Origin of the sequence: Pantoea sp. GM01 (genome assembly GCF_000282675.1) — a bacterium.
Taxonomy (GTDB): domain Bacteria; phylum Pseudomonadota; class Gammaproteobacteria; order Enterobacterales; family Enterobacteriaceae; genus Pantoea; species Pantoea nemavictus.
The window spans coordinates 1-115,058 of record NZ_AKIU01000025.1; the positions used below are offsets into that span (position 1 = coordinate 1).

112 protein-coding genes, 1 tRNA gene and 1 pseudogene (1 of these 114 running past the window's edge) are annotated in these 115,058 nt (G+C 51.9%); 55 read left to right on the plus strand and 59 right to left on the minus strand.

What is annotated here, in order from left to right:
• Nucleotides 1-158 precede the first annotated feature (158 nt).
• Genes PMI17_RS04190 through PMI17_RS04205 form a run of 4 tightly spaced genes read right to left on the minus strand, consistent with a single transcriptional unit; the run spans nt 159 to nt 3,485 of the window.
• Entirely contained in the window at nt 159-929 is a 771-nt protein-coding gene (locus tag PMI17_RS04190; protein ID WP_007886497.1) for a 5-oxoprolinase subunit PxpA, read from the minus strand.
• Between the two features lie 20 nt (nt 930-949).
• Nucleotides 950-1,936: a biotin-dependent carboxyltransferase family protein gene (locus PMI17_RS04195; protein ID WP_007886499.1), complete on the minus strand. Its 987-nt coding sequence runs from the start codon at nt 1,934-1,936 to the stop codon at nt 950-952.
• Nucleotides 1,933-2,643: a 5-oxoprolinase subunit PxpB gene (gene pxpB, locus PMI17_RS04200; protein ID WP_007886502.1), complete on the minus strand. Its 711-nt coding sequence runs from the start codon at nt 2,641-2,643 to the stop codon at nt 1,933-1,935. The genes PMI17_RS04195 and pxpB overlap by 4 nt, the downstream gene beginning before the upstream one ends.
• A gap of 2 nt (nt 2,644-2,645) precedes the next feature.
• Entirely contained in the window at nt 2,646-3,485 is an 840-nt protein-coding gene (locus PMI17_RS04205) for a transporter substrate-binding domain-containing protein (protein ID WP_007886503.1), read from the minus strand.
• 269 nt (nt 3,486-3,754) lie between these two features.
• Here PMI17_RS04205 and PMI17_RS04210 point away from each other — a divergent pair, with 269 nt between their 5' ends.
• Nucleotides 3,755-4,675 (plus strand): DMT family transporter, encoded by a 921-nt coding sequence (locus PMI17_RS04210; RefSeq protein ID WP_007886504.1) that lies wholly within the window; start codon nt 3,755-3,757, stop codon nt 4,673-4,675.
• A 50-nt stretch (nt 4,676-4,725) separates the two neighbouring features.
• On the opposite strand, the gene PMI17_RS04215 is transcribed toward PMI17_RS04210, so the two are convergent.
• Nucleotides 4,726-5,421, minus strand: a complete 696-nt coding sequence (locus PMI17_RS04215; protein WP_007886505.1) for an RraA family protein — start codon at nt 5,419-5,421, stop codon at nt 4,726-4,728.
• Between the two features lie 839 nt (nt 5,422-6,260).
• Here PMI17_RS04215 and PMI17_RS04220 point away from each other — a divergent pair.
• Entirely contained in the window at nt 6,261-6,956 is a 696-nt protein-coding gene (locus PMI17_RS04220; protein WP_007886506.1) for a family 16 glycoside hydrolase, read from the plus strand.
• A gap of 42 nt (nt 6,957-6,998) precedes the next feature.
• Here the strand turns inward: PMI17_RS04220 and PMI17_RS04225 are convergent, their stop codons facing one another.
• Nucleotides 6,999-8,558: a carboxylesterase/lipase family protein gene (locus PMI17_RS04225; protein WP_007886508.1), complete on the minus strand. Its 1,560-nt coding sequence runs from the start codon at nt 8,556-8,558 to the stop codon at nt 6,999-7,001.
• A 154-nt stretch (nt 8,559-8,712) separates the two neighbouring features.
• On the opposite strand from PMI17_RS04225, the gene PMI17_RS04230 reads away from it, so the two are divergent.
• The 6 genes from PMI17_RS04230 (at nt 8,713) to grxB (ending at nt 12,673) form a co-directional block, all read left to right on the plus strand.
• A complete protein-coding gene (locus PMI17_RS04230) occupies nt 8,713-9,615 on the plus strand; it encodes a LysR family transcriptional regulator (protein ID WP_007886513.1) in 903 nt (300 codons plus the stop codon).
• A 98-nt stretch (nt 9,616-9,713) separates the two neighbouring features.
• Nucleotides 9,714-10,121: a DoxX family protein gene (locus PMI17_RS04235; protein ID WP_007886514.1), complete on the plus strand. Its 408-nt coding sequence runs from the start codon at nt 9,714-9,716 to the stop codon at nt 10,119-10,121.
• 152 nt (nt 10,122-10,273) lie between these two features.
• Nucleotides 10,274-11,194, plus strand: coding sequence for a LysR family transcriptional regulator (locus tag PMI17_RS04240; RefSeq protein WP_007886516.1), 921 nt, complete (start codon nt 10,274-10,276; stop codon nt 11,192-11,194).
• A 122-nt stretch (nt 11,195-11,316) separates the two neighbouring features.
• Nucleotides 11,317-11,514 (plus strand): 4-oxalocrotonate tautomerase family protein, encoded by a 198-nt coding sequence (locus PMI17_RS04245; RefSeq protein ID WP_007886517.1) that lies wholly within the window; start codon nt 11,317-11,319, stop codon nt 11,512-11,514.
• A gap of 124 nt (nt 11,515-11,638) precedes the next feature.
• The gene (locus tag PMI17_RS04250; RefSeq protein WP_007886518.1) at nt 11,639-11,992 is read left to right on the plus strand and encodes a putative quinol monooxygenase; all 354 of its coding nucleotides are present in this window, start codon (nt 11,639-11,641) and stop codon (nt 11,990-11,992) included.
• A gap of 33 nt (nt 11,993-12,025) precedes the next feature.
• Nucleotides 12,026-12,673, plus strand: coding sequence for a glutaredoxin 2 (gene grxB / locus PMI17_RS04255; protein ID WP_007886519.1), 648 nt, complete (start codon nt 12,026-12,028; stop codon nt 12,671-12,673).
• 25 nt (nt 12,674-12,698) lie between these two features.
• Here the strand turns inward: grxB and PMI17_RS04260 are convergent, their stop codons facing one another.
• The gene (locus PMI17_RS04260; RefSeq protein WP_007886520.1) at nt 12,699-13,592 is read right to left on the minus strand and encodes a LysR family transcriptional regulator; all 894 of its coding nucleotides are present in this window, start codon (nt 13,590-13,592) and stop codon (nt 12,699-12,701) included.
• Between the two features lie 117 nt (nt 13,593-13,709).
• On the opposite strand from PMI17_RS04260, the gene PMI17_RS04265 reads away from it, so the two are divergent.
• Nucleotides 13,710-14,147 (plus strand): hypothetical protein, encoded by a 438-nt coding sequence (locus tag PMI17_RS04265; RefSeq protein ID WP_007886521.1) that lies wholly within the window; start codon nt 13,710-13,712, stop codon nt 14,145-14,147.
• Between the two features lie 109 nt (nt 14,148-14,256).
• Here PMI17_RS04265 and gfa read toward each other — a convergent pair whose 3' ends face one another.
• From gfa to PMI17_RS04290, 5 genes are all read right to left on the minus strand, one after another.
• On the minus strand, nt 14,257-14,832 hold the full coding sequence (gfa, locus tag PMI17_RS04270; protein WP_007886522.1) for an S-(hydroxymethyl)glutathione synthase: 576 nt from the start codon (nt 14,830-14,832) through the stop codon (nt 14,257-14,259).
• 58 nt (nt 14,833-14,890) lie between these two features.
• Complete coding sequence (locus PMI17_RS04275) at nt 14,891-16,000, minus strand: S-(hydroxymethyl)glutathione dehydrogenase/class III alcohol dehydrogenase (RefSeq protein WP_007886524.1); 1,110 nt, start codon at nt 15,998-16,000, stop codon at nt 14,891-14,893.
• Between the two features lie 309 nt (nt 16,001-16,309).
• Nucleotides 16,310-16,798, minus strand: a complete 489-nt coding sequence (locus tag PMI17_RS24425; protein ID WP_007886525.1) for a helix-turn-helix domain-containing protein — start codon at nt 16,796-16,798, stop codon at nt 16,310-16,312.
• Nucleotides 16,799-16,971: 173 nt separating this feature from the next.
• Nucleotides 16,972-17,247: a metal/formaldehyde-sensitive transcriptional repressor gene (locus PMI17_RS04285; protein ID WP_007886526.1), complete on the minus strand. Its 276-nt coding sequence runs from the start codon at nt 17,245-17,247 to the stop codon at nt 16,972-16,974.
• A 289-nt stretch (nt 17,248-17,536) separates the two neighbouring features.
• On the minus strand, nt 17,537-18,907 hold the full coding sequence (locus tag PMI17_RS04290; protein ID WP_007886527.1) for an MFS transporter: 1,371 nt from the start codon (nt 18,905-18,907) through the stop codon (nt 17,537-17,539).
• Between the two features lie 105 nt (nt 18,908-19,012).
• On the opposite strand from PMI17_RS04290, the gene PMI17_RS04295 reads away from it, so the two are divergent.
• On the plus strand, nt 19,013-19,879 hold the full coding sequence (locus tag PMI17_RS04295) for a LysR family transcriptional regulator (protein ID WP_007886528.1): 867 nt from the start codon (nt 19,013-19,015) through the stop codon (nt 19,877-19,879).
• Nucleotides 19,880-19,983: 104 nt separating this feature from the next.
• Here the strand turns inward: PMI17_RS04295 and PMI17_RS04300 are convergent, their stop codons facing one another.
• Nucleotides 19,984-20,373 carry a cupin domain-containing protein gene (locus PMI17_RS04300; protein WP_007886529.1) on the minus strand — a complete coding sequence of 130 codons (390 nt, stop codon included), beginning with the start codon at nt 20,371-20,373 and terminating at the stop codon, nt 19,984-19,986.
• Between the two features lie 811 nt (nt 20,374-21,184).
• Here PMI17_RS04300 and PMI17_RS04305 point away from each other — a divergent pair.
• Entirely contained in the window at nt 21,185-21,955 is a 771-nt protein-coding gene (locus PMI17_RS04305) for a ParA family protein (RefSeq protein WP_036620251.1), read from the plus strand.
• A 22-nt stretch (nt 21,956-21,977) separates the two neighbouring features.
• Nucleotides 21,978-22,370, plus strand: a pseudogene (locus tag PMI17_RS04310) (TIGR03747 family integrating conjugative element membrane protein).
• Between the two features lie 32 nt (nt 22,371-22,402).
• Here the strand turns inward: PMI17_RS04310 and PMI17_RS04315 are convergent.
• From PMI17_RS04315 to PMI17_RS04345, 8 genes are all read right to left on the minus strand, one after another.
• Nucleotides 22,403-22,762, minus strand: coding sequence for a hypothetical protein (locus PMI17_RS04315; protein WP_007886533.1), 360 nt, complete (start codon nt 22,760-22,762; stop codon nt 22,403-22,405).
• A 430-nt stretch (nt 22,763-23,192) separates the two neighbouring features.
• Nucleotides 23,193-23,981, minus strand: a complete 789-nt coding sequence (locus PMI17_RS04320) for an AraC family transcriptional regulator (RefSeq protein ID WP_007886535.1) — start codon at nt 23,979-23,981, stop codon at nt 23,193-23,195.
• Nucleotides 23,944-24,906, minus strand: a complete 963-nt coding sequence (locus tag PMI17_RS24675) for a DMT family transporter (protein ID WP_007886538.1) — start codon at nt 24,904-24,906, stop codon at nt 23,944-23,946. The genes PMI17_RS04320 and PMI17_RS24675 overlap by 38 nt, the downstream gene beginning before the upstream one ends.
• Before the next feature lie 7 nt (nt 24,907-24,913).
• Nucleotides 24,914-26,173 carry an ATP-grasp domain-containing protein gene (locus tag PMI17_RS04325; protein WP_007886540.1) on the minus strand — a complete coding sequence of 420 codons (1,260 nt, stop codon included), beginning with the start codon at nt 26,171-26,173 and terminating at the stop codon, nt 24,914-24,916.
• A 2-nt stretch (nt 26,174-26,175) separates the two neighbouring features.
• Entirely contained in the window at nt 26,176-26,895 is a 720-nt protein-coding gene (locus PMI17_RS04330) for a class I SAM-dependent methyltransferase (RefSeq protein ID WP_007886543.1), read from the minus strand.
• Nucleotides 26,896-26,912: 17 nt separating this feature from the next.
• On the minus strand, nt 26,913-27,665 hold the full coding sequence (locus tag PMI17_RS04335; protein WP_157178866.1) for a hypothetical protein: 753 nt from the start codon (nt 27,663-27,665) through the stop codon (nt 26,913-26,915).
• Nucleotides 27,666-28,618: 953 nt separating this feature from the next.
• Nucleotides 28,619-29,419: a 3-methyl-2-oxobutanoate hydroxymethyltransferase gene (gene panB / locus PMI17_RS04340; RefSeq protein ID WP_007886547.1), complete on the minus strand. Its 801-nt coding sequence runs from the start codon at nt 29,417-29,419 to the stop codon at nt 28,619-28,621.
• Nucleotides 29,420-29,428: 9 nt separating this feature from the next.
• Nucleotides 29,429-30,043, minus strand: a complete 615-nt coding sequence (locus PMI17_RS04345; RefSeq protein ID WP_007886549.1) for a LysE family translocator — start codon at nt 30,041-30,043, stop codon at nt 29,429-29,431.
• A 231-nt stretch (nt 30,044-30,274) separates the two neighbouring features.
• On the opposite strand from PMI17_RS04345, the gene PMI17_RS04350 reads away from it, so the two are divergent.
• Entirely contained in the window at nt 30,275-30,727 is a 453-nt protein-coding gene (locus PMI17_RS04350) for an Lrp/AsnC family transcriptional regulator (RefSeq protein WP_007886550.1), read from the plus strand.
• 36 nt (nt 30,728-30,763) lie between these two features.
• Here PMI17_RS04350 and PMI17_RS04355 read toward each other — a convergent pair whose 3' ends face one another.
• The 4 genes from PMI17_RS04355 to otnK form a co-directional block, all read right to left on the minus strand.
• On the minus strand, nt 30,764-31,507 hold the full coding sequence (locus PMI17_RS04355) for a DeoR/GlpR family DNA-binding transcription regulator (protein ID WP_007886551.1): 744 nt from the start codon (nt 31,505-31,507) through the stop codon (nt 30,764-30,766).
• Between the two features lie 11 nt (nt 31,508-31,518).
• On the minus strand, nt 31,519-32,820 hold the full coding sequence (locus PMI17_RS04360; RefSeq protein WP_007886552.1) for an SLC13 family permease: 1,302 nt from the start codon (nt 32,818-32,820) through the stop codon (nt 31,519-31,521).
• An 82-nt stretch (nt 32,821-32,902) separates the two neighbouring features.
• Nucleotides 32,903-33,541 carry an aldolase gene (locus PMI17_RS04365; RefSeq protein ID WP_007886553.1) on the minus strand — a complete coding sequence of 213 codons (639 nt, stop codon included), beginning with the start codon at nt 33,539-33,541 and terminating at the stop codon, nt 32,903-32,905.
• Nucleotides 33,538-34,794 carry a 3-oxo-tetronate kinase gene (gene otnK / locus PMI17_RS04370; protein WP_007886554.1) on the minus strand — a complete coding sequence of 419 codons (1,257 nt, stop codon included), beginning with the start codon at nt 34,792-34,794 and terminating at the stop codon, nt 33,538-33,540. The genes PMI17_RS04365 and otnK overlap by 4 nt, the downstream gene beginning before the upstream one ends.
• Before the next feature lie 327 nt (nt 34,795-35,121).
• On the opposite strand from otnK, the gene PMI17_RS04375 reads away from it, so the two are divergent.
• The 7 genes from PMI17_RS04375 to PMI17_RS04405 all read left to right on the plus strand — a co-directional run bounded on the left by PMI17_RS04375 (nt 35,122) and on the right by PMI17_RS04405 (nt 43,634).
• Nucleotides 35,122-36,192, plus strand: coding sequence for an isocitrate/isopropylmalate dehydrogenase family protein (locus tag PMI17_RS04375; protein WP_007886555.1), 1,071 nt, complete (start codon nt 35,122-35,124; stop codon nt 36,190-36,192).
• A 56-nt stretch (nt 36,193-36,248) separates the two neighbouring features.
• Nucleotides 36,249-36,905: an aspartate/glutamate racemase family protein gene (locus PMI17_RS04380; RefSeq protein WP_007886556.1), complete on the plus strand. Its 657-nt coding sequence runs from the start codon at nt 36,249-36,251 to the stop codon at nt 36,903-36,905.
• A gap of 37 nt (nt 36,906-36,942) precedes the next feature.
• On the plus strand, nt 36,943-37,818 hold the full coding sequence (locus tag PMI17_RS04385; protein WP_007886557.1) for an amidohydrolase family protein: 876 nt from the start codon (nt 36,943-36,945) through the stop codon (nt 37,816-37,818).
• A gap of 26 nt (nt 37,819-37,844) precedes the next feature.
• On the plus strand, nt 37,845-39,230 hold the full coding sequence (locus tag PMI17_RS04390) for an MFS transporter (RefSeq protein ID WP_007886558.1): 1,386 nt from the start codon (nt 37,845-37,847) through the stop codon (nt 39,228-39,230).
• A complete protein-coding gene (locus PMI17_RS04395) occupies nt 39,190-39,900 on the plus strand; it encodes a transporter substrate-binding domain-containing protein (protein ID WP_007886559.1) in 711 nt (236 codons plus the stop codon). The genes PMI17_RS04390 and PMI17_RS04395 overlap by 41 nt, the downstream gene beginning before the upstream one ends.
• Before the next feature lie 123 nt (nt 39,901-40,023).
• Entirely contained in the window at nt 40,024-42,672 is a 2,649-nt protein-coding gene (locus PMI17_RS04400; RefSeq protein WP_007886560.1) for an aconitate hydratase, read from the plus strand.
• Between the two features lie 8 nt (nt 42,673-42,680).
• Nucleotides 42,681-43,634, plus strand: coding sequence for a LysR family transcriptional regulator (locus PMI17_RS04405; RefSeq protein WP_007886561.1), 954 nt, complete (start codon nt 42,681-42,683; stop codon nt 43,632-43,634).
• 1 nt (nt 43,635) lies between these two features.
• Here PMI17_RS04405 and PMI17_RS04410 read toward each other — a convergent pair whose 3' ends face one another.
• Nucleotides 43,636-44,742 (minus strand): lactonase family protein, encoded by a 1,107-nt coding sequence (locus PMI17_RS04410; protein ID WP_007886562.1) that lies wholly within the window; start codon nt 44,740-44,742, stop codon nt 43,636-43,638.
• Nucleotides 44,743-45,057: 315 nt separating this feature from the next.
• On the opposite strand from PMI17_RS04410, the gene phbB reads away from it, so the two are divergent.
• The gene (phbB, locus tag PMI17_RS04415) at nt 45,058-45,801 is read left to right on the plus strand and encodes an acetoacetyl-CoA reductase (RefSeq protein ID WP_007886565.1); all 744 of its coding nucleotides are present in this window, start codon (nt 45,058-45,060) and stop codon (nt 45,799-45,801) included.
• A gap of 82 nt (nt 45,802-45,883) precedes the next feature.
• Complete coding sequence (locus tag PMI17_RS04420; protein ID WP_007886567.1) at nt 45,884-47,221, plus strand: CitMHS family transporter; 1,338 nt, start codon at nt 45,884-45,886, stop codon at nt 47,219-47,221.
• Between the two features lie 38 nt (nt 47,222-47,259).
• Here PMI17_RS04420 and PMI17_RS04425 read toward each other — a convergent pair whose 3' ends face one another.
• Nucleotides 47,260-48,147, minus strand: coding sequence for a GntR family transcriptional regulator (locus PMI17_RS04425; protein ID WP_007886569.1), 888 nt, complete (start codon nt 48,145-48,147; stop codon nt 47,260-47,262).
• 390 nt (nt 48,148-48,537) lie between these two features.
• Between PMI17_RS04425 and PMI17_RS04430 the strand changes: the two genes are divergently transcribed.
• The 4 genes from PMI17_RS04430 to PMI17_RS04445 are packed head-to-tail and all read left to right on the plus strand — an operon-like array spanning nt 48,538 to nt 53,724.
• Nucleotides 48,538-49,281, plus strand: coding sequence for a gluconate 2-dehydrogenase subunit 3 family protein (locus tag PMI17_RS04430; protein WP_007886571.1), 744 nt, complete (start codon nt 48,538-48,540; stop codon nt 49,279-49,281).
• A complete protein-coding gene (locus PMI17_RS04435) occupies nt 49,282-51,057 on the plus strand; it encodes a GMC family oxidoreductase (RefSeq protein WP_007886572.1) in 1,776 nt (591 codons plus the stop codon). It begins immediately after the preceding gene.
• The gene (locus PMI17_RS04440; protein ID WP_007886575.1) at nt 51,057-52,289 is read left to right on the plus strand and encodes a cytochrome c; all 1,233 of its coding nucleotides are present in this window, start codon (nt 51,057-51,059) and stop codon (nt 52,287-52,289) included. Before PMI17_RS04435 ends, PMI17_RS04440 begins: the two co-directional genes overlap by 1 nt.
• A 31-nt stretch (nt 52,290-52,320) precedes the next feature.
• On the plus strand, nt 52,321-53,724 hold the full coding sequence (locus PMI17_RS04445; RefSeq protein ID WP_007886580.1) for an MFS transporter: 1,404 nt from the start codon (nt 52,321-52,323) through the stop codon (nt 53,722-53,724).
• Between the two features lie 308 nt (nt 53,725-54,032).
• Here the strand turns inward: PMI17_RS04445 and PMI17_RS04450 are convergent.
• From PMI17_RS04450 to aspA, 5 genes are all read right to left on the minus strand, one after another.
• Nucleotides 54,033-54,108, minus strand: a tRNA-Phe gene (locus PMI17_RS04450).
• 108 nt (nt 54,109-54,216) lie between these two features.
• Entirely contained in the window at nt 54,217-54,795 is a 579-nt protein-coding gene (locus PMI17_RS04455) for a transcriptional regulator (RefSeq protein WP_007886581.1), read from the minus strand.
• A 66-nt stretch (nt 54,796-54,861) separates the two neighbouring features.
• Complete coding sequence (locus tag PMI17_RS04460) at nt 54,862-56,562, minus strand: protein-disulfide reductase DsbD (protein WP_007886582.1); 1,701 nt, start codon at nt 56,560-56,562, stop codon at nt 54,862-54,864.
• Nucleotides 56,563-56,645: 83 nt separating this feature from the next.
• Entirely contained in the window at nt 56,646-57,947 is a 1,302-nt protein-coding gene (locus PMI17_RS04465) for an anaerobic C4-dicarboxylate transporter (protein WP_007886583.1), read from the minus strand.
• Nucleotides 57,948-58,064: 117 nt separating this feature from the next.
• Complete coding sequence (gene aspA, locus PMI17_RS04470) at nt 58,065-59,501, minus strand: aspartate ammonia-lyase (protein WP_007886584.1); 1,437 nt, start codon at nt 59,499-59,501, stop codon at nt 58,065-58,067.
• Nucleotides 59,502-59,876: 375 nt separating this feature from the next.
• Between aspA and PMI17_RS04475 the strand changes: the two genes are divergently transcribed.
• From PMI17_RS04475 to PMI17_RS04490, 4 genes are all read left to right on the plus strand, one after another.
• Nucleotides 59,877-60,329, plus strand: a complete 453-nt coding sequence (locus tag PMI17_RS04475) for an FxsA family protein (RefSeq protein ID WP_036620254.1) — start codon at nt 59,877-59,879, stop codon at nt 60,327-60,329.
• 193 nt (nt 60,330-60,522) lie between these two features.
• Nucleotides 60,523-60,816 carry a co-chaperone GroES gene (locus PMI17_RS04480; RefSeq protein WP_007886586.1) on the plus strand — a complete coding sequence of 98 codons (294 nt, stop codon included), beginning with the start codon at nt 60,523-60,525 and terminating at the stop codon, nt 60,814-60,816.
• Between the two features lie 46 nt (nt 60,817-60,862).
• Nucleotides 60,863-62,515 (plus strand): chaperonin GroEL, encoded by a 1,653-nt coding sequence (groL, locus tag PMI17_RS04485; RefSeq protein WP_007886587.1) that lies wholly within the window; start codon nt 60,863-60,865, stop codon nt 62,513-62,515.
• A 197-nt stretch (nt 62,516-62,712) separates the two neighbouring features.
• The gene (locus PMI17_RS04490) at nt 62,713-63,060 is read left to right on the plus strand and encodes a DUF4156 domain-containing protein (protein WP_007886588.1); all 348 of its coding nucleotides are present in this window, start codon (nt 62,713-62,715) and stop codon (nt 63,058-63,060) included.
• A gap of 37 nt (nt 63,061-63,097) precedes the next feature.
• Here the strand turns inward: PMI17_RS04490 and epmB are convergent, their stop codons facing one another.
• The gene (gene epmB / locus PMI17_RS04495) at nt 63,098-64,126 is read right to left on the minus strand and encodes an EF-P beta-lysylation protein EpmB (RefSeq protein WP_007886589.1); all 1,029 of its coding nucleotides are present in this window, start codon (nt 64,124-64,126) and stop codon (nt 63,098-63,100) included.
• A gap of 42 nt (nt 64,127-64,168) precedes the next feature.
• On the opposite strand from epmB, the gene efp reads away from it, so the two are divergent.
• The 3 genes from efp to PMI17_RS04510 all read left to right on the plus strand — a co-directional run bounded on the left by efp (nt 64,169) and on the right by PMI17_RS04510 (nt 65,161).
• Complete coding sequence (efp, locus tag PMI17_RS04500) at nt 64,169-64,735, plus strand: elongation factor P (protein WP_007886590.1); 567 nt, start codon at nt 64,169-64,171, stop codon at nt 64,733-64,735.
• A gap of 54 nt (nt 64,736-64,789) precedes the next feature.
• Nucleotides 64,790-64,924 (plus strand): entericidin A/B family lipoprotein, encoded by a 135-nt coding sequence (locus PMI17_RS04505; RefSeq protein WP_007886591.1) that lies wholly within the window; start codon nt 64,790-64,792, stop codon nt 64,922-64,924.
• Between the two features lie 102 nt (nt 64,925-65,026).
• A complete protein-coding gene (locus tag PMI17_RS04510; protein WP_007886592.1) occupies nt 65,027-65,161 on the plus strand; it encodes an entericidin A/B family lipoprotein in 135 nt (44 codons plus the stop codon).
• Nucleotides 65,162-65,202: 41 nt separating this feature from the next.
• Here PMI17_RS04510 and PMI17_RS04515 read toward each other — a convergent pair whose 3' ends face one another.
• Nucleotides 65,203-65,727 carry a lipocalin family protein gene (locus tag PMI17_RS04515; protein WP_007886593.1) on the minus strand — a complete coding sequence of 175 codons (525 nt, stop codon included), beginning with the start codon at nt 65,725-65,727 and terminating at the stop codon, nt 65,203-65,205.
• Between the two features lie 147 nt (nt 65,728-65,874).
• Between PMI17_RS04515 and epmA the strand changes: the two genes are divergently transcribed.
• Nucleotides 65,875-66,852: an elongation factor P--(R)-beta-lysine ligase gene (epmA, locus tag PMI17_RS04520; protein WP_007886594.1), complete on the plus strand. Its 978-nt coding sequence runs from the start codon at nt 65,875-65,877 to the stop codon at nt 66,850-66,852.
• A 22-nt stretch (nt 66,853-66,874) separates the two neighbouring features.
• Here epmA and degS read toward each other — a convergent pair whose 3' ends face one another.
• The 3 genes from degS to zapG all read right to left on the minus strand — a co-directional run bounded on the left by degS (nt 66,875) and on the right by zapG (nt 69,927).
• Nucleotides 66,875-67,954, minus strand: a complete 1,080-nt coding sequence (gene degS, locus PMI17_RS04525) for an outer membrane-stress sensor serine endopeptidase DegS (RefSeq protein ID WP_007886595.1) — start codon at nt 67,952-67,954, stop codon at nt 66,875-66,877.
• An 86-nt stretch (nt 67,955-68,040) separates the two neighbouring features.
• Entirely contained in the window at nt 68,041-69,411 is a 1,371-nt protein-coding gene (gene degQ, locus PMI17_RS04530; RefSeq protein ID WP_007886596.1) for a serine endoprotease DegQ, read from the minus strand.
• A gap of 111 nt (nt 69,412-69,522) precedes the next feature.
• Nucleotides 69,523-69,927: a Z-ring associated protein ZapG gene (gene zapG, locus PMI17_RS04535; protein WP_007886597.1), complete on the minus strand. Its 405-nt coding sequence runs from the start codon at nt 69,925-69,927 to the stop codon at nt 69,523-69,525.
• A gap of 190 nt (nt 69,928-70,117) precedes the next feature.
• On the opposite strand from zapG, the gene zapE reads away from it, so the two are divergent.
• The 5 genes from zapE (at nt 70,118) to sspB (ending at nt 73,783) form a co-directional block, all read left to right on the plus strand.
• Nucleotides 70,118-71,245, plus strand: a complete 1,128-nt coding sequence (gene zapE / locus PMI17_RS04540) for a cell division protein ZapE (RefSeq protein WP_007886598.1) — start codon at nt 70,118-70,120, stop codon at nt 71,243-71,245.
• A 238-nt stretch (nt 71,246-71,483) separates the two neighbouring features.
• Nucleotides 71,484-71,912, plus strand: coding sequence for a 50S ribosomal protein L13 (rplM, locus tag PMI17_RS04545; RefSeq protein WP_007886599.1), 429 nt, complete (start codon nt 71,484-71,486; stop codon nt 71,910-71,912).
• A 15-nt stretch (nt 71,913-71,927) separates the two neighbouring features.
• Nucleotides 71,928-72,320 carry a 30S ribosomal protein S9 gene (gene rpsI, locus PMI17_RS04550; RefSeq protein WP_007886600.1) on the plus strand — a complete coding sequence of 131 codons (393 nt, stop codon included), beginning with the start codon at nt 71,928-71,930 and terminating at the stop codon, nt 72,318-72,320.
• Between the two features lie 329 nt (nt 72,321-72,649).
• The gene (sspA, locus tag PMI17_RS04555) at nt 72,650-73,291 is read left to right on the plus strand and encodes a stringent starvation protein SspA (protein WP_007886602.1); all 642 of its coding nucleotides are present in this window, start codon (nt 72,650-72,652) and stop codon (nt 73,289-73,291) included.
• A 3-nt stretch (nt 73,292-73,294) separates the two neighbouring features.
• The gene (gene sspB, locus PMI17_RS04560; RefSeq protein WP_007886603.1) at nt 73,295-73,783 is read left to right on the plus strand and encodes a ClpXP protease specificity-enhancing factor; all 489 of its coding nucleotides are present in this window, start codon (nt 73,295-73,297) and stop codon (nt 73,781-73,783) included.
• A gap of 62 nt (nt 73,784-73,845) precedes the next feature.
• Here the strand turns inward: sspB and PMI17_RS04565 are convergent, their stop codons facing one another.
• Complete coding sequence (locus tag PMI17_RS04565; RefSeq protein WP_007886604.1) at nt 73,846-75,594, minus strand: sulfite reductase subunit alpha; 1,749 nt, start codon at nt 75,592-75,594, stop codon at nt 73,846-73,848.
• Between the two features lie 69 nt (nt 75,595-75,663).
• On the minus strand, nt 75,664-81,195 hold the full coding sequence (locus PMI17_RS04570; RefSeq protein ID WP_007886610.1) for a glutamate synthase-related protein: 5,532 nt from the start codon (nt 81,193-81,195) through the stop codon (nt 75,664-75,666).
• Between the two features lie 899 nt (nt 81,196-82,094).
• Here PMI17_RS04570 and arcB point away from each other — a divergent pair.
• Both arcB and mtgA read left to right on the plus strand, forming a co-directional pair.
• The gene (arcB, locus tag PMI17_RS04575) at nt 82,095-84,449 is read left to right on the plus strand and encodes an aerobic respiration two-component sensor histidine kinase ArcB (RefSeq protein ID WP_007886612.1); all 2,355 of its coding nucleotides are present in this window, start codon (nt 82,095-82,097) and stop codon (nt 84,447-84,449) included.
• Between the two features lie 877 nt (nt 84,450-85,326).
• Entirely contained in the window at nt 85,327-86,049 is a 723-nt protein-coding gene (gene mtgA, locus PMI17_RS04580) for a monofunctional biosynthetic peptidoglycan transglycosylase (protein WP_007886613.1), read from the plus strand.
• Nucleotides 86,050-86,054: 5 nt separating this feature from the next.
• Here the strand turns inward: mtgA and npr are convergent, their stop codons facing one another.
• The 11 genes from npr to PMI17_RS04635 form a co-directional block, all read right to left on the minus strand.
• Nucleotides 86,055-86,327, minus strand: a complete 273-nt coding sequence (gene npr, locus PMI17_RS04585) for a PTS phosphocarrier protein NPr (RefSeq protein ID WP_007886615.1) — start codon at nt 86,325-86,327, stop codon at nt 86,055-86,057.
• Nucleotides 86,324-87,178 (minus strand): RNase adapter RapZ, encoded by an 855-nt coding sequence (gene rapZ, locus PMI17_RS04590; RefSeq protein WP_007886617.1) that lies wholly within the window; start codon nt 87,176-87,178, stop codon nt 86,324-86,326. The genes npr and rapZ overlap by 4 nt, the downstream gene beginning before the upstream one ends.
• A gap of 52 nt (nt 87,179-87,230) precedes the next feature.
• A complete protein-coding gene (gene ptsN / locus PMI17_RS04595; RefSeq protein ID WP_175501705.1) occupies nt 87,231-87,713 on the minus strand; it encodes a PTS IIA-like nitrogen regulatory protein PtsN in 483 nt (160 codons plus the stop codon).
• 160 nt (nt 87,714-87,873) lie between these two features.
• A complete protein-coding gene (gene hpf / locus PMI17_RS04600; protein WP_007886619.1) occupies nt 87,874-88,161 on the minus strand; it encodes a ribosome hibernation promoting factor in 288 nt (95 codons plus the stop codon).
• A gap of 21 nt (nt 88,162-88,182) precedes the next feature.
• Entirely contained in the window at nt 88,183-89,622 is a 1,440-nt protein-coding gene (gene rpoN, locus PMI17_RS04605; RefSeq protein WP_007886620.1) for an RNA polymerase factor sigma-54, read from the minus strand.
• A gap of 48 nt (nt 89,623-89,670) precedes the next feature.
• Complete coding sequence (lptB, locus tag PMI17_RS04610; protein WP_007886624.1) at nt 89,671-90,396, minus strand: LPS export ABC transporter ATP-binding protein; 726 nt, start codon at nt 90,394-90,396, stop codon at nt 89,671-89,673.
• A 5-nt stretch (nt 90,397-90,401) separates the two neighbouring features.
• A complete protein-coding gene (lptA, locus tag PMI17_RS04615) occupies nt 90,402-90,956 on the minus strand; it encodes a lipopolysaccharide ABC transporter substrate-binding protein LptA (protein ID WP_007886625.1) in 555 nt (184 codons plus the stop codon).
• Nucleotides 90,925-91,503: an LPS export ABC transporter periplasmic protein LptC gene (gene lptC, locus PMI17_RS04620; protein WP_007886626.1), complete on the minus strand. Its 579-nt coding sequence runs from the start codon at nt 91,501-91,503 to the stop codon at nt 90,925-90,927. The genes lptA and lptC overlap by 32 nt, the downstream gene beginning before the upstream one ends.
• A complete protein-coding gene (gene kdsC, locus PMI17_RS04625; RefSeq protein WP_007886627.1) occupies nt 91,500-92,066 on the minus strand; it encodes a 3-deoxy-manno-octulosonate-8-phosphatase KdsC in 567 nt (188 codons plus the stop codon). The genes lptC and kdsC overlap by 4 nt, the downstream gene beginning before the upstream one ends.
• A gap of 13 nt (nt 92,067-92,079) precedes the next feature.
• Complete coding sequence (gene kdsD / locus PMI17_RS04630; RefSeq protein ID WP_007886630.1) at nt 92,080-93,060, minus strand: arabinose-5-phosphate isomerase KdsD; 981 nt, start codon at nt 93,058-93,060, stop codon at nt 92,080-92,082.
• 12 nt (nt 93,061-93,072) lie between these two features.
• On the minus strand, nt 93,073-94,056 hold the full coding sequence (locus PMI17_RS04635) for a calcium/sodium antiporter (RefSeq protein ID WP_007886631.1): 984 nt from the start codon (nt 94,054-94,056) through the stop codon (nt 93,073-93,075).
• Nucleotides 94,057-94,284: 228 nt separating this feature from the next.
• Here PMI17_RS04635 and mlaF point away from each other — a divergent pair, with 228 nt between their 5' ends.
• The 7 genes from mlaF (at nt 94,285) to murA (ending at nt 99,062) form a co-directional block, all read left to right on the plus strand.
• Nucleotides 94,285-95,100, plus strand: coding sequence for a phospholipid ABC transporter ATP-binding protein MlaF (gene mlaF, locus PMI17_RS04640; protein ID WP_007886632.1), 816 nt, complete (start codon nt 94,285-94,287; stop codon nt 95,098-95,100).
• Between the two features lie 4 nt (nt 95,101-95,104).
• A complete protein-coding gene (gene mlaE, locus PMI17_RS04645; protein ID WP_007886633.1) occupies nt 95,105-95,887 on the plus strand; it encodes a lipid asymmetry maintenance ABC transporter permease subunit MlaE in 783 nt (260 codons plus the stop codon).
• A gap of 4 nt (nt 95,888-95,891) precedes the next feature.
• Entirely contained in the window at nt 95,892-96,428 is a 537-nt protein-coding gene (mlaD, locus tag PMI17_RS04650; RefSeq protein ID WP_007886634.1) for an outer membrane lipid asymmetry maintenance protein MlaD, read from the plus strand.
• A gap of 18 nt (nt 96,429-96,446) precedes the next feature.
• Entirely contained in the window at nt 96,447-97,079 is a 633-nt protein-coding gene (gene mlaC / locus PMI17_RS04655) for a phospholipid-binding protein MlaC (RefSeq protein ID WP_036620259.1), read from the plus strand.
• Entirely contained in the window at nt 97,079-97,384 is a 306-nt protein-coding gene (gene mlaB, locus PMI17_RS04660; protein ID WP_007886636.1) for a lipid asymmetry maintenance protein MlaB, read from the plus strand. Before mlaC ends, mlaB begins: the two co-directional genes overlap by 1 nt.
• Nucleotides 97,385-97,498: 114 nt before the next feature.
• Complete coding sequence (gene ibaG, locus PMI17_RS04665; protein ID WP_007886637.1) at nt 97,499-97,756, plus strand: BolA family iron metabolism protein IbaG; 258 nt, start codon at nt 97,499-97,501, stop codon at nt 97,754-97,756.
• A gap of 46 nt (nt 97,757-97,802) precedes the next feature.
• Nucleotides 97,803-99,062 carry a UDP-N-acetylglucosamine 1-carboxyvinyltransferase gene (murA, locus tag PMI17_RS04670; protein ID WP_007886638.1) on the plus strand — a complete coding sequence of 420 codons (1,260 nt, stop codon included), beginning with the start codon at nt 97,803-97,805 and terminating at the stop codon, nt 99,060-99,062.
• A gap of 69 nt (nt 99,063-99,131) precedes the next feature.
• Here the strand turns inward: murA and PMI17_RS04675 are convergent, their stop codons facing one another.
• The gene (locus PMI17_RS04675; RefSeq protein ID WP_007886641.1) at nt 99,132-99,413 is read right to left on the minus strand and encodes a helix-turn-helix transcriptional regulator; all 282 of its coding nucleotides are present in this window, start codon (nt 99,411-99,413) and stop codon (nt 99,132-99,134) included.
• Nucleotides 99,414-99,650: 237 nt separating this feature from the next.
• Complete coding sequence (gene ispB / locus PMI17_RS04680; protein WP_007886642.1) at nt 99,651-100,622, minus strand: octaprenyl diphosphate synthase; 972 nt, start codon at nt 100,620-100,622, stop codon at nt 99,651-99,653.
• A 252-nt stretch (nt 100,623-100,874) separates the two neighbouring features.
• Here ispB and rplU point away from each other — a divergent pair, with 252 nt between their 5' ends.
• From rplU to cgtA, 3 genes are all read left to right on the plus strand, one after another.
• Nucleotides 100,875-101,186: a 50S ribosomal protein L21 gene (rplU, locus tag PMI17_RS04685; protein WP_007886644.1), complete on the plus strand. Its 312-nt coding sequence runs from the start codon at nt 100,875-100,877 to the stop codon at nt 101,184-101,186.
• 15 nt (nt 101,187-101,201) lie between these two features.
• Nucleotides 101,202-101,459, plus strand: coding sequence for a 50S ribosomal protein L27 (rpmA, locus tag PMI17_RS04690; protein ID WP_007886647.1), 258 nt, complete (start codon nt 101,202-101,204; stop codon nt 101,457-101,459).
• A gap of 247 nt (nt 101,460-101,706) precedes the next feature.
• Nucleotides 101,707-102,882, plus strand: coding sequence for an Obg family GTPase CgtA (gene cgtA, locus PMI17_RS04695; protein WP_007886648.1), 1,176 nt, complete (start codon nt 101,707-101,709; stop codon nt 102,880-102,882).
• 42 nt (nt 102,883-102,924) lie between these two features.
• Here the strand turns inward: cgtA and PMI17_RS04700 are convergent, their stop codons facing one another.
• The 5 genes from PMI17_RS04700 to PMI17_RS04720 are packed head-to-tail and all read right to left on the minus strand — an operon-like array spanning nt 102,925 to nt 107,778.
• Nucleotides 102,925-103,341 (minus strand): hotdog fold thioesterase, encoded by a 417-nt coding sequence (locus PMI17_RS04700; protein ID WP_007886649.1) that lies wholly within the window; start codon nt 103,339-103,341, stop codon nt 102,925-102,927.
• 3 nt (nt 103,342-103,344) lie between these two features.
• Nucleotides 103,345-104,100, minus strand: coding sequence for a 2,3-dihydro-2,3-dihydroxybenzoate dehydrogenase (gene dhbA / locus PMI17_RS04705; protein WP_007886650.1), 756 nt, complete (start codon nt 104,098-104,100; stop codon nt 103,345-103,347).
• Nucleotides 104,097-104,951: an isochorismatase family protein gene (locus PMI17_RS04710; protein ID WP_007886652.1), complete on the minus strand. Its 855-nt coding sequence runs from the start codon at nt 104,949-104,951 to the stop codon at nt 104,097-104,099. Before PMI17_RS04710 ends, dhbA begins: the two co-directional genes overlap by 4 nt.
• Before the next feature lie 18 nt (nt 104,952-104,969).
• Nucleotides 104,970-106,586: a (2,3-dihydroxybenzoyl)adenylate synthase gene (locus PMI17_RS04715; protein WP_007886653.1), complete on the minus strand. Its 1,617-nt coding sequence runs from the start codon at nt 106,584-106,586 to the stop codon at nt 104,970-104,972.
• Nucleotides 106,587-106,596: 10 nt separating this feature from the next.
• Nucleotides 106,597-107,778, minus strand: coding sequence for an isochorismate synthase (locus PMI17_RS04720; RefSeq protein ID WP_007886657.1), 1,182 nt, complete (start codon nt 107,776-107,778; stop codon nt 106,597-106,599).
• A 176-nt stretch (nt 107,779-107,954) separates the two neighbouring features.
• Here PMI17_RS04720 and fepB point away from each other — a divergent pair, with 176 nt between their 5' ends.
• Nucleotides 107,955-108,920: a Fe2+-enterobactin ABC transporter substrate-binding protein gene (fepB, locus tag PMI17_RS04725; RefSeq protein WP_007886658.1), complete on the plus strand. Its 966-nt coding sequence runs from the start codon at nt 107,955-107,957 to the stop codon at nt 108,918-108,920.
• Here the strand turns inward: fepB and entS are convergent.
• On the minus strand, nt 108,915-110,165 hold the full coding sequence (gene entS, locus PMI17_RS04730) for an enterobactin transporter EntS (protein WP_036620261.1): 1,251 nt from the start codon (nt 110,163-110,165) through the stop codon (nt 108,915-108,917). The two genes, fepB and entS, sit on opposite strands and share 6 nt — an antisense overlap.
• A 141-nt stretch (nt 110,166-110,306) precedes the next feature.
• On the opposite strand from entS, the gene fepD reads away from it, so the two are divergent.
• The 3 genes from fepD to PMI17_RS04745 are packed head-to-tail and all read left to right on the plus strand — an operon-like array spanning nt 110,307 to nt 113,070.
• The gene (gene fepD, locus PMI17_RS04735) at nt 110,307-111,296 is read left to right on the plus strand and encodes a Fe(3+)-siderophore ABC transporter permease (protein ID WP_007886661.1); all 990 of its coding nucleotides are present in this window, start codon (nt 110,307-110,309) and stop codon (nt 111,294-111,296) included.
• On the plus strand, nt 111,293-112,276 hold the full coding sequence (gene fepG, locus PMI17_RS04740; RefSeq protein ID WP_007886663.1) for an iron-enterobactin ABC transporter permease: 984 nt from the start codon (nt 111,293-111,295) through the stop codon (nt 112,274-112,276). Before fepD ends, fepG begins: the two co-directional genes overlap by 4 nt.
• Nucleotides 112,273-113,070, plus strand: coding sequence for an ATP-binding cassette domain-containing protein (locus PMI17_RS04745; RefSeq protein ID WP_007886666.1), 798 nt, complete (start codon nt 112,273-112,275; stop codon nt 113,068-113,070). The genes fepG and PMI17_RS04745 overlap by 4 nt, the downstream gene beginning before the upstream one ends.
• A gap of 284 nt (nt 113,071-113,354) precedes the next feature.
• On the opposite strand, the gene PMI17_RS04750 is transcribed toward PMI17_RS04745, so the two are convergent.
• Nucleotides 113,355-115,058, minus strand: the 3' portion of a protein-coding gene (locus PMI17_RS04750; protein ID WP_007886667.1) for an enterobactin synthase subunit F. Its footprint extends 2,208 nt past the window's final position; only the last 1,704 of its 3,912 coding nucleotides appear in the window; its start codon lies beyond the right edge, outside the window; it ends in the stop codon at nt 113,355-113,357.

Below are 115,058 nucleotides of genomic sequence, written 5' to 3' on the forward strand. Positions count from 1 at the left end.
GCGCCGCCTCTCGCCGCATCCCTGCGGCTCGCCCTGGAATCCCTCACTCGCTCAGCGGGTTGGGATGTCGCCTCAACACCCGCGCTGTGACAGCAATGCGTTCTCTTGCTTCATATTCGCGGTCTGTTTTGTAGGGGCGCCATTTATGGCGACCAGGGTTATTGCGCTAACACTTCCGCGGCCGGGGCGACCTGATGGCCGTTGGCTTCGATTTCGCGGCGCACAAGGGTGGCGAGCGCCAGTGAACCGGGCGTGTCGCTGTGAACCAGAATCGAACGCGCGCGCACCCTGATCTCCTCGCCTTCAATCGTCGTGACCGTGCCGTGCTGCAAAAACTGACGCACGCGGGCGCGCAGTGCGTTCTCTTCTTTGATCACCGAACCGGCGATGCCGCGCGGCACCAGGCGACCTTGCGCGTCATAGGCGCGGTCGGCCAGGAACAGCGTGAGCGTTTTCAGGCCTGCAGCCTGCGCGGCGGCTTCGATGAGCGTATCGGGCTGGGCGAAGATGATCAGATTGCTATTGATGCGCGCCACTAATTCCATCACCTGTTTTGCCAGCGCGGCATCGCGATTGACGATGTTGCCCATCGCGGCGTGGAAGCTGAAGTGCGACACCTGCGTACCTTCTGCAACGGCAATCGCCATCAGCGCACCGAGTTGATACGCCACCTGCTGGCAAATCTCTTCGGCGCTAAACGGCAGCTCGCGACGGCCAAAACCCTGGCGATCGGGCAAGCCGGGATGCGCACCAATGCCCACGCCATGCTCTTTCGCCAGCCGCACCATGTTGGTCATGATCGCCGGATCGCCCGCGTGGAAACCGCAGGCGATATTGGCCGACGACACCACTTTCATTAGGGCGGCGTCATCGCACAGCTGATAAACGCCGAAGCCTTCGCCCATATCGGAATTCACATCAATCTTCATGGCTGGGTTCCTGTTACGGATTAAACGGTAAGGACTTTACGCAGTGGCTGGCAGCTGAGGCGCAGCCGATTCAGCCAGCGCGCAACTTCCTGTTCGATAGCGATGGCTTCGCGCGCATCGCTCTGGATCAGCTGGATCGACTGACCCGGCAGCACCTGCCCAAGTCGCCACAGATCCTGCTCGATCACCCCGGCGATCTTCGGATATCCGCCGGCGGTATTGGCATCGCTGAGCTGGATAATCGGTTCGCCACCCGGCGGCACCTGCACAATGCCGGGGATCAAACCGTAGGATCGCATCTCAACGCTTTCGGATGGGAAAATGGGATCGCCCGCCAGTCGATAGCCGGTGCGATTGCTTTGATTGGAGACTTGCCACGACTGCTGCCAGAAACGTGCGGCATCGGCGGCAAACAGCGGATATTCGCCCGACGGTATGGCGCGCAGCTGTATTTCACCGGCGCTGTTACGCGGAAACCAGCTCTGCAAGGCGCTGTCCGGCGGTTCAATACCGATGCCGCTTACCGGCAGCGGCGGTACGCGGCTTTCGCCCAGCGGCAGCCGATCGCCACGCTGAAGCGGGCGTCCATCAACACCACCGAAACCACCGCGCAGCGCGGTACTGCGCGAGCCGAGCACCAGCGGCACATCAATCCCGCCGGCGACACATACGTAGCCACGCGCGCCGCTGCGCGGGTAACGCAGCTCCAGCAGTTGCCCGGCGCGCACGCCGCAGCCCCACCATGGCGGCAGCGGCGTGCCATCCAGCGTGGCGCGACAATCGGCGCCGGTCACCGCGATGCTGCTGTCCTGCAGAAAACGCATGCGAAACGGGAACAGCTGCACTTCAAGTGCCGCCGCGTTTTCATCGTTGCCCAGCAGCAAATTACCAGCACGCAGCGCCAGCGCATCCATCGCGCCGCTCACCGATACGCCCATATGGCGGAAGTTGAAACGTCCTAAATCCTGTACCGTATTCAGCGCACCGCTCTGTTCGATCTCAATCACAGCTCAATCCTCTGCGGCAGAAAACGGATGCGATCGCCTGGCGCCATCAGCGCAGGGGATTCCGCCAGCGGGTCAAACACCGCCAGTTCGGCAAAGCCAATAGCATTCCAGCCGTTTGGACCGGTCAGCGCCGAGACGCCCGCCTGCGCGCCGCCGATGGTGACGGTGCCTTTCAGCATGCTGAGCGATGGCACTTTCTTACGCGGCGTCGCTAGCTGCGGATCTAAACCATGCAGATAGCCGAAGCCCGGCGCGCTGCCTAAGGCAAACACCGTGTATTCGCTTTGATGATGCAGACGTACCACCTCACGCGGGCTCAGACCGGTATGACGACACACGGCTTCGAGATCGGTGGCGTGTTCGCCGCCGTAATGCACGGGAATTTCAATCAGTTTGCCCTGCGGGCTGATCGCCTGCGCCTGATCCCAGGCGGCGTGCAACTGCATGCGCACGGCGGTTTCATCGGCTGGAATATGGCGGAACAGCACCAGCAGGTTGGTGACGCCGGGAATCAGCGCTTCAATCGCTTCGTCGGCATGCAGCAGGCGCGCCAGCGACCAGATGCGGCGCTGTGCCGGGAGATCGAAACCGCCCGGCGCTTCCACCAGCCACGCACGTGCACCAATGGTGGAGAGTTTGATATCAGAGGAGCAAGCCAGCGCGGGGGCGCTGGCGGGCAGGAGAGCAGAGTGCGACGTCACGGGCATGGTTATTCCAGCGGTTCAAATTTCAGACTGGAGAGCGGCTGCACGCGCTCTTCGCGCACCATTTTGTATTCGGTATTTGGTCCAATCCAGGTGTCCCAGATTTTGTCGATGGTGCCATCATCATCCATCGCCTTCAGGCTGCTGTTGACGCTGGCCAGCAGTGCCGGCTCGTCACGCTTCATGCCGACACCAATCGGCTCCAGCGCCATGGGCTCTTTAATCATCGCCAGATTGATGCCGTCTTTTTTCGCCTGCGAGATGGTTTTGATGCCGGTCATGGTGTTGGTGACGAAGCCCACTGACTTGTTCTGCTGCAGCGCGAGAAACGCGGAGGCTGAATCCTGGAAAGTCACCGCTTTGCCGCCTTTGATGTGGATCGACTGCTCAGAGGTGGTGCCTTTAGTGGCGCTGATGCGTTTCCCCTGGAAGTAGCTCAGCGGCTTATCGGCCAGCGGTGCTTTCACCAGCAGCATCTCTTTGGCGACGTAATAGGGATCGCTGAACTGAATCTGGTTGCCGCGGGTTTTGGTGTAGGCAAGGTTGGCGATCAGCACGTCGGCGCGCCCGGTGGCGATTACCGCAATGCGCGCTTCAACCGAAGTCGGCACCAGCGTCAGCTTGACGTTCATCTGCTTCGCCAGCGCGTTACACAGATCGATATCCATCCCCGCCAGCTGGCGTGTTTTTGGGTCCGGAGAGGAGAAGGGCGGGACGTCCGAATAGACCGCACACTTTAGCTCGCCGCTGGATTTGATGTTCGCCATCATGTCTGCATGCGCAGCCGAAATAGTCAGTAGCGGCAGCAGTGCCAGCCCGATGGTGGTAGATCTTTTCATGGTCATGTGAACGTCCTCAATGATGAATACCACGGCGTCACCGGGTCGGAGCGCCAGCGTTCTCGCTTTTCTGGACTATATCGGCTTTGTTTTCAGACTAAAAAGAGGGAAACCCTGTTGTGCAATAGCGAAAAAATATGACCAGCGGGGCATAAGTTCTTTCTATTCGGGCAGAGCGAAAAAGTGTTATCCAGCGCACACTTTTCTCGCCAGGCTGCACGCATGTCCTCTCGGCAGTCCCGCCGATTGCAAGTGGTAGAGAGAATAGAAACCGCATGAATGCCCGATTAGGCGTGTTACTGAAGATTTTGGCCGCGCTATGCGCCACGTTGATGCTGGCGTGCGTGAAGGGGCTGAACGGTGCGATTCCCACCGGCGAAGTGATTTTTTTCCGCAGTTTTATCGCCCTGTTTCCGCTGTTGATATGGCTAAAAGTGCAGGGCAACGTGCTGGAAAACCTTAAAACGCGCAACCTGTTTGGCCACTTCATTCGTGGTTTTTCCGGCACCGGCGGCATGTATTTTAACTATCTGGCGCTGGTGTACATCTCGCTGGCCGATGCGACGGCGCTGAGCTACGCGGCACCGCTGTTTACCGTCATTTTGGCGGCGATGCTGCTTAAAGAGCGGGTGCGGATGTCGCGCTGGGTAGCGGTGGTGGTGGGGTTATCCGGCATTTTGATTATGCTTTCCTCCAGTCTGAACGCCAGCGGCGCGCTATTTTCCAGCCAGGCCAGCAACGCGACGACCAGCCTCGGCGTGGCGTTTGCGTTGATTGCGGCGCTCTGTTCGGCGACCTCGAACGTGCAAATCCGCTTTCTTAACGGCATCGAGAAGCCGGGCGCGATTGTGTTCTATTTCTCGCTGATGACCACCCTTATCGGCCTGGCAACTGCGCTGTTTGGCTGGACCCAACCCAACGCGTTGCAGCTGTTACTGCTGGTGGGCTGCGGCTTGTTTGGCGGCCTGGCGCAGATTTTAGTGACGCTAAGCCTGCGTTACGCCGATGCCTCGCTGCTGGCGCCGTTCGATTACACCACGCTGGTGTGGTCGATGCTGATTGGGTATCTGTTTCTGCATAGTTTGCCGGGCAGCACCACCTTACTGGGGGCATCAGTTGTGGCGCTGGCCGGCATTTTCGCGGTGTGGCGTGAGAATCGACAGCGTAAACTGGCGATGGTGAGCAGTACGCCTTAGCAAGGTGCGCAGGAATGCGCACCCTACAACGGTGAAACATGGACATTGCGTTAACGAAACACATCATCAATGATTTCAACCTGCTTGCTGCGCAGCGTCTCATCCAGCCAGCTGCGCTCCAGCGAGCCGGTTTTTGCCAGCTCGAAGTTGCGTTCATCAACAATCAAATAGGCCTGTGCCGCTTCGAGAATACGCGCCGCATCCTGGCGTGGAATGACAATCACGCCATCCGCATCGCCCAACACGATATCGCCCGGTGAGACGTGGATTTTGCCGCAGGCAATCGGCACATTGATTTCACCCGGGCCATCCTTAAATGGGCCGCCCGGCGTGTGACCGGCGGCGTACAGGGGGAAGTCCATGCGCGACAAACCGTCGATATCACGTACCGGCCCATCCAGCACAATGCCTTCCATGCCGCGCTGTTTGGCGTAAGTCGCCATCACTTCGCCCATCAAAGACTGACTGCGATCGCCTTCGTTCGACAGGATGATCACATCGTTACGGCCCGCCATGTCTAACGCTTTATGTAGCATCAGGTTGTCGCCAGAGCGGGCTTTGACCGTAACGGCCAGGCCGCACATTATCGGCTGGCGCGGCGCGGTTTTCAGGCTGATCTCCGACGACAACGCGGGCAAGCGGCTCATGCAATCGGCTACCACCGCAGCCGGTAAACAGCGAAAGGCTTCCAGCAGCGGTTCGGCATCGGCCGGACGACGTAAATAGATTCGGTTTCCTGCGCTCATCGTTATTTTCCTGTAAGGGATGTTTTGATAATCGGATAGTGATATTTAATCGTTAATTAAATGGGTGAAAATAATTGTTTTATTTTATGGCGTTGTAAGCCGTTAGGTTGATCATCGTGCGATCAAGGTCATGTCCTTAATAATCAGGTGGATGCTGGCGTATATTTTTAAAGCTTACGCGATTGCGCGGGAGTTACGTATCGGATGTTACGGTTAACGGAAACAGGATCACGAAATAATATTGTGCTGTTATTTAACTCGCTGATAATTAATTTTATTGGATTTTATTATGGGGGGATAAATTTAAATTATTAGCTGGCGGGAGCTCTATTGGCATGTATCAGTGCAGGATCATTTTGAGAGATGAAAGCACATGGGTTGGGATTCACAAAAGAGGAACAGCAAAACCCAGCCATAAGCTGGATTTCTAAATGTTGGTGCCGGACGCGGAATTGAACCACGGATACGGTGATTTTCAATTCTCATGTATAGATTTAAGGATTGATTTTGTCATGGAAAATTATGTAGTTAACGGGCGTTGACGGAGTTATGCAGATGTACACCCGAACTAATTTCGGATGTGCTTGATGAAAAAAGTTCCCGTAATTTCCACCAAAGGTGGAGAACGCAAATGAACGCAAGCCATTAAGCTGGCGGGTACCAGTCTCAGAACGTATCTGAACGCTGGCGACCAATGCTACCACCTACTGAAAGATCTGAGTAATGTCATTCTAAACAAACTGTATATTCTGTTAATGCCCTATAGATATTTATTATTTTTACTATCGCCTTTATCGTAAATTTGCATAAACGCGATTTAATTTTTAAGGCGCTCATACATGTTTAAAAAAAGTGGATTATTAACGGTTGGCTGCATGATGGCTTTCAGCGCAGACGCCAGTACAGCATTAACTTTACCCGCTAAGGATTTCAACCTAATCGGTGTCACTTTGGAAGAAGGCAATTTTAAAGGAAGTGAAGCCTTACGCATGTCGATGCCTTCTCGTCAGTGGCAGGACCCTGATAAAGAGACGCTAACCGATCGCAATTTTATGGCGTGGCTACCGATTAACTTCCATAGCGGCATCATTGAAGTCGATCTTGCCAGTACGCTGGCGGCAGGAGCGCCGGGCTACGCAAGGGGTTTTGCGGGCGTATCATTTCGCATTCAGCCAGATGGCAGCTTCGAAAACATCTACCTACGTCCAACTAATAGTCAGTCGCAGGATCAAGTACGTCGTAATCACAGCGTTCAATATTTTGCTTATCCAAATTTTCGATTCGACAGGCTGCGTAAAGAAGCGCCTGAGCGTTATGAGACCTACGCGGACATTAAGCTCAATGAATGGACTCATGTGAAAATCGTAGTTTCAAGTCAGCATGCCACGCTGTATTTGAATAATAATCCAACACCGGCCTTCATGGTCAGCGATCTTAAATTGGGTAGCAAAGCTTTGGGCGGTGTCGGTATTTGGATTGAGTCAGGTACCAATGTCTGGTTCAAAAATTTAAAAATCACGGCAGAGAGCAAATAATAAAAAAGCGGCTCGTAATGGGCCGCCGAACATGGAATTTAATTATCGCTGACGCTGTAATCGTTGGTTAATGAACACCACATCATCACGGTCTACAACCGGCTGCATTTTTCTTTCTACAGCAATATGCATCTCTTGCGGCGAGGCGGGATCATATTTTTGCCATGGCTGGTTTTCAGACGGTACATTCGGATTACCATGCTTAATAAAATTAATCCACGCCGCCTGCATTTCATTGGCAATATTCTTCGCCTCTTCATTCCAGGTATCAGCATCGATAAGATTATTAAAAATAAACTTTAGCTCCGAGCCATGAATAACGCCCAATCCAGTCGTAGCGAGATCCGGATCGACATAATCGAAGTGATAGACATAGACTTCGCGATGACGTGCCAGCGCATCGGCATACAGATAAACACCACTGCGCAGTAATCCCAGCGTAATGAGCTGGTTCATGCGCGCGGCAGCGCTGTATTCCATGTTGACCGGAAAACGTTGCAAAACCTCAGCGGCATTGTCACCAAAGGCACTCTCGATGAGTGATACATAGTGCTGTTCAGTTGCCTCTGCGGGTACGAAAAGACTCCCTTCATCGGTATTAAACCCTGCAAGCAACCTGACCGGGTTTATCTCACCTTTTGCGACAGTTTCCATGGGGTCTGCATGATAAACGTGTCCGTCAGGCACGGGCCAGAAGCCGGCGACTTGCGGTGGCTGCAGAGTAGATTGTGCTGATACGGCCAGCAGTTTATAGACAGGCAGTTCCCTTAAAGCGGCCAGACCTTTTGCATCATCCTTCAATCCCAACTTATCAAAAAAATGCGCTGCCTTATCGTGGGCCTGTGCAAGAGAGAGAGCATTTTCTGGTGCAACCGCCGTGGCGTTAGGCAGGCTTCCGCTTTGCATAATCGCCTGATCAAATAAGCCCCTGGCAAGCGGAGAAACAATCAGCGTACTGACCGCGTAAGAGCCAGCGGATTCTCCACCCACCGTGACGCGCGAGGGATCACCACCAAATGCCCGGATATTTTCCTGTACCCATTTGAGAGCAGCAACCATATCGAGCAGTCCCCAGTTGCCCGTGGTGCCATGTTCTTCATACGCAGCAGCCGAGGGCAGAAAGCCTAACGTGCCCAGACGGTAGTTCAGAGTGACAACCACGATACCCTGCAGCGCCAGATGTTTTCCTTCGTAAAGCGGTTGAGAGCCGCTTCCCAGAACGTAGCCGCCACCGTGAATGAAAACGTAAACCGGAAGCGCCGCTGTGCTGCTGGCCTCCGGGCTCCAGATATTCAGATACAGACAGTCTTCGGAGAAATTACCCTTACCATCCTGATAGCTCATCGGCCCAAACTGCGTCGCATCCTTGACGCCTTTCCAGGGTTGAGCCGGAACGGGAGGTGCAAAACGGCGCTTTCCTACAGGCGGCTGCGCATAAGGAATGCCACGATAAATATTTACGCCGTCGTACGAGCTGCCGCGCAGCTTACCCAGTGGTAAGTCAACTTCATGTGGAATTTCGTCTGGCCATTGCGGGGCACTGACTGGCGCCAGAAAATCTGACAACCAGCGGTTTAGGCCCGTTAGCTTATTACCTTCCATCGTATTAACCTCAGTATGAAGAAAGCTCAATGCTGGATTGGAGCGTGAATGCTTCACACCTTAGATTTGGAACAAAATGAAATAAATGACAAATTCATACATGCTTTATATATGATTTGTTTTTAATGAAGGGTAACGATAAACCCGAGGGGTTATGGAAAGAATTGAATGTGACCGCATGTTCATCGCGGTAATGGAAACCGGTAGTTTTACGGCGGCAGCGCAACGGCTTGATGTCAGCCATGGACAGGCATCAAAATTGATCTCACGTCTTGAGCGTGAACTGGGTGTGACGTTGCTGCGGCGCAGCACCCGTTCGTTGACGCCTACCGAAGTGGGTCGCGCTTATTACGAACAGATCCGTCAGCTCATCGCCAACTATGATGCCCTCAATGACTCGGTCCGAAACTCCTCGAATACCCCTTCAGGCATATTGCGTATTTCAGCGCCGGTGACCTTCGGCACACTGCAAATGCCGGATTTGTTGATCGAGTTCGCGCATCGCTATCCTGATATCGAACTCGACGTGCGTTTTGCTGACCGCCTGGTAAACGTTATCGATGAAGGATTTGATCTGGCCTTACGTATTGGCAAGTTGGATGACAGCAGCTTAATTGCCAGAAGACTCTGTGATATCAGGATTGTCCTTGTCGCTTCGCCTGACTACCTCTCTGCACGGGGAACGCCCAGCCATTGGGAGCAACTCACTGAACATGACTGCGTAGTGGACACGAATTTTCGAGAACCTTACCTGTGGCCATTTATTGATGAAAATCAGCAGCTCATCACGCAGGCAGTGAATGGCAGAATGAAATTTTCCAATGCAGAAGTGTGTTTAAATGCCGCCATTGCAGGGTTAGGCATATCCCGTCTGCCTGGGTTTGTGGTCAGCGAGGCATTGAAAACGGGTAAGCTTCAGACCGTACTTCCCTCGTCGGAAGCCCCGCCAATGGGGCTATATGCCGTCTATCCGCCGGCAAAATATATTGCGCATAAATCCCGTGCACTCATCGATTTCCTGGTTGAAGCCTTTGCCGGAACACCGCGGTGGGAATAATTTCCGTTTTGGAAATAAAGTCACCTTTTTTAACCGGATAATCTCCATAAAGGAATAAGTGTAGAGTTCTCTCATCAATTTAATGAGAGGAAAACACCATGTTCGATACCCGTACAACACCTTATGCAGCTCTGGTTATGCGCCTGTCTTTAGGCATCCTTTTTCTTGCGCACTTCGGGCTGAAGTTTTTTGTCTTCACACCGGCAGGTACCGCTAAATTCTTTGCATCGCTGGGTTTGCCGGGTGGTCTGGCTTACCTCACCATGGCAGTAGAGTTAATTGGCGCGATTGCACTGATTCTGGGTATCTACACCCGTATTGTTGCTGTGGTGCTGATCCCGGTTTTACTGGGCGCCATTGTCACTGTGCATGGACCTGCAGGCTTCTTCTTTACTAACCCGAATGGTGGCTGGGAATTTCCTGCATTCTGGATTGTGGGTCTGATTGTTCTGGCATTGACCGGCGACGGCAAGTTTGCCCTCAAACCTACCACAGTAAAAAAATAAGATTGCTAAAGATGGCGAACAGATTGTTCGCCATCTTCATATTTTCCGCATCGAACTCGTTTCCCTTCCATCTGATTGATCCCTCACGTGCGCTGTTTTGCGTTTAGAGTTTACGCTAAAGTAACCCTCTGATTTTCATCCAGGCGCTCACGATGCCAACAGTGATTTCTACCGAATCTTTCAGCAGTATCGTCCACTTTGTGACGGCGGCTAACGCCAGTAGCTTTACCGAAGCTGCTGAACAGTTGGGCGTGTCGAAATCGGCCATTGGTAAAAGTATTCAGCGACTTGAGCATAATCTCGGCATTCCACTGTTTCATCGCACTACACGTAAAATCAGCCTGACCACGGAAGGCGAAGCGTATCTGGCAAGCTGCCAGAGTGCGCTGGAAACCCTGCAAATGGCCGAGATGGCGCTGCGTTCAAAGCTAACGGAACCCACTGGCACAGTGAGGATTGATTTACCAGCCGCCTTTGGCCGCTCGGTGATGATGCCGGTACTGATGGACATGACTAAGCGCTATCCGCATCTGAAGCTAACCATCACGTTTAACGATCGCATCATTGATCCGCTGGATATTGGTTTTGACCTCGCCATCCGCTTTGGTCCAGTTAAAGACACCACCGACCTCATCGCGCGTAAGCTGAACGACCAGCATTTGATTATCTGCGCGTCACCTGCCTATATTTCGACGTACGGAAAACCTGAGACACTGACCGAATTGGCCGATCACCGCTGTATTCTGGCCTGGCGCGGTGGCGCGCCGCTTAGCTGGCTCATCCGTGACGAGAGCGGCAGGGACATCAGACTTAAACCCACACCTTTTCATCAAATCAGTGATGGCGATGCCATGATCGATGCCTGTATTGCCGGGGCCGGTTTGATTCAGTTTCCTGAAGCGCTTTTGCGACCCCATATCCAGGCTGGAAAACTGGTACCACTGCTTGCCGCCTGCAATCCAGCGCCCACCGAGCTAAATGTTATATGGCCCCGCGCCCGTCATTTACTCCCCGGCGTACGTTTTATCATTGATGAGTTGATCGAATTAGCGGCACAAAAAGCATTCGAGTGATTGTAGATATCAGTTCTACACTCTGTCCCCTTTGAGCCTGTTTATCCACTTCAGCTATCAGCGTAGGATTTCTTCATCGTCAGGTTGTCTGACAGTTCGTCCACTCATGAAGGGGTTCTACCATGCCAGTAGTTAATATCCAGATGTTCGATGGTCGTGATGATGCTAAACCTGCTATCGCTAAAGCAGTGACTGAAGCTATTGCCACCCACGCTAAAGTTGACCCGCAGTATGTCTATGTCATTTTCAACGATGTAACCACCAGCAACTGGGCCATCTCAGGGGAGATTTTTGCTGAGACGCTGAAAAAGTCGAGCTGACCCGCAGCGCACCTCCGTCAGATTCGCCGTTATGCCCCAGCGCATAACGGCATATTCCTCTTGCGGGGAGTCTCTCCCTCTCTTCTTTGCACGTTCGCCTGCTCCCACAGTTCTGGAGATTACGATGAAAAATGAAATTACCTGCGTGTTTAACCTGGCCGTCAATGACGGACAATTTCCTGCGTTTAAAGCATTGGTATCGCGCGTAGTCGAAGCCACCAGTAAAGAACCCGGCACGCTGAGTTACGTCTACAGCGTCAGCGACGATCAGAAAACAGCGCACATCGTTGAGCGTTATCGTCAGCAAGACCTGGTGAGCCATGTTGATCACACATTCGCACCTTTCGCTGAAACCTTTCTCTCCTTAGTCACTATCACTGGCCTGACGGTTTACGGCGAACCCGATGATGAAATTCGTAAGCGCTTAGATCCCTTTGGTGCCGTGTATATGACGCCTTTTGATGGATTTACCCGTTAATTTTGTAGATTAAAGACGATAAAAGACTCCGCTATGAAACTTTATGTGTACGATCACTGCCCATTCTGCGTGCGATCACGCATGATTTTTGGCCTGAAAGATGTTGCGTGCGAGATCATTACGCTGCCGAATGATGACGAAGCAACACCAACACGTCTTATCGGCAAAAAAATGCTGCCGGTTTTGGTCACTGAAAGCAATAAAGCGATTGGTGAAAGCCTGGACATCGTCAAGTACATTGATGAGACCTACGGTTCGGCGGTGGTGACGGTGCCTGACAATTCAGCTATCGAAGCCTGGATGGAAGAGGCGACAGGACTGATTTATCCGCTGGCGATTCCGCGCTGGGCAAGCGCTGATTTTGAAGAATTTCGTCAGGATAGTGCGAGACACTATTTTGTCAGTAAGAAAGAAGCCGTTTTCGGTCCCTTCGCTCGTTTGATGGAACAAACCGACAGCCTGGTGACGGAGATAAATGCCAAACTCGAGGTTCTTGAGCGGTTGATCTCGCAGCAAGAGCGGGATAGCGAGCATTTCTCGTTGACGGATATCCGTCTTTTCCCACTGCTGCGCTCGTTATCCATTGTTAAAGGGATAAAGTGGCCAGCCGGGGTAGATGAATGGCGCAGAGAGATGGCCGTAAAATCCCATGTTAATCTCAATGACGACATCGCTATCTGAGCCGATGTTGACGGGCGGCAGAGAGTTAAAGCCGCCCGGAACCAAACTGGTCTGAGGCAAAATCAAGGAAGCTGCGTACCTTCGGCGTCAGGCGGCGATCGGGGGCATGGAGAATATGCAAAGGACGCGTGGGAATGTTAAACGCGCCTAATACCTGCACCAGGCTGCCTCCGTCAATCAGAGGTTTAACCAGTTCAGCCGGCTGTAGCGCTACGCCCTGTCCAGCGCGGGCAGCATTAATGAGCGCTTCTCCGCTGTCCAGCATCAACCTTCCTTCGACGGCAACACGTAGCATCCCTTCAGCGCTTTCAAACTCCCAATGTGATCTCAATGAGGTATGGCTGAAAATCAGGCACTCATGTTGGCTCAGATCGCTGGGATGAACCAATGGCGGCGCATCATCCAGGTAAGCTTGTGAAGCACAGGCAATCAGCTGGTAAGGGTGTAATGCGCGAGCGACCAAACCACTGTCCGGCAGATGCCCAACCCGAAAAACGATGTCAAAACCTTCATCAATCAGGTCTACCATTCTATTTGCCAGCATCAGTTCAACCGTAACGTCTGGGTTCTGCCTGAGGTATATCGGAAGTAAGGGGGCAAGCGCATGAACGCCGAAGGTGACCGGAGCGTTGATGCGGATGCGGCCTCGCGGTGTCGCTCGCGTCTCTGCTGCAAAGGATTCTGCCGCTTCAAGTTCAGCGAGAATAATTTTTGCCCGCTCATAGAAGTCGCGACCCGCTTCAGTCACGCTGTGCTGTCGGGTGGTGCGGTTTATCAGGCGAACACCCAGATGTTGTTCAAGGAAGGAAACGTTTTTTCCAACCAGCTGTGGCGACATATCCAGCGCCTCAGCGGCGGCGGTAAATGAGCCCAGTTCTACGGAGCGCGTAAAAACCGTCATACTGGTAAGACGATCCATTAGAAACACCTTGTTGTAGATGAGCCAATAAGTGGCATTTATGATGTCATCTATTTTTAACGCGTTCAACGTCAGACGGACGCTTCAAGACCTCCTTTAACAGCTTGAGGGTGTGAAATGATTAACGCTGAATTTTCCCTATTACGTGAAAGCACACATTTTTTCTGGCCCGAATCAGGCAAAAGAATTGATATAGCGAGAGGACTGGATTACATCCTATCCGGAATAACTGCGCAGACATCGCTTACCGCCTGGCACCTTGAAATGATGATTTATCGCACCGAGGAGATTATTGAATCCGATTCGACAATCACCCCGATCCATGGTGAGGCAATCAGTCAAGATCCGTTGTTAAAGGCCGTATGTGCGAGCTATTTAGACGGTGCATCTTTAGCCACACCCGAGCATATTGAGGACGCTTTCAATAGACTGGCGGATGATATTTCCTACCATCCACTCTCTTTATCGGAAGAGGCGCTGCAAGTGCTCGCAGGATTTGTGTTTGTTCGCGAGATAACCCATCACCTCGGCATCATGGCGATTCATTCTGCATGATTTCAGGCACAAAAAAGCCGGTTACTGCAAGGCGAGTAACCGGCAAAGCGTCATTGCCTATCATTGTTTTAGTGAATAAAGTTACTGACAGACACACACTACGAGACGATTATTCCTGCCAGGTTCCAGCCTGTTTGGCGCTGTGAGCGGCCAGCATGTCCATCAGTTCTGGTGACAGACAATCGTATGGCGTCAACGCCAGGTCAGATAAGCGCTCACGGACGTCGGCCATTTTAGAAACAGGCGCGCCGCTTTCAATAATCGACGAAACGAACGCTGCAAACCCTGGCGCAGACCAGCCTTCGGCATCAGACAGTTCAGTGTGAACAAAATCCAGACCATAAAAAGCATGTTGCGCGTTCTCAATGCGGCCATACATGTGGACACCACAGTGAGTACAGGCATGACGTCTGATCAGGGCATTTTCATCAACGACTTTCAATTTATCTGCGTTTGCAATGACAGAAACGTTGTCTTTGGGAACAACTGCAACCAGTGAGAATAGTGCACCTGAAGGTTTCCAGCATTTCGTACAACCACAGGCGTGGTTAAACATTGTCTGGCTATCGAGCTTTACTTCAACCCGATTCTCCGTGCAGTGGCAACGCAACACGCCACCAGAAAAATGCTCATGTGCAGCTTTGATGCCGGCGTCTACCGCTGGATGTATTTTCTGAACGTTCATGAATTAATCCTTGATTAAACAGGTGCGACAAGCGCGCCGCACCCGATGCGTTGAGAGATCAGTAGTGGATAACGGTGCGAATAGATTTGCCTTCATGCATCAGGTCAAATGCATCATTAATGTCATCAAGTGCCATGGTGTGAGTCACAAATGGTTTCAGCTCAATTTCACCCTTCATGGCATCTTCAACCATTCCCGGCAGCTGACTACGGCCTTTAACGCCACCAAATGCAGAGCCTTTCCACTGACGGCCCGTAACCAGCTGGAACGGACGTGTGGAAATCTCTTTGCCCGCACCGGCTACGCCAATAATGACCGACTGACCCCAGCCACGGTGAGCAGACTCTAATGCTGCACGCATCACGTTCACATTGCCGATACATTCGAAGGAGTGATCGACACCCCAGCCAGTCATTTCAACAATGACGTCCTGAATCGGTTTGTCGAAATCGTTTGGATTAATGCAGTCAGTCGCGCCGAACTGCTTAGCCAGCTCGAACTTGGAAGGGTTGGTATCAATAGCAATGATGCGGCCCGCTTTTGCCTGACGCGCGCCCTGAATGGCTGCAAGGCCGATGCCGCCTAAGCCGAAAATGGCCACTGAATCACCAGGCTGCACTTTTGCTGTATTGTGAACAGCGCCGATACCGGTGGTTACACCACAGCCGAGCAGGCAAACATGCTCGTGATTGGCTTCTGGATTTATTTTCGCCAGAGAGACTTCAGCCACCACGGTGTACTCACTAAATGTTGAGCAACCCATGTAGTGGTAGATCGGCTGACCGTTGTATGAGAAGCGCGTTGTGCCATCCGGCATCAGGCCTTTACCCTGGGTGGCACGAACTGCGGTGCACAGGTTGGTCTTGCCGGATTTGCAGAACAGGCATTCGCCACATTCAGCGGTGTAAAGAGGAATGACGTGATCGCCAGGTTTTACGCTGGTAACGCCTTCGCCAACCTCAACGACTACGCCAGCACCTTCATGACCAAGAACTGCAGGGAAAACGCCTTCAGGATCATCACCTGACAAGGTAAAGGCGTCAGTGTGGCAGACGCCCGTGTGACTGATTTTTACTAACACTTCACCCGCGCGTGGCGGCTCAACGTCAATTTCAACAATTTTTAAAGGTTGGCCTGGGCCAAATGCAACAGCAGCGCGTGATTTCATAATGGCACTCCACTTAATTGAGGGTTCGGATTGAGCGGAGTGGTTGTTGGCAAAATGCTAATCACGCCGCTCTGGAGAGGTGGTAAAGGTTTATCGAGTAGGGGGAGTATAGATCGCATACCCTATGGGGGTATACATGATTTTTGGTATTCATAACAAAAACAATCTATCTATTTGTTTTTTAATGAAATTAAAAATAAGGATAATGATTGGTAGTACCCAGAACCACTCTAAACGCTCGCTTTATGATAAAGCAATGAGAGCTGTGATCGCTGTTAGGCTATCGCTACCACAGAAGATGAGAAAAGGTTAATGAGCCGTATCCCTACCCTGGAAGAAAGGATAGCTCTGAAACATTTCTGACCTCATGTTTTCAACATATGCGGGTTCGCCACAATAGGCCTTGCGGATGCTCCCTGGCGGTTCATTAACATAATGACGATAGACGCGTGTGAAGGTTTGCTGACTGCTAAAACCATTATCCATTGCGATCGACATAATATTTTTGTCGGTAGTGATGAGCGCACTGGTGGCGTTTATTACACGACAAATGCGAATGTAATCAGCTATTGATATCCCGGTAATGTCCTTGAATCTCCGCTGAAAGTACCAGTGGGTATAACCGCTTCTTCTGGTAATAACGTCAACTCTAAGATTTACATCAAGATTGTCATCAATCCACTTGATAATGTCTCTGACAACAGCGTGCAAGACCAGCTCTCTGCTATTGCATTCATCTGTTTTAACTGAATAATTTATCATGCCGGGGCTGATTTTTTGGTTGCTTGAAATAGTCATGTTGATCATCCGTAAAATTCTGCACAAACTTTAGCACATAGAGTTACGGCCACTCGTTCAAATAATTTAACGATGATAATTTAATAGACTGAGCTTGTTAATTTAGACATAAAAAAAGCAGCACCCAAAGACGCTGCTTTTCAATGGAACGGAAAGAGTAACCGTCGATTCGATTACTTAAAATAAGAGCGAACTAATTTAACCAGCTCACCGATTTCCTGTTCACTGCCGCTATCAGAGTTTAACTTCCCCGCGAACTCTTCTTTTATGTAGCTTTCCAGGACCTCGGTCATCAGACCATTTATTGCGCCTCTGACAGCAGCCATTTGCATCAATACAGGCGCACAATCTACACCAGCTTCCAGCGATCGCTGAATGCCTTCGCATTGCCCCTGTATCCTTTTAATTCTGTTAAGCGCTCGCTTTTTATCTTCAGGAGAGTGTGGCATACATCCTCACATACTGTACCGGGGTATATCATAACATGAAGGCGCTATCTTCATTAGCGATGACTGCTATAACGGGTGATCGCTTAAAAATAGGCTTGTTAGCCTGCAGCTATGAGCGTTGCCGGACAGTTTGCCAGATGGGAACTGAGACTCCAATACCCCCTGATAGTGCTATTGACAGTGTAAATTTGATCAAGCCCCATGATAAATGGGCAGTTCATTTCGAGTTAACAAACACCACATTTGCAATGGTTCTGTTCAGTGCTGACATCCATCTTGATAGTAAGAGCTATATTTCGACGGCTTCGCGCGTGCGTCTCGTCATCACGAGATTTATCACTATGCACAACAGTAAAGCCAGGGCAGAGAGCAGCATCGCTTTAGCCATACCGTGCGAAAATGTTGCAGTATCGGTATGGGTTATTAGCGCCCCAAAGATGGCGACGCCCACGACCCCACCTAACTGTCTTGCTGACGCCATCAAACCCGAGGATATGCCGGCATCGTGCTGTGAGACGGAAGCAAGCAGGGTATTGGTGACTGAGGGGACTGACATCGCGCTGCCCATTCCGACCAACATGAGTGCGCCATTCAACAGCCATAAAGATGCGTTAACAGATAATTGGGATAACACTAAAAACCCAATAATTTGCACGCTAAATCCGGTGGTGATGATACGTATCGCACTTACGCGACGTGCAACTCGTGAAGATATCATCGTTGATACGGTCAGAACGGCGGTCAAAGGAATGAAAGCGATGCCGGTCTGGAATGCACCATAGCCTTTAACGGTCTGGAAAAAGAGGCTAAGGACAAAAACAGTGCCGTAAAAAACCAGATTGATGACGGCGCCACTGAGGCACATTGCAATCAGCATCTTATTTTTGACTAAATGAGGAGGCAGCATAGGAGACGTAACATGTCTTTCCGTGACGGTAAATATTAAGGCTGAGAGGATTGCCAGACATAACGCGATGAGAGGCAGCATTGTCCAGCCCCGATCGCTCGATTCTGTCAGGGCATACGTCAGGGAGGCGATGGCGACAGCGCTGGCTATCTGACCCGGCACATCGACTTTCTTGTCTACACGTGGAGAGGCTGGAGCAAAACGCAGGATGAGGATAATCGCGATAAGGCCAATCGGAACATTAATTAAAAACACGCTTCGCCAGCCCAAATATTGGATGAGAATCCCGCCCAGTACCGGCCCGGCAGCTAGAGCGATACCGCCACAGGCACCCCACATAGCCACTGCGGTACGACGGGTGTTTGCATCCTGGAAAGTCAGTCTGATTAACGTTAAGGAGGTGGGTACCAATAGCGCAGCGCCCATTCCCTGAAGACCACGCAGCGTAATCAACATTGCCATACCGTCAGCTAACCCGCAGCCGATCGATCCCAACGTAAAGACGCCAAACCCCCAGGCAAAGACACTTTTAGCGCCGAACTTATCCCCTAATGCGCCGCCAAGAATCAGCAGTGCTGAAAACACCAAGGCATAGCTATTGATGACCCATTGCAGGCCAGTAAGGTCGGTTTTAAACGCCTCTCTCAATGCGCTCAATCCAACATTCACCACGCTTACATCGAGTTGAACGACCAGAAAGCCCAGGCAGGATGAGATGAGTATTGCCGCTAAGGTGGGCGTTATTTTCGACATTACTAACTAAGCCAAAGTGAGTTAACCATGACTAAAGGATAAGAATTGACACGGTATGCGTAAATATTAGAATTTGCACACCATCCATGCAAAAACGCATACATCATGAATTGGGAAGATCTTCGCTTTTTTCTGGCCATTGCCAGGGCCGGTACGATTTCAGGTGCTGCAAAAGGTTTGAAAGTTGATCAAGCCACAGTGAGTCGCCGACTGGCGTCGCTTGAAGCAGAATTGGGCATTCAGCTGTTCATCCGCCTACCTCGTGAGTCGCGCCTGACAGCGATAGGTGAAAAAATTTTAGACGAGGCAAAGGAGATTGAGGCCAAAGTTTATTCCGTTGCGCGGCTCTCCTCCTCAGTTAAAACATCTACCCGTTCACGGGTGGCGATCTCGGCTCCACCCATACTCGCCCGACATTTTTTTGCTCCCGCTATTTTTGAAATGACGCAGCAAAATCCTGACATCCAGCTCTCTATCCAGAGTGAACCACAATTTGTGTCTCTTTCAAAAATGGAAGCTGATTTATCCCTGCGCCTCTCTCCACCAATAGAAGATACCGATATTATAAAAAAAGCAGGGCGAATGAAGTTTGGTTTATATGCCGCACCTCATTACAGGAATATAAAAAATTCATCTGTGTGGGATTTCATTGCTTATTCCCAAAAGGAACCCAGTTTTGAGCATAAAAGATGGCTTTATGACGTTATAGGGGAGAGGCGGGTTTGTTGTGAAGTCAGCGATTTAAGTAATCAATATGAGGCAGCTTGTTCGGGAATTGGCGTTGCGGGTTTACCCTGTTTTTTAGCGGATAAAGAATCCCGGCTGATAAAATTATCCACTGAACAACCGATGCTAACGCTGGATATCTGGTTAGCAAAACACCCGGACCTGCGAGACGATGCACAGATACGAAAAGTCGCGCAGACAATTACTGAATGTTTAGATAAGAAAGGATTAGGTTTGAATCAGTAAGACGTTAACTATGTCGGTCTCATACAGGCTATGCACATAAATGGATGTGGATTTCTCCACATCCATTCATCATAAAAATCAATCAGTAATAGGCGCTGAATGTCTTAGTACTCAGACTCTTCTCCAGGTAGTGGTACGGAGAGTTCCTCACCCTTAGCGCCTGCGTAGAAAATGATGACGTCAGTGCTTTCCTCTGTAGTGAATCCTCGGTGTGCAATACCGATGGACTCATTGAAAGCTTCACCAGCGTGAAAAGTTTTCGTTTCTCCGCTCTCTTTATCTTCAATGGTCAGAGAACCGGACAGGATGTATGCCGTATTAGGAATGGGATGAGTATGCCATGGGAGTTCTGAATGAGCGGGGATGGTCATTTTCATAACGGTGATCTCGAGTTCACCAGAAGGATAGCTCTCTAAACGTTGTCCATTCCAGGCAAGCCCACTTTTAAGCAAGGTCTCTGATTCATTTTTATGTTCATCGGTATTCTTTTTCATCCTTTCCCCTGTGATTATTAAATTCAACATCATGATAAATGAATGATTTGGCAGCTAACGTTGCTCATCTCTTTACTACTAAGCTTGAGCAGACCCTATTAATTAATCGTATCTGCAGGAAAAACTGTCAAGAAATGCAGTAAAAATTTAAAGCTATAAAGCATGTATTGATAAAATGATCACCGAATCATGGAGCAAAAATATCGGCAGATATATATCACAGCATAGAATAATAAAAATATGAAGCTAATGACGATTACAATTCATTCAACCCTGGTGTGAAAGGGAAGAATGAAAATATTTACTCCACATTTTCGAGCCCAAATGATTTGGGCTTTTTTTATTTAAAATAACGTATTAATTAATGCCATTTTTAGCTGGATAGCCATGAGTGTGCTTTGAAAAATCGACAGGAAATGTGAGATTTTGAGTGTACTTCACTGCGAAGAATCAAGCTTAGGTAGTGACGGGCTGAAGGGTGTTGTGATCATTTGAGGTAACGCAAAAGGGGCACTAGCGCTAACTAGTACCCTTTCTTGAAGATTTCTATGTTCAATCTTGGATGATGCACTTGCAAATGCAGTCACCGTTGCTGTGAACACCATCTTCATTTAGACACCCGTTAGACCTCTCAGATCTAACCAGTGTGCTTCGATGTAAGGTGCCCGGACGCGGAATCGAACCACGGACACGGAGATTTTCAATCCCCTTGCTGAGACTTTAGGTTTGATTTTTCTATGGGGAATTGAGCAAAAACGGCGTAGTACAACGTAGTGTAGGCGTACCTCCGAATAACTTTCGGATGTGCATGATGAAAATACTTCCCGTGATTTCCACCAAAGGTGGAGCAGGCAAATCTACGCAAGCCGCAAATCTCTGTGGCTTCCTCGCTGACACAGGATTGAAGACACTTTTAATTGATGGCGACTTCGGCCAACCTACCGCCAGCAGCATCTATCAACTCACCTATCAAGCGCCGAGCGGCATATACGAACTGCTGATGCAGTCGGTAGATCTCGGTGATGCTACCAACATAATCTCCAACAGCTTCATCCCTCATCTCGATGTCATCATCATTGATTCCCAGGGCGCGCGTTCGGTGATGTTGGAGCTCATTGCACTCGCCGCCACTGACACCACTATCGGCATAGTGAAGCCGGTACAGCCAGACATCCGCGAGTTTCTGCGCGGTGCTATCGCTATGTTCGAACAGCTGCGCTCACTCTCCCCCTACGGCATCGCGCTTCCGGCGATTCGCATTCTGGTGAATTGCATGGATTACACCTCACTGGCCAAAACCACACTTGGGCAACTGGAGACGATTGTTAGTGAAGGGAAATATAGTCCCTACGCCGACGAGATTCTCGTGTCGTTGCTGAACACCCAAATCTACGATCTCGACATCTATAAGGCGGGCCACTTTGCTGGCGAACCTGCACACCGGCTGGAAACGCAGATACGCCGCAAGAGTGATTCGGCGTTGCAAACGATGCACAACCTGGCGTGTGAATTATTCCCGGAATGGCGCGGTCAGTTTGATGCGCTTCTTTCACGTTCTGTGAAGGAGTTGAATAATGTCTAAGTCCAGTAACTACCCAATCGAAATGTCGCATTCCATTGATGCTGAACAGGCAGTGCTGGGCGCACTGATGCTGGATAACGATCGCTGGGATGATGTGGTGACGCTGATTCGTGTGACTTTTCTGGTGCTATCAATACCGCTGTTCCTAATGGCGGTGCTGGTCGCGGTAGTTGATGGTCTGGGACGGCGAGATCTACGGCGTTATGGCGCGGCAAATGAATCCAGCTTTGTTTATCACCATGCTAAACGCTTCGTTAGACCCGCGTTCTATGTGCCCTGCATGGTTTATCTGTCATGGCCATCGGCTGTGTAACCAAATCTGTTGATGCTGCCTGCGGCGCTGATGTTAGGAATAGCGCTGGCGGTGCTGACGGCTTCATTCATTCTGATAGAACAATCTCAACATGGCGACTGAGTAGCTCTACCACATCAAACATAACAACCCTGCTAAAAATCAGCAAAAGCCAGCTCCGCCAGCCTCTTGAGCGCAGAACGGGGATCTGACGAGCAATATTCCATGACGCCTAACCAGACAATTTTTTGTTTGTCGAAACCCTGATGGTAAAACTGATAACGAAGTCCCGGGGCGCAGACGAGAAGTACAGGATAGCGCGTTATCAAAACCTCAATATCGGACTCTGTATCGTCAGCAATAACCCTGCAGTTTATGTCGAGCCTATCCAGCTCTTGTTGAAGCGACTCGATATACTTTTTTGTAAGCGCGTAAGGAAAATATCCCTTTTGCAGCGGTGATCGTCCCAACGTGGGGCTGGGACTGTGCACGACGTAGATAATTTTTCCTGTCATAACTCTCCCTGTTTTTGTCAGTTAACCAGACTACAGGCCTCAGTTGTACGGCTCCGCTTTCCAGCAAGGATACATGTCATATAAGCTTTCTACTGCTACTACATACTACGCCTTAGCACCATTTTAAGGTGGGATAGCCTTTTCTGGCATCTTTAATGCCCATCATGTTTAAAAACATACCCGATTATTTTTGTGCACATGCATGAATATGCAAATAGCTCTGCTCTCCTTAGATTAGTACATGCAGATATTAGAAACGTCCGTTGATGGCACGGAGCGGACTTGCTCGCTGCATGGTCCGTAAAGAGCGAGCTGCGGACATTACTGACATAGCGGTATGTTAATCATTGGGGAGCAGGTAAATTCTAATATTTAAGGTGTATTAGAAAAACAAATAGTTAATTTACTAAATTAATATTTTTAGGTGCAGCTATAGCGAAAGCTTATATAATTGTCCAGGAGTAACTCCAAACATACTTTTAAAATTGCGCGTGAAATGAGCTTGATCGGTAAAACCTAATTGGGCAGAAATCTCTGATATAGGTTTACCTTGTATAATCATGTTTTTACCTTGACGTAGTCGCTCTCCTTTTATCCATGCAAAAGGAGGAAGCCCCTTAATACTAGTGAACATTCTTACAAGTTTAACGGGAGATAGTCCTGTTTCATGGGCAAGTGTCTGCAGGGAAGGAGGAAAATGAAAATCATCCATAAGTCTCGTGATCACATAGTCAACTATAGCTTTGTCTGTAGTTTTAATATCGATTAGTGGATGTATGCCTGAGCGGGAAAGGACTGATTGCAAAACACCAGCGACTCGTTCGTTGATTTCAGCATCTAAACTGTGACGTTCGAGTGCGAAAGCAGCAACCTGACGTATCTCCTTTGCCACGTCAGGAGCTGCAAAAATATTCTTTTTGAAATGGTCCTCTGCGTCTAATCCAGTGAACTCAATCATAGACTCTGGTGAGACATAAAAGCTGTAATAGCACCAATCATAGGGTGTGGGTTCGGCTGCTTGAATCTGTCCTGGATTATAAATGGTTATCTCGTCAACACTTGCCTCAGAATTTTTACCATCTAACCAGATTTTCTCCCTTCCTGAGACATTGGCCCCTATATAGAACTCATCGTGCGAGTGTTTTGGGAAAATATGATTAGTGCTGTCTGATAATGTGATCTCAATTCCGGCGATCTTCCGGTATGCCGTGATACCCATCTGCTTCAACCCGTCCTTTCGGTTTTATGCCCCATAGCTCTGATGCAAGGGAAAAAAAACAGATTAACAGAATTGCAACAAGTGAGGAAAGTGAGGGTGATAATCTCGGGTCAAATAACTGAAAAACGAAAGTAAAAATCGGATTTACTGAAATAAAAACCATTACTCTGGCTGGAGACAAAGATTTTATGCCATGTTGTAGGCACCATAACGGAATAACCACGCCGAATATTGCGAGAATAGCTATTCCTGGAGATAGGATCTCAATGACACCTTTATACCCAGATGAGTCTAAACTATAACTCATAGTTATAAGAACTGTTATGTAAAAACGATGCGCCATAATTGAAGAAGGCAGGCAGCCTCTGTCACTCAATCTTCTACTGAAAATATTGGAGAAGATACTAAAGACAGAGCAAATAACTGCCATCAAAACCCCAATTAAAATTTCTGAAGAAGAGTAGTTATAAGTTAGCCTACCTTCACGCAAGCTAATTGCGGCTAACCATAACGAACAGAATGTGATACAAAAAATAAATATAGTTTTATATTGATGAGACTCATTTTTAAAAAAAACGGGTGCGATATAAATAATGAGCAATGGAGCCACGCCAGTTATAATCGCAGACGCTACTGCAGGCTCCAGATATTGCATGCAATAGAAAAAACTTATCCATGATCCTGCAGTAGTTAAATTTAAAATCAAGATCTGAGTGAAGAACCTCATGGTCGAGAGGTAATTTTGACGCGAAAAAGACACTCCGTACAATTGGAAGAAAACCATCGCAATAGAAAAAACAATAAATGTAATACTCAATGGATGATTTTCCTGAACAAGAAAGCCGGAATAAACCTCCTTTCCGGCATCAAGAAAATTATAAAGAAGGACCATTAACAGCCCAAATAAATAACTTTTATTATTCATATTTTTCTCAAGCTAACTCAAAAAGTTTGCCTTGCTTTTCATAACGCCTAATTGTTGTGTGATCAACATCAATTTGTTTTTGATCTTGATGACACAAATAAATAATTCCTGGATTAGTAAACAGATCCGTTGTTCTGTAGATATTGTCTCCCGCTTTAGGCGTGTGCATCATACCGAAGTATGATGGGAGTGATTTTAAAAGTTCATCACAATTATTTACTTTAACAACACCTTCAAATTCTGATGCTAATGTAATGCACTGCAGTTGAGTTTTAAGCATGTACTTCTTGCCAAGTCTTGAAACAAACTGTTCTGGTTTCGTATAGCGTTCAGCCGTAAGCGTAACATGACTATATCCTAATGCAGATACAACGGCGTGGTGCATAATAGTCCCTTGCATTCTGGCGGCTGTTTCAATAAGTACAGGCCCAGAATCAGTCATCATTAATTCACTATGGGATGGACCATTTTCAATACCGAGAATAGTAAGAGATTTTTCCATATACTCAACAAGCTGGTCTTGAACATCCCCCAAGTAAGGTAAAAGAATTTCTCTTTCACAGATTAGCGATGCATTCTCAACTTCTTTTTTGTCGTCCGACCATATTTCTGTAATTAGATGTTGCCCATTGATACTAACCGCATTGACAATATATTGCTGCCCATTAAGACGTTCTTGCAAAAGAACATTCTTATTTGTTAAACCCAACTTGTTTTTCTTGCCATATATTTTATTAAAAGCATCTTCGACTTCATCAATAGTATTGCAAAAACGAACGCTATCAGCTCCAGCACTGTCTACAGGCTTAACTACTACAGGCCACTTTCCTAACTCACTAGCCCATTTTTTTGCTTGCTCTACAGATTCGGCCAAAAACTGAGGGATAGAATTTATCCCAGCTTTTTTTAGAGCCTCTTGCATTGAATATTTGTTACGGCGAAGAGCACTAGTATTTATTGAGTTTCCTGTTGTGCCTACTAATGAAGAGAGAAGGTCCGCAACATAAACACCCGTTTCAGTGCCCGGAATAATATATTCTGGAGATAGTGCTTTCAACTCTTCAGCTATTTTTAAAAACTCATCCTTAGATTCATTTTTTGGAGAGATTAAAAAATCAAATGTTTCATGCTTAAACGTTGACTGGTATTCCTGCGGAATTTCTGAAGAAGACTGTATGTGAATACAAGACCAACCATTTTTTTTAAAGATAGGTGCTAATTCTGCTCCAGTTGAATACGCATCAACAATACATATGTATTTTTTCATTTTTATCCTTTCCGAGCAATAATGACTAGGTTGTCGTCTTTTTCTTTCTTCTTTAGAGAGAAATCGCCATAAAGTGAAACAGTTGAGAATCCTGCCTTTAATAATTCATTTTTGAGCGTCTCTTTTTCATAAAGCCTTGTAAGACAACTCCAGTGTTGCGATTCTCGATGATAATCGACTTTTAACAGCCTCTTATCCCAGTCCATATAAAGATATTCTGTGATGCCATTCTCTTCTCGTATCAGAGAACCTTGTTCATTAATTCTATTTCTTGCTCTTTCCATATCAGCGAGCTCCATGAGTAGAACTCCCCCCGGACGTAACAAGCCATACCAATAATCAAAAAGTGCTAGATCCTCTTCCTCGGTAGAGTAATATCCGAAGCTAGTATATACATTAATTAACAAATCAAAATTATCTCCGGGAATTTTTTTCATATCAGCTTGATGATAAATTGGACCAGGAGCATTCTTTCTTGCTATTTCTAGCTGTTCAGAAGATAAATCTACAGCTGTAACCTTATATCCCTGAGAAAACAAAGCCAGACTCATTTTCCCTATACCACAGCATATATCTAATACTGATGGGTATTCAGATGGAGGGAACAAATCAACAAATTTTTCTGATGCGAGATTATAGTCTTCATAGCGACCAAGATTATTTGAAACTTCTGTAAAAAACACAGGAAATCCCGTCTTATCATTCATACCACCTGCTGACATTGTACCCTCCAATTTTTTTATTGCGCTGTATCTTGTGGATAAATATCTTCCATCGAATCATGCGTCAACGATGTGTCCTTGAAATCCAGGTCATTTGCATAGGTGAAAACGATCACTGTGCGACGGGATTCCTGAGTTAACGGCGCTATACGATGAAGAGCATCCCTTGCCCGAAGCAAGTAACATTGGCCACGAGCAACATGGCGGCTAATTACCGGATATTCAGCCAAGGTCTTCTTAATCCATTCTCGAGTATTCTCTTTCTTCCAGGGAACGTGTGGAATAAATTCGACTCGAGCACCAGAAAGCACATCAGGTTCATCAATTACCCATACCAATGCGTAAGAATAGTCGTCCCAATGCCAACCATGAGTGTCGCCGCTTTTATTTTGGGAATTGATAATAAATTCTTCAGGTTCATAAGGTACGCGATAAAGCGTTTCACCTGTAATGCGTGAAAGAAACTTCAGGACACTTGGACTATCGAAAAAAGCAGGGATATATTTGCCTTCTTCACGAATAGCATTGCGGCCAACGCTATCGTATGCTCTTGGTGTGCTACCACTCTGCTTTATAATTACTTCGCGCCTAAGAGCATTTTTCTCAAGTAACGCGCGCGCTTCATCTTCCATTTTCTGTTGTAAATCTAAGGGAAGAAGATCCTCAATAACCACCATTAAATCGTCTTCATAGTCATTTCTGAGATAATTGACCAGCGACTCTGGAAACCCACTAATGTGCTGAGAAATTTGTGTTTCAACGTTTTCCACAATTAACTCCCTTATATTTAAATACCCTGTCATACCTTGTCTCAGGCGTTTTAATAATGCCTTAGCATCATGTCGAGATCTTGTATCTGATTTCACAAATCGAACAAAAAACACGCAGTAAAACATATGCCTGGCACCTATGTATTTAAGCCTCTATAGTTGTCTACTGCATTGGTGCCTGGATTAGCACTGCCTATTCTGACTGTTTTAATCAATGGATAATTTTAAGTTGGACGGTAGCGTGCAAAACTCATCCTTGTGCGCCGTCATAAGCAGCCAGCCGCCTAGCGGTGGTAAGCGCGTCAGACTTTATGTGCACTATAATTATTTGTTGTCTTTCTTAGACTTAGCAATACTACTTTTTTAAAGCGTTATCACATAGTGTTGATTGATACCATTAGCCGAATTTCATTCGACTAATTTTTCATATCAAAATGTTTGATGAATGTTTCCAGCCCAATCCCATATGCGCTGAGATTAACCATCAATTATCTTTTTCCCGATGAGACCTATGAACAAACTCATCGTTTCATTTGCTCCTTTAAGTTTAAAAAAATTGAAATTGCATTTGTCGCCTGCGGGTAAATTCAAACAGAATTTATATTCATAGACTAAAACTATTTTTCAAAACAGGCACTTTCCCATTTTATTAAACTGCAAGGAAAGTTATTAATTTCAAGTGATTATTCGGGTGGTAGTTCCAGGCCATAAGATTGAAATAATAATAAGATGATATTGCAATTGCGAAGTGGCGGGTAGGATTACGAATCGAAGAAGTCAATTATCTAAACAATTTCCTGGTCATGATGTGTCGAGAAAATTTAGACCTCGAACTAAATAACTTCACCCGCCTGATAGGATGGCGAAGTTAGAGAATTTTAAGTCTAAGCAATTTTCAAAATTGATTTATAATTCTGGTACTCATCGGTTATTTTTATTCAGCACCATCGTGCTCATTCAGCGTAACAATGTTCAGCAGCAGGAAACGTTTTGGTTTTAACCGCAGCAACATAGCTCTGAATGGCATGCTGAATGCTGTCATGGCCCGTCATAAAGTTACGGACAAACTTAGGCGCGCGCCCTGTGATACTCAATCCCAGCATGTCGTGTAAAACCAGCACCTGACCATCAGTATCTACCCCAGCTCCAATACCGATTACCGGGACGGTAACCGCTTCACTGAGTGCTTTGCCTACGGAAGAAGGAACCGCTTCAACCAAAATCATTGCTGCACCGGCGGCTTCAAGCTTAATGGCTGCATCGATAAGTCCTTTGGCCTGTTCTGGTCCACGACCCTGAACTTTAAACCCGCCAAACACATTGACCGATTGCGGCGTTAAACCAATATGTGCGCAGACAGGAATGCCATTGCGGGTTAACTGACGTACCGATTCACACAACCATTCGCCACCTTCCAGTTTCACCATTTGCGCTCCCGCCTGCATCAGACGGCCTGAACTTTGCAAAGCCTGATCTGGGGTGGCGTAGGTCATAAAGGAAAGGTCGGCGATGATAAAGCTGCCGGTGTTACCGCGTTTTACGCTGGCAGTGTGATAAACCATGTGCTCAATGGTGACAGGAAGGGTACTGTCGTGGCCCTGCAGAATCATACCGAGCGTATCGCCGATAAGCAGCATATCGACGCCAGCCTGGCTGGACTCGTGGGCAAACGTCGCATCGTAGCAGGTCAACATGGCAATTTTTTCGCCGTTTTTCTTCATCTTCTGCAGATGGGTCAGGGTGATCTCTGGCATCTCAATGTCTCATCTAAATGATTCTGTCAGTAATAGCGCTGCGATGATGATCATCAGAGCGCCGGAAATTTGGCTGACGAGGCGTGCAGCCCTTGGCCGGGTTTGTAACACGGCTTTCGATCCGAAGCCCACTATCAGGTAAACCACAGCACAGCTTACGACATGCACCATACCCAATGCGGCCATTTGTAAGGAGAGCGGCCATGTGCCATGCGAATCGGTGAATTGTGGCAACAACGCCAAAAACAGCAGAAATACCTTCGGATTAAGTCCACTTATGCAAAGCCCTTTTACAGCCCAACTCAGCGCATTACCATCGAGCTGTCTTTCATCTGCAGTGGGAACGGCAGGATGACGCAACATGCCTATTCCCAGCCAGATCAAATAGCAGGCGCCAGCTACGGTTAATCCTTTCATGAGCGTGGGCAGGTCCGCGACAACGGCTCCTACACCTGCGGCAACAATTAACGTTGCAATCAAGTGACCAGAGAGCAATCCGCAGACAGCGGGAATAACCCGGCCCCCGCGAATGCCTGCGGAGATGGCATAGGCCCAGTCTGCTCCAGGAGTAATGACAAATAGCACTGAAACGGCCCAAAACGCAGCAAAAAAACTCAGCGCCATCGTTACACCCCACTCGATGTATTAGGCATGCTGAGCACAGCGTCTTCGGGATGACTTAAAAAAATGATATTGCACACGATCTTCTACCTGATTAACGAAATAAACAGAATCTATCTTCAGATGCTGGGCGGCGTCGCACAGCATTAGCAGGTAGAAAGAATATCCTCAGCTGGTTAAAATGTGCTTTCAATATTAATGCGTAATGTCGCTGATACGGGAATAATCTTGCCCATGGACCGAATAGACCGCAATATTCTTGCTGAGCTACAAACTGATGGCCGTTTATCCGTAACTGAGCTTGCGGAGCGGGTAGGATTAAGCCTGTCACCTTGCCATCGCAGGGTAAAAGCGCTGGAGCAGAGTGGCGTCATTCAGGGCTATCGTGCTCAGCTTGACCCTGCCTTCCTGGGATATAACTTCTCGGCGATTGTATTCGTGACGTTGCGTGATGGCGACCGTAAGGCCGTCAATGCGTTTGAAGAGGCGGTGAAAGAACTTCCGCAAATTACGCTGGCGCAACGCTTATTTGGCGATCCAGATTATCTTCTGCATATCACAACGCGTGATTTGCCCGCTTTTCAGCTGTTATATGATGAGAAACTTTCCGCTATGCCCGGCGTACAAAGGCTAACGTCGACCCTGGTGATGAAAACCGTCATTCAGGATCGGCCATTGCCGCTGTAGGCCGGCTGCTAACTCGTTGTTTTGAGCATGACAATGCTATTTATTTGTAACCGGATGCAGCTTTAGCGGATCCATTCGTCTGCTCAAAATCACCTCCGATGAAGGCAGGTCAGTAATGACCATGTCCATGTCGGTCAGTGAGAACATCTTGTACAGCGCGTTGCTGCCGTAAGTGTTGTTATCTGCCAGCATGATACATTTTCGCGCTGCGTTGATGATTGCACCATAGTAAGCCGCTCTGTACTCATCATGATGAAAAATGCCTTTATCACTCCATGATTCCGGTGCGATAAACGCCTTTTCAAAATTGAGACTCTGTAAGGTTTCAAGCGCAACGCGTTGATGAAAAGTATTGTCATGACGGCTGAGTTTGCCACCAATAAAAAACAGGGCGGCGCTAGAGTGAGTCATAACATGCTGCGCAATGGCAAAGTCATTAGTGACAATGGTCATCTCATCGCTGTAAGGAAAAAACGTGGCCAACTCAAACGTCAATTTCCCGCCATCAAGATAAACCACTTTGCTATCACCTAAATAACGTAGCGCAGCACGGACCAGAGAATGAGCCCCGGGGCGCTCAACGGGCATACGTAGCGGGGTTTCACGTGATTTCACACCACCGCGCGTAGACATGATGACGCCACGCGCGCTGAGCTGTTCAATATCCCGCCGTATAGTCATCACCGTGACATCCAGCATATCTGCCAGCTCCCGCAGGCTGACAAAATGTTTGATGGATACCACCTCGAGTATCCGTTGATGACGCTCAGCGGGGATCATATCGCTCCTCATCAGACAGGAATAATGCCAAGAACGACAGCGGCCAACAGAGCACAGACACTCATGATCCAGATTTTCACCATGGAGTGACGGATATGCTCACCGACCTGAAGATTAAGCAGTCCTAACCCCAGATGCGTTGCAGGAATAACCGGACTAAGCAGCAAACCTATTTGTTCGGTAATGAGCATGGCGATGGTGACGTGCAGCGGGGAAACGTCAAAACTTTGCCCAAGGCCTACCGCGAGAGGAAGGAGTGCAAAATAGAACGCATCGGATCCAATCAAAATAACGATCGGTACGCTGAAAGCAGCCAGAATGATATAAAGATAAGGTCCTAAACTGGAAGGAAGTACCGCAGCGAGTTCATTTACTAATACTTTAATAATGCCAGTATTTTGCAATATGCCTACAAATACGCCAATCGTTAAGAAGATCACAATTACCGGGAAGATGGTCAACGCGTAATCTTTAATTTTCTGTTGTGCTTTTTTTGCATCCGGATAATTGATCATGACTGCCAGCGAGAATGCGATCATAAACAGGAAGTTACCCGCGACTAATCCAGAAACCAGAATCACAATGGTTGCAATCACCAGCACAAAGTTGGCGCGCAGCAGCCATGGATTATGGTCACCTTTGCTGGTTAGCATCTCCTCACGCATCACCAGGAAGGCCTCTTTACTAATGCCAGAACCACTTTTATTTTCTACTCTGGCCATGTACCAGCAGAGAATAACGCCGAGAACAAACAGCACGACCTGCAAAGGAATGAGTTTGTAATAGACGTCAAGAATATCAAGATGGGTCACCGCAATGGCTCGGTTGAGTGAGCCTCCCCATGGGGTAATACCCGTTACGCCGACTCCAACGGTAACCAGCATCAGCAACGTTTTACGGCTGATGTTCATCTTTTCATACAGAGGTAACAATGCCGGAACGGTTACCAGCAGGGTTGCGTACGCATTACCATCAAGGCTACAGACTGAGGCTATGACCAATGTCGCAAGTAGAACAGAAAAGGTCGATTGTGTGACGAAACGCAGGATGAAACGCACAATCACGTCAAACACACCGGCTTCTTTCATCAGGGTAAAAAACATGGCGCTAAATGCGACTAGCGTAGCAGTGCCAACTACCGATTTAAGTCCTGAAGCGACATATTCGCCCAGTTCTTTAAAGCCAAACCCACAGACTAAAGCGGCTACCGTAGGTAAGATAATAAACAGCACACTGGGAGGAAACTTATTTTTCAATAAGCACCATGTCAGAATAACAAACATGACAATCCCGGTGATAAGCATCAAAGACATGACTTATCCTTTTAATTTTCAGAGTAGAAGATGTAAAAAAACGCTGCGCAGATAAATCTGCACAGCTTTACCATGGCAATATTTATTTCATATTGAAAAGCGTATTGAGCTCATCAATATTTTCATTAGTTAATGTTTTCATGCCATAGGGTTTGAGTACGAAATAGAGTTTTGCCGTTTCCTCTAACTCTTCTGCATTAAAAACCGCTTCACGGATATTTTTACCCGAAATAATGGGGCCATGGTTGGCGAGAAGAATTGAATTATGATCCTTAGCCAGTTTTTCAACATGCACAGCAATTTCTGGCGAGCCCGGCCGAATATAAGGCACCACCGGCAGTTTACCCACACGCATCACGTAGTAAGGAGTTATCGACGGCAGTGCATTTTCATAGTCGAGATCGGGCAAGCAAGATAATGCGGTCAGCCAGGGGGAGTGCAAATGTACGATGCCGCCACAAGCAGGACGCTGACGGTACATTGCCAGGTGCATCAGCACTTCTTTAGACGCCTTGTGACCCGAAACCAGCTCACCGGTCATCGTGACTTTACTCAATTCATCAGCATCCAGGTCGCCAAAACTGGAGTTCGTCGGCGTGGCGAGGATATGGCCATCAGGCAGTTTCAGGCTGATATTTCCAGCGCCACCGCTGCTGTAACCACGTTCAAACAGGGAGCGTGCGTAGCGCACTAAATCCTGACGATATTGGATTTCGCTCATTTCACACTCTCCTGCGCTTTTAAGAAGAAATCACTGTTACCAAAGTTGCCTGACTTGAGGATTACCCACTTTTCTTCATCTAATACCTGTGTCCAGGGTACACCAGGCGCGACAGCATCGCCGATCACCATGCCTTTAATATTGAGACCCTGTGATACCGCACCCGACGTTTCACCGCCAGCGACGATAAATTTGTTGAAACCTTCCTTGCTTAAATTGTGGGCAAGTGTGGCGAAGAAGCTTTCAATCTTCTCACTGACAAATTCTGCACCGTAGTTCTTCTGAATAATCTCGATAATCTGAGGCGGTTGCGTGGCATAGACCATCGGAGCCAACGCATCATTCTTTTGGGTCACCACCCAGCCCGTCACCGTCTGCAAGTACGTGGGTTCGTGAAGGATTTTTTCCACATCCAGTGCCAGTGAGGAGGCGCGCTGCTGATAAAAGTTCACCTGCTGGTTGGTCATGGAAGAGCAGCTGCCTGACAGGACAATGCTTGCCCCCTCTTTGCTGATAGCAAACGCAGGCTTATCAGCGGATTTATGCATCGTATCCAGTGCCGCAATGGCATAACCAATACCTGCTGCACCGGTGATAAGGACATAATCTGCGGTTTCACGCGCGACGGTTAACAGATCATTGTTATCCAGTACGTCACAGATAACATATTTGATCTTTTCCTCTGACAGTTTGGCTAGGGTATCAGGAATGTCTTCTACATGATTTTTGATGGTGTCGAGATCGATGACTTCGCAGCGGCCGGTAGATTGCGCCTCCATCAATTTTTTTAGTGAAGACTCTCTCATCGGTGTGACTGGATGATGTTCCATCCCGCTTTGATTCAATAACTGCCCTTTCACAAACAGATGGCCTTGCAAAATGGTCCGTCCATTATCAGGTACTGCCGGGCAAATCAAAGTGATTGGCGCATCCAGATTCTTCATCAGGGCATCGGTAACCGGACCAATATTCCCCTCTTTTGTCGAGTCAAAGGTTGAGCAATATTTGAATAGCTGACGCTTACAGCCCTGTGACTTAAGCCAGTTTGATGCAGACAATGATTGTTCCACCGCCGTCTTGGTCAGAATCGAACGGCTTTTAAGGGCGATAACCACCGCATCGATGCCTTCCTGATCAAATGCCTCAGCAGGAACGCCATTGAACAGCACCACTTTCCAGCCCGCATTCACCATGAAACTTGCAATGTCGGTGGCACCCGTAAAGTCATCCGCGATGACGCCCAACTTAATCATATGTGTTCCTCTAAAGCGGTAACAAATTGAGCTCATATTGCTTTTATGTAAATACAAGTGCAATCGGGCTTGATGTTAATTTGTGCTTTAGATCACAAAATAAGGGGTTATGGTTAACAAATGGGTGTGAGTGGAATCTTTGAAGCGGCTGTTACAACGGGTAATAATCCTAAAGCTCGCAGGGCTTAGCCATAACTTACTGAAAAGACGGAGGAATGTTGTAATGTGTTTTTTTTGTATCAGAAATGTGATCTCAATCACCTTGCCTTCAGTGCATTTATTGGTATAAAAATGCAATCGAAAACTGACCAACCATCTGGAGTATTTATGCGTATTTTGGTTCTGCCTTGTGACGGTATCGGCCCTGAGATCACTTCTGCTGCGGTAACTGTGCTGGAGTCACTGGATAAAGCGTATGGCCTGAACTTTGAGTTCGACTACGAAGACGTAGGTTTTAAAAGCCTGGAGTTACACGGCACTACGCTGCGCCAGGAATCACTCGACCGTGCCAAAACGTATGACGGCATTATTCTGGGTACCCAGTCCCACGCAGATTATCCAGCACCGGAAAAAGGCGGTCGTAACGTTTCTGCTGGCTTCCGCATTGGTCTGGATCTCTATGCTAACGTCCGTCCTGCGCGCACTCGTCCTTTCCTGACGTCTAATATGAAGGAAGGCAAATCCATGGATTTGGTGATCATGCGTGAAGCGACGGAAGGGTTCTATCCAGACCGCAACATGACTCGCGGCTGGGGTGAAGTGATGCCAAGCCCGGATATGGCGCTGTCTACCCGTAAAATTACTCGTCATTGCTCTGAGCGTATTGCTCGCAAAGCCTTCGAGCTGGCGATGCAGCGTCGTAAAAAAGTGACCGCAATTCATAAAGCTAACAGCTTCCATATGACGGATGGCCTGTTCCTTGAAGCCGTGCGTCACGTGGCAAAAGAGTTCCCTGAAGTTGAGCTGGACGATCTGTTAGTTGATGCGTCAACCGCTCACCTGGTGCGTAACCCAGAGCGTTTCGACGTACTGGTTGCCACTAACTTCTATGGTGACATCATCAGCGACCTGGCGAGTGAATTGTCAGGCAGCCTTGGCCTGGCCGGTTCAATTATGGCCAGTGATACGCATTGCTGCGCGCAGGCTCAGCATGGATCAGCTCCGGATATTCAGAATCAGGACAAGGCGAACCCGGTGTCGATGATTCTGTCGGTTGCCATGATGCTGCAATGGTACGCAGAGAAGCACAACCAGCCAAAATTCCTGAAAGCGGCGGAAGAGATCAGCCGTGCCGTTGATGAAGTGCTGGAAAATCCAGAAACCCGTACGCCGGACCTGGGTGGCAAATGTGGTACTAAAGCCTTTGCTGACAAAGTGGCTGCTTCTATTCGCGCCTGATTAAACGTCATGAGGTTGCCGCACTTTAGCGGCAGCCTGCTTTCATGGAGCCGAAGATGAATCAACGTATTGTTTTAATCCACGCGACTCCACTGGCGGTTGAGCCGATAAACCAGGCTTTTGCCGATCAGTGGCCAGAGGCTGAAATCAGTAACTTGCTGGATGACGCGTTAAGTGTGGATCGTCGTAAGGTGACGATGTTGACCGATCGTCTGTTTCAACGGATCGATTCACTGGTGAACTATGCTGCCAACATTGATGCTGGTGCAGTGTTGTTTACCTGCTCTGCATTTGGTGAAGCGATTGACGCCAGCGCAGCGAAAAATACCATGCCGGTGCTTAAGCCAAACGAAGCCATGTTTGAAGCGGCTTTAGCTAAGGGTAAGCATATCGTCATGCTGGCAACGTTTGCTCCCGCCGTCGCCGGGATGGAAGCGGAATTTCATGAACTGGTACGTAAAGGTTATCGTGACGCCACGTTAACCAGCGTTCTGGTTGAAGGGGCGCGTGATGCTCTCGAGCAAGGTGATGCCGAGCGCCACAACCAGCTCATTGTTCAGGCTGCTCGTGAACATACTGAGGCTGATGCCATCCTTCTTGCGCACTTCTCGATGGCCATTGCCTGGGAGCAGGCTCAGTCAGCAGTGAACTGTCCGGTATTGAGCAGTCCACATGCAGCCGTTTCAAAACTGAAAATATTAATGGCTCATTAATTAAGTCAGTCGATTTCTTTTAAAAAAAGGCATCAACGTGGAAAGCCGAGATATATTGGCGGATGTGAAATATAGCCATATTTCACACTCGCCTGAGATCGTATTGCCTGAAAATAGCTGTGACTGTCATCATCATATTTTTGACAGGCGTTATCCCTATGCTGCGGATGATACGCGTAATTTACCAAACGCGACCGTCAACGATTACAACCAGTTTAAAAAATGGTTGGGACACTCTCGTCATATTCTGGTGCAGCCCTCTTCTTATGGAACGGATAATCGTTGTCTGATAGATGCATTACGCGCTTTTGGCACCCATGCACGTGGTGAAGCCGTGGTGGACGACACTGTCAGTGATGCTGAACTGGATGCGCTGCAGCAAGCTGGCGTAACGGGGGTTCGATTCAATCTTGGTGCGGGCAATGCAACGACACCTGAAATGCTGCTTCCCGTAGCGCAACGCGTGGCGGAACGTGGCTGGCATGTGCAGGTCCACGCCACTGCGGATCAATTGTGGCAGTTGCGATCAACGCTACGTCAGATACCGGTAAATCTGGTCATCGACCACTACTTTCGTTTACCGCAGCCTGAGCCGATGGCCCATCCAGTTTGGAAGCTGGCTTGGGAGCTGATTGAAAAGGGCCAATGCTGGGTAAAGCTCTCCGCGCTTTATCATCAGTCACAATGTGATGATGTGTCTGATATGGCAGCTCTGGTTACCCGTTTTCTTCACGATGCAACTGAACGTGTTTTATGGGGAAGTGACTGGCCACATCCCAATTTAATAAGTGCCAATAAAAATATGCCAGATGATGCATTGATACTATCGAAAATATACCACTGGGCGCATAACGATCAGGTTAGACACAAATTATTTGTGGAAAACCCGGCTGAACTTTACCGATTTAATTAATCGTATGCCAGACAAGGCCGAATATTATGATTACTCTGAACTCCACTGCTAAAAAGAACAGACCTACGCATTATCGTTATATGATTTTGCTGATGGTATTTCTCAGTATTGCTTTAAATCATGGTGATAGAGCGACCTTCTCAATTGCCGGTACGGATATGGTGAAATCTGCCGGGCTGGATATTGTGGCGCTCGGTTATCTGATCTCAACCTTCACCTGGGCCTATGTTCTGGGGCAATATCCGGGGGGTTGGTTACTGGATCGTTACGGCTCAAAAAAAGTGTTGGTAACCGGGGTTTTCACCTGGTCACTGTTTGTCTTTCTGGTGGGTTTCAGCACCTCTTTTGACAATATTTGGGTGACACGCGTATTGATGTTTGGCTTCATCTTTATGATGGGGTTGATTGAAGCACCAACGCTACCCGCTAACTCTCGATTCCTTGCGGCATGGTTCCCGGCGAAAGAGCGTGGTAAAGCTTCCGGATTCACTACTGCAGCACAGTATTTTGCATTAGTGGTCTTCTTACCGTTGATGGGCTGGTTCTCCTATTCGTTTGGTTGGGAGTCGGTGTTCTGGTTTATGGGCGCAGTCGGTATTCTGGTCTCGCTGTTGATGACGCGGGTACTCACCGATACGCCTAAAGTTCACCCGTTGGTCAACGATGCTGAGCTTGAATATATCCAGTCCGGCGGCGGTCTGACCAACATGAAAGCCAGTAAAAAAGGCGATAACGTCGGCAAAGGATATACCCGTAAATTACTGACCAGCCGATTGGCGCTGGGTGTGTATATGGGGCAGTTCTTCTTTACGGTGCTTTCCTACTTTTTCCTGACGTGGTTCCCGGTTTATCTGGTGCACGACCGTGGTATGACCATTCTCAAGGCGGGATTTATCGCGTCACTGCCGGCGTTATGTGGATGTGCCGGCGCGTTGCTGGGCGGCGTGTTATCCGATTACATGCTGGCGCGTGGTTTCAGTCTGTCAGCCGCACGTAAAACACCGATCGTTATCGGCATGCTGTTAGCCGTGAGTATGGTTATTTGCAATTACGTCGATTCCGCATGGGTTGTGGTGGCTATTATGTCGCTGGCCTTCTTTGGCAAGGGATTTGGTGCGATGGGATGGTGCGTAGTCTCAGACTTCTCACCGAAAGAGGCGGTCGGCCTGAGCGGCGGATTGTTCAATATGATTGGCAATATTTCGGGAATCTTTACGCCAATTATTATTGCCTACATCATAAAAGATACCGGTTCATTCAATGGTGCTTTGATTTTTGTCGGCGTCTGCGCTTTCCTCAATCTGTGCTGTTATCTGTTTGTGGCTGGAAAAATTCAACGTCTAAATTTTGAAACGCCGAAACAGGATCACGATGATGACTTTTCTGGAGAGCCGCATGTCAGCCACCGATAACGCAACCCCACTACGTTTTGCTATCAATTTAGGTAACGCCGTATTGGCCAAAACGCTGCCCGATGGGCAGCCGGGCGGGATTACTGTGGAGATCGCCCAAAAAATTGCGGCTGAACAGGGAAGAGTCGCGCAATTTATTACGTATCCCACAGCAGGCAAGGTGGTCGATGATGCCACTCACGATCGCTGGGACGTCGCCTTTTTGGCGATAGACCCGAAGCGTGAAGAGGTGCTGCGATTTACACAGTCTTATATCACTATCGAAGGTACCGTGATGGTGAGAGAGAGCAGCAACTGGCAAAGCGTGACCGAGATGGATAAACCTGATGTGGTCATCAATGTCGGTAAAGGAGCAGCCTACGATCTGTTTCTGAGCCGCGAATTAAAACATGCTGCGCTCAATCGACTCGCTTCATCACAGGCCGCGATCGATGCGTTTCTCGATGGCGAAGGCGATATGGCAGCAGGAATCCGTCAACCTTTAGAAAGTGCAGTCAGTAACAATCGCGGTTTTCGCGTTCTGCCCGATAATTTCGGGCAGATTTTCCAGGCGATTTGTTTGCCGCATGCGCAGGACCAGCTTTATGGTGAAATTAGTCATTACCTGAATAAATGGCAGGAAAATGGCGCTATCAGCGAGATTATTAATCGGAATCTTGCCGAGTCTTAAACTTAATGCAGCGTTCTCATTTGGAGAACGCTGCATTGGTTAATGTTCAATTTTCATTCATTAATGGGCATGAGACGTTATCCAGCGACGAACATAACAAGATTGCTGTGACGGAAGGTTTTTATGACATCGCCCTTAACGCTGGAACGCTCGCCGCTGGTTATTCATAACCGCTTGTATCATTTTATTGACCTCACCCAGATCGTCCCGCTGGAGCAACTGCAGACATTGCCTTACAGCATTCGCATTCTGCTGGAGAATGTTGCGCGATGCTCACCGCAAACGCTGCCTGAATTTCTCAACTATCTGTCTGCAAAGTCCTCCCCTGGTGAGGTTGAGTTTTATCCCGACCGCCTCATGTTCCATGACACCACCTGTTTACCGGCTTTGGCTGACTTTGCTGCCATGCGCGATCTTACTGCTGAGTTAGATGGCGATCCGCGCGCTATCAATCCACACATTCCTGCTGTGCTAACCATCGATCATTCGGTCATTGTTGAAAGTTACGCTAATGCCGATGCGCTGGAAGATAACCTCAAGTTTGATTTTCGCCGTAACGCTGAGCGCTATCGCTTCATTCGCTGGGCAGAAAAAAGCCTGGATAACTTCCGCGTCATTCCACCCGGCACCGGCATTATTCATTTAATGAACCTTGAAACCATTGCTGAAGTGGTCACGGTGGATGAGCGTGAAGCCATACCGTTGCTGCACGCCGATTGCATGATTGCAACCGACAGCCATACGCCGATGATTAATGCACTTGGTGTGTTGGGGTGGGGCGTAGGTGGTCTGGAAGGTCAGGCCGCTTTGGTTGGCGAGCCAGTCACGTTACGCTTCCCGGACGTGGTGGGAATTTGTGTTTCCGGTGAACTGCCGCCGGATGTTAGCGACAGCGATCTGGCTCTGCACATCACGCGCCTGTTGCGTGAAAGCGGTGTGGTCGGCAAATTTGTTGAGTTCACCGGTCCTGCACTCCACAGCATGCCGCTCGAATCGCGCGCCACCATTGCCAATATGGCCCCGGAATACGGTGCCACCGTGGTGTTCTTCCCGTTTGATCAGCGCAGCGCAGAGTACGTCAACCTGACCGGGCGCAGTGAAGAGAAACAGGAAATTATTCGCAGTTATATGCAACATCAGCACCTTTGGCGTCATCCGGAGGATCGTCAGCCTGACTTCACACAACGCATTGAGCTGAATTTAAGTAGCATCGAACCCAGCGTGGCGGGGCCTTATAATCCTCATCAACAAATTCCGCTCAGTGATTCGCCGAAAAGTTTTATGGAGACATTGAAAGCCGGCGAGCGCGCTTTGCAATGGCAGCATGGTGATTACCCACAACCGATTCAACAAGGCGCCGTGGCTATCGCGGCCATAACCAGCTGCACCACAACCGCCAACCCCTGGCTGGTAATTCAGGCGGCATTGTTTGCCAGGAATGCGGCAAAGTACGGACTGCAACCCAAGCCTTGGGTTAAAACCTCCTTTTCACCCGGATCTCGGGCGGTTACCGATTATCTTGGAGAATCAGGCCTGCTTAGCGAGTTGGAAAAGGTGGGGTTCGATGTGGCAGGTTATGGCTGTATGACCTGCATTGGCAGTTCCGGCGCATTACAACCGGCCATGGAAAGTCTGGTGAGTGATGGCCTTCAGGCCGTGTGTGTGCTTTCCGGTAACCGTAACTTTCCCCGTCGCGTTAATCCCAGCCTCGGTCATGGTTATCTCACCTCGCCAGCATTGGTGATTGCCTGGGCTATTGCCGGAAATATGCAGCATGACATGTTGAACGACCCGCTTGGCTACGATGAGCATCTACAGCCGGTTTTCATGCGCGACTTAATGCCAGCGCGTGAAGAAGTCGAACGCTGGGTAACAAGAGTGATGAAGCGTGAACATTACATCCAGCGTCGCGATCTTATCTGGCAGGGAACCCCGCACTGGCAGCAAATTGAAGCTCCGGGTAGCGTGCATTATCCATGGGAATCGACCTCAACCTATCTGCGTCGGCCGGGCTATCTGGAACGTTTACCTCGAGACCCTGCCGAACCGCTGTCGCTCAATAACGCCCGACCTTTCCTCTGGTTTGGCGATGACGTTACCACCGACCATATTTCGCCTGCAGGTGCGATTTCCGCAGGCAGCCTTGCCGGTCAATGGTTGCTGGAACATCATGAAGATCCGCAGGACCTGAATCTCTACTCTACGCGACGCAGTAATCATGAGGTGATGGTACGCGGTGCTTTTACCAATAAAGCGCTATCCAACCGTTTGTTACCGGCAGATAAGCGCGGTGGCGGCGGTTATGCCTGGGATGCGTCTCATCAGCAAATTCTTCCGGCTTTTGAGGCAGCGCAAACATGGCATGCAACAAATACGCCGCTGGTCGTGCTGGCGGGCGAGCGCTATGGCGCGGGATCGAGCCGTGACTGGGCTGCTAAAGCGCAGGCACTGATGGGGGTTAAAGCCGTCATTGCTAATAGTTTCGAACGTATCCACCGCACGAATTTGATCGGAATGGGCATTCTTCCGCTGCATTTCATTGCCGATGAAGCGGACAGATTACCTGAGATGGATGGAACCGAGGTCCTGGATATTACAGGCCTGGAAATGATCGCGCCGGGTGCGACGCCGCTGATGCTCTTCATCCGCCGTGGAGGCAGGCAGATTGCTGCACTGAATCTTGAGGCAGTGATAGACTCCCAGCAAGAACTACGCTATCTGCGCTATGGCGGTATTTTGCCCTTTGTTATTCAGCAAACTCTTAAAGAGTAGGGAAGTTCATGCGCTACGATCTGGTCTCACTTTCGCTGTTTGTCGCTGTAGCTGAAGAGCAAAATCTTACGCGTGCCGCACGCCGTAAGCATCTTGCCGTCTCAGCCGTGAGTAAGCGCATAACAGAACTGGAACAGCAAATTGGCACGCCACTGATGCTACGCTTGCCGCGCGGCATCGAGTTGACGCCTGCGGGGCACTCGCTGCTGTTTCACGCGCGCCAGGTGTTCCGCAATCTCGACCAAATGGAAGAGGAGCTCAGTGATTACGTGGCTGGCGTACGCGGCCACATTCGCATTTTTACGATCTCTGCGGCGTTGATGCATTATTTGCCGCGTGCCATTAGTCAGTTCCTGGCTCATTACCCGCAGACAGATATCGATATTGAAGAACACACCGGCATTGGCGTCGTGCAGGGCTTGCTGCAGGGGGACGCGGATGTCGGTTTCTTTTCCAGTTGGACACCTGCTTCCGGGATTGAGGTCTGGCCATGGCAGCAAGACCAGTTGTCCGTTTTGGTGTGGCAGGGGCATCCGTTGGCGGAGCGCGCGACCTTGCAATTAGTGGATTGCATCGATGAGAAAATGATTGGGCCACATCGGGAAAGCGCAGTGAGCCACATTCTGGAGCGTGAAGCGAGAAAGCTGGGTACAACGCTGAATATAGGCTTACGGGTCAGCAGTTTCGTCTCTATGGCCGAACTGGTTGCGCAACAGTTGGGAATAGCCATCTTGCCAGTTAATGAAATCGCTCAGGTGGCTAATCATGATGCTGTGCGCTGTATTCCCCTCGTCGAGCCATGGGCGAAACGTGAGTTGTATGTTGGTGTGAAGGGATATGCCCTATCTTCACCCTCGGTGAAAGCGTTTATCGAAAATGTCACGCCATTGAAACGTGCAACGGGTGCCGAAGAGGGGGCGCTGCTTGAGGCCAGTCTCATCAATGCTGACCTCAAGCGCTGAGTTAATCGGAAAATACAATGCAGGTAGGGCTGGCAGTGAATACCTCTTTACCTGTGTCTTTAAGCATACCCGAGTCCTGATCAACGCTGAAAATGCGAATAGAATCTGAGTCCTCGTTAGCGCTGTAAAAATTGAGCCCATCTGCAGAGAGCGTTGTAAAACGCGGCGTCTTACCACCGCAAAACACCCATCCCACAGGCTTTAAGCAGCCATCATCAGGATTTATGCGCATAACCGCAATACTGTTATGACCACGATTGGCGGCATATAAGAAGCGCCCAGACGGATGCACTTCGATTTCACTGGCGTCGTTACGTGTTTCAAATCCTTCCGGTAGGCTGCTCAGCGTTTGCTTGAGCGCAATGTTTCCCGTCTCTTGTTCAAAATCGTAAACGGTAATCGTATTCCCGAGCTCACTCAGGCCATAAAGCCACTGCCCCTGTGGATGGAAATCGACATGACGCGGCCAGCTTCCAGATGGCAACAGCACTTCATCATTGAGTAGTGATTGTCCATCTCGCCAGTGATAAATACGCACCATATCAATGCCGTTTCCGGCCTGTCTGCCCTGGATGGGCAGAGCGTAGTAATCGCTATCTGGTGCAAAAATAATTTCATGCGGACGTGACAAGCTGGCCGCAGCGCCATCCTCATCAGCATGGCCTTCCACCATCGCCAGGTGGTGAGGAGGCAGTAGCGCGTCATCATCAGCGAACGCTAATGCTGCTACGTTGCCGCCTTCATGGTTAGCAATCAGCAGATGGCGGCCATCAGGTGAGAGAGCAGCATGCACCGGGTTATTGCGCCGCAGTGGATCAAGATCGGGATGTGGATTCTGTGGGCCCGTTGTTTGTTCAGATAACAAAGTCAGCATGCCAGAGATAGGATCACGCGCAAAAATAGCTACCTGATTGCCATCCCCATGCAGCACGTACAGCCGATTTCTTTTTTCATCCAGTGTGAGCCAGGACGGATTTTCCTGAACAGAGGTAACACGTTGTACGTGATGCCAGTTCCCTGACTCATCAATGCGAAATACTTCAATTCCTTTTCCACGTGCGCCACGCCACTCGGACGTACGGCAACCCACATAGGCAAACTTATTCATTTACAACCCCGTCACACCAATATGCATTTATTTAAACACAAGTGCATAAATTGACTTGTGATTGATATCACGCTTTTGTGGTTGCCAATCTTTGAAACTAACAAATAAGGGGTTTTTACGTTATGCGCCGGTGTTTTTAGGCTGCTTAAAACTGCACTGCAATTTTATGCTATTGCATTTGAGTGGGTTTAAATGCAGAAAATTGACGATCGTGGTCACAATTTCAACGGCTCGCGATTGCTAAAAAAAACCGCAGATAGCTTACTGTTAACAAGTCGTGAAAACTGTTACATAAATGCATCTGGGAGAAGGGTTATGACCCAACGTATTGCGTATGTTACATCCGGGATGGGAAGCCTCGGAACCGCTATTTGCCGTCGACTGGCGAAGGATGGTTTTAAAGTGATTGCAGGATGCGGCCCCAATTCTCAACGTAAAACCGCCTGGCTTGATGACAATAAAAAGATGGGATTTGATTTTATCGCATCAGAAGGAAACGTGGCTGATTGGGAATCAACGGTTAAAGCGTTTGCCAAAATAAAAGCTGAAATCGGTGAGATAGACGTGCTAGTTAATAATGCCGGTACGGCACGGAATGTATTATTTCGTGATATGCAGCCACAGGAGTGGCAGGCCGTTATTAACACCAATATGAACTCATTATTCAACGTCACTAAACAAGTTGTGGATGGCATGATGTCGCGTGGATGGGGACGTATTATCAATATTTCTTCAGTTAACGCGCAAATTGGTCAAACAGGTCAGGTTAACTACTCTACGGCAAAATCCGCCGTACGGGGTTTTACTCGCGCCCTGGCACGTGAAGTTTCGGCACGCGGAGTAACAGTTAACACGGTATCGCCGGGCTATCTGGCTACGTCAAAACTGAAAACAGTCACGCCGGTGCAGGTTATTGATAAGATTGTTCAGGAAATTCCAGTGCGTCGCCTCGGCTCTCCGCAGGAAATCGCCTCTATATGCTCATGGCTGGCATCTGACGAATCAGGATTTGCCACGGGTGCTGATTTTTCTGTTAACGGCGGCCTGCATATGGGCTAATAAATTAACAGAACGTCCTGCTCAAAATTTCCGTCAAATTAATTATCGCGCATATTAGCAATAATATGCGTTGGAGGCTCTTATGCTCTCGCTTCTGGGATATGGCATGATTGTGGTCTTTATGATCCTAATCATGACCAAAAAACTTTCTGCACTCGTCGCACTGATCATTATTCCAATAATATTTGCTCTGATTGCCGGATTCGGCGGAGAGATGGGCGAGATGATGATTGAGGGGCTTAAAAAAGTCGCTCCGACTGCCATCATGGTTATTTTTGCCATTCTCTACTTCAGCACCATGTTTGATACCGGTTTATTTGATCCGATTATTCGCTTCTTTTTACGGATTATTAATGGTGACCCGGTTAAAGCGGTTATGTGCAGCGCGATTCTGGCGGCGATGGTGTCACTTGATGGTGATGGATCAACGACCTATATGATCTGCGTAACGGCAATGCTGCCATTGTTTAAACGTATTCGTCTGGATCCACTGGCGCTGACTTGCGTAGTCTTCCTCTCCGGAAGTATTACTAACTTGCTGCCATGGGGCGGTCCACTGGCTCGCGTTGCGGCATCCTTGAAAGTTGAATCCAGCGATCTGTTTATTCCGCTGATTCCAACGATGGTTTGCGGTTTTGTCGGAGTATTGGTGCTGTCCTGGTATATCGGTATTCGTGAACGCCGTCGTTTAGGCAAGCTAAGTATCAATACCAATGGTTATGGATCAGTCACTGAAGACGATGCAGAAAGCTATCTGCCGGCAATCAATGAAGTCAATGAAGAGCTGCGTCGTCCAAAACTGTTCTGGCTTAACGCGGGTCTGACTTTGTTACTGATGGGATCGCTGGTGATGGAGTTGTTGCCGCTGTCGGTGCTGTTTATGGTGGCATTTGCTCTGGCGTTGCTGATCAACTATCCGCACATTGATGCCCAGCGTCAGCGTATTGCAGCGCATGCGCCTGCTGCGCTGAACCAGACATCTATCTTCCTGGCTGCGGGTATTTTCGCCGGTATTCTATCGGGTACTGGAATGGTCACCGCAATGTCGGCATCTCTGCTGGATGTGTTACCCGATTCATGGGGCCCTTATCTGGCACCGATTACGGCACTGATCAGCTTGCCTGGCACCTTCTTTATGTCGAATGATGCCTTCTATTATGGTGTACTGCCGGTTCTGGCAGAAGCAGCGAAAGTGTATGGCATTGACCCGGTCGAAATTGGTCGTGCATCATTGGTTGGGCAGCCAATCCACTTACTGAGTCCGTTAGTGGCATCAACCTATCTGTTGGTGGGATTAGCCGGAGTTGAATTCAGCGACCATCAGAAATACACCTTCAAATGGGCTTTCCTGCTCTGCATGATCTTCCTGGCATCAGGTTTGCTGTTGGGTCTTTATCCCCTCTACTCGCCTGGCGGTTAAAGGCGGTGATGAAAAAATGGCCCATTTGGGCCATTTTTTTATACTCCGATACTACGTTGTTTTTTGTTATCTAGCGCCACAGCGAGGTGTTGCTTCATCATGTATGATGCTTCGATCAGCTGCCCTGCCTCAATTAATGACAGCAAGTGCATATGATCTTTAACTTCAGCGTAGTAGCGGCTGCGGTCATCCATAATGCGGTAATCCATTAAACGGCGCATGCGGTTGACGTTGCGCAGTGATATCTCAAAAAACGGGTTGTTTGAAAAACTGATGACAGTCTCATGAAAGCGGTAACCCGCTAACTGGAGCTGAGTAGGCGATAAACGCTGAATTCCACTCTCTAGAAGCATCTCCAGCTCGCGCTTAATCTCATCAATTTTGCTCTGTGGGGCTTTAAAGGTGGATTCCAAAATTGCCATTGGTTCAATAACCATGCGGAAGCTGAAAATATGCTCAAGCGCGGCTTTGGTCTTGGCAACGGGCAGAAAACGCCAGCCATAACCCTGTTTACGTTCAACCCATCCCTCACTGATACCGCGCGCCAGAATGGTCGTGAGCTGAGTCTTCGAAAGGTTATAACGCTTGAGTAAATAAAGTTCGTTGACTTCAGATTCGATTTTGTCCTGCAGCCAGTCTTCCGCTAATTGATAGTATTCAGGAAGATCGTTATCCACTTCACTTTCATGTGAGTTCTGAGTCTGAGGCGCATAATCCTGCTTAACAAAGAAACCACGGTTGTGCTGCTGCTGTAGAATGCCTTTGTGTTCAAGGTAAACCAGGGCCTCACGCACGGGGGAACGTGAAACATCAAATGATTCTGCCAACTTAGGTACACTTAGGTGTGCACCCGGCGACAATCCGCCACTGTCGATCATCGTGATTATTTTTTGCGAAAGCCTTTCCGTAAGAGCGCTTATTTTCATGAAGAAAGCCCTAAAAAATGCAGGAAGAAGTACAAAATTTAACAATATTATTGCATTTGAATTGTGTGAAATGCAATTATAAAATGCAGTTTTAAGCTCGGTTAACCACATGTTTATATTAATGATTTTCGATCATTTTATTTTTTATCAATCCACGCGGCTTAAAGGCCACCCGCCAAAAGCTGCATGATTAATTGATTCCTCTCATTTTCACGCCTTCATCTGCAAAAGCTCCCTTCTACACCTGCAAATTCGTTAAATCGTAGTTAAACCACTTTTACAATTACATACATAAAAAAACTACTAATCTGCATTTGAGTAAACAAAAATGCAAACACTCCAGCCTCATCATTTATTTTTACTTCATCACTGAGATGTGAGATTCATTCAATGTCAGATCAAAAAAAAGGACTGAGCAGAAGACGTTTCCTCGGCGCAGGATCGCTTATTGCACTCAGTTCCCCCCTAGCTACAGCAGCAACGATCAGCGGTGGTACAGGTACACCATGGACAGCGGATGAGGCATCACCGCCGCCTAAAATAGACCCGCTACAGTGGGAGTTTTTTACGCCAAAAGAGAGGGTTATTGTTGATGCGTTGGTCGAAACGCTTATCCCAGCCGATGAACTGAGTCCAAGCGGTAAAGAGGCGGGATGTACGCTGTTTATTGACCGCCAAATGGCAGGGCGATTTGGTCAGGGTTCTCGTCTTTATATGAATGGACCTTATGGTGCATCACCTCTTGCTTCTCAAGGCAGGCAATCGCCTCTAACGCCCGCTGAGGAGTTTCGCCGCGGTCTGACAGCATTCAATAACTTTTGCATTAAAGAATATAAAAAAGCATTCAGCGAGCTGACTGAAGATGCACGTGAGGCTACTCTTCATTTGCTTGAGGCTGGAAAGATCGTTCTGCTGGGCGAAGTCAGCAGCAAAGATTTCTTCAAAACCTTGCTGGCACGCACCATGGAAGGCTTTTTTGCCGATCCCGTCTATGGCGGCAACCGCGACATGGTGGGATGGAAAATGATTGGTTATCCCGGCGCGAAATACGACTACCTCGATTGGATTGAACGGCATAACGAAACCTACCCACATCCTCCCGTTAGCATCTACGGTTACACGCCCGAGTCCTAAATGAATACTGAAATCAAAAAGCTACCTAAAAAAGATATTGCCATTGTAGGTCTTGGCTGGGCGGGTTCGATCATGGCAATTGAACTTGCCAAAACAGGACTGGATGTCATTGCGTTTGAACGTGGTCCCTGGCGTGATACCGCTGATGACTTCAACGTTGGCTACGTACAGGACGAACTGCGTTATGTAGTGCAGCAAGAGCTGATGATCACCGCTGCAGAAGATACTTATACCTTCCGCAATGCGTCTCACCAGACTGCGCTCCCCATACGCGAATATGGCTCCTTCTTACTGGGGACAGGTCTAGGTGGCTCGGGAGCGCACTGGAGCGGTTTGACCTGGCGCTACAACCCGACTGACTTTGAATTACGATCTCATTTAACCCGTCGTTATGGTGAAAAGGCGATTCCAGATGACCTTTTGATTAAGGATTGGGGTATTACCTATGACGAATTGGAACCTTACTACACCAAATTTGAGCGCATGGCTGGCATTGGTGGTAAAGGCGGCGTCATAAACGGACAGGTTCAGGAAGGTGGGAATCCTTTTGAAGGTAATCGCTCAGAAGATTTTCCTTTGCCGCCAATGAAGATGACCTTTGCGGCAAAGCTGTTTGCTGAGTCAGCCAGAAAAATAGGTATGAAGCCTTTCCCGACGCCAAGCGCGAATGCGTCGGGTGTTTACACCAATACCTATGGTGTAACGATGGCACCTTGCACTTACTGTGGATACTGCTCGCGTTGCGGATGTGCCAATTACTCCAAATCAACCCCACAGACCAACATCATCCCTGCGCTTATGCGTTACTCCAACTTTACGGCTCAGGTTCAATCTGAAGTTCTGCATGTTGTGATGGATGAAAGCGGAAAAGTTGCTACTGGCGTGGTTTATATTGATGCCAGTGGGCAACGCTACGAGCAGCCAGCTGATCTGGTGATCCTGACTGCGTTTACCATACCAAATGTACGCTTGCTGTTTGCCTCTGGGATTGGCGAACCTTACGATCCAAAAACCGGTAAAGGGCTGATTGGTAAAAATTACGCCTACCAAACCAACTCCAGTATTCAGCTATTTTTTGAAGATAAAAACTTCAATCCGTTTATTTCCGGTGGTGGTGTTGGTCAGGGTGTCGATGAATACAACGGTGACAACTTTGACCATAAGGGATTGGGCTTTTTTGGTGGCGCTTGCATCATGTCGAATGTCACCAGTGGATGGCCAATTACCAATCGTATGACGCCGCCAGGTACGCCCAAATGGGGCCGTGAATGGAAAAAAGCGACCAAACAACACTACCTGAGTACGACGGTGGTCAGGACGCAGGGAAGTTCTTACCCCACGCGGTCAAACTACCTCGATCTCGATCCTACTTATAAAGACCGTCATGGCCGTAGCATGATGCGCCTGACGTTCGACTTCCCAGAAAATGACTTGAAGATGTCTGCTTACGTTACCAATAAGGCGCTGGATGTCGCGAAAGCCATGGGTGCCAGCCAAACCGTTATGCACGTGCCACAAGGGCCTTACAATATTGTTCCTTTCCAAAGTACGCATAATACGGGCGGAGCGATTATGGGAGAGTCGCCCAAAGACAGCGTCGTGAATAAATACCTGCAATCCTGGGATGTGCCCAATTTGTTTGTCATTGGTGGATCAGCGTTTCCGCAAAACGCGGGATATAACCCAACCGCAACCGTTGGCGCACTGGCCTATTGGGCCGCAGATGCCATCGTCAAACAGTATCTCAAGCAACCCGGTCCATTGGTGCAGGCATAATGAAAACCGTTAAACCGATAATAACTGCCACTCTACTTGCTGTTTTGAGTGGGATGAACGTCAGCTATGCGGCCAATACCTTCTTCCCAGACATTGAAAAGGGGCGCTATCTCGCCACGGTTGGCGATTGTACGGCGTGTCATACGCCAGAAGGGGCTAAACCGATGTCAGGGGGAAAGGCGATTGAAACCCCATTTGGCAATCTCATTGCACCCAATCTAACGCCAGATCGTGAAACCGGCATTGGCGCCTGGACAGATGACCAGTTCCTGCGTGCGATGCAGGAAGGGATTGGGCATAACGGTGAATACCTTTACGGTGCATTTCCTTACACGGCCTACACCAAAGTTTCAAAGCCCGACCTGCTGGCAATCAGAGCGTATCTCAATACTTTAGAACCGGTGCACAACAAGGTTGAGTCAAATCAGCTGCCATTCCCGTTCAATATTCGGGAAAGCCTGATGGGCTGGAACTTGCTCTTCTTCAAGAAAGGAAAGTTCAAACCGGACCCAACTCAGAGTGCGGAATGGAATCGTGGAGCGTATCTAGCTGAAGGTCTGGCGCACTGCTCGACATGCCATAACAGCAAGAACTTCCTGGGTGGAGATACCAGTGATGGACATCTCCGAGGTTACACCCTTCAGGGATGGGTTGCGCCGACCATCACAGGCGATAAATATCAGGGCCTTGGCAACTGGAAGGCGGAAGATATCGTCGAATATCTCAGAACCGGCAGAAACCAGTTTGCAGCAGCGTCAGGTCCTATGGCCGAAGTGATAACTAATTCAACGCAGCATATGCAAAGCGATGATTTACGTGCGATAGCCATCTATTTGCTCAGCCAAAAAGCCGATATAAAACCGCCTAAGCCGGTGAGTCCAGATGATGAAGCGATGAAGCTTGGCCAGCAGGTATACGCCGTCAACTGCTCAGCGTGTCACATGGCAAATGGTGAAGGTGTAGCAAAAATGTTCCCTTCACTAAAGGGCAGCGGTTCTGTTCTGGCCGATGATCCTGCCACATTGACGCGCGTTATTTTACGCGGCGCGAAAGCTGTCTCAACCGATGCGGCACCTACAGGCCCAGCAATGCCTGCATTTGCCTGGCGTTTAAGTGACAAAGATGCGGCTGCAGTAATGACATTCGTCCGCAACAGTTGGGGAAATGCCGCTCCGCCAGTGTCATCCAGCGTGGTGACTAAAGCGCGTCAAGAGGCTCAGGCCAATCCGTAATAATTTGAGAGACTGAAAGGAACTCACCGTAATGAATCACAGCTGCCATAGCGGCAACCCAACTTCTGGTAATGGCGTCTGGCTGGCGTTATTGGTGGCTGTCACATTTTTTATGGAGAATCTCGACGCCACGGTTATTGCAACCGCGATACCCCAAATGGCCAAAGATTTTAGCGTTAGCCCGGTTGAACTGAATATCGGCATTAGCGCCTATCTTCTCGCCGTGGCCATCTTTATCCCCATCAGTGGTTGGCTGGCTGGTCGCATTGGTGCCCGATACGTTTTCGCTGGTGCGATTCTGCTATTTACGCTTGCTTCAATAATGTGTGGTCTGAGTAACGATTTAGCAATGTTCACTTTAAGCCGGGTGCTGCAAGGTGTGGGTGGCGCGCTAATGGTACCGGTTGGTCGAATGGTGGTACTCAGGATGACGGCCAAAAAAGACATGGTGAAAACCATCGCGTTTATATCATGGCCTGGATTGATTGCTCCTGTGCTGGGACCGCCGTTGGGTGGCCTAATCGTGACTTACAGCCATTGGTCATGGATATTCTGGCTGAATATCCCTTTAGGTCTTATCGCCCTCGTCGCGACATTTTTCCTCGTGCCGCAAACCAAAGATGTTATCAAGCGTCACTTTGACGTGAAGGGCTTTATTTTCACGGCAGCGGCGTGCGTGATGCTGATCGTTGGATTGGAGTTTCTTGGTCACAGCAAAGTTGAAAGCGGCTTTATGTTGATTGCTGGCGGCATCTTATTTGGTCTACTTACTTTCCGTCACAGCCTGAACCATAGACATCCGCTATTGCCTTTTAATGTCATGACGATTACCACATTCAGAAGCGCAGTAATAGGCGGTTCATTCTTCCGTGCATCCATTAATGCCATTCCGTTTTTGTTACCCTTGTTGTTTCAGATCAGTTTTGGCTGGAGCGCGGTAGAGGCAGGCTCAATGATGCTATGGGTCTTTGCGGGGAATCTTGCCATGAAGCCTGCGACTACCTGGCTAATGAAACGGTGGGGCTTTAGACGCTTACTGTTAGGGAATGGGGTTATAAGCCTATTCGCTATTTTGAGTTGCGCGATGCTGGATCCGGGCATGGGCTATTTCACTATTGCTTTAATATTATTTATCGGGGGACTTACGCGCTCCCTCCAGTTTAGTTGCTATAACAGTCTTGGCTTCGCGGATATACCTCAGGAAAAGATGAGTGATGCATCCGTAATTTTTAGTATTTTCTTCCAGTTCGCAATGAGCGCAGGCATAGCTATCTCAGCACTGGCGCTGCGAATGTCGATGCTGTGGAATCACCATCACTCACCACTGCAAGCGGATGTTAAGTTGGCTTTTATCGGGGTATCACTCCTGGTGATATTTTCCATGATTGATGTCTATCGGCTTGAGAGAAACGCAGGTGAGCAGGTGCTTAATTAATTGAGAACGGAGAGGGAGTTGAATGGCCATTGCAAAAAAACACGTATTCATTGCTCATTCGAGCAGAAGCGAAACAGCAATCACCGAAGTTTGACAAAACCTGAGGTTTGGTTGACAGATGTTATAATGATTGCAATTATTTACGCCAACGAGAAAAGGGCATCAGCGCTAACTGATACCCTTTCTTGAAGATTTCTATGTTCAATCTTGGATGATGCACTTGCAAATGCATTCACCGTTGCTGTGAACACCATCTTCATTTAGACACCCGTTAGACCTCTAAGATCTAACCAGTGTGCTTCGATGTATGGTGCCCGGACGCGGAATCGAACCACGGACACGGGGATTTTCAATCCCCTGCTCTACCGACTGAGCTATCCGGGCAACGGGGCGCATTAAACCTTAATGGCTCTCAGTCGTCAACGGCTTTCGTCAAAAAAGCGTAGCAATCGTGATTGATTGCTTGCTTTTCAGACAAGATGGATAAAAAGGCTACGCCAGTGCGCCGTTCTGACGACACAGCGCTATGCCGAGCACATCTTCCGCTAAGCGGCGCGCCGTTTCCACATCCTGTACATTGCGTTTCACCAGCAGCTTGCTCAGGCAACCTTCCAGAATTAGCTCCATCTGATCGGCCACCATGGTGGGATTATCCAGCGCTAAATCGACCAGAATTTCGTGGGTAAACTGCCATGAGCTGCGTTTTTGCTGTTCAGCTAACTGATGCACAGGATGGTCGGGCTGAGGATAGAAGCTGCACGCGGCGATAAACAGGCAGCCGGGAAAGCGGCTTTTGCTAACGTATTCACTTAATACCTGGTAGCGTGCCAGCAGCTTTTGTTCGGCGCTGAGATGTTCATTAAGCTGCACCTGGCGGCGCCAGCTATCGATTTGCTGGCCATGATAGCGCAGCGCATCGTACAGCAGGGCATCACGATCGGGCCAGAAGCGCGTTAACTGCTCTGCTTCCAGACCGCTTTCACCCGCCAGCTGTGTTAAAGACGTGGTGGCGGCCAGGCCGCTCTGTTCGAGCACATTCAGCGCATGCTCGAGTATTTGTTCACGTTGCAAGTGACTCTCCTCTGGAATGCGGGCCCGCTCGCGGACGAACGGGCAGTGTCCTGCAGACAGTGTCGTTTAACGCGACACATTGTGCAAATGCGCGCGGAAATCGGCGGCGTTGAGGAAACCGGTGACGCGCGAATCGGGAATCTCTTTACCTTGCGCATCAAAGAACAGAATGGTCGGCAAGCCTAACACCTGCAGATGCTGCAACAGCGCGTTATCCTGCGCGTTGTTGGCAGTGACGTTGGCTTGCAGCAGCTGCACCTGGCTCAACGCGCTGCGCACGCCATCATCGCTGAAGGTATATTTCTCGAACTCCTTGCAGGCGACGCACCAGTCGGCATACAAATCGACCATGGTGATACGGCCTTGCGCCTGCTGCAGCGCGTTATCGAGCTGAGCGCCGCTGGCAATGGTCTGGAACGGCAAATGCGCCACGGTTTGCGCGTTACTGCTGCTGCCAAATGCCCAATCCTGTAAGGGCCGAGCACTCACCAGCGCGGCGGCCAGCATGATGATTTGCAGCACGCGCCATTTGCCGGTCGCCCGCAGGCTGAGGCTGAATGCCCAGGCAAAAAACGCCACGCCGAGCAGGCTCCACAGACGCAAGCCCCAAACGTCGCCCATCACCCGCTCCAGCAAGAACACCGGCAGCGCCAGAATCACAAAACCAAAGCCCTCTTTGACCGTTTGCATCCACGGCCCGCTTTTCGGCAGCAGCTTATTACCAAACATCGTCACGGCAATCAGCGGCAGGCCCATGCCGAAGGCATACAGCCACAGCGTGCCGGCGCCGGCCCACAAATTACCGCTCTGCGCGATATACAGCAGAATGGCGCTGAGCGGTGCGGTGGTGCAGGGGGAACAAATCAGCCCAGCCAGCGCGCCCATCATGAAGACGCCCGGCAGCGATCCGCCTTGCTGACGATTGCTCCACAAGGTGAGGCGGGTTTGCAATCCGGAAGGCAACTGCAGCGAGAACAAGCCAAACATCGACAGCGCCAGCACCATGAACAGCGCCGATAGGCCAATCAGCACGTAAGGATGCTGTAGCGCCGCCTGGAAGCGTAGTCCTGCTGCCGCAACGACCATGCCGAGCACGGTGTAAGTCAGCGCCATGCCCTGTACGTAGACCATTGCCAGCGCGAACAGACGGCCCATCGAATAGCGGCGCGGGCCACCCAAAATGATGCTGGAGATCAGCGGATACATCGGCAGTACGCACGGCGTGAAGGCCACGCCGATACCAATCAGCAGTGCCCACAGCGGAGAAAACGGCAGCGGCGTACTTTGATGGGTTGGCTGCGCGCGGGCAGCGGGCGCATCCTGATTGGCGGCCACCGCGCTGAGCGGCACACTGCGGGTTTCGGGCGGATAGCAGAATCCGGCGGCGGCGCAGCCCTGATACGTCACGGTGACGGTCGCGCCGGCATCGGCCTGGCGTAGGGTGACCGGCAGCTGCAGATCCTGCGGATAGATTTCACTTTTCCCGTAAAACTCATCTTCATGCGGCTGGCCCGGCGGCAAGCTCAGCGGAGCAATCTGCGCTTTTTGCGGCGTGACGTGAATTTGCTGGCGATAGAGATAGTAGCCATCTTTCACTTTCCAGCTCAGCGTCAGCTGATTTCCCTGCTGGCTGAAATCGAAGCCAAATGCCTGATCAACCGGCACAAAGCGGCTGTTGTTATTGGGAGAGAAAAGTGAGGCTTGTGCCGAAAGGCAAAAGGTCAGTGCCAGGCAAAAGCCGGCAAGGCGTAAAAGTCGAGCAGCCATAACGAATGAATTAGCTCCGGTGGCGAATAGGCCGCGATGATAGCACGGCCGCCTCGCCACGAGGTTTTCAGGATGTAACGGCGCTACAAAATCAGGCTACCAAACAGGAAACCAAACGCCACCGAGAAGGCAATCGCCAACACGCCGGGGATAATAAAGGAGTGGTTGAACACAAACTTACCGATACGGGTTGAGCCGGTATCATCCATTTCCACCGCAGCCAGCAGCGTTGGATAGGTTGGCAGCACGAACAGCGCGGAAACGGCGGCAAAAGATGCCACCGCCGCCAGCGGCGATACACCGAGCAGCAGCGCGGCGGGCATTAGCGCTTTGGTGGTAGCGGCCTGCGAATAGAGCAGCGTGGCGGCGAAGAACAGCACCAGCGCTAGCATCCATGGATAACCTTGCAGCATGTCACCGGCCAGGTTTTGAATATCGGCCAGGTGCGCTTTGACGAAGGTATCACCCAGCCAGGCTACGCCCATCACGCAGATACAGGCGCTCATGCCTGATTTAAAGGTACTGGCGCTGAGAATCTCACCGGTATCAACTTTGCAGGTCAGGCAAATCAGCGTGGCAACGGTTAGCATAAACACCACGATGGCTTCGTTGCGCGGCAGCACCGGATTGCTGATGAGGCCCACGCTGTCGCTGATGGCGGTGGCGTAAAGCACCACGGCGGCGATACCGATCAGGAACAGCAGCACCGCGCGTTTCGCGCCCGGTTTGATGTCATACACCTGCTCGCCGCGCAGTTTCACTTCGCCTTTGGCTAAACGCGCCTGGTAAACCTCATCATCCTTTAACTCCTTGCCGAGGAAACTGGTGATGATGGCAGCACAGAAGATCGCCGCCATGGTGGAGGGCAGCGCCACGCCGAGCAGCGCCAGATAACTCACCCCGTGCGGCTCGAGAATCGAGGCGAAGAACACCACCGCTGCCGAGAGCGGCGAAGCGGTGATGGCGATCTGCGAGGCGACAACTGCTATCGACAGCGGGCGCGAAGGGCGCACGCCTTGCTCTTTCGCCACTTCGGCAATCACCGGCAAGGTAGAGAATGCGGTGTGACCGGTACCGGCCAGCAGCGTCATGACGTAAGTGACCAGCGGTGCGAGGAAGGTGACGTAGCGGGGATGGCGGCGCAGCAGGCGCTCTGCTAATCCCACCAGATAATCAAGACCGCCGGCGATCTGCATCGCGGCAATCGCGGCAATCACCGCCATGATAATTTCGATCACATCGAAAGGAATGGCACCGGGCTTTAAACCGCAAAACAGCGTCAGCGCCAGCACACCTAAACCGCCCGCGAAACCAATGCCGATGCCGCCAAGACGTGCACCGAGCCAGATCGCCAGCAGGACAATAACCAACTCCACTACTACCATTCGTTCCACTCCCTGAGCCGTGGAAAAATCCCGACTCTTAAAGTTGTAGCCGCCAAAATGAAAAAAGCACGCCGCATTGTATCGGGGCGTGCTTTTGGCAACTTGATCCGGAGCGGATTACTGTTCGTTTTCGTCGGTATAGCGTTTGGCTTTGTAGGTTGGATGCATCAGGTTTTGGATGGAGAAGATATCGTCCAGCTCGGCTTCCGTCAGCAAACCGCGCTCCAGCACCACTTCACGCACGCTCTTGCCGGTTTCAGCACAAATCTTACCGACGATATCGCCGTTGTGATGGCCAATATACGGGTTGAGGTAAGTGACGATACCAATCGAGTTAAACACGTAGGCTTCACACACCGCTTTGTTGGCGGTAATGCCGTTGACGCATTTTTCCAGCAGGTTAAAGCAGGCGTTAGTCAGAATGCTGATTGACTCAAACAGCGCCTGGCCAATCACCGGCTCCATCACGTTAAGCTGTAGCTGGCCCGCTTCAGACGCCATGGTGACGGTGATGTCGTTGCCGATCACTTTGAAGCACACCTGATTCACCACTTCCGGCACCACCGGGTTCACTTTGGCCGGCATGATAGATGAACCGGCCTGCAGTTCTGGCAGGTTGATTTCATTCAGGCCAGCGCGTGGACCGGAGGAGAGCAGGCGCAAATCGTTACAGATTTTCGACAGTTTCACCGCCAGACGTTTCAGCGCGGAGTGCACCATCACGTAGGCACCGCAGTCGGAGGTGGCTTCAATCAGATCTTCTGCTGGCACCACCGGCAGATTACTCACTTCTGCCAGACGCTGTACCGCCAGCTGTTGATAGCCATCTGGTGTGTTAAGACGCGTACCGATGGCCGTGGCGCCGAGGTTCACTTCCAGCAGCAGTTCGGCGGTGCGCAGAATACTGCGGGTCTCTTCATTCAGCAGCACGTTAAACGCGTGGAACTCCTGGCCAAGCGTCATTGGCACCGCATCCTGCAACTGGGTACGGCCCATTTTCAGGATGTTTTCGAACTCGACGGCTTTGCGCTGGAAGCCTTCGCTGAGCTGGCTGATGCCGTCGAGCAGTTTCAGGATTGAGGCATAAACCGCGATGCGGAAACCGGTTGGATAAGCATCGTTGGTCGACTGACACTTATTCACGTGATCGTTGGGGTTGAGGTACTGATATTCCCCTTTCTGGTGGCCCATCAGCTCCAGGCCGATGTTCGCCAGCACTTCATTGGTGTTCATGTTGACCGAGGTGCCCGCGCCGCCCTGATAGACGTCCACCGGGAACTGATCCATGCATTTGCCGTTATTGAGCACCTCATCACAGGCCTGAATAATGGTGTTTGCGATGTTGCGGGGAATGGTTTGCAGCTCTTTGTTGGCGAGCGCGGCTGCTTTCTTCACCATCACCATACCGCGGACAAACTCAGGTATGTCACTGATTTTGTTATTACTAATATAGAAGTTTTCAATCGCACGCAGAGTATGAACACCGTAATAAGCATCTGCTGGAACTTCGCGCATGCCTAAAAGGTCTTCTTCGATACGAATGTTGTTCGCCATGATTACCTTCTTATTATTGCTGCCTTGTTACTACCGGGCGTCCGAAGGGACGGGCGGCAATTAACGTGCAGGTGAAGCGATTATATTGTCGTGGAATGTCAGCGCCGACATATTATCCATCTTCACGCTGACGGGCACGATCATATTCTGATGTTACAGAATTGTTTGTGCACAGATCACTTTACGGGCATTTGCAGGCCCAGCGGTAATAACGATATGTGATGTACTTCGCAATTTTAAGTCAGTGGGAAAAAAATGGCAGGATCGGTTGAAATTGGCGCCGCAAATGCCCATCTCTATCAATACGGTCATGCAGACCCTCCCTTTCTGCTGTCTGGCAATTTGCGAGGCAGCTCCAACTCACAGGAGAATTCGGTGCGCTGGTTACCGTTAGTGATTTTTTTTGTATTGGCCTGGATTGAAATCTCAATCTTCATCCAGGTTGCGCATGCGCTGGGCGTGCTGCTCACCATGCTGTTGGTGATCTTCACCTCATGTATTGGTGTGTCGCTGGTGAAAAATCAGGGCATGAAGAACTTCCGGTTGATGCAGGAGAAGCTGGCGCGCAATGAGAGCCCGGCGGCAGAGATGACCAAGAGCGTTTCGCTGATCATCTCCGGTTTCCTGCTGCTGTTGCCGGGTTTCTTTACCGACTTCCTCGGCCTGCTGCTGCTATTGCCGCCGGTGCAGAAGCATTTGACGCTAAAGCTGATGCCGCATCTGCGCGTGTGGCGCGGACCGGGCGCGGGCCCCGACGCGGGCTTCACCATGGACGGTGAGTATGAGCGCAAGGATCAGGACAAGATTGGGCACGATAAAGACCAATAAACATGACAAGGCGGCGCAAGCCGCCTTTTTGCTGCATTTTTCGCCATCTGTTGCAGAAACGAAAATATTTATATTTTTTACCCTTGAAAGCCCACTTATTGCCCCTATCTCTTCCAGCACGAGGCCGGAAGCCATGCAGTCCGGTTCTAACCCAAAAAATGAATGATTGGACTTCTCAAAGGAGAGCTATCAAATGAAAATTCGTCCATTGCACGATCGCGTCATCGTCAAGCGTAAAGAAGTTGAAGCTAAATCAGCGGGCGGCATCGTGCTGACCGGTTCAGCTGCCGGTAAATCTACCCGCGGTGAAGTCCTGGCTGTTGGCAAAGGCCGCATCCTGGAAAGCGGTGAAGTTAAGCCACTGGACGTAAAAGTGGGTGATCTGGTGATTTTCAGCGAAGGCTACGGTGCTAAGACCGAGAAAATCGACAACGAAGAAGTTCTGATCATCTCCGAAAGCGACATCCTTGCAGTTGTCGAAGCGTAATTTACGCGTAATTCACTGAACGAAACGAATTTAAGGGATATTTGAAATGGCAGCTAAAGACGTAAAATTCGGTAATGACGCACGCGTGAAAATGCTGCGTGGCGTAAACGTACTGGCAGATGCAGTAAAAGTTACCCTGGGCCCGAAAGGCCGTAACGTGGTTCTGGATAAATCTTTTGGTGCACCGACCATCACTAAAGATGGTGTTTCTGTTGCGCGTGAAATCGAGCTGGAAGATAAGTTCGAAAACATGGGCGCACAGATGGTGAAAGAAGTGGCCTCTAAAGCGAACGACGCAGCAGGCGACGGCACCACCACTGCAACCGTACTGGCTCAGGCAATCATCACTGAAGGCCTGAAAGCCGTTGCAGCGGGCATGAACCCGATGGATCTGAAGCGCGGTATCGATAAAGCCGTTATCGCTGCTGTTGAAGAGTTGAAAACCCTGTCTGTGCCTTGCCAGGATTCACGCGCAATTGCCCAGGTGGGTACCATCTCTGCTAACTCTGACGAAACCGTCGGCACCCTGATTGCTGATGCAATGGACAAAGTGGGCAAAGAAGGCGTTATCACCGTTGAAGAAGGCACCGGCTTGCAAGACGAGCTGGACGTGGTTGAAGGTATGCAGTTCGACCGTGGCTACCTGTCGCCGTACTTCATCAACAAGCCAGAAACTGGCGCAGTTGAGCTGGAAACCCCGTTCATCCTGCTGGCTGACAAGAAGATCTCTAACATCCGCGAAATGCTGCCTGTGCTGGAAGCCGTTGCTAAAGCCGGTAAGCCGCTGCTGATCGTTGCAGAAGACGTGGAAGGTGAAGCGCTGGCAACGCTGGTGGTTAACACCATGCGCGGTATCGTGAAAGTGGCTGCGGTTAAAGCGCCGGGCTTCGGCGACCGTCGTAAAGCGATGCTGCAGGATATTGCTATCCTGACCGGCGGTACCGTTATCTCTGAAGAGATCGGTATGGAGCTGGAGAAAGCGACGCTGGAAGATCTGGGTCAGGCAAAACGCGTTGTGATCAACAAAGACACCACCACCATCATCGATGGCGTGGGCGATCAAGGTGCTATCTCTGGCCGCGTAACGCAGATTCGTCAGCAGATCGAAGAAGCGACCTCTGATTACGACAAAGAGAAACTGCAGGAGCGCGTAGCGAAACTGGCAGGCGGCGTTGCCGTACTGAAAGTGGGCGCAGCAACTGAAGTTGAAATGAAAGAGAAGAAAGCACGCGTTGAAGATGCCCTGCACGCGACCCGTGCTGCGGTTGAAGAAGGTGTGGTTGCGGGTGGTGGTGTGGCGCTGGTTCGCGTTGCAGCGAAAATCGCCGCATCTGGCCTGAAAGGCGATAACGAAGACCAGAACGTGGGTATCAAAGTTGCGCTGCGCGCAATGGAAGCGCCACTGCGTCAGATCGTGTCTAACGCCGGCGAAGAGCCATCTGTCGTGGCCAACAACGTGAAAGCGGGTGACGGTAACTACGGTTACAACGCGCAGACCGAAGAGTACGGCAACATGATCGACTTCGGTATCCTGGATCCAACCAAAGTGACGCGTTCTGCACTGCAATACGCTTCATCTGTGGCTGGCCTGATGATCACCACCGAAGCAATGGTCACTGACCTGCCAAAAAGCGACGCACCTGATTTAGGCGGCGCTGGCGGTATGGGTGGCATGGGCGGAATGGGCGGCATGATGTAATTGCCCCTGACTGCTTAAGTCATCTGGAAAACCCTCGATCGGAAACGGTCGGGGGTTTTTCTTTTGCGGGGGAACAAGGTATAAGTAAGGGCGCAATACTTCGGCTTTACGGGTTTAGGGCAATGAATGTTCAGAAAAAAAGTGCGCTTTTCTGCTACGCTGCCGCCCGACACTGATGATAATAAATGGGGATTACAATGCGGATTAACCTCTTGCTCGGACTGGCAGTGGGAACTTTACTGCTGGCGGGCTGTAGCAGCTCCAATCAACTGAGTGCTGGCGGCGAACGTGTGACCTTCGTCGACCAACAACCAGCCAGTCAATGTCAGCTGCTGGGAACGCTTACCGGCTCACAGAGCAACTGGCTAACCGGTTCAGGCGGTGAAGGCAGTTCATTGCGTGGCGCGGCCAACGACCTGCGCAACCGCGCGGCAGAGATGGGCGGCAACGTGATTTATGGCGCCACCAGCCCGACGCAGAATCTGCTGTCTGCTTTCGCCCCGCTCGACAGCAAAATGTCTGGCCAGGTGTATAAGTGCCCGTAAGCTGTCGTCGTAAAAAAAGCCGCTGATGCGGCTTTTTTTATTCCTGGCGCAACTGTAAATCCAGCGGCGTCTTGCTTGGCTCTCCACCAATCTCACGTGCCAGTTTAGGCACCATGTAGCCTGAAACCATTGCCAGCAGCTGACGCATCAGTCCGCGCGCTTCTTCATCCGCAACATAGAAGTGCGCCGCGCCTTGCACCTTATCCAGCACGTGCAGGTAGTAGGGCAGAATGCCGGCATCAAACAGCGCATTGCTCAAGTTTGCCAGCGCCTGCGCATCGTCATTCACACCACGCAGCAGCACGCTCTGGTTGAGTAATGTTACGCCCGCGCGCTTTAGCATCTGCATGCCGTAACGCAGTTCGTCGTCAATCTCTTGCGCATGGTTAATGTGGCTTACCATCAACACCTGCAGACGTGTGTCTGCCAGAATCTGGCACAAACCTTCGGTGATACGTGCCGGAATCACCACCGGTAAGCGGCTGTGAATGCGCAGGCGTTTGAGGTGGGGGATTTTTTCCAGCGCGGCAACCAGCCAGGCCAGCTCATGATCTTTTGCCATCAGCGGGTCGCCGCCGGAGAAAATTATCTCATCCAGTTCAGGATGGGTGGCGATGTAATCAATCGCGGCTTGCCAGTTACGCTTGTTGCCCTGGTTATCCTGGTAGGGGAAATGCCGGCGGAAACAGTAGCGGCAATTGACGGCGCAACCGCCTTTTACCAGCAGCAGCGCACGATTTCTATACTTATGCAGTAAACCAGGTACCACGCTGCTTTGTTCATCGAGCGGATCGGTGCTATAACCTGGCGCATCAATAAATTCCTGACGGCTGGTGATGACTTGCAGCAGCAGCGGGTCCATTGCATCGCCTTTTTTCATGCGTGCGATGAAGGCGCGCGGTACGCGCAGGGCGAAAAGCTTGCGTGCATCAGCGCCTGCAGCCAGATCTGTATGTTGATCCAGAGCTAAAAGTTGCTGTAATTCAGCAGGTTCGGTCACAACATCAGCGAGTTGCTGCAACCAATCTTCTCTGACGGGGGGATTTAGGGTTACAATGTGTGCCATTTTTTTGGCTATTTACCAGTTCAATATTTACAGAGGGCCTTTATGGCGACTTATCTTAGCAACGATTTCCGTCCCGGTCTTAAAATCATGTTCGAAGGCGAACCTTATGCCATCGAAGCCAGTGAGTTTGTTAAGCCGGGTAAAGGCCAGGCATTTGCACGCGTAAAAATGCGTCGTCTGCTGACCGGTTCTCGCGTTGAGAAAACCTTCAAATCTACTGACTCTGCCGAAGGCGCAGACGTTCGTGATATGACGCTGCAATACTCTTACAACGACGGCGACTTCTACTACTTCATGCACCCGGAATCTTTCGAGCAGTATCAGATCGAATCTAAAGTGCTGGATGATGTGACCAAGTGGCTGCAGGACAATGCTGATTGTATCGTTACCCTGTGGAACGATAAAGCGATCGCCGTTCAGCCGCCGAACTTCATCGAAGCTGAAGTGGTCGAAACCGATCCAGGCCTGAAAGGTGACACCGCGGGTACTGGCGGTAAGCCAGCAACGCTGTCTACCGGCGCGGTCATCAAAGTGCCACTGTTTGTGCAGATTGGCGAAGTAGTAAAAGTAGATACCCGTTCTGGCGAATACGTTTCACGCGTAAAATAATCGTCAAATCAGGCGCATCGGTGATGCGCCTTTTTTTTCTAAGAGTTCAGAAAAATGAAAAAGATGGCAAAGTTTGCTGTTTTTGCGTTGCTGGTCTCCTCCGCTTTGAGCGCCTGCAACACTTTTCATGGCTTTGGTGAAGATGTCTCGCATTTAGGCGGCGCCATCTCACACGCAGCTGAGAAATAATTCGCTGCCACTTCTCTTTTTTACTCCGCCCATCCGCAGTTTTACAGATCGAGACTATGCTTTAAGAGCTGTACTTTTACTGCAACCAAAAAGGATATGGCTATGTTAAAGAAAAGTATTGTTGCGATTTTTTCCGTGCTGGTGCTCTCTTCCGTTCTGACCGCTTGCAACACCACGCGTGGTGTTGGCGAAGATGTTTCGGCGGGCGGCAAGGCAATTCAGCGCAGCGCACAGTAGATATTCCGGTGCGAAAGCTGCTTTCGCACCGGTTCTCATCTCTATTTCTGCTCAACCCAAATCAGCTCATCAACCGGGAATCCGGCACTTCTGGCCTGTTCAACCAAACGCTGTTTAATGCTTTCGTCCAATTGAGGCGTGCGCGACAGAATCCATAGGTAACTGCGATTGGGTCCACAGACCAGCGCATAGCGATAGTCTGGATCTAGCGCAATCACGTTGTAACCGCCGTAGAACGGACCAAAGAATGACACTTTAAGCGAGGCGCGCTGTTTATCGCCGGTGAAATAGGCTTTACCGACGCTCTCCTGCCAGCGTTGCTTAGGTTGATTGAAGCCGCGGTTTACCACTTTTAAGCCGCCATCTTCGCGCGGGCTATAATTGGCCGTGACCTGCTGTAAACCGCGTTCAAAGCGGTGATCAAGGCGGGCGATTTCATACCATTGACCGAGATAACGTTGGCTATCAAAGCCCTCTACCACTGTGACGCCCTTGGGCGGTGTGGTCGAGCAGGCCACAGAGAGAAAAGCGCTGAGGCTGGCGAGCAGGGTTTTCCATGGGGACATTGTGGGATTCCTTTACGATTTTAATGAGTTAAGTATAGCCGCCCGTGACCAAAATGTTGGCTGTGCCAGCCGCCTTTGCTGCGTCGTTGTTTGCCATCGTCAATGCGGGTAGACTTCCACCCCTTATCTGTATGAGGAGTCATCAACATGAGCGAAACGGCAAGCTGGCAGCCGAGCGCATCTATTGCCAATTTGTTGAAACGCGCCGCTATTATGGCGGAAATACGGCGTTTCTTTGCCGATCGCGGCGTGCTGGAGGTCGAAACTCCGGCGATGAGTCAGGCGACCATTACGGACATTCATCTGGTACCCTTCCAGACGCGTTTCGTTGGGCCGGGCGCTGCTGAAGGGCGCGATCTCTGGCTGATGACCAGTCCGGAATACCACATGAAGCGCCTACTGGCTGCGGGTAGCGGACCGATTTATCAAATGGGCCGTAGCTTCCGTAATGAAGAAGCGGGGCGTCACCACAACCCAGAGTTCACTATGCTGGAGTGGTATCGTCCGCATTACGACATGTACCGCCTGATGAACGAGGTGGACGATCTCATGCAGCAGGTGCTGGAGTGTGACAGCGCCGAATCCCTGTCGTATCAACAGGCGTTTATTCGTCATCTGGAGATCGATCCGCTGTCTGCTGATAAAGCGCAGCTGCGCGAAGTGGCGGAGAAGTTGGGCGAGGGTGAGTTAGCGAACCGTGAAGAAGACCGCGATACGCTGCTTCAGCTGCTGTTTATGCTGGGCGTTGAGCCAAAAATCGGGGTTGATAAGCCGTGCTTCGTCTATCACTTCCCGGCCACGCAGGCGGCGCTGGCTGAGATCAGTACTGAAGATCACCGCGTCGCTGAGCGCTTTGAGGTTTACTACAAAGGTATTGAGTTGGCGAACGGTTTCCGTGAGTTAACTGATAGCCGTGAACAGCGTCAGCGCTTTGAGCAGGACAATCGTCGTCGTGCCGCGCGGGGCCTGCCGCAACATCCTATCGATACCAACTTGCTGGATGCACTGGCGCACGGTATGCCGGCTTGTTCCGGCGTGGCGTTGGGGGTCGATCGTTTGATTATGCTGGCGCTGAAAGCCAGTTCATTAAGCGAAGTGATCGCCTTCCCGGTCGATCGCAGTTAACCCTATGGGCGCGTAAGCGCCCTTATGGTGTCGTGGTGGTGGGCGCGGTTACTTCCGGGAACTCCTGAATGGTTACCGGCAACGTCATTTTCTTTTCATTGCGCAATATCTGCACGTCAATCACCGAGCCTGGGCGAATTTCTGCCACCTGATCCATGGTTTCCTGCGCTGAGAGCGCGGTTTTGCCATTCACCTCAAGCAGCACGTCGTTAGCCTGAATCCCGGCGCTATCGGCGGGGCCACCTGGCGTAACATCGCTGACAATGATGCCCTGAACGCGATCGAGGTTATTCCCCTCGCCGTGCAGCGGCGGCAGTTCGCGACCGGTGATGCCAATGTATCCGCGAATCACCCGACCATCACGAATCAGCTTATCCATGATTTTGCTCGCCAACGCGGTAGGAATGGCGAAACCAATCCCTTCTGGCGTCTCGCCATCGCTGCTTTTATCAAACGTCAGCGTGTTAATGCCCATCAATTCGCCGAGCGAGTTAATCAACGCGCCGCCTGAATTGCCTTGATTGATGGAAGCATCGGTTTGCAGGAAGTTTTGTCGGCCAGATGAGCTCAGGCCAACGCGTCCGGTGGCACTGATAATGCCTTGCGTCACGGTTTGGCCGAGATTGTACGGATTGCCGATGGCCATCACCACGTCGCCGATGTGTGCGATACGTTTGGCGTTAATGGGTATCACCGGCAGGTTTGACGCACTGATTTTCAGCACCGCTAAATCGGTCATGGCATCAGAGCCCACTAACGTGGCTTCGAAGAAACGGCCATCCTGCAGCGCGACGATGATCTGATCGGCGTTGTTGATGACGTGTTTGTTGGTCAGGATATAACCTTTGCCGTTCATGATCACGCCAGAACCGAGCGTGGTGATACCGCGATTGTTGTTGCCGTGGGCGCTGCGGTTATAGACATTGACGACAGCGGGCACGGCACGTCGCACACCCTGATTGAAACTGACGGGTGCTTCATCATCGCTATTGTCATGCTCAAAGGTGATATTGCTGCCCATACGCAGCGCAGGGATCGCGACGAGCAGTAAGCCAGCCACGATCAGGCCCATCACCACAGAACGCAAAAGTTTAAGAAACATGGTGTTATTTCAAGCCAGGTGAGATCGCAGGGCAGAATAGCATGAGAAAGGCGGACAAACACCTGCTTGTCCGCCTGATGCGAGGATTATCGCAGAAGCAGGTAAATACTTTCGTCGCCGCGCACCACGTTCAGTGCCAGCACCGGCGGTTTGCCTTCCAGCACTTTGCGCATTTCGGCAATCGATGCCACGCGATTGCGGTTCACTCCGATGATCACATCGTCTTTCTGCAAACCAACTTGCTCCGCTGGCGTGCCTTTTTCGATGGCATCGACTTTCACGCCTTTATCACCGGTTTTAGTCGCGCCATCGCTCAGCGTTGCGCCTTGCAGTGCTGGAGACATCAGCTGCGCGCTGGCGGTAGTCTGCGCGCTTTGTTCCAGCGTGACGGTGACATTTACCGGTTTGCCTTCACGCAGCAGGCCGATCTTCACGTCCTGGCCCGGCGGCGTTGTACCCACTTTGACACGCAACTCGGCAAAGCTGGTAATCGGCTTATCATTGATGGAGGTAATAATATCGCCGGCTTTAATGCCCGCTTTCTCGGCGGCAGATTTCGGCAGCACTTCCGAAACAAAGGCACCGCGTTGCGCATCAACGTTAAACGCTTTGGCGATATCGGCGGTCATTTCCGTGCCTTTAATGCCCAGCTGACCGCGCTTCACTTCGCCGAACTGGATAAGTTGCTGCGCGAGATTCATCGCCATATTGGCTGGGATCGCGAAGCCAATACCGATGTTGCCGCCGCTGGAAGCCAGAATCGCGGTGTTAATACCAATCAGCTCGCCATTCAGGTTAACCAATGCACCGCCGGAGTTGCCGCGGTTAATCGCGGCATCGGTCTGGATAAAGTTCTCCAGCCCTTCCAGATTCAGGCCGCTACGACCCAGCGCAGAGATGATGCCGGAGGTGGCCGTCTGACCAAGGCCAAAGGGATTACCGATAGCCACCGCAAAATCACCCACTTTCAGCGAGTCTGAATCGGCGATTTTCACCTGGGTGAGGTTTTTTGCGCCCTCAATTTGAATCAAAGCGATATCGGTCTGTTCGTCGTGACCAATCAGCTTGGCATCGTATTCGTTGCCGTCGCTCAACTGCACATTGATTTTGTCTGCGCCGTTCACCACGTGATTGTTGGTAAGGACGTAACCTTTCGCGGCATCGATAATCACACCGGAACCCAGCCCTTCAAACGGCTGCGGTTGGGATTGTCCCGGCGCCTGACCAAAGAAGCGTTTCAGCGGCTCGGGGATATCTTGCGCCTGCTGGCCGGAATCGGTGCCCTCAACATGCACACTGACTACCGCAGGCAGAACTTTCTCCAGCATCGGTGCCAGGCTTGGCAATGCTTGTCCCTGAATCTGGGCGGGTAGCGTGGCTAGCGCGCTTGGCGCCGCGGCCAGACTCATGCCAATGCTCAAGGCTAATGCGCTCAACAGTCGTGCTTGTTTTTTCATTGCTACAACGCTCTCGCTGCGAAAAGAAAAGGGGATAAAAAAGTGTGACAGTCTTTTGGGGCAAGGGTTCGACAAACAAAAAGGGCACAGCCAAGCTGTGCCCCAAAAGGATTAATTACGCGGTGTGCGATCGCTACCCCGTAACAGGCCGGATGCGCCTTCAGAGTAATCGCGCGGCATTTGTACCGGCGCCTGATCGTTATCCGCTTCGGCTTCCGTTAACTGGTAGGCAAACGGATTTTTCTCGCCTGGCAGATTTGGCAGCAGGTCGTTTGACCCTTTCGCCATGTGCTGATACAGCTGGCGATAATCATGCGCCATGTTGTCCAGCAGCTCGGCACTGCGTGCAAAGTGGTTGGTGAGCTCCTCGCGGTAATCCGCCAGCTCAGCCTTCGATTTTTCCAGCTCATACTGCATGCTACGCTGCTCACGCAGCTTCTTGTTGCCAAAACGCATCACTACCGCGCCGACAATAATGCCAATCACTAAACCAATTAGCCCGTATTCCCAGGTCATAATGACTCCCGTGTAATTTCCGTTGTTTCGTAGGGCATTGCTTCTGCTGCAACATCAACTTCAATAGCAGCCACTATACCCAATAATCTATTGGAAGTGGAACTATCGGGCTGCATAGCATAGTGTAGAGCGGCCTAATTTTCGTCAACCGACCCGTGAATCGGACTTTTTCAGGGATTCTGAGAGAACCATGCAAACCTCATCTCCGCTTGCCCGCTATGAGCAGGCGCTGTCGCAGGGCGAATTCCGCCCGGATGACGTACAACGAGAAGCGATTACCCGCTTAGATGCCATCCAGCAAGGATTGATTGCCCGTCAGCAACACGTTGAACCGGAAGCAAAAGGTCTGTTTGGCCGCTTATCTAAGATGATCAATAAAGAGAAAAGCACCCGCGATGCGCCGGTGCGCGGCCTCTATATGTGGGGTGGCGTTGGGCGCGGTAAAACCTGGGTGATGGACCTGTTTTTTCAGTCAATTCCTGGCGATCGTAAGCTGCGTCTGCATTTCCACCGCTTTATGCTGCGTGTCCATCAGGAGCTGACGCAACTGCAGGGCCACAGCGATCCGCTATTAATTGTCGCCGATCGCTTTAAAGCGGAAACTGACATTCTCTGTTTTGATGAATTTTTTGTCTCGGACATCACCGATGCCATGCTGCTCGGCACACTAATGGAAGCGCTGTTTGCGCGCGGTATTTCGCTGGTCGCAACCTCAAATATTCCGCCGGATGAACTCTACCGCAACGGCTTGCAGCGTGCGCGTTTCCTGCCTGCCATCGAACAAATCAAGCGTCATTGCGAAGTGATGAACGTTGACGCCGGTATCGACTACCGCTTACGTACCTTAACGTCGGCACATTTGTGGAATTTCCCGCTGAGCGATGCCACGCATATCGAAATGGAGCGCATGTTCCGCGCGCTGTCAGGCAAAGCACGTGAAGATGCGCCGGTGCTGGAAATTAACCATCGGCAGATGCCGACGCTCGGCGTGCATGAAGGCGTGCTGGCGATTGATTTCCTGACGCTATGCGGCGAAGGGCGCAGCCAGCATGACTATATTGAGCTATCACGCCGTTTTCATAGCGTCTTGCTGTATGATGTGCCGGTGATGATTTATAAGACCGAAGATCAGGCGCGTCGCTTCCTTGCGCTGGTCGATGAATTCTACGAACGCCACGTGAAACTGGTGGTGGCGGCAGAAACGTCACTGTTTGAAATTTATCAGGGCACACGCTTGAAGTTTGAGTATCAACGCTGCTTGTCGCGTTTGCAGGAGATGCAAAGCGAAGAGTATTTGCGTCTGCCGCATCTGCCCTGATGACGTGGCAGAAATCGCAGGATTTAGATGCAAAAAGGTTCGATCTTTGAGTTCGACTTCTCTATAATCTTGCGACCCCACGTTACAGCATCGGTTTTCTTTCCCAAGAACTCGATGTGATCCGGTAACTCACTTGAAGGGGTGGCTTGCTGGGCAAAATGGTCGTGTGAGCCTCAATCGTTTACTTAGCGTTTGGGATTTCACCAACGTGTAACTTTTTATTTGGGTAAGCTTTTCAATGAAAACTTTTACAGCTAAACCAGAAACCGTACAGCGTGACTGGTATGTTGTTGACGCAACGGGCAAAACCTTGGGTCGCCTGGCGACTGAACTGGCGCGCCGTCTGCGTGGTAAGCACAAAGCGGAATACACTCCGCACGTTGATACCGGTGATTACATCATCGTTCTGAACGCAGAAAAAGTTGCTGTAACCGGCAACAAGCGTACTGACAAGATTTACTATCACCACACTGGCCACATCGGTGGTATCAAGCAAGCGACCTTTGCAGAGATGATCGAGCGCCGTCCTGAGCGTGTGATTGAAATCGCGGTTAAAGGCATGCTGCCGAAAGGCCCACTGGGTCGTGCTATGTACCGTAAACTGAAAGTTTACGCAGGCAACGAGCACAACCACGCGGCGCAGCAACCGCAAGTTCTTGACATTTAATCGGGATTATAGGCAATGGCTGAAACTCAAAACTACGGCACTGGTCGCCGCAAAAGCTCTGCCGCTCGCGTCTTCATCAAGCCGGGTAGCGGTAACATCGTAATTAACCAGCGCTCTTTGGAGCAGTATTTCGGTCGCGAGACTGCACGCATGGTCGTGCGTCAGCCGCTGGAACTGGTTGATATGGTTGGTAAATTTGACCTGTACATCACCGTTAAAGGTGGTGGTATTTCTGGTCAGGCTGGTGCGATCCGTCACGGTATCACACGCGCTCTGATGGAGTACGACGAGTCTCTGCGTTCTGAACTGCGTAAAGCGGGCTTCGTTACCCGTGATGCGCGTGAAGTTGAACGTAAGAAAGTCGGCCTGCGTAAAGCACGTCGTCGTCCGCAGTTCTCCAAGCGTTAATTGTTTGCTGCTTCGGCAGCGGCAGTTGGCTCAAAAAACCCGCTTCGGCGGGTTTTTTATTATCTGTATTTATGATTTTTTCCCACAAAAAACGCGAGCTTTACCCGCATTTTGCCCGCAAATCATCATGCCCGCCCCACAAGCTGCTTAAAATCTGGTAAACTCACTGTCACTTTGCGCCTGCGAGACGCAGCGTTGTGCTTGTCGTTCCTGTCCGGAAGACCGGGCGATGCTTTTAACGCTGACGGTAGGCGAATCTGATGAGCCGGTGAGTCGCCGCGTGGTTGGCTATTCGCAGTATCTTTTTGTGAACAAACTTGGAGGTTTTCATGGCTGTCGCTGCCAACAAACGTTCGGTAATGACGCTGTTTTCTGGTCCGACTGACATTTTCAGCCATCAGGTACGTATTGTACTGGCTGAGAAGGGCGTCAGCGTGGAGATCGAGCAGGTTGAAACGGATAACCTGCCGCAGGATCTGATTGACCTCAACCCGTATCGCACCGTACCTACGCTGGTCGACCGTGAACTGACGCTGTATGAATCACGCATCATCATGGAATACCTCGATGAGCGTTTCCCGCATCCTCCGCTGATGCCGGTTTACCCGGTGGCACGTGGTGAAAGCCGTCTGATGATGCACCGCATCGAGCAGGATTGGTATAGCCTGATGCGCACCATCGAAACCACCAACGGTGCAGAAGCCGATGCAGCGCGTAAGCAACTGCGTGAAGAGCTGCTGGCCATTGCGCCACTGTTCGCACGCACGCCATTCTTCATGAGTGAAGAGTTCAGTCTGGTGGATTGCTATCTGGCACCGCTGTTATGGCGTCTGCCGCAGATGGGTGTTGATCTGTCTGGCGCGGGTTCTAAAGAGCTGAAAGGCTACATGACACGTGTGTTTGAGCGTGACTCTTTCCTTGCGTCACTGACGGAAGCAGAACGTGAAATGCGCCTGCAAGCTCGGGGCTAACGTATGGAAATGTCGCAACTAACGGCGCGTCGTCCCTATCTGCTGCGAGCGTTCTATGACTGGTTGCTTGATAACCAGCTGACGCCGCACCTGGTGGTCGACATCAATCTGCCTGGTGTGCAGGTGCCGCTGGAGTATGCGCGTGATGGACAGATCGTTCTGAACATCGCGCCGCGTGCGGTTGGCAATCTTGACCTCGCCAATGATGAAGTGCGTTTTAATGCGCGTTTCGGCGGTGTACCGCGTCAGGTTTCTGTGCCGATGGCTGCGGTTCTGGCGATTTATGCCCGTGAAAACGGCGCTGGTACCATGTTTGAACCGGAACCGGCCTATGAGCTGGCGACGGACGAACAAGACGCTGGCGGTCAGGAAGAGACGATGATGTCTGTGATTGATGGCGATCGTCCGGACGATGCGACTGACGACGATCACTCGCCAGATGATGAGCCGCCACCGCGTGGCGGACGACCTTCACTACGTGTAGTGAAGTAATACGTCTGAGAGTGAGAAATAAAAAACGGGCCGATTGGCCCGTTTTTTTATGCCTGTGCGTCTTAGTAGACGTCGCGCAGATAGCGTTTGTCTTTCTTCAGTTGATCGATGTAAGCCGCAGCACGTTCGCTGGACAAGCCACCGAACTGACGAACCACTTCATACAGCGCAGCATCCACATCTTTCGCCATACGCGAGGCATCGCCACATACGTAGAAGTAGGCGCCATCCTGTAGCCAGGCATACAGCTCAGCGCCTTTCTCTAGCATGCGGTTCTGCACGTAAATCTTCTCTTCCTGATCGCGCGAGAAGGCCAGATCGAGATTAGTCAGCAGACCTTTCTCCTGCCATGCCTGCAACTCATCTTCATAGATGTAATCATGTGCCTGATGCTGGTCACCAAAGAACAGCCAGTTTTTGCCTTCAGCGCCGGTTGCCTGGCGCTCCTGCAGGAAGGCGCGGAACGGAGCGATACCCGTTCCCGGGCCAACCATGATCAGCGGCGCATTGCCGTTTGCTGGCACGCGGAACGCTTTGTTAGGCGAAATGAAGATCGCTGGCTTTTCGCCACGACGTACACGTTCAGCCAGGTAGGTTGAACACACGCCTTTACGCTCGCGGCCGCCGCTGTGATAGCGCACGGAAGCGATGGTCAGATGCACCTGATTAGGGTGCGCTTTCGAGCTCGACGAGATGGAGTACGCGCGGTGCTGCAATGGACGCAGCATGGCAACCAATTCCGGCACTGACAGGCTGCGCGTCAGCTCAAGCTGCAGCAGATCCAGCGTATCTTTGCCCCACAGCCAAACGGCAAGGGTATCTTTATCGTCGTGCTGCAATACGTGACGTAGTTCCTGGTTGGTGGTGTGCTGTCCAACCCACTCAATCAGTTTGCGTGATGGCTCAGAGATTTCGAACTGATACGTCAGCAGATCGCCGAGGTTACGGTCAAAGCCTGGCACCGGCGTCTCATAGTCCGCTTTCAGTTCGGCCAGCAGCAGTGACACCAACGCTGCGTCATTCACGGGGATCACACCCAGCGCGTCGCCCGCTTCATATTTCAGACCGCTGTCGCTGAGATCGAATTCAAAGTGGCGAATATCTTTTGCCGACTCTTCTGCTGAGAGACGCTTGTTCGTTGCCAGCGCAGCTGCATAGGGATTTTGCTTATTGCTGCCCGGAATCACCGGCGCTTCTGGCGCACTTTCCAGCGCGGTACCGCTGCTGCCAGCGCTGGCAGCAAACTGTGGCATTGCCGTGCCGATCCACTCGCTGGATGGCTCTTCAAAGTCGATATCGCAGTCGATACGATCGGCAACACGTTTCGCGCCGAGCTGCTCGAGACGCATATCGATGAATTTACCTGCCTGGCAGAAACCGTCGTAGCCGGTGTCGCCAATTGCCAGGACCGCAAAGTGCATCTGCTCCAGACGTGGCGCGGTGCTGGCTGAAATCGCCTGCCAAAACAGCTGGGCGTTATCCGGCATTTCGCCTTCGCCGTAGGTTGAGGTAACGATCAGCACGTGACGCATAGTGGCGAACACATCCAGATCCACCTCACCCAGCGCCTGTACCACCGGCACCAGACCTTTGGCACGAGCGGCCTTGGCAGCCGTTTGTGACAGCGCTTCAGCATTACCGGTCTGTGAACCGAACAGGATATGCAGTTGCGTATTGGCACCTGCGGCCGGCGCGCTCTGCTTGTCTTCTAATACCAGCAGGCGCGAATGGAGACCGGCGAGAAAGCCCGCCAGCCAGTATTTCTGCTCACCGTTAAACGGTGCATCTTCAGGAATGTAAGGAATTTTCATCGGTACGACACTCAATTCTGTTCAATCAAAATATAAAGTCTAAATTACACATGTTCAGTAACGCTGTAATCAGGAAAGTTTCCCGACCGCAGCAGCGATTTCTGGCAATGCAGCACGGGCAAACAGCTCTTCAAAATCAGGGAGATGGCCAAGGACTTCACGGTTGCAGGCATCCTGATAAATGATCCAGCCGTAAGTCGCCAGGCTATCCATGGAGCGAATGTTACGTTGCGTCAATGCCGCTTTGTAATCGGCCATACGTTTCGCGGCGATCAGGCTGGCCAGCTCGTCATCGCTGTAGCTCTCAATCGCGGAGCGCGCGTGACGTTGCAGCTTGCTAATCAGCGTGAAATCTTCGGTCATCAGCAGATTACGTACCGCTTTCTCGACCGCTGCATCCTCCACCGCGGTGCCTTTCGGCAGCTTGCCCAGCGCCAGCTGCTGCGCAAGGCTGAGAACGGTGTAGTTGTTCAGCAGCACAAACATCTCCAGCGTGTCGGTCGCGCCGTAAGCCGGTACTGCGCCGTTGGCAATGGTTTTACCGTCACGCCAGGCGGATTTGAACTTCGCTACCTGATGCGCAGCCAGCGACGTCGACAGCTCTTCGAGCAGATCTTTGCGCGATTTGGCCTTCAGAATCTCGGTGCCATCCTGATACAGCAACAGCGAACGCGGCATCACGTAAACAAAGTGGTGGCACTCGGTTTCCCAGTTATCTAGCAGCCATGCCGCGCGTGGGGATTGGGTCGCTTCCAGATGCCAGTTCAGCATGGTCAGCACCGCTTGTTTATGCACCTGCGCCATTTCATCTTCATCGGCGATGGAGCCAAACAGTACTGAATCACCCGCTGCGTGTGCCGCCAGCGATCCATACGGGTCGTATTGGTAAGCGAAACCGCCGCTCATGCCGTTGCCGAAGCCTTTACCGAAGGTGCCAAGGTTGAGGATGGCGCCGTTGGTCATGTATTCGCAGCAGAAGTCGCCGACGCCTTCCACTACCGCGGTTGCGCCAGAGTTACGCACCGCGAAGCGGTCACCCGCCTGGCCCTGAACAAACAAACGACCACCGGTAGCACCAAACAGGGCGAAGTTACCGATCAGCACGTTGCCGTCGCTATCCTGTGCGCCGCCGCCCGGTGACATCACCACCAGCTCGCCGCCGCATTGGCCTTTACCGACGCCATCGTTACAGGTGCCGTAATGTTTCATCTGCATGCCGTCGTTGCAGAATGCGCCGAACGACTGGCCGGCAGAACCGCTGGTGTTGATCAGCACGGTGGCTGGCGCCAGATAGTGACGACCGCGATCGTCTTTCAGCACCGCTGGCAATGCTGCCAGTTGCTCTTTCGAGAGTTCATGGTTCAGCATGCGTTCGATATCGATCGCCAACTGGCCACCCACGCTCTTGTTACGGTTGTTCAGCGTGATGCCGGCGCCCAGCGCGATTTCACGGCTTGCCTCGCCAACCAGCTGGGTTTTCAGTTCGTTGACCCAGCCATCATCCAGTTCAAAGTCTTTTTCCAGATAGACCGGCTTAGCAATTTTCTGCTCTGGCACCACGGTTAACATCGCGCGCAGATCCAGTTTGCCGACTTCCAGCGGGTGATCCATCAAGTGCAGCAGATCCGAACGGCCACGCGCTTCACGCAGTGAACGCAGACCAAGGCGGGCAAGGAACTCACGCACTTCTTGCGCCACGTTGATGAAGTACTGCGCCAGCTGACGTGGATCGCCATCAAAGGCTTCGGCGTTAGTGGTTAAACCGGCCGGGCATTTGACGTTACAGTTTTTCGCCATCACGCACTTCAACATCATCAGCGCGGTGGTGCCGAATTCGAAGCTGTCGCCACCGAGCAGAGCAGATTTGATGACATCGCTGCCGGTCTGCTGCGCGCCGGAGCAGCGCAGCTGTACTTTGTCGCGCAGGCCATTGGCACACAGCGCCTGGTGTACTTCGGCGATACCGATTTCTGCCACGCGGCCGGTATATTTCAGGCTGGTAACCGATGCTGCACCGGTACCGCCGGTGTTACCCGCGACGTTAATCACATCGGCGCCGGCTTTTGCCACGCCGACGGCGATAGTGCCGATGCCTTCAGATGAAACCAGTTTTACAATGACGCGCACGCGCGCGGCTTTGCAATCGTGGATCAACTGAGCCAAATCTTCGATCGAATAAGTATCATGGTGCGGTGGCGGTGAAACCAGCTCAACGCCCGGCGTACCGCCACGCGCTGCCGCAATCTCAACGGTCACTTTCGGTGCTGGCAGCTGACCGCCTTCACCTGGCTTCGCGCCCTGACCGATTTTGATCTCCAGCTCTTCCAGCATTGGGTCAGCCAGATAAGCCGCCCACACGCCGAAGCGACCTGATGCCAGCTGTTTAATGCGTGACGCGCGGATGGTGCCGTGACGTGAATAGTGCTCGCCACCTTCACCACAGTTACTCATGCCGCCAACCATGTTAGTGCCGTGTGCAACCGCTTCGTGCGCCGGCGCCACCAGCGCTCCGTGGCTCATCGCGCCCGACGCAAAGGTGCGGGTGATTTCATGTGCCGGTTGGATCTCTTCCAGCGGCAGCGATGGCAGCGCGGTGAAGATCAGTGACAGATAATCCGCGGCTTTGCCGTAAGCGGTGATGTGCAATACACCATCAGCCACATTGCTGCTTTCGATATCATCGATAAAGCGGGTTTTCAGTGCACGTGACAGCGCTTCCAGACGCTCATTCTCTGGCTTCAGGCCAGCAATCGCATCAATCAGGCGCAGCTCAAACTGGTTCAGGCTGCCGTTCACCGCTTCGCATTGCAGACCACGCGTAGCGAAGCCGTTGTTGACCAGCGAGTAGCGGCCCAGCTTGCGACCGAATTCGGCTTCGCTATCCACGTGCGTTAAATCGCACGGTAGCGCGAGGATGTCACGTAGCGCCGCAGGACGACGTTTACGTTCAGCGTGCATCAGGCCGGAGAACTGACGGTAATCTGGTGTGATGGCAAAGGTGTCGATCACATCATTCGGGATGCGCTCGAAGCTGCTGTCTTTAAAGGCTTCCGCTTTGATATTGAAAGCGTTATCCAGCTTGGCCAGCGTCATCAAACGAATAAAGTTGTCCTCTTCGCGCTCTTTGTTAGCAAAGCGAATCGGTTGTTCCGTCATATCAATAAAGGTACGTACCGCAATGGTGCCGTACGAGTGGCCAGCACCTTCAGCGCGCTCTTTGAACAGGCCGAGCAGCGGGACTTCCGCTTCGCCCTGAATTTTTAACGAACTCTGATGCCAATCAACCGCCATCTGGGCGATAGCCGGGAAGCCTGCGCCGCCGACCGGCGTTTTGATATTCGGGAAGTATTTCTTCAATACCGGATCTTCAGTATCGAGGAAGTTCGGCTCAAAGAACTCGCCGCAGCTGTAGCTCTCAACCGTACACAGGCCCACTTTGCCCATGGTTTTCATCAGCGCTTTTTCAGCGGCTTTGGCATAGCGTTTAAACGCTTTATTGCCTTCGACACCTTCACCGAACTTCTCTTCCGCACGCATCTGCACGCCGAGTGGGTAAACGGCAGAAGCACCGAAGCCCAGCGTGGCGGCGATATGGTGTGAAGAGATGCTCTGACCGCTTTCTACTACCAGCGAAACATCCAGACGCAAACCTTCCTGCACCAGACGCTGGTTGATCGCCGACACCATCAACAGCATCGGGATCGCTGCATGGGTTGAGGAGATATGACGGTCGGTAATCACGGCGATGCCGCCTTGCTGGCGTGCGAAATCCACCACCTGCTGCGCTAAGTCATCGATGGCTTTTTCCAGCGCGTTGGCGTTGGCTGCACGGCTGACGATATCTTTACCGACTACCGGCTCATACAGCATCTCGAAGCGCGCGTAAGGAGCGACGGTTTGCTCGCGCAGGCGCAGCATGTCGAGGTGCGTCAGAATCGGTGTTGGCACAATGATCTGCTGGCCCTTGCTGCGGCCAAGGTGCGGCTTAGCGCCGAGGGCAACACGTAGCGTCATGCCGTCCGCTTCACGGATGGAGTCGAGCGGCGGGTTAGTCACCTGCGCAAAGCGTTGCGAGAAGTAGTGCGCCATGCCGCCTTCATGGTCGGACAGGCCGTTGATGGCGTTGCCGTAACCCATCGCTGAGATCTTCTCAGCGCCGGTTTGCAGCATCGGGTCCATCATGAATTTGAAGCTTTCCTGGTTGTAGTAGTAAGCAACAAAACGCTGATAGGTTTGCAGGTCACCACGATAACGCAGCGGAGAACCTAACTGTTCAGCCTGGATTTCTGGCAGATCTTCCAGATCGACGCGTGCTTTGCTCAGCAGGGAGAGGTAATCCTTCTCTGCTGCCAGTTTTTCCAGCGCTTCCACGGTGGTGTAAGAGCGCTTCTCTTGGTGATCGTAATAAAGCATGCCGCCGGCTTCGATACGGCCACGACGCAGCACGCTTTCTGGTGGGAAGGCGATCTGGCCCGCTTCAGACATGGCACCGATATACTCCGCCGTTTCAACGGAACGCAGCGGACGCAGGCCAAGGCGGTCCAGACGGGCGCCAATCACTTCTCCGTTACCAAAGATTAGCGCGGCAGGGCCATCGTTCTTCTCTTCATATAATGAGAAGTACTCGAGCATGGCGCGTACTTCATTAGAGAGCGAGGTATCGTTCTCCCAGGCCGGAGGCATCATGGACACCACCGCGGTGATCAGGTCGAGATTATCTTCCATCAAACGGCTGTGGATGCTTTGGTCCAGACGCGAGCTGTCGGACTGACCTTTAGGACGGACAATTTTCTTACCGCGCGCCAGCATCAGTGCCGCTTCGGCGATACGGTTTTTACGATCGGTGTTCAGCTCGCCGTTGTGCGCCATCAGGCGGAACGGCTGAGCCATGGTGGTATGCGGATCGGTGTTGGTGGAGAAGCGGGTATGGAAGAACAGCCCGCGCACCTGATGGTCCGCATCGGTTAAATCTTTGAAGTACGGAATCACTTCGTTGGAGTTCAGGCGGGCTTTAAACACCTGCGTGCGCGAGGAGAGCGACAGCGGATACAGACCGCCGAATTCGCTTTCGGTAAAGGCACGCGCTTCGATATCCAGCAGCGCGCGATAAATCTGGCGTTCGAACTCCAGTTGTTCTGTCACTTCCTGCGGCGCAGCAAACACCCACTGCACAATTGGCAGCTGGAATGGCAGGGCGGCCGGTCGTGTTACGCTGCCGTCGAGCGGCATATCGCGTTTCACTAATACCGGGAAGTTGTGTGCCGCCAGCGTTTCTTCTACCAGACGCTCAGCATTGGCTCGCAGTTCAGCGTCTTTAGGCACAAAGAAGTTACCCACGCCAAACCGACCGGCTTCCAACGCCATGCCCGTAACCTTACGGAAGAAGTTCAGGGAGAGATCGACGTTAACACCCGCGCCATCGCCCACGCCTTCGGCAGACATGCCGCCACGGTGCGGGACCGTGCAAAGCGCGCTATGGGCCATCTGCAGGATCTCATGGGTCTGCTCGCCGTCCTTACGGGTAATGAAACCTACACCACAGCTGTCACTTCCGGCTGATGGATCATACAAACCATAGGGATTCGGTTTTTGCGTGGACATTGAGAGTCTCCTTAAACTTCTTTTGACATTACCTGCATTATTTCGCGTACTGCCGCGTTACTGAGTCAGACAACGTGGCGGTATCAATTCTTGTGCCGCTCATAAAGAGCAGGCGTCGCAACACCGAGCAAGGGCTCTCCAGACACTGTTGTCACGTCCTTAATGAGCTGCTCTTTAATCCGGTCTCTTTCGGGAGATAGCTTGCATCTAGAGGGAGTCTTCTTGCTGCATAGATATGCCGAGACACAGGCCCACAAGGAAAGCTCCCAGTGGAATTCCAACTTATCGGGAAAGCGAACTCAGGTCAAATAGCCAGCTTTGTTGAGGGTAATTGGCTTTTATGTCGCTTAACTAAATGATTAAAAAGACTTTATTGCGTAAATATATGTCAATCTCCCGCTGCGCATTCCCCCAGGAAGTGTGAGCCGTCTCACTGTGACCCAGCCCTCTGATATCTAAACAATGCTGGCAGGTATGCTTATAACAGCATTTAATTCTGCTGAGGGGGGTTCACACACAGCATGTATCTGTTTTTCTTATGGCGTCATATTTGAATCAAAATGGGGCTGCCATTAGTAAAATTAATCATGCGGGGCGTGATTAAAAAATCATTTAAGTTGAATGGGTATGCAATAAAGGCGCGCAACCATTACGACGAATGGCTGCCAGAGTGCTGATTAGCACAGGATGTTGAGAAAAGGCCCGCAAAAGCGCGGCCCTCCAGATTATTCAGTTGGCAGAATTAGTCAAGCGCTTTGCGCATATAGAGGGGAACGTCGGCGAAATGCCGCTGTGGTGCACCATTACAGGGCATAACCCGCGCGATATGGCAAGGTGAAGCGGCGCGGCGCGGCGATAAATACGCTATCATGAGCCAGATTTCGTTCAGGGAGCTCGTAATGAAACAGATTCGTCTTTTAGCGCAGTATTACGTTGATTTGATGGTCAAACTCGGCCTGGTGCGCTTTTCACTGCTATTAGCATCGGCGCTGGTGGTGCTGGCGATGGTGGTACAGATGGCGGTCACCATGGTGTTGCGCGGCCATGTTGAGAGCATCGACGTGGTGCGTTCGATCTTCTTCGGTCTGTTGATAACGCCCTGGGCAGTCTATTTTCTTTCGGTGGTGGTCGATCAACTGGAGGAGTCACGCCAGCGCCTGTCGAAACTGGTGGATAAGCTGGAAGAGATGCGCACGCGCGATCTTGAGTTGAATCAGCAGATGAAAGAGACCATCACCCAGCTTAATCAGGAAATTAACGACCGTATTAAAGCCGAACAAGCGCGTGAGCAGGTGATGGACAAGCTGCGCGAAGAGATGGCGCGGCGCGAACAGGCACAAATCGAGCTGGAACAGCAATCCTCCTTCCTGCGCTCCTTCCTGGATGCATCGCCGGACCTGGTGTTCTACCGCAATATTGATAAGCAGTTCTCCGGCTGTAACCGCGCCATGGAACTCTTAACCGGCATGAGCGAAAAGCAGCTGATCGGCCTGACGCCGCGCGATATTTACGATGATGAAGCCGCCACCAAAGTGCTGGAAACCGATGAGAAGGTGTTCCGTCACAATGTGTCGCTGACGTACGAACAGTGGCTGGAATATCCCGATGGGCGCAAAGCCTGCTTCGAGATCCGTAAAGTGCCCTATTACGACCGCGTGGGAAAACGCAGTGGCCTGATGGGCTTTGGTCGCGATATTACCGAGCGTAAGCGCTATCAGGACGCGCTGGAGAATGCCAGCCGCGAGAAGACCACCTTTATCTCTACTATTAGCCACGAGCTGCGTACGCCGCTTAATGGCATTGTTGGGCTAAGTCGCATCCTACTGGATACCGATCTCAATCAGGAGCAGCTCAAGTACCTCAAAACCATTCATGTTTCGGCCATCACGCTGGGCAACATCTTCAATGATGTCATCGAAGTGGACAAAATCGAACGCCGCAAAGTGCAGCTGGATAATCAGCCGCTGGATTTCACCGGCTTCCTTGCCGATTTGGAAAACCTCTCCGGTCTGCTGGCGCAGCCCAAAGGACTGAAGTTTGTCATGGCGCCAGAGTTGCCGTTGCCGCATAAAATCTCGGCGGATGGCACGCGCTTGCGTCAGATTCTCTGGAACCTGATTGGCAACGCGGTGAAATTCACCCAGCAGGGCGAAATTGTGGTGCGTGTTGCTTATCGCCAGGACGAAACGCTGCACTTTGAAGTGCAGGATTCCGGCATGGGCATTCCGCAGGAAGAGCAGGATAAGATCTTCGCGATGTATTACCAGGTGAAGGATCAGCATGGCGGCAAACCGGCGACGGGCACCGGTATTGGTCTGGCGGTATCGCGTCGGCTGGCACAGGCAATGGGCGGCGATATCAGCGTGAGTAGCGTTGCGGGGCAGGGTTCCTGCTTCACCGTCGAGATCAACGCGCCACGCGTCGCTGAGGAGGTTGAGGACGACAATCTGGATGACAGCATGCCATTGCCGGCGCTGCACGTACTGCTGGTGGAGGATATTGAACTCAACGTCATTGTGGCGCGTTCGGTACTGGAGAAGCTGGGCTGCAGCGTTGAAGTCGCAATGACCGGTACAGACGCGCTGGCGATGTTTGATCCGCAGGAGTTCGATCTGGTGTTGTTAGACATCCAGCTGCCGGATATGACCGGGCTCGACGTATCGCGCGCCATTCATCAGCGTCATGCTGGCACATCCTTGCCGCCGCTGGTGGCCCTGACGGCAAACGTGCTGAAAGACAAAAAAGAGTATCTCGATGCAGGCATGGATGATGTGTTGAGCAAACCGCTTGCCGTACCGGCGTTGACGGCGATGATCAAAAAGTTCTGGGATTATCAGCCGGAACAGGAGGCGTTAGTTATTGAGTCCTCAGCCGAGCAATCACGCATGCTGTTAGATGTGCCAATGCTGGAGCAATACATTGAACTGGTTGGCCCAGGATTGATTACGCAAAGTCTCACCATGTTTGAGCAGATGATGCCGGGCTATCTCGAGGTGCTGGATTCCAACATGATGGCGCGTGACCAAAAAGGCATTGCGGAAGAAGGGCACAAAATCAAAGGCGCGGCGGGTTCGGTTGGTTTACTGCATTTGCAACAGTTGGCGAAGCAGATTCAGTCGCCGGAGTTGCCAGCGTGGTGGGACAACGTACAGGAGTGGATCGACGAGCTAAAACAGGAGTGGCTGCAGGACGTGAACGTGTTACGTGAGTGGGTTGCGGAGCGGGAAAAAGTACAGGACGTTAGAAAAAAATGACCCCAGTCGAAACTGGGGTGCGCGAATACTGCGCCAACACCAGGGAAATCGGTACTGCTGCTATTATTAGAGGTCGAATAAAAAAGCAACAGTTTGGTATTGGTTAACGCTTCAAAATCACCTTAACAAATTCGCCAATGCTTGCGACAAGATTCATTAAATTGTGTGATGTTGAGCAGCGATTAAATACAGAAAACATTAATTTGCTGACACAGTCAAGCAAGGAATTAATTTCTTTGCCATATTGCACCTTTTTTGACCAATTAATCTGTTTTTTGCCTGGTTTTGCTTCACTCGACAGCAGGAAAAGGCCGGCAGATGCGGCGAAAAACTCAATCGGGCGAAAAATTGAAGTTAAGTAAGTTTAACGTGCTGATATTAAATAGTAAATTTCCATTTCCCGCTGGGTTATCCAAAACGTTTTGGAAACCATCAGCAGAAAGTTCCAGTTTCCAGTTTAATGAATTATGTAAACCAAACGTGCGATATATCGCTTTACCATTACTGCGCCAGAATGTGCACAGGATGGCACCAATTCAGCGGTGTTTTTCAGAATGGTCTTGCTCAACAATGAGCATCTTCGAACACTACTAAAAATTATAGTTAAGCTTTGTGAAAGATTTTACGTGAGCGATATCACATTTAGTTAAGTGTGCAAGCCTGCAGCACCTGCCCGGTGTAACGCGATGGAACCGATTCCTTTTTAATGGAAGTGCTTGATGTGATTGGCTCTAATAGAGGAACGTTGGTTGCTTAGGCAACAATTAACCCTCATGGCATTGGGTGTATGTGGATAAATTTTGGTGGTGAGACGCGAGTGTTCGCTATCATGACTTGGGTGATTGATTAATACAGGGAACAGGTAAGAGAAAATTGCATGAGTAAGAGTAAAGGGACGCTGGGAAAACGAATTAAACTGCTGATTGCAAAAGTACTGCTCGCCTGGCTTGGCATCTGGCTAGCGGGCATTTTGTTGTTTGCATTTTTACCTGTGCCGTTCTCCGCGGTGATGGTCGAGCGGCAGATTGGTGCCTGGTTCAATGGGCGCTTTGATTATGTCGCGCACTCGGATTGGGTCGGCATGGATGAGATTTCACCGTGGATGGCCCTGGCAGTGATTGCTTCGGAAGATCAAAAGTTTCCTGAGCATTGGGGTTTTGACGTCGATGCCATCCAGTCAGTGCTGGATAACGAGGGTAAAGAGCGCATGCGCGGCGCATCAACTTTGTCACAGCAGACGGCGAAAAATCTGTTTCTCTGGGATGGGCGTAGCTGGATGCGCAAAGGGCTGGAAGCGGGGTTAACGGTGGGAATTGAAACCGTCTGGACTAAGCGTCGCATCCTGACGGTTTATCTGAATATTGCTGAATTCGGCGACGGCGTGTTTGGAGTCGAAGAGGCTTCCCAGCGCTACTTCCATAAACCCGCCAGCCGCCTGACGATGTCGGAAGCGGCGTTATTAGCGGCGGTATTGCCCAATCCGATCCGTTTCCGCGCCGATGCGCCCTCAGGCTACACTCGCCAGCGTCAGCAATGGATTATGCGTCAGATGCGGCAGTTGGGCGGAGAGGGCTTCCTGAATCGTTACAAGCTGCACTAAAACGTTCAGTCTTCGTCGAAGCCCGCTTCAAACAGTTCAATAACCGCTGCCAGTGCCTGCACTTCCTGCGGACCACTGGCTTCGATTTCAATATGGCCGCCTTTGGCTGAGTCGAGCATCAGCAGCGCAATCACGCTGCTGGCTTCGGCTTCAGTGCCGGACTCATTGCGCAACAGCACTTCCGCATCAAAGCTCTGCACCAGCTCAAACAGCTTCATTGCCGGGCGCGCGTGCATGCCCAGTTTGTTTCGAATCTCAACGGTTTGCTTCACGCTCATGATTTACGTTTTTCCAGAGTGCGATGACGAGACTGCACGTTTTTGCCGCGTGAGCGGAAATAATCTGCCAGTTGTTCAGCGATATACACTGAGCGATGCTTCCCGCCGGTACAACCAATGGCGACGGTCAGATAGCTACGATTATTGGTTTCCAGCATCGGCAGCCACATTTCCAGATAGCTGCGCGTTTGATAGATGAAATTATGCACTTCAGTGTGACGATCAAGGAACGCCGCTACTGGACGATCCAGACCGGTCATCGGACGCAGTTTGGGATCCCAGTGTGGGTTCGGCAGGAAGCGCACGTCGAAAACATAATCAGCGTCGATCGGAATGCCGTGCTTAAAGCCGAACGACTCAAACACCATGGTCAGCTCACGCTCACGTTTGCCTAGCAGACGCGTGCGCAGCATTTCTGCCAGCTCATGGACTGACATTTCTGATGTATCAATAATCAGGTCCGCGCGCGATCGCAGTGGCTCCAGCAGATCGTTCTCTTCATCAATGGCGCTTTCCAGCGACAAATTTTTGCTTGAAAGCGGATGCAAGCGACGTGTATCGCTGTAGCGACGGATCAGTGTATTGCGATCGGCATCAAGAAAAAGTAGCTGCGGCGAGAAGGTGTCGGGCAAATTATTGAGCGCGGCTTCGAACACTTCCGGCGATTCAGGCATGTTACGCACGTCAATGCTAACCGCCGCAGAGATGTTGCGTTCAGTTAAGGTATTCGCCAACTCTGGCAACAGCACGACCGGCAGGTTATCAACACAGTAAAAACCCATGTCCTCAAGGGCACGCAGCGCAACTGACTTTCCTGAGCCTGAACGACCGCTAACGATCATCAGCACCATCACATTTCTCCCGTTTTAAACCGGCGAAGACGCCGGTAAAAGTATTTGTCGCTTAAGAGTGTGCTTCCTGAGCTTCTGTGATAATGGCGTAGAGCTCTTCGTCGCTTTGTGCCGCGCGTAAACGACGGCAGACGGTTTTATCCGCCAGACGCTTGGCGACAAGCGAAAGCGTATGCAAGTGGGTTTTGCACTGGTCCGCGGGGACCAGCAGAGCAAACAGGAGATCAACCGGCTGGTTATCAACCGCATCAAAGGCGATAGGCTGATCAAGGCTGATAAATACGCCTACAGCGCGTAACGTGTCCTCCTCCAGCTTGCCGTGTGGAATGGCGATGCCGTTGCCAATGCCGGTACTGCCCATACGTTCGCGGGTGAGGATTGCTTCGAAAAGCGTCTGGTGCGGCAGATTGAGCTGCTTCGCTGCCAGCTCGCTGATAATTTCCAGCGCGCGTTTTTTACTCTGGCAGTGTACGCCGCTACGGGTACAGTCCAGGGAAAGGACCGAGCTCAATTCCAGTGTTAGATCGTTGTTCATCATCGTTTCACTTGCGAGTTCACATAGCCGCAAGGAGCAGACAATGGGTTTCATTGCCCTGCGCCCGTTGGCGCTTGCGCAGATGACAAAACGGGGCGGTTAAATCCGCCCCATCCTGGCTCTAAGTGCCGAATCAGTCAGCACTCTGCAAGCGTGAAGGTTAGTGTTTTTTCAGTTTGTCTTTATGTTTGGTCAGCTGACGGGAGAGCTTATCGATTAACCCGTCGATGGCCGCGTACATGTCTTCCGCTTCCGATGTGGCGTGCAGCTCCCCGCCGTTGACGTGCAGTGTTGCATCCGCAATCTGCGTTACCTTCTCTACTTTTAGAACAATATAAACCTGATTGATACGATCAAAATAGTGTTCCAGTTTGGCAAATTTGCTATTTACAAATTCACGCAGAGGTTCGGTAATTTCAACATTATGTCCGGTAAGGTTTAGCTGCATAGGTCTTCCTTCTTCGTTCGGTCAAACCAATTGCTTACGCTGGTTTGATGGCGGTATAGATAAAGACTCGCGATATTTAGCAACCGTACGTCGCGCTACCATGATGCCCTGATCGGATAACATGGAGGTCAGTTTGCTGTCGCTCAAGGGTTTTGCGGGATTTTCCGCAGAGATCAATTTTTTTACCAGTGCACGAATCGCCGTGGAAGAGGCTTCGCCGCCGCCTTCGGTGTTGACGTGACTGGAGAAAAAATACTTCAATTCAAAGATGCCACGCGGGCTGTGTAAATACTTCTGCGTGGTGACGCGGGAAATGGTGGATTCATGCATATCAACGGCCTGAGCGATATCCGCCAGTACCATCGGACGCATGTGCTCCTCACCCTGCTCAAAAAACGCCTGCTGCTGTTCAACGATACAGCGTGTCACCTTCAGCAGCGTGTCGTTGCGGCTCTCCAGGCTCTTAATCAGCCACTTGGCTTCCTGTAAGTTGCTGCGAATAAACTGATTGTCACTGTCATTACGTCCGGCACCGCCCATCGCAGCGTATTGCTGATTGATCTTCAGGCGCGGCATGCTGTCGGAATTGAGTTCAACCGTCCAGCGTTTGCTGACTTTACGCACCAGCACATCAGGAATCACATATTCCGGCTCGCTGGTATTGATCGACTGGCCTGGACGCGGATCGAGCGACTGAATCAGCAGCATCGCGTCCTTTAGCACCTCTTCCTTAAGACGCGTGACGCGCATCAGGCTGCGGAAATCGTGATTGGCCAGTAAATCGAGATGTTCGCTAACAATCAAACGAGCTTCTGTCAGCATGGGTGTTGCGGCGGAATATTGCGATAGCTGAACTAACAGGCAATCACGTAAATCGCGCGCACCTACGCCCACCGGATCGAAACGTTGTACGCGTTTCAGCACGGCTTCGACTTCTTCCAGCGTCAGCTCTTCATCGCCAATACTGTCATAAATATCTTGTAAGCTGACGGTGAGATAGCCGGTGTCGTCAATGGCATCGACAATGGAGGTGGCAATGGCGCGATCGGTATCGGTGAAAGGCGTCAACTCAACCTGCCACATCAGGTAATCCTGCAGCGATTGAGTCGTTTCACCCTGATAGACCGGCAGTTCGTCGTCCTGATAATCGGTACCTGTGCCGGAAGGGGTACCAGCGGTATAAATTTCATCCCAGGTCGCGTCGAGCGGCAGCTCCTCAGGCATATCCTTCTGTTCAAGTGCTTCGCGCGTGTCTAACGAATCGCTTTCCTGATCCTGAAATTCGCGTGCGTCGACTTCTTCATGCAGATCGGTTTGTTCAAGCAGCGGATTGCTTTCCAGCGCCAGTTGGAGTTCTTGCTGGAGTTCAAGCGTAGAGAGTTGCAGCAAGCGAATTGCTTGCTGCAACTGTGGTGTCATCGCCAGCTGTTGGCTGAGCCTGAGTTGCAAACCTTGCTTCATAATTCGGTTAGAATTTCCTAAGCAAACGTAGGGTGTTACAACACCTTATCAGAGTCTGAACTCTTCGCCCAAATAAACACGCTTAACCTGCTCATCTACAAGAATTTCATCAGGCGTGCCATGGGCAATCAAATGTCCCTGGCTGACGATATAAGCGCGTTCACAGACTGCGAGGGTTTCACGCACATTGTGGTCGGTAATCAACACGCCAAGGCCGCTGTCGCGCAAATGCTCGATTATTTTTTTGATGTCGATAACCGAAATGGGGTCAACGCCGGCAAAAGGTTCATCCAGCAGAATAAATTTCGGATTCGCTGCCAGTGCACGAGCAATTTCCACACGACGACGCTCACCGCCTGACAGCGCCTGGCCCATGCTGTCGCGCAAATGTGCAATATGAAACTCTTCCATTAGCTCGTTGGCACGATCCTGGCGCTGCTCTTCCGTTAAGTCATCACGAATTTGCAGTACAGCCATCAGGTTGTCGTACACGCTCAGGCGGCGGAAAATCGAGGCTTCCTGTGGCAGATAGCCGATGCCGCGACGTGCGCGGGCGTGCAGCGGCAGAATGCTGATATCTTCATCATCAATCACGATACGCCCCGCATCGCGCGGCACAATACCTACTACCATGTAAAACGTGGTGGTTTTACCCGCACCGTTGGGGCCCAGCAGGCCGACAATCTCACCGGATTTTACCTGCAGGCTAACATCTTCCACCACGCGGCGGCCTTTGTAGGCTTTCGCCAGGTTCTCAGCGATTAGTGTGGCCATAGCAATCAGTTACTCTTTTTAGGGCTCGCGGAGGAACCGTTTTTATCCTGCAGCTGCGACGGTACCAGAACGGTGGTCACGCGCTTGCTCTCACCCTGGCTGAAAGCCTGCATCTTCTGCTCTTTCACCAGGTATGTGATGCGGTCGCCTTTAATATTGCTATCCTGCTGCTGAATAAAGGCATTTCCCGTCAGCTCAACGAAATCGTTCGCCAACTCATAGTGCAGCTTACTGGCATGGCCTTGCACCGGCTTACCGTTATCCTGCATTTGATAGAAGGTGGCTGGATTACCGTAGGCATCAACGATAGTTTTCTTACTGTCGCCACCAGGACGTGTTACCACCACTTTATCGGCGGTAATCTTGATTGAACCCTGGGTCACAATCACGTTGCCGGTAAAGGTCGCGACGTTGCCTTGCAGGTCCAGCGCCTGATTGACCGAGTCAATATTAACGGGCTTGTCTGAGTCGCCAGTTAACGCCAGCGCGGGCAAACTGGTTGCCAGCAGGGTACTCACCAGCAATAACTTAAGGCTGTTTTTGTTCATTTTGAATTTCATAGGAAGTTTTGACCTTTTCAAGCAGCTCAGCATGTTTCGTCCGTAAATTGCCGCGCATTTTCATGCCAGTGGAATTAAAACTGCGGCCAAAAAGGGTGACTTGATCGTCAGACGTCACGTCCTGGGTGACCAAATTTACCTGAGCATTATCGGTAAGGATGCGCTCAAGCTGTGAATCCTGAGTCAACGTATTGACGACAACGTTGCCATACAGATAAAGCATACGATCTTTAGTCAGCTTTGCCTTATCGGCACGCACCGACCACGTCGGCACTTTATTTTCGTCATACGTGGTCATCACCGGATGATCAAACCAACTTACTTCATCGGCTGAAAAGTAGGTCACTTTCTCCGAGACAAGCTTATAGCCCAGCGCACCTGTGGGGTTATACACCACCGTATTGGATTTCTCGCTGGTGTAAGTTGGCTCTTGATCGTTAGTCGCCACCGGCGTTTTGTCGTCATCCTGGTTGGTGAGATTCCAGCCGATCAGCACCAAGGCGATCAAGGCTAAAATCAGCGTCATCCAACGCCTGCTCTTACTCATATTGATTGCCCTTTGGCATCCTCAAATTTGTTCTGCGCGATCAAAATCAGATCGCACAACTCACGTACTGCACCGCGTCCGCCGGCAATGCGGGTAACATAATGCGCGCGCGGCAGTAAAACCGGGTGAGCATCGGCAACGGCAACACTTAATCCCGCCTGCGCCATTACCGGCCAGTCGATCAGGTCATCGCCAATGTACGCCACCTGCTCGGCCGTTAGTGACAGTTTATCCAGGAGTTCACGCCAGGCCAAAAGCTTATCTGATTGTCCCTGGTAAAGATGCGTAATGCCGAGCGTCTTGCAGCGATCTTCCAGCAGTTTTGCTTTGCGGCCGGTAATAATAGCCACTTCAACGCCGGAGGTCAGTAGGCAACGCACGCCATAACCATCGCGCACGTTAAACGCTTTCAGCTCTTCACCGCTGTTACCCATATAAATCACGCCATCGGACATGACGCCATCGACATCACAAATCAGCAGGCGAATCTGCGCGGCACGCGCCATCACCTCTGCGCTCACCGGACCGTAGCAGGTCTCAACCATCGCCGTTTCAGCACTCATTATCTCTTCCTGTTCAGACCACGCCAGCGCGCAGCATGTCATGCATATGTACCACACCGAGCAGGCGATCGTCATCGGCCACCAGCAGGGCGGTGATGTTTTTGTTTTGCATCAGATTAAGGGCGTCAACCGCCAGCATATTAGGGCGTACGCGAATGCCGCCGCTGGTCATGACATCCTTAATGCTGGCCGTCTGGAAATTGATGCCCATATCGAACACGCGACGTAAGTCACCATCGGTAAAAATGCCTTCGATTTTCATCAGGTCATCAACAATCACCGTCAGGCCGAGATTCTTACGCGTAATTTCCAGCAGGGCATCGCGCATGGACGCATCCCGGCTCACGTGCGGGATCTCATCGCCGCTGTGCATAATATCGCTGACGTGCAGCAGCAGTTTGCGGCCCAGCGCACCGCCAGGATGCGAGAGCGCAAAATCTTCCTGGGTAAATCCGCGTGCTTCCAGCAGCGCCACGGCCAGCGCATCGCCCATCACCAGCGTTGCCGTAGTGCTGGTGGTCGGCGCCAGGCCAAGCGGACAAGCTTCCTGCGGCACTTTTACGCACAGATGCACATCTGCAGCGCGGCCCATTGCGCTATCCGGGCGTCCAGTAACGCAAATAAGTTGCACCTTCTGGCGCTTTAATACCGGTATCAGCGCCAGAATTTCACCGGATTCACCGCTGTTGGAAATCGCAATGACCACATCGTTAGTGCTCACCATGCCGAGATCGCCATGGCTGGCTTCGCCGGGATGAACAAAGAATGAAGGCGTACCGGTACTGGCAAAGGTCGCGGCCATTTTTTTACCGATATGCCCGGATTTACCCATGCCCATCACCACCACTTTGCCGCGGCAGGCAAAGATCATCGCGCAGGCGCGATCGAAATCATCATTGATATATTGATCAAGCTGCTCCAGCCCTTCGCGTTCGATGCGCAGCACCGCTTTTCCCGCTCGCTGAAAATCGAAATCCGGTTGCTGATATGACATGCCAGTCCGTCCTTAATAGCTTGTGATAAGCATGGGGCTGAACCACAACCACAGCACCCACGCGACAAATCCACCTAATAATAGCGTGCCTGCGATACGACCAATGCGGCGCTTGCGCAGCAGACAGAGCAGGGCGAACAGCACGCTAACTGCCAGCATCACCCAGTAATCACGCGCAAAGGCATGCGCATCAATGCTGCCGGGATGAATCAGTGCCGGCAGACCGAGCACAATCGCCAGATTGAAGATATTGGCGCCGATCAGGTTGCCGATGGCGATATCGTCTTCACCTTTCAGCGCGCCTGCCACGACGGTCGCCAATTCAGGCAAGCTGGTGCCAACGGCAATCAGCGTCAGGCCCATCACCAGTTCGCTCACACCGAAGTAGTCGGCAAAGACGGTGGCGTTGTCGATTACCATGCGTGTCGACATCGGCAGAATAATCAGTGCGACCGCCAGCCAAAGAAAAGCCACGGTATTGCCTGCTTCATCGCGCGGCAGTTCGGCCAGCTGTTCGCGGGTGAGAGTGTCGTTATTATCACGTTCAGCACGGCGGGCGATGCGGATCACCACCAAAAGATAACCCAGCGCAATCAGCAGCAGCGCGACGCCGTCGAGACGACTGAGATGATTATCAAACAGCATGATGCCGCTGAGCAGCGAGACGAGCAGCATTAATGGCAGTTCGCGCCGAATCAGATTGGAGTGTACTGTCAATGGGTGCAGCAGCGCCGCGCCACCCAGAATTAAAAGTATATTGGTGATGTTGGAACCCAGCGCAGTGCCAACCGCTAAATCCATCTGTCCGTGCTGTGCGGCCGAAAACGAAATAATCAATTCCGGTAATGATGTGCCAATGCTCACCACCGTCATGCCAATAATCAGCGGTGGGATGCCAAAGGATCGACAAAGGATCGCGGCACTGAATACCAGACGGTCAGCACCGTAAACCAGTAAAATCAATCCGATAAACAGCAAGGCAGAGGCTACGAACATTAAAAATCCTTGATGGATGGAGGTGTCGGCGAACCTTGTCCGACAGGTAAATAGATGCTGCGTGCGGTAATAGGCGCTGATTTTGACTGTCTGAGAGGCAAAAGTAAATTTTAAGGCCGTTTTCGCCACACCAAGTGGGTAAGTTTCTGTAAAACTATCGTGCATTCGAGGTTAACAGGCTAACATCCACAGCTTTGATAACGCCCGATCCGCATAAAAGAGGTAAAGATGATCCAGCAGCAAACGAATCTGGTTGAGGTTCGTGGCGTCAGTTTCACGCGCGGAGATCGTACCATCTTCGACGACATCTCTTTAACCGTACCCGCCGGTAAAGTTACGGCAATTATGGGTCCGTCAGGTATTGGTAAAACCACGCTGTTGCGTCTGATTGGTGGACAATTGCAGCCTGATAAAGGTGAGATTTGGTTCCGCGATCAGAACATCCCGACGCTCTCACGCACCAAATTGTATGAAGCACGCAAAAAAATGAGCATGCTTTTTCAGTCAGGTGCACTTTTTACCGATCTCAACGTGTATGAAAACGTGGCCTGGCCTTTGCGTGAACATACGCGGTTACCGCCGGAATTATTGCATAGCACCGTGTTAATGAAGCTGGAAGCGGTGGGTTTGCGTGGGGCAGCTAAACTGATGCCTGCAGAACTTTCTGGCGGCATGGCGCGCCGTGCCGCTCTGGCGCGCGCAATTGCGCTGGAGCCGGAACTGATTATGTTCGATGAACCCTTTGTGGGGCAGGATCCGATCACCATGGGCGTGCTGGTTAAGTTAATTGATGAGCTTAATCATGCATTAGGTTTGACATGCATTGTTGTTTCACACGATGTGCCTGAGGTCTTGAGCATTGCCGATCATGCCTATATTGTTGCCGGACAAAAAATCATTGCCCAGGGCAGTGCGCCGGAACTGCGGGAAAATCCTGATCCGCGCGTGCGCCAGTTTATTGAGGGTCATGCGGATGGTCCGGTGCCGTTCCGCTTTGCCGCTGGCGATTATCTCAGCGACTTGACCCGCTCAGGGAGAACGTAGACTGATGTTGTTACAGGCGCTAGCGTCATTTGGACGTCAGGGGATTAATACCTGTGCCGCTTTTGGCCGCGCAGGCCTCATGCTATTTCATGCGCTGGTGGGTAAGCCGGCGTTTCGTCGACATGCGCCGCTGCTGGTAAAACAGCTATATAGCGTGGGCGTGTTATCGTTGCTGATCATCGTGGTATCCGGGCTATTTATTGGCATGGTGCTGGGCCTACAGGGCTATCTGGTGCTCACCACCTACAATGCGGAAACCAGCCTTGGCATGTTAGTCGCGCTTTCGCTGCTGCGTGAACTGGGGCCCGTGGTGACGGCGTTGCTGTTCGCGGGCCGTGCGGGTTCCGCATTGACGGCGGAAATTGGGTTAATGAAAGCGACTGAGCAGCTCTCCAGTATGGAGATGATGGCGGTGGATCCACTGCGTCGCGTTGTCTCTCCACGTTTCTGGGCTGGCTTCATCAGCATGCCGTTGCTGGCGCTGATTTTTACCGCGGTGGGTATTGCGGGTGGTGCGCTGGTTGGGGTGAGCTGGAAAGGTATCGATCCCGGCTTCTTCTGGTCGGCGATGCAAAACGCAGTGGATTTCCGCACGGATGTCGTTAACTGCATGATCAAAAGCGCGGTCTTTGCCGTCACGGTAACCTGGATTGCGCTGTTTAATGGCTATGATGCCATCCCGACCTCGGAAGGGATTAGTCGGGCGACGACGCGTACTGTAGTGCATGCTTCACTGGCGGTACTCGGTTTGGATTTTGTGCTGACAGCACTGATGTTTGGGAATTGATGCAATGCAAAGCAAGAAAAGCGAAATCTGGGTAGGCGTCTTCATGCTGGCTGCGCTGTTAGCGCTGTTATTCCTCGGTCTGCGCGTTGCCGACCTCAAAACCATCGGCACCGAGCCGACGTGGAAGATGTATGCCACCTTCGATAATATCGGCGGATTAAAAGTTAGCTCGCCGGTAAAAATTGGCGGTGTGCTCATTGGTCGGGTAGCGGATATTTCATTGGATGAGAAGACGCTTTCGCCGCGTGTGACCATGGATATCAGCGATAAATATGCCAATAAAATTCCGGACACCAGCTCATTAGCGATTCGTACTCAAGGTCTGCTCGGCGAGCAATTCCTGGCGCTTAATTTAGGTTTTGACGATCCCGAACTGGGTTCGGCCATGTTGAAAGATGGCGGTACTCTGCGCGATACCAAGTCGGCATTAGTACTGGAAGATCTAATTGGTCAATTCCTCTATAAGAGCGGTGACAACAAGCCCGACGATAAATCCCAGGGTGCGGAGAGCGCACCAGCAACACCTGCAACAACGGAATAACCTACGAGGTAAAACATGATGTTTAAACGTTTCCTGATGATTGCCATGTTGGCAATTGTACCGCTGGCTGCGACGGCTGCGGACCAGAGCAATCCTTATAAGTTGATGAATGAAGCGGCGGACAAAACCTTCACACGCCTGAAGAATGAACAGCCGAAGATTAAGCAGGATCCCAACTATTTGCGTGAAGTAGTGCGCCAGGAATTGATGCCATACGTGCAGGTGAAGTATGCCGGTGCGCTAGTCCTCGGCCGCTATTATCGTGATGCGACGCCCGCTCAGCGCGATGCCTACTTCGCTGCGTTCGGCGATTATCTGGCGCAGGCATATGGCCAGGCGCTGGCGCTGTATAACGGCCAAACTTACCAGATTCAGCCGGAGCAGCCGATTGGTGATGCTAAGATCGTGGCGATTCGCGTTACGATTATTGATCCAAATGGCCGCCCACCGGTGCGCCTTGATTTCCAGTGGCGTAAGAACAGCCAAACGGGCAACTGGCAGGCTTATGACATGGTCGCCGAGGGCATCAGCATGATTACCACCAAACAAAATGAGTGGGGCGATCTGCTGCGTACCAAAGGTATTGATGGCCTGACGGCTCAACTGAAAACCTATGCAGCACAGCCGATCACCCTGGATAAAAAGCAATAATGAGTGAACCGTTACGCTGGCAGCGCACTGCCAGCACGCTGGCCCTGAGCGGCAAATTAGATCGTGATACATTGCTGACGTTATGGCAGGAACGTGACACCGCGGTAGCAGATATCGCTACTATTGATGTCTCGGGGCTGGAAAGAGTGGATTCAGCTGGTCTGGCGCTGCTGGTGCATTTGCGTGAAATCGCGCGGGCACAAGGCAGCGCGCCGCTTTTCAGCGGGATCTCCGATAAACTCCAGTCATTAATTACGCTGTATAACCTGCAGCAGATTATTGTTTCTGCAGAAAAAATCGCCTGATTTCCGCACATCCATGCTAAGCCCCTGATTTATTCAGGGGCTTTTGCGTATTTAAGAGTCAGGCGCTTTCCTCTAAGATGTCTCCCTTATTATTATTAAGTGAAGTAACGAGCGATGGAAAATAGTGAAGTTCAGGCCGTGCTGATGCAGGCGCTGCCATTAGAAGAAGTACACGTACTCAGCAACGATGGCAGTCATTTTCAGGTCATCGCGGTGGGCGAAATGTTCGGTGAACTGAGTCGCGTGAAGAAGCAGCAGGCTGTGTACGCGCCGCTGATGGAATACATTGCGGATAACCGTATTCATGCGGTTTCCATCAAAACTTATACCCCAGCCGAGTGGGCGCGCGACCGTAAACTCAACGGTTTCTAAGCGTCCTGCCGGTTGTTTTGTTGATAGATAATTGAGAGCCGTGTTAATGGACAAATTTCGTGTGCAAGGCCCCACCCGTTTAAGTGGTGAAGTGACCATTTCCGGGGCGAAGAATGCTGCGTTGCCGATTCTGTTTGCTGCGCTGCTGGCTGAAGAGCCGGTAGAGATTCAGAATGTGCCGAAGCTGCGTGATATCGATACCACCATGAAGCTGTTGAATTTGCTGGGTGCGCGCGTTGAGCGCAATGGTTCGGTCCACGTTGATGCTCGCGAAGTTAATGTCTTCAGTGCGCCCTATGATTTGGTAAAAACCATGCGCGCATCAATCTGGGCGCTAGGTCCATTAGTGGCGCGTTTTGGTCAGGGCCAGGTTTCTCTGCCAGGCGGCTGTGCCATTGGTGCACGTCCGGTTGACCTGCACATTACTGGCCTTGAACAGCTGGGTGCGGAAATTAAGCTGGAAGAAGGCTACGTTAAAGCTTCGGTAAATGGCCGCCTGAAAGGCGCGCACATCGTAATGGATAAAGTGTCTGTCGGCGCTACCGTTACCATCATGAGCGCTGCGACGCTGGCAACCGGCATCACCATCATTGAAAACGCCGCGCGTGAGCCGGAGATTGTCGATACGGCAAACTTCCTCAACACGCTGGGCGCGAAAATTAGCGGTGCGGGCACAGACAAAATCACCATTGAAGGCGTTGAGCGTCTGGGCGGCGGCGTTTATCGCGTGCTGCCAGACCGCATCGAAACCGGGACTTTCCTGGTCGCGGCTGCGATTTCACGCGGTAAAGTGCTGTGCCGTAATACCCAGCCGGATACGCTGGATGCGGTGTTGGCGAAACTGCGTGATGCAGGCGCCGACATTGAAGTTGGCGCAGATTGGATTAGCCTTGATATGCACGGTAAGCGTCCAAAAGCGGTTAACATCCGCACGGCGCCGCATCCGGGCTTCCCAACTGACATGCAGGCGCAGTTTACGCTGTTAAACCTGGTGGCCGAAGGAACCGGTGTGATCACCGAAACCATCTTCGAAAACCGCTTTATGCATATCCCTGAGCTGATTCGTATGGGTGCGCATGCGGAAATCGAAAGCAACACGGCGATTTGTCACGGTGTTGAAACGCTGTCGGGTGCGCAGGTCATGGCAACCGATCTTCGTGCATCTGCGAGTCTGGTATTGGCGGGTTGTATTGCTGAAGGCACCACCATTGTGGATCGTATTTATCACATTGACCGTGGCTATGAGCATATCGAAGACAAATTGAAAGCGATGGGTGCAAATATCGAGCGCGTTAGCGGCGAATAATTGTTTCCAGCGTGGATTAAAAAAACCAGTCACGATAACGCGGCTGGTTTTTTTTCGGCTGTATGAGTTTCAGATCTTTTTACGATCCTTAGGCGATCGTATGCGTTGCTTACGATCCAGCAGCATGCCACTGGCAGGATCAAAGTAACGACTTGGCCAGATCTCTGCAGGATGAACCTTGATCGCATTGGCAATCAGCCACTCTCCTTTTGGCCATGGGCGCGACAGCGCATTGGCAAGCGTTGAAGAGCTCAGCCCTGATTGCCGTGATAATGCTGCCAGTGATGTGCCTTTCTTGCGTAGTGCAGCAATGATATCTGCCGGGTGCCAATCCTCTTTCCTTGCGTACATAACTTTCTTCTCCGTGTCCGTGTTGTTGCTTCATCTCTGCTGCAAAATATCTCTCCCATCGCAGAGCTATTTGGAAAAATATCCGGAATTTTATAGCAAATGTTTCCCATAAATTTCCAGTAATTGTTTGACCAGCACACGAAACTGCGTCGCTTTTCGCAAAAGCAATGCAAGGGATGTAAGTTAAAGAGGAGAAGGGGAGGAGAGGAAGCGGGGCCAATGCTGGCCCCATTGAAATCAGAAGTCGCGCTGTACTGACATGTGCGCCAGCGCTTCCAGTGCGCTACGCCATGGGCTTTCTGGTAATACCTGCAGCGCCGAGATGGCTTTATCAGCCTCTTCCTCAGCGCGTTTGCGGGTCCATTCCAGCGATCCCGTTTGTTGCATCGCCGCCAGTACCGGTTCCAGCAGATGGCGACCGTTGCCTTCTTCAATGGCTTTACGAATCATCTGCGTCTGTTCTGGCGTTCCATTGTGCATTGCATGCAGCAACGGCAGCGTCGGCTTACCTTCGCTCAGGTCATCACCGGTATTTTTACCCAGCGTTTCACCATCCGCGCTGTAATCCAGCAAATCATCGATAAGCTGGAAAGCCGTGCCAAGGTAGCGACCATAATCCTGCAACGCCTTTTCCTGCGCTGGCGTCGCATCGGCTAAAATCGCAGAAGCCTGTGAAGCCGCTTCAAAAAGGCGCGCGGTTTTGCTGTAGATCACCCGCATGTAGCTCTCTTCGGTGATATCCGGATCGTTGCAGTTCATTAACTGCAGCACTTCCCCTTCCGCGATCACGTTGACCGCTTCAGACATCAGCGCAAGGATCTTTAAGGATCCCATACTGGTCATCATCTGGAATGAGCGGGTATAAATAAAATCCCCTACCAGCACGCTAGCCGCATTACCAAATGCCGCGTTGGCCGTTGCTTTGCCACGGCGCATATCGGATTCATCCACGACATCATCGTGCAGCAGCGTGGCCGTATGGATAAATTCAATCAGCGCCGCATTGGTGATATGCAACGATCCCTGATAATTCAGCGCGCGTGCAGACAGCACAGCGATCATCGGACGGATGCGTTTTCCCCCGCCGCTGATGATGTAATAGCCCAACTGGTTAATCAGTGAGACTTCTGAATTCAGCTGCTCGAGGATGGTCTGGTTGACGGCCGCCATATCCTGCGCGGTTAATTCATTAATCTGTTCTAAGTTCATTCGTCTTTTCAGCTTTACTCGTTTTTTGCATGGTAAGCGCTTTACACAGCGTGAGTTCAGGTAATCTGTTACTGATTGTACTTGAAAAATCGGGTTGCGAAACGTTTGCATTCGCCTTGCGCTTTTTTTCTGCAAGAGAGTGCAAAGTGCTCTTGTCTTCTGCTGGAGTATTGCGTAGAATTCGCGCCCTATTGTGAATATTTATCGCGCCGCCTGATGAACAGAAAGGCACGCGCAGAAGCGGAGTTTTATATGTACGCGGTTTTCCAAAGTGGTGGTAAACAACACCGAGTAAGCGAAGGTCAGACCGTTCGCCTGGAAAAGCTGGACATCGCAACCGGTGAAACCATTGAGTTTGACCAGGTTCTGATGATCGCAAATGGCGAAGACGTGAAAATCGGCGCGCCACTGGTTTCAGGCGGTGTGATCAAGGCAGAAGTTGTTGCTCACGGTCGTGGCGAGAAAATTAAAATCGTTAAGTTTCGTCGTCGTAAACACTACCGTAAGCAAGCTGGTCACCGTCAGTGGTTCACAGATGTGAAAATCACTGTGATCGGCGCGTAAGAGGAGATCTGACAAATGGCACATAAGAAGGCTGGTGGCTCGACCCGTAACGGTCGCGACTCCAATGCAAAACGTCTGGGTGTAAAACGTTTCGGTGGTGAATCTGTTTTGGCAGGTAGCATCATCGTTCGTCAGCGTGGCACCAAATTCCACGCAGGTAGCAACGTAGGTTGTGGTCGTGACCACACCTTGTTTGCCACCGCAGACGGCAAAGTTAAATTCGAGATTAAAGGCCCGAACAACCGTAAATATATCAGCATCGTTGCTGAGTAAGGTTGTCGTGCTGCAGACGTTTACCGTCTGAATACACGAATGAAAGGCCCCGCAGCTTTGCGGGGCTTTTTACATTCTGCTGAAGCTTGCTGGATAACAGCGACGTTGCAGCACAGTTGTTGTACAATTTATGTACTCCTGGCTTTGCCAGTTTTGTATTATCCGCCGTCGGTCAGCGCAGAAGACCCTGGCGGACCCGTTTGCGGCCTGCAAGCTGCCGTGAACGACAGCGTGACGGAGAAATAAAATGAAGTTTGTAGATGAAGCGACGATCCTTGCGGTCGCGGGTGATGGCGGCAACGGTTGCGTAAGCTTCCGCCGTGAAAAATATATTCCAAGAGGCGGCCCGGACGGCGGCGACGGCGGCGACGGCGGCGACGTATATCTGTTGGCGGATGAAAACCTCAACACCCTGATCGATTATCGCTTTGAAAAGTCTTTCCGTGCCGAACGTGGCCAGAATGGCCAGAGCCGTGATTGCACCGGTAAACGTGGTAAAGACATTATTGTTAAAGTGCCAGTCGGTACCCGCGTAATTGACCAGGGTACGGGCGAAACGCTGGGCGACATGACGCGCCATGAGCAGAAGCTGATGGTGGCGAAGGGCGGTTGGCATGGACTGGGTAACACCCGCTTTAAATCATCGGTTAACCGTTCACCGCGTCAGAAAACCATGGGCACACCGGGCGAAAAGCGTGATTTGCAGCTGGAACTGATGCTGCTGGCTGACGTCGGTATGCTGGGTCTGCCGAATGCCGGTAAATCGACCTTTATTCGTTCGGTTTCTGCAGCCAAACCCAAAGTGGCGGATTATCCGTTTACCACTCTGGTACCAAGCCTTGGCGTAGTCCGCATGGATAGCGAAAAGAGCTTTGTTGTGGCCGATATTCCTGGCCTGATTGAAGGTGCAGCGGATGGCGCGGGTCTGGGTATTCGCTTCCTGAAACACCTTGAGCGTTGTCGTGTTCTGTTACACCTCATCGACATTGCACCAATCGACGAATCTGATCCGGTTGAAAATGCCCGCATCATTCTTGGCGAACTGGAAAAATACAGCGATAAGCTGTTCCAGAAACCACGCTGGTTAGTCTTCAACAAGACTGACCTGCTGAGCCGTGAAGAAGCGGAAAGCCGTGCTAAGGCGATTGCAGAAGCGTTGGGTTGGGAAGATAAATATTATCTGATCTCTGCCGCAAGCCGCGATGGCGTGACTGACCTGTGCTGGGATGTGATGAGCTTTATCATCGACAATCCTAAAGAAGCCGAGCTGGAAGAGAAACAGCCGGAGAAAGTGGCCTTCATGTGGGATGACTATCACCGTGAAGCCATGGAAACTGCGCAGGAAGTTGAAGAAGACGACGATTGGGATGATGACTGGGACGAAGAAGACGACGAAGGTGTCGAAATCATTTACCAGCGTTAATCGCAGCAGAAAAAGCGGCCAGATGGCCGCTTTTTTTATGTCCTAACCCAGCACCGCCACCGTCAAACGCGACGTACAGCACAGCTGATCGCGGGCGTTGCGGATCTCAATCTGCCAGCTCTGATTGCGCGCACCAAGGTGCAGCGGACGGCAAATCCCGCGCACTTCACCGCTGCTCACCGCGCGGTGGTGGCTAGCGCTGACTTCAATCCCCACCACACTTTTGCCTTCCTCAATACTGAGGTAACCGGCGATCGATCCCATCGACTCCGCCAGCACCACTGAGGCGCCGCCGTGCAGCAGGCCAAACGGCTGCTGCGTCCGGACATCCAGCGGCATGGTGGCCTCAAGGTAATCATCACCGATGGCGGTGAACACAATGCCCACGTGTGCCACCAGCGAGTTTTCACCCAGCTTATTTAGCGTCTCAAGATCGACCGATCGTTTCCAAATTGCCATCTGTTAGGATCCCAGCGTTGCGCCACCGTCGACCACAATATCCTGCAGTACCACGTGGCTGGCAAGATCCGAAGCGAGGAACATCACGTTAGCCACGATCTCCTGCGGCTTAGCGATCTTACGCAACGGAATCCCCAGCTTGTACTGATCCGGAAAGCCATTGATCATCTCCTGTTCCGCTTCAGGCGTATGCCACAGGCTGCGCTGCATATCGGTATCGGTCGAACCCGGTGACACGATATTGCAGCGCACGCCGAAAGGTGCCATCTCCAGCCCAACGGTCAGGCACAGGCTGCGCAGCGCCGCCTTGGATGCGCCATAGGCGGACATGCCGATGCGTGGTGCGTGCGCGGCGTTCGAGGCGATAGTGACAATCGCGCCCGCGCGCTGCTGGCGAAACACCGGCAAGGTTTGCTGGAACATATTGAACGCGCCACCGGCATTTACCGCCAAACAGGCTTGCCAATCCTCGAACGTCAGCTCATCAGTGCTGCCAATGCGCAGGATGCCGGCACCGTTTACCAGCACATCCAGACGGGGCTGATCCGCCAGCAAACGCTGGCAAACCGCTTTGACTTCAAGCGCATTCGCCACATCCAGCACTTGGGTAGTAAACGGATAGTCAGCCTGATCGAAACGCAGATCGAAGCCGATCACCTGTGCACCCGCCTGATGAAAGCTCAACGCCGTGTGATAACCAATACCTTTGCCCGCGCCGGTAACCCAGACGATTTTTCCACTGAAATCAAAGGCATTCATTTGGCTGGCACCCGTGACAGCAGCGCCCACCAGCCATCAATGGTTGGATTTTTAGCCAGGCTGACGAAATCGATATCGCTGTGCACCTGGCGCCAGCGCGCCGCCAGCGCCATGACGCGTACTGAATCCAGACCGTAATCGATCAGGTTCTCGTCATCCTCAGGCACATCGTCATCTTCCAGCAGCGGTAAAATCAGCGCGCGCAGATCGTCTTTGCTCAGCGGCAGCGGCATTAGATCGGCGGTCATTACCACTTTCCCACTGCGGCCAGCGGTGTAAGTCAGCGCCATCATGTGCTCTTCACGTGTAAAGTCGGCCAGCGCATCGGCCACCATAAACGGCTGAATGTTAAGCATAAAGGCGTCTGTCGCGGTGGTCAGGCAGCCAATGTGCGCGTAAACGCCGGTGATGATCAGCTGGTCGCGCCCCATTTCTTGCAGGATTGACTCAAGCGGCGAGCGCACAAATGCGCTGTAGCGCCATTTGGTCAGAACCTGGTCGTCCTGATCCGGTGCCAGCGCATCAACGATCTTCTGCTGATCCGGATGCTTGTTCAGGCCCGGTCCCCACATGTCGTTAAGCAGCGCGCGATCGGCATCGCTCTGCTCATTTGGCTGTGCGGTATAAAACACCGGAATGCCCTGCGCCTTGCAGTAGGCGCGTAGGCGCGCGATGTTTTCGACTACCTGATCCACCAGCGGGCTGTTTTCTCCCCAGAAATTGAGGAAGTACGCCTGCATATCGTGAATCAACAGCGCGGCACGCTGCGGTTCCAGTGCCCACTTCACTTTGTTGGTTGGAAGTTCTGTCGCTGCAGGCAGCGCATACGAATTGAGTTTTGGAATAGCCATTACATTCTCCGGAACAGGTCACGCTTGCGCTTGTTGATCGGCAAGCTGTTGGCGTAAACGTTTTTTATCCACCTTGCCGACTGGCGTCAGCGGCAGGGCATCTACGCAGGTAATACGGTCAGGTAATTTGAACTCGGCGACGCCCAGTTCACGCAGATGACGGCGCAGCGCCACCGCTTTAATCGGCTGGCTGGCGACGATAAAGGCACAGCTCTTTTCACCCATCAATTCATCGTTCATCGACACCAGCGCGGCGTGGATCACATCCGGATGGCGCTGCAGCAGATTTTCGATCTCTTCAGCTGCGATCTTCTCGCCACCGCGATTGATCTGATCCTTTTCGCGCCCTTGCACGGTGATATAACCCTGCGCGTTGATCTCAATCAGATCGCCGGAGCAGTAAAAGCCATTGGCGTCGAAGCTGGCGGCATTGTGTTCTGGGCTCTTGTAGTAGCCACGGAAGGTGTAAGGCCCGCGCGTCATCAGGCGACCGATGGTGCCGGTTGGCAGCGCATTGCCATGCTCATCCGCTACCCACACTTCATCGTCCGCAGAGATTGGGCGGCCTTGCGTGGTGAGAATGGTGTTCTCATCGTCGCCAAAGCGGGTGTAGTTCACCAAACCTTCGGCCATCCCGAACACCTGCTGCAGCTGACAACCAATCTCGCGCTGAATGCGTGCCGCCAGAGTTTCACCCAGTTTGGCGCCGCCCACCTGAATGCGTTGCAGCGAGGCCAGCTGTTGATTGCTGCCCCATTCCTGAATCGCCTGTAACCACAGGCTCACTGCCGGCGGCACCAAACCGGTATCCGTCACCTGATGCTTTTCAATCAGCGGGAAACACAACGTAGCGCTGGGATCGGCGGCCAGAATCACCTGTCCACCCGCGTAAAATACGCCGAGTGAACCGGGTGAACTCATCGCAAAGTTATGCGGGGCGGGCAGGGCGATGAGATAGCGCGTATCGGCGGTTACCTCACAGATCTCATCACTGGCGCGGATGCTGTAGTAATAGTCGTTGTGGGTGCGCGGAATCAGCTTCGGTGTACCGGTGCTGCCGCCGGAGAGCTGGAAAAACGCGACTTCATCGGCGGCGGTTGGCGTGGCGACGAAATCACCCGCGGCTTCCGCCATCAGCGCTTCCAGCGTGTTTTCCGGCTGGTTGTCATTACGCAGAATCACCTGCTGCAGCGAAGGCTGCGCGGCGCAAAGGGCGCTGATAAAGGTGTCGTCAGCAAACAGTGCATGGGTGCGATCGGCAATCAGCAGCTTAGGTTCGATCTGCGCGGCATAGGCGCTGAGTTCGGTACGCTGATGGCTGAACAGGGCGAAAACTGAGGCTACGCCGAGCTTAAACAGTGCGAATACCGTGACATAAAAATCAGCCACATTGCCGAGCTGTACCAGCGCGGTATCGCCATTCTGCAAGCCGCGCCGCTGCAGCGCGGCGGCCAGATTGCTGCTTAGCACATCCATGTCGCGATAGCTGATTTGACGATCGCCATCAATCACCGCAATGGCATCGTTGTGCTGATGACGCGCCAAAATATCGGTCATCGGCACATCCAGCCAGTAGCCTTTTTCGCGGTAGCGCGCGGCCAGATCGTCCGGCCAGCGAGTATAGGGAATGCTCATGCTCTTTCCTTTATTGCAGTCCAAAGGCGCGCAACATGGTATCCAGCTTCACGCCGGTTTCGCGCCATTCTGATTCGGGTTGGGAGTCGGCCACAATGCCCGCGCCGGCAAACAGCCGTACACGCGTGCCATGCACGGTACCGCAGCGGATGGTGACGACCCATTCGCCATTGCCTTCGCTATCGCACCAGCCGACGATGCCGCCAAACAGTTGGCGATCAAAGGGTTCCAGCTGCTGAATCAACTGTTGGGCACGTTGATGCGGAAAGCCGCTCAGCGCCGGCGTTGGATGCAGCAGGCAGGCCAGCGACAGGGCGTTTTCGCGCTCGTCCTGAACTTCGCCGTCGATTTGCGTCGCCAGATGCCACAGCGTAGCGGTGGTGATCAGCGAAGGCGTGGACGGTACCGAGAGCAAACGGCTGCGCGGCTGCAGCGTGGTACGCATCGCGTCGGTCACCAGTTTGTGTTCATGGCGATCTTTGCTGGAATCCATCAGCGTGTTACCTGCCGCGCGATCCTGCTGCACATCGCCATGATTGCGCCGCGCAGAGCCCGCCAGTGGGCAGGAGCTGAAATCGCGCCCCTGTTTACGCAGCATCAGTTCCGGGCTGGCACCGATCAGCGCACCGCCTTGCGGCAGCGGCAGATGGAAATGGTAGCTATTCGGGTTCTGCGCAATCACGCGCTGCATCAGCGCCCCAGTATCAACCGGCTGCTCAGTGACGATATCCATCAGGCGCGACAGCACCACTTTATCGAGATCGCCGCGCTGCGTGGCCGCTACCGCATCTGCCACCATATCGATAAAGACATCGTGGTCCGGCACCGGCGTGCGGCGACGCACCTCAGGCAGATCGCTGATGCCTTGCGGCAGTGCGTTTTGCAGGTCGTCACGATTAAAGGTCTGATAAGACTCGGGAATAAACAAAGCCGCAGGTTGGCTGACATCGAATGGAATCGCGCCGACCAAAATCGGATTGGCGATGCCCTGTTTTTTCGCGGCGTCAAAGTGCTGACGCAGCTGTTGTTGGAAATCACCCTGCAGCGACGCGGCGTCATGTACCGGCGTGGTAATAGTGGTATAGCATCCTTGCGTTGCCAAACTGCGCCACGGCGAGGTAAACAGGAAACCACGGCTTAGCGCGGAATAATCCTTCAGCCAGGCATTTTCAAACGTGGAAGATTCCACCATAATTTTCACCTATAAATGATAAGATTATTAAGAATGATTATCATTTTTATTATGGGCCTGTAACCTACGTCGATTGGGCAAAAGTGTCAATCCATTCGCGGGATTTCAGCTGCGTTTAACCGTAATCAGGTGCGGAAGCCAATCAGGGCAATATGCTAAAAAGTGGACCAAAACTTATGAATAAATGCGGTTTTTGGGGTATTGCAGCCCTATTGTGTGTTTTCCAGACGTTCGCCAGCGTCGCGCACGCCGAACAAGCCTGGCCGCGCACCGTTCAGGGCGCTAACGGACCGCTCACCTTAAGCAAAGCGCCGCAGCGCATTGTCTCCACCAGCGTGACACTGACCGGATCGCTGTTGGCGATTGATGCGCCGGTCATCGCCTCGGGCGCCACGGCCCCCAATAGTCGCCTGGCCGACGATCAGGGTTTCTTCCGTCAGTGGAGCGACGTGGCCAAACAGCACCAGCTCAAACGCCTGTACATCGGCGAGCCAAGTGCCGAAGCAGTTGCAGCAGAAGCGCCGGATCTGATTATCGTCAGCGCCACCGGCAATGATTCCGCCATCAAACTCGCCGACCAGTTCTCTGCCATTGCGCCGACGCTGGTGGTCAACTATGACGACAAAAGCTGGCAGGATGTGGTTACGCTGCTAGGCCAAGCCACCGGCCACGACGTGCAGGCTGCACAGCGTGTTAAAGCCTTTGACGATCGCGAAGCGGCGCTGAAGAAAGCTATCACGCTGCCACCGCAGCCGGTCTCCGCCATGGTGTGGAACGGTGGAGGACGTGCGGTCAACCTGTGGACCGCCGCCTCAGCGCAGGGCAAGCTGCTGGAACAACTGGGTTTCACCCTGGCGATGCCGCCGGCAAGTGTGGCGCAGAGCCACAGCATGGGACAGCGTAAAGATATCGTTCAGCTATCGGGTGAAAACGTCGCCAGCGGCCTGACGGGTAAAACCTTCCTGCTATTTGCCGCCGACGATAAAACCACGCAGTCGGTGCTGGGCAATCCGTTCCTTGCACAGAACGCCGCAGTACAAGGCAAGCAGGTTTACGCGCTGGGTGTTGATTCGTTCCGTCTCGATTACTACAGCGCCAGCAATCTGCTGGCGCGTCTGGAAAAACTGTTCGTTAAATCATGATGCCTGTTCCGCCAGCTCCGGTGCTGGCGGATGATAACGACGTAAACGCCCCATCATCAACCACATCCCGATGCCCAGCAGCGCCGCCGCAAAGCCAAACACGGCGGCGGCCTGCGGTGGCAGCAGCCATGAACCCATCGCACCAATCACTGCCGCACCTATCGCGTCGCCGGTGACGTTCTGTGCCGTCCACAACCCGTTGATACGGCCTAGCAAATGATCGGGTGTTAGCGCCTGAATCATTGCGTACTGCACCAGGCTATTGATGGCGCTGAAGTAGCCGAAGGCCACCAGACAAGCTAACGCCAGCGGCAGATTCGGCATCAGGCTAAACAAGCCAAGGGCGATAAACGCCGCAATCGCGCTGCCGAGCACCAGCTGTCCCGGACGTGCAGCGTGCTTGAGTTTACCGCTGGTGAAGGCGCCCACCGCCGCACCGAGCGGCACTGCGGCGTAGAGCAAACCCAGCTGGTCAGCACTCACTGACCAATGGGGCGCGAGTGCGGGATAGAGCACCCGCACTGCGCTGGCTAAGGTCACCAGCGCACCAATCAGCGCCACCATGCCGACAATCGGGCTGGCAAAGAGAAACTGCACGCCAGCGGCGAGGGATTTGAGCGGATGTTCGCGCGGCTGCGGCGGAGGCGGCAAGTTCGGTAATTTTAACAGGGTTAGCACCGTAAGCAGCGTGCCGAACGCGGCGAGTCCGTAGTTCCAGGTCACGCCACCGTGGGCAATCACCAGACCGGCAATCGCAGGTGACAAAATCGAGCCAAAGCGCACCGTTAACATGGTGATGGCTCCGGCCTGCATAATATTTTCCCGCCCCACCAGCGCGGGCGTGGCGGCTAACAGTGCAGTGACGCCGATCGCCCCGAAGAAACCATCCCAGAAGCCCAGCAGATAAACGGCGATTAACGAAGGTTCCGGCAGCGCCGCATTGATCGCCAGCGCGATAAAGCCCAGCCCGCAGGTTGAACGGGCGAAAAGAATCAGCTTCTTACGCTCATGGCGATCCGCCAAAACGCCGCCGGTCAGCAGACCAATAAACATGCCCGTAGCGGCCAGCGTCACCGCCAATCCCACCAGCAGCGGTGAATTTGTCATGTGCTGGATCTGCACCGGAACCGCGACGGCAAGCATGCCGAGCGCGACAATCGAGATAAAGCGCGCAATAAATACCGCGCGAAAAGCCGGATGGGTTTTCAGCAGTGAGAGATCGATAAAGTGGGATGATTTGTTCATAGGTTCGCCTTTTTGCACCAATTTTCCTCATCGTCCGCGAGGCGAGTCATGGTAACATAGCTAAACGCGAGTAATAACGATAACCATTATCAAGTTGCATCGCGCATGCGACGACGTTGAACAGTGAAGGTTTAGAACGCTATGCGCCAGATCCGTGCATTGGCAGGCTCAGGGATTCTGCTCTTGCTCCTCATCGCGCTCAGCTTAATGCTGGGAGCAAAATCAATACCGCTTCCCGATGTTTATCATTCGCTTACCTCCAGCTGTAATAGCGCGGAGTGTGTGATTGTGCGTGACGCGCGCTTGCCGCGCACCCTGGCTGGTTTGCTGGCGGGCGTGGCGCTCGGGCTGGCCGGTGCTTTGATGCAGAGCCTGACGCGCAACCCGCTGGCCGATCCCGGCATTCTCGGCGTCAATGCCGGTGCTGGTTTCGCAGTGGTGATTGGCATTGCGCTGTTTGGTGCAGATTCGCCGGTAGATTGGCTCGGCTTCGCTTTTGCGGGCGCACTGCTCTCTTCGTTGCTGGTGGCATTGACCGGTGCGATTGGCGGTGGCCGCGTCAATCCGGTACGTCTTACGCTGGCGGGCGTCGCGCTGGGCGCAGTGCTGGATGGGCTGACGTCTGGCCTTTCACTGCTCAATCCTGACATCTATGATCACCTGCGTTTCTGGCACAGCGGCTCGCTGGATATCCGTAACTTTACCGTGCTGCGCACACTGTTTCCGGCGGTGCTGGTGGGCAGCGTGGTAGCGATTTGTCTGTCGCAGGCGCTCAACAGCCTCAGCATGGGCGGCGATATGGCCACCGCACTCGGTACGCGCGTGGGGCGGACCCAGCTGCTTGGCCTGCTGGCGATTGCGCTGCTGTGCGGTGCTGCGACGGCGGCGGTGGGGCCAATTGCCTTTGTCGGTCTGATGACGCCGCACTTTGCCCGCTGGCTGGTGGGCAACGATCACCGCTGGATGCTGCCGGCGACGGCGCTTATCACGCCGATTCTGTTACTCGCCGCCGATATTCTTGGCCGCCTGCTGGTGGCGGGGGAGCTGCGGGTTTCCATCGTCACGGCAATGCTCGGAGCGCCGATGCTGATTGTACTGGTGCGCCGCAAACTGGGCCGGGGTGCGCTATGACGCGTCGAACCTGGTTACACGCGCTATGGCTGCTGCTTTGCTGCGCAGTGCTGGCGTATCTGGCGATGACGCGCGGGGCATTGCAGATTAGCGGCGAACAAATCGGGCAGCTGCTGCTCGGTCAGGGCGCCGGTAACGTCAAACTGATCGTGCTGGAGTGGCGCTTGCCGCGCGTGCTGATGGCGCTGCTGATTGGTGCCGCATTAGGCATCAGCGGAGCGATTTTTCAGTCGCTGCTGCGCAATCCGCTCGGCAGTCCGGATATTCTCGGCTTTAACACCGGCGCATACAGCGGCGTGCTGGTGGCGCTGGTGCTGTTCAATCAAAGTGTAACGGCGATGACCGGCGCGGCACTGATTGGCGGCATCGCCACGGCGGCGCTGGTGTACCTGTTTGCCTGGCGCAACGGGGTGGAAACCTTCCGGCTGATTATCGTTGGTATCAGCGTGCGCGCGCTGCTGATGGCGTTGAATTCGTGGCTGATTATCAGCGCCTCGCTGGAGTCGGCGCTGAGTGCCGGCTTGTGGAGCGCCGGATCGCTTAACGGGATTACCTGGGCGAAAACGCCGCCGGTGATTGCCGTGCTGCTGCTGGCATTAGTGCTGATGGCGCTGCTGGCGCGGCGTATGCGCCTGCTCGAGATGGGTGACGATACCGCCAATGCGCTTGGCGTGCCGGTGGAGCGCAGCCGGATGTGGCTGATGCTGATTGGCGTGGTGTTAACGGCAGCATCAACGGCGCTGGTGGGACCGATTTCGTTTGTCGCGCTGCTGGCGCCGCAAATTGCACGGCGTCTTGGCGGCGGTATTAAAGGTGCATTGCCGCTGGCAGCGCTGTGTGGCGCGTTGTTGCTGATTGCCGCTGACTTCGCCGCACAGCATCTGTTCCTGCCTTATCAATTACCGGTTGGCGTAATTACCGTCATCCTTGGTGGACTTTATCTGATGGCTTTACTGGTGCGGGAGGCGCGACGCCAATGATCGATATCCCTTCACGTCTGCGTGGCGAAGGTTTGACGCTGGGCTACGACAAAAAAGTGGTGGCAGAAAATTTATCGGTAGCGATTCCCGAAGGGGAGCTGACGGTGATTATCGGCCCCAACGCCTGCGGAAAATCGACGCTATTACGTACGCTCAGCCGTCTGCATACCCCACTGAAAGGGGAAGTCTTGCTGGATGGCGAAGCGATTGCGCGCTATCCGACCAAAGAGGTGGCGCGCCGCCTTGGCCTGCTGCCACAGAGTTCGAATGCGCCTGCCGGCATTAGCGTCACGGAGCTGGTGGCGCGCGGGCGTTATCCGCATCAGGCGCTGTTTGGTCGCTGGCGCGCGGAAGATGAAGCTGCGGTGCAACAAGCGATGCGCGCCACGGGCGTGTGCGATTTAGCGCAGCAGTCGGTGGATACCTTATCGGGCGGGCAGCGTCAGCGCGTGTGGATCGCCATGGTACTGGCGCAGGAAACGCCGCTGCTGCTGTTGGATGAGCCGACCACCTGGCTGGACATTACGCATCAAATTGAGTTGCTGGAGCTGATGCAGGAGCTGAATCAGCAGCATGGTCGTACGCTGGTGGTGGTGCTGCACGATCTCAATCACGCCTGCCGCTATGCCACGCACTTGATTGCGATGCGTTACGGCAAGATTGTCGCCGAGGGGAAACCGGCGGAGATCGTGACGCCAGCGTTGATCGAGCAGGTATATGGTTTGCGCTGCGTGATTGTGGAAGATCCGGTGGCGCATACGCCGATGATTGTGCCGCTGGGGCGCGGGCGGTAGTTAAGTAAGGTGCACGCTGTCCCTCACCCCAACCCTCTCCCGCAAGCGGGCGAGGGAGCCGCCCGAGCGAAGCAAAATTAAGTGCTCGAGCGATTTCAAAGTAGTGTGCGTATCTCACCCCGATCTGCGATCGGTTCCCTCTCCCGCTTGCGGGCGAGGGAGCCGTCCGAGCGAAGCAAAATTAAGTGCTCGAGCGATTTCAAAGTAGTGTGCGTATCTCACCCCGATCTGCGATCGGTTCCCTCTCCCGCTTGCGGGAGAGGGCTAGGGTGAGGGAAACAGCGCTACTTCAGCAACCGCTGCAACAGTGGCCCAATCTGCTCAAACATTTGCGGTGAAATGATCTCCACGTGGGCGCAATCCATCGGCCATACCTCTAGCTCATCCACATAGGGTGCCCAGGCACGACGCGCATCTTGTCCCGGCTGCTGCGTCTGCTCGGCGAGGAACAGCGTGGCGCGACCGTTAAAACGCGCACTGCGCGCGGTAGCCAGCAGGCGCACTGAACTGGCGTAGTTAGCCTCGATGGTATCAAACATCGCGCGCATCTCTTCACCGGCCTGATGGCGCTGTGCAGCGATAAACTGCTCGCGTTCGCGATTCACCTCTTCCAGCACCGCAGGATCCAGCACGTTCTCGCCGCGCTTCTCATCCCAGTTTTGCGTTTCTGGCGGCCAGGTATCCAGCAAGCCAAGGAATGCGACCTCTTCGCCCGCCGCTTCCAGCCGTGCTGCAATGCCTTGTGCCAGCGTGCCGCCGAGTGAATAGCCGAGGAAAGAGTAAGGCCCGTGCGGCTGCACCTCGCGCAGGGTGTGCAGATGCGCCTCGCACACCTCATCCAGATGCGTGCTCTGGTTCAGCGGGCTGTTGATATCCGGCGACTGAATGCCGATCAGCGACCAGCTCGGATCGAGATAGCGTTGCAAGATGCTGAACTGCCAGGCAAAACCTGACGCCGGATGGAAGCAGAATAGTGTTGGGCCGTTGCTCTGACGCAGCGGCAGCACCGCTTCGAAGCCAGCCTGCTGATGTGATTGTGCATCACTGAGCAGTGTCGCCAGTTTCTCTACCGTCGAGGCCACCATAATCTGCCCCACTGAAACCGGCTGTTGCAGCTCGCGACGCAGCTGCGCCGCTAAGCGCATCGCCAGCAGCGAATGACCGCCAAGGGCGAAAAAGTCATCCTGCGCGCTGATGGCATCGCGTGCCAGCAGCTGGCAGAAGGCATTTGCCAGCGTGGTTTCCAGACCAGCGTAGGGGGCACGTCCCGCGCTGGCACTGGCGGATTCTGGCAACGGCAGCGCTTTGCGATCCAGCTTGCCATTGCTGCTGAGCGGGAAAGCATCAAGCTGCACAATGGCAACGGGCACCATATGCGCGGGCAAGCGTTGCGCAAGCGCCTGACGTAATGCTTCGCCATCAACCGGCTGCGCGGCTAGCACGTAACCCACCAGCTGGCGTGCATCACCCTGTGCTGCCGCGCCGACCAGCACCACGGCGTGCGTTACCGCTTGCTCAATGCCCGGCTGGGCGCTGAGCACATGATCAATTTCATTCAGCTCGATACGCTGACCGCGAATCTTTAGCTGATCGTCGCTGCGGCCGAGATATTCCACCGCACCGTTATCCAGCCAGCGCGCCACGTCGCCGGTGAGGTACATGCGCTCGCCGGGGCTGAAGGGATCGGCAATAAAGCGGCTGGCAGTAAGATCGGGACGACCAAGATAACCATGCGCCAGCTGTACGCCGGTTAAATAGAGATCGCCCGCGATGCCCGGCGGTACCGGCTGCATGCGGGCATCGAGGATGCGCAGCCCGGTGTTCCACACCGGGAAACCAATCGGCACGCTGGCCCCTTCGACGGCAGCCAATGCATCACCAAACGCCGGATACCAGCTGACATCCACTGCGGCTTCGGTTGGACCATACAGATTGTGCAACGGCACTCGCGTCAGAGTTTCCCACTCGCGAGACAAGTCGGTCGGCAG

Bases quoted from the DNA above. Each gene is read 5' to 3' on its own strand.
- PMI17_RS04190 (WP_007886497.1), bottom strand. From the start codon at position 929: ATGAAGATTGATGTGAATTCCGATATGGGCGAAGGCTTCGGCGTTTAT.
- pxpB (WP_007886502.1), bottom strand. From the start codon at position 2,643: ATGCCCGTGACGTCGCACTCTGCTCTCCTGCCCGCCAGCGCCCCCGCG.
- PMI17_RS04205 (WP_007886503.1), bottom strand. From the start codon at position 3,485: ATGACCATGAAAAGATCTACCACCATCGGGCTGGCACTGCTGCCGCTA.
- PMI17_RS04210 (WP_007886504.1), top strand. From the start codon at position 3,755: ATGAATGCCCGATTAGGCGTGTTACTGAAGATTTTGGCCGCGCTATGC.
- PMI17_RS04215 (WP_007886505.1), bottom strand. From the start codon at position 5,421: ATGAGCGCAGGAAACCGAATCTATTTACGTCGTCCGGCCGATGCCGAA.
- PMI17_RS04220 (WP_007886506.1), top strand. From the start codon at position 6,261: ATGTTTAAAAAAAGTGGATTATTAACGGTTGGCTGCATGATGGCTTTC.
- PMI17_RS04225 (WP_007886508.1), bottom strand. From the start codon at position 8,558: ATGGAAGGTAATAAGCTAACGGGCCTAAACCGCTGGTTGTCAGATTTT.
- PMI17_RS04230 (WP_007886513.1), top strand. From the start codon at position 8,713: ATGGAAAGAATTGAATGTGACCGCATGTTCATCGCGGTAATGGAAACC.
- PMI17_RS04235 (WP_007886514.1), top strand. From the start codon at position 9,714: ATGTTCGATACCCGTACAACACCTTATGCAGCTCTGGTTATGCGCCTG.
- PMI17_RS04240 (WP_007886516.1), top strand. From the start codon at position 10,274: ATGCCAACAGTGATTTCTACCGAATCTTTCAGCAGTATCGTCCACTTT.
- PMI17_RS04245 (WP_007886517.1), top strand. From the start codon at position 11,317: ATGCCAGTAGTTAATATCCAGATGTTCGATGGTCGTGATGATGCTAAA.
- PMI17_RS04250 (WP_007886518.1), top strand. From the start codon at position 11,639: ATGAAAAATGAAATTACCTGCGTGTTTAACCTGGCCGTCAATGACGGA.
- grxB (WP_007886519.1), top strand. From the start codon at position 12,026: ATGAAACTTTATGTGTACGATCACTGCCCATTCTGCGTGCGATCACGC.
- PMI17_RS04260 (WP_007886520.1), bottom strand. From the start codon at position 13,592: ATGGATCGTCTTACCAGTATGACGGTTTTTACGCGCTCCGTAGAACTG.
- PMI17_RS04265 (WP_007886521.1), top strand. From the start codon at position 13,710: ATGATTAACGCTGAATTTTCCCTATTACGTGAAAGCACACATTTTTTC.
- gfa (WP_007886522.1), bottom strand. From the start codon at position 14,832: ATGAACGTTCAGAAAATACATCCAGCGGTAGACGCCGGCATCAAAGCT.
- PMI17_RS04275 (WP_007886524.1), bottom strand. From the start codon at position 16,000: ATGAAATCACGCGCTGCTGTTGCATTTGGCCCAGGCCAACCTTTAAAA.
- PMI17_RS24425 (WP_007886525.1), bottom strand. From the start codon at position 16,798: ATGACTATTTCAAGCAACCAAAAAATCAGCCCCGGCATGATAAATTAT.
- PMI17_RS04285 (WP_007886526.1), bottom strand. From the start codon at position 17,247: ATGCCACACTCTCCTGAAGATAAAAAGCGAGCGCTTAACAGAATTAAA.
- PMI17_RS04290 (WP_007886527.1), bottom strand. From the start codon at position 18,907: ATGTCGAAAATAACGCCCACCTTAGCGGCAATACTCATCTCATCCTGC.
- PMI17_RS04295 (WP_007886528.1), top strand. From the start codon at position 19,013: ATGAATTGGGAAGATCTTCGCTTTTTTCTGGCCATTGCCAGGGCCGGT.
- PMI17_RS04300 (WP_007886529.1), bottom strand. From the start codon at position 20,373: ATGAAAAAGAATACCGATGAACATAAAAATGAATCAGAGACCTTGCTT.
- PMI17_RS04305 (WP_036620251.1), top strand. From the start codon at position 21,185: ATGAAAATACTTCCCGTGATTTCCACCAAAGGTGGAGCAGGCAAATCT.
- PMI17_RS04315 (WP_007886533.1), bottom strand. From the start codon at position 22,762: ATGACAGGAAAAATTATCTACGTCGTGCACAGTCCCAGCCCCACGTTG.
- PMI17_RS04320 (WP_007886535.1), bottom strand. From the start codon at position 23,981: ATGGGTATCACGGCATACCGGAAGATCGCCGGAATTGAGATCACATTA.
- PMI17_RS24675 (WP_007886538.1), bottom strand. From the start codon at position 24,906: ATGAATAATAAAAGTTATTTATTTGGGCTGTTAATGGTCCTTCTTTAT.
- PMI17_RS04325 (WP_007886540.1), bottom strand. From the start codon at position 26,173: ATGAAAAAATACATATGTATTGTTGATGCGTATTCAACTGGAGCAGAA.
- PMI17_RS04330 (WP_007886543.1), bottom strand. From the start codon at position 26,895: ATGTCAGCAGGTGGTATGAATGATAAGACGGGATTTCCTGTGTTTTTT.
- panB (WP_007886547.1), bottom strand. From the start codon at position 29,419: ATGCCAGAGATCACCCTGACCCATCTGCAGAAGATGAAGAAAAACGGC.
- PMI17_RS04345 (WP_007886549.1), bottom strand. From the start codon at position 30,043: ATGGCGCTGAGTTTTTTTGCTGCGTTTTGGGCCGTTTCAGTGCTATTT.
- PMI17_RS04350 (WP_007886550.1), top strand. From the start codon at position 30,275: ATGGACCGAATAGACCGCAATATTCTTGCTGAGCTACAAACTGATGGC.
- PMI17_RS04355 (WP_007886551.1), bottom strand. From the start codon at position 31,507: ATGATCCCCGCTGAGCGTCATCAACGGATACTCGAGGTGGTATCCATC.
- PMI17_RS04360 (WP_007886552.1), bottom strand. From the start codon at position 32,820: ATGTCTTTGATGCTTATCACCGGGATTGTCATGTTTGTTATTCTGACA.
- PMI17_RS04365 (WP_007886553.1), bottom strand. From the start codon at position 33,541: ATGAGCGAAATCCAATATCGTCAGGATTTAGTGCGCTACGCACGCTCC.
- otnK (WP_007886554.1), bottom strand. From the start codon at position 34,794: ATGATTAAGTTGGGCGTCATCGCGGATGACTTTACGGGTGCCACCGAC.
- PMI17_RS04375 (WP_007886555.1), top strand. From the start codon at position 35,122: ATGCGTATTTTGGTTCTGCCTTGTGACGGTATCGGCCCTGAGATCACT.
- PMI17_RS04380 (WP_007886556.1), top strand. From the start codon at position 36,249: ATGAATCAACGTATTGTTTTAATCCACGCGACTCCACTGGCGGTTGAG.
- PMI17_RS04390 (WP_007886558.1), top strand. From the start codon at position 37,845: ATGATTACTCTGAACTCCACTGCTAAAAAGAACAGACCTACGCATTAT.
- PMI17_RS04395 (WP_007886559.1), top strand. From the start codon at position 39,190: ATGATGACTTTTCTGGAGAGCCGCATGTCAGCCACCGATAACGCAACC.
- PMI17_RS04400 (WP_007886560.1), top strand. From the start codon at position 40,024: ATGACATCGCCCTTAACGCTGGAACGCTCGCCGCTGGTTATTCATAAC.
- PMI17_RS04405 (WP_007886561.1), top strand. From the start codon at position 42,681: ATGCGCTACGATCTGGTCTCACTTTCGCTGTTTGTCGCTGTAGCTGAA.
- PMI17_RS04410 (WP_007886562.1), bottom strand. From the start codon at position 44,742: ATGAATAAGTTTGCCTATGTGGGTTGCCGTACGTCCGAGTGGCGTGGC.
- phbB (WP_007886565.1), top strand. From the start codon at position 45,058: ATGACCCAACGTATTGCGTATGTTACATCCGGGATGGGAAGCCTCGGA.
- PMI17_RS04420 (WP_007886567.1), top strand. From the start codon at position 45,884: ATGCTCTCGCTTCTGGGATATGGCATGATTGTGGTCTTTATGATCCTA.
- PMI17_RS04425 (WP_007886569.1), bottom strand. From the start codon at position 48,147: ATGAAAATAAGCGCTCTTACGGAAAGGCTTTCGCAAAAAATAATCACG.
- PMI17_RS04430 (WP_007886571.1), top strand. From the start codon at position 48,538: ATGTCAGATCAAAAAAAAGGACTGAGCAGAAGACGTTTCCTCGGCGCA.
- PMI17_RS04435 (WP_007886572.1), top strand. From the start codon at position 49,282: ATGAATACTGAAATCAAAAAGCTACCTAAAAAAGATATTGCCATTGTA.
- PMI17_RS04440 (WP_007886575.1), top strand. From the start codon at position 51,057: ATGAAAACCGTTAAACCGATAATAACTGCCACTCTACTTGCTGTTTTG.
- PMI17_RS04445 (WP_007886580.1), top strand. From the start codon at position 52,321: ATGAATCACAGCTGCCATAGCGGCAACCCAACTTCTGGTAATGGCGTC.
- PMI17_RS04460 (WP_007886582.1), bottom strand. From the start codon at position 56,562: ATGGCTGCTCGACTTTTACGCCTTGCCGGCTTTTGCCTGGCACTGACC.
- PMI17_RS04465 (WP_007886583.1), bottom strand. From the start codon at position 57,947: ATGGTAGTAGTGGAGTTGGTTATTGTCCTGCTGGCGATCTGGCTCGGT.
- aspA (WP_007886584.1), bottom strand. From the start codon at position 59,501: ATGGCGAACAACATTCGTATCGAAGAAGACCTTTTAGGCATGCGCGAA.
- PMI17_RS04480 (WP_007886586.1), top strand. From the start codon at position 60,523: ATGAAAATTCGTCCATTGCACGATCGCGTCATCGTCAAGCGTAAAGAA.
- groL (WP_007886587.1), top strand. From the start codon at position 60,863: ATGGCAGCTAAAGACGTAAAATTCGGTAATGACGCACGCGTGAAAATG.
- PMI17_RS04490 (WP_007886588.1), top strand. From the start codon at position 62,713: ATGCGGATTAACCTCTTGCTCGGACTGGCAGTGGGAACTTTACTGCTG.
- epmB (WP_007886589.1), bottom strand. From the start codon at position 64,126: ATGGCACACATTGTAACCCTAAATCCCCCCGTCAGAGAAGATTGGTTG.
- efp (WP_007886590.1), top strand. From the start codon at position 64,169: ATGGCGACTTATCTTAGCAACGATTTCCGTCCCGGTCTTAAAATCATG.
- PMI17_RS04505 (WP_007886591.1), top strand. From the start codon at position 64,790: ATGAAAAAGATGGCAAAGTTTGCTGTTTTTGCGTTGCTGGTCTCCTCC.
- PMI17_RS04510 (WP_007886592.1), top strand. From the start codon at position 65,027: ATGTTAAAGAAAAGTATTGTTGCGATTTTTTCCGTGCTGGTGCTCTCT.
- PMI17_RS04515 (WP_007886593.1), bottom strand. From the start codon at position 65,727: ATGTCCCCATGGAAAACCCTGCTCGCCAGCCTCAGCGCTTTTCTCTCT.
- epmA (WP_007886594.1), top strand. From the start codon at position 65,875: ATGAGCGAAACGGCAAGCTGGCAGCCGAGCGCATCTATTGCCAATTTG.
- degS (WP_007886595.1), bottom strand. From the start codon at position 67,954: ATGTTTCTTAAACTTTTGCGTTCTGTGGTGATGGGCCTGATCGTGGCT.
- degQ (WP_007886596.1), bottom strand. From the start codon at position 69,411: ATGAAAAAACAAGCACGACTGTTGAGCGCATTAGCCTTGAGCATTGGC.
- zapG (WP_007886597.1), bottom strand. From the start codon at position 69,927: ATGACCTGGGAATACGGGCTAATTGGTTTAGTGATTGGCATTATTGTC.
- zapE (WP_007886598.1), top strand. From the start codon at position 70,118: ATGCAAACCTCATCTCCGCTTGCCCGCTATGAGCAGGCGCTGTCGCAG.
- rplM (WP_007886599.1), top strand. From the start codon at position 71,484: ATGAAAACTTTTACAGCTAAACCAGAAACCGTACAGCGTGACTGGTAT.
- rpsI (WP_007886600.1), top strand. From the start codon at position 71,928: ATGGCTGAAACTCAAAACTACGGCACTGGTCGCCGCAAAAGCTCTGCC.
- sspA (WP_007886602.1), top strand. From the start codon at position 72,650: ATGGCTGTCGCTGCCAACAAACGTTCGGTAATGACGCTGTTTTCTGGT.
- sspB (WP_007886603.1), top strand. From the start codon at position 73,295: ATGGAAATGTCGCAACTAACGGCGCGTCGTCCCTATCTGCTGCGAGCG.
- PMI17_RS04565 (WP_007886604.1), bottom strand. From the start codon at position 75,594: ATGAAAATTCCTTACATTCCTGAAGATGCACCGTTTAACGGTGAGCAG.
- PMI17_RS04570 (WP_007886610.1), bottom strand. From the start codon at position 81,195: ATGTCCACGCAAAAACCGAATCCCTATGGTTTGTATGATCCATCAGCC.
- arcB (WP_007886612.1), top strand. From the start codon at position 82,095: ATGAAACAGATTCGTCTTTTAGCGCAGTATTACGTTGATTTGATGGTC.
- mtgA (WP_007886613.1), top strand. From the start codon at position 85,327: ATGAGTAAGAGTAAAGGGACGCTGGGAAAACGAATTAAACTGCTGATT.
- npr (WP_007886615.1), bottom strand. From the start codon at position 86,327: ATGAGCGTGAAGCAAACCGTTGAGATTCGAAACAAACTGGGCATGCAC.
- rapZ (WP_007886617.1), bottom strand. From the start codon at position 87,178: ATGGTGCTGATGATCGTTAGCGGTCGTTCAGGCTCAGGAAAGTCAGTT.
- ptsN (WP_175501705.1), bottom strand. From the start codon at position 87,713: ATGAACAACGATCTAACACTGGAATTGAGCTCGGTCCTTTCCCTGGAC.
- hpf (WP_007886619.1), bottom strand. From the start codon at position 88,161: ATGCAGCTAAACCTTACCGGACATAATGTTGAAATTACCGAACCTCTG.
- rpoN (WP_007886620.1), bottom strand. From the start codon at position 89,622: ATGAAGCAAGGTTTGCAACTCAGGCTCAGCCAACAGCTGGCGATGACA.
- lptB (WP_007886624.1), bottom strand. From the start codon at position 90,396: ATGGCCACACTAATCGCTGAGAACCTGGCGAAAGCCTACAAAGGCCGC.
- lptA (WP_007886625.1), bottom strand. From the start codon at position 90,956: ATGAAATTCAAAATGAACAAAAACAGCCTTAAGTTATTGCTGGTGAGT.
- lptC (WP_007886626.1), bottom strand. From the start codon at position 91,503: ATGAGTAAGAGCAGGCGTTGGATGACGCTGATTTTAGCCTTGATCGCC.
- kdsC (WP_007886627.1), bottom strand. From the start codon at position 92,066: ATGAGTGCTGAAACGGCGATGGTTGAGACCTGCTACGGTCCGGTGAGC.
- kdsD (WP_007886630.1), bottom strand. From the start codon at position 93,060: ATGTCATATCAGCAACCGGATTTCGATTTTCAGCGAGCGGGAAAAGCG.
- PMI17_RS04635 (WP_007886631.1), bottom strand. From the start codon at position 94,056: ATGTTCGTAGCCTCTGCCTTGCTGTTTATCGGATTGATTTTACTGGTT.
- mlaF (WP_007886632.1), top strand. From the start codon at position 94,285: ATGATCCAGCAGCAAACGAATCTGGTTGAGGTTCGTGGCGTCAGTTTC.
- mlaE (WP_007886633.1), top strand. From the start codon at position 95,105: ATGTTGTTACAGGCGCTAGCGTCATTTGGACGTCAGGGGATTAATACC.
- mlaD (WP_007886634.1), top strand. From the start codon at position 95,892: ATGCAAAGCAAGAAAAGCGAAATCTGGGTAGGCGTCTTCATGCTGGCT.
- mlaC (WP_036620259.1), top strand. From the start codon at position 96,447: ATGTTTAAACGTTTCCTGATGATTGCCATGTTGGCAATTGTACCGCTG.
- mlaB (WP_007886636.1), top strand. From the start codon at position 97,079: ATGAGTGAACCGTTACGCTGGCAGCGCACTGCCAGCACGCTGGCCCTG.
- ibaG (WP_007886637.1), top strand. From the start codon at position 97,499: ATGGAAAATAGTGAAGTTCAGGCCGTGCTGATGCAGGCGCTGCCATTA.
- murA (WP_007886638.1), top strand. From the start codon at position 97,803: ATGGACAAATTTCGTGTGCAAGGCCCCACCCGTTTAAGTGGTGAAGTG.
- PMI17_RS04675 (WP_007886641.1), bottom strand. From the start codon at position 99,413: ATGTACGCAAGGAAAGAGGATTGGCACCCGGCAGATATCATTGCTGCA.
- ispB (WP_007886642.1), bottom strand. From the start codon at position 100,622: ATGAACTTAGAACAGATTAATGAATTAACCGCGCAGGATATGGCGGCC.
- rplU (WP_007886644.1), top strand. From the start codon at position 100,875: ATGTACGCGGTTTTCCAAAGTGGTGGTAAACAACACCGAGTAAGCGAA.
- rpmA (WP_007886647.1), top strand. From the start codon at position 101,202: ATGGCACATAAGAAGGCTGGTGGCTCGACCCGTAACGGTCGCGACTCC.
- cgtA (WP_007886648.1), top strand. From the start codon at position 101,707: ATGAAGTTTGTAGATGAAGCGACGATCCTTGCGGTCGCGGGTGATGGC.
- PMI17_RS04700 (WP_007886649.1), bottom strand. From the start codon at position 103,341: ATGGCAATTTGGAAACGATCGGTCGATCTTGAGACGCTAAATAAGCTG.
- dhbA (WP_007886650.1), bottom strand. From the start codon at position 104,100: ATGAATGCCTTTGATTTCAGTGGAAAAATCGTCTGGGTTACCGGCGCG.
- PMI17_RS04710 (WP_007886652.1), bottom strand. From the start codon at position 104,951: ATGGCTATTCCAAAACTCAATTCGTATGCGCTGCCTGCAGCGACAGAA.
- PMI17_RS04715 (WP_007886653.1), bottom strand. From the start codon at position 106,586: ATGAGCATTCCCTATACTCGCTGGCCGGACGATCTGGCCGCGCGCTAC.
- PMI17_RS04720 (WP_007886657.1), bottom strand. From the start codon at position 107,778: ATGGTGGAATCTTCCACGTTTGAAAATGCCTGGCTGAAGGATTATTCC.
- fepB (WP_007886658.1), top strand. From the start codon at position 107,955: ATGAATAAATGCGGTTTTTGGGGTATTGCAGCCCTATTGTGTGTTTTC.
- entS (WP_036620261.1), bottom strand. From the start codon at position 110,165: ATGAACAAATCATCCCACTTTATCGATCTCTCACTGCTGAAAACCCAT.
- fepD (WP_007886661.1), top strand. From the start codon at position 110,307: ATGCGCCAGATCCGTGCATTGGCAGGCTCAGGGATTCTGCTCTTGCTC.
- fepG (WP_007886663.1), top strand. From the start codon at position 111,293: ATGACGCGTCGAACCTGGTTACACGCGCTATGGCTGCTGCTTTGCTGC.
- PMI17_RS04745 (WP_007886666.1), top strand. From the start codon at position 112,273: ATGATCGATATCCCTTCACGTCTGCGTGGCGAAGGTTTGACGCTGGGC.